We start from the raw sequence: 112,759 nt of genomic DNA, 5'->3' as shown, positions 1-112,759 counted from the left end.
CGCCGCGCCGGGGTCGGGGCGGTACATCGGAGGAGGAACACGGAGTGGGTGTCAGAACCATCACCATCAGACGGGCCGTGGCGGGTGTCGCCGCCGCGGCGGCGGTGAGCGCGGTGGCGCTCGTCGCCACGACCGGGCCTTCGCTCGCGGCGCCGATGGGCAAGGGCCGGATCATGCTCTGCTCGCAGGGCACCTACGGCTCGCTGCTGGCGATGCACTGGCCCGACCCGCCGGGGCCGGCGGTCGGCGGCATCGCCTACACCTTCATCGTTCCGCGGGACTCGTGCATGGCGTGGAACATCCTGAAGGGAGTGGAGTCCATCGAGGTGCGGGGCCAGTGGAACACCTCGGTCAACCAGTTCACGCTCGGCTGGCTCCTCGTCACTGCGAACACCAACCCGGGCGTGAAGGTGTACACGGGAGGCTCGACGGCCGACCACGCCAAGACCGCCTACTTCAGGTGGACGCAGGCCTGACCCTTCCCGGATGAGGCTCGCCCGGCGCGGCAACCGTCCGATGAGGACAGTCGCCGCGCCGGGCGAGCGCGTCACCGGCGGCCAGGACCTCCTCCCGGGCCCGGACGATGGCGATCAGCTGCGGGAGCGGTGACGCCCACGCCCGCCGGCGGTCGGGTTGTGGCTATTGCGACACGCGCCACGACATGTGGTGTGTGACAAACCGGGTGGCGGCTAGATATGGTATCTATCGCAGCTGGTTCGATCGTCCGTCCGCGTCGGTGGGTGGCCGGTCGAGGCAAGAGGGAACCCGGTGGAAGTCCGGGACTGCCCCGCAGCGGTGAGTGGGAACGAAAGCCGTCAACGAAGCACTGGGTCGCGAGGCCTGGGAAGCGACGGCCGGTAGGCGACCGGTGTCCGGTCATGCCCGCGAGTCCGAAGACCTGCCAGCGCACCGCGGGCCAACCGGGCCCGCGGTGGTTGGAGGCCGCGCGGGACGGCCGACGCCAACGCCAGATGACGGCGCCTGCCTTCGTCCGGCGGCGTCGTCCCCTGCGCGCCCGACGTTGATCGATGGGTGACGAGGGGAACACATGACGGTCACGCAGGACACGGCCGTGCCCGGTCAGGCGGCGCCGGAGCAGCGGCGCCACGCGATGCGGGTTCGCAAGCGCAACGGCGACCTGGAGCCGGTCGACGTCAACAAGATCGTCAGGGCGGTCGAGCGCCGGGTCGGCGATCTTGATGAGATCGACCCGCTGCGGGTGGCCACGAAGACGATCAGCGGGCTGTACGACGGGGCGAGCACCGCCGAGCTGGACAAGCTGTCGATCCAGACGGCGGCGGAGCTGATCGGGGAGGAGCCGCAGTACTCGAGACTCGCCGCCCGGCTGCTGGCCGCGTTCGTCGACAAGGAGGTCCGCGGGCAGGGCGTGGCGAGCTTCAGCCAGTCCATCGCCTACGCGCACGCCCAGGGGCTCATCGGCGACGAGACCGCCCGGTTCGTGGCCGGCAACGCCCGCAAGCTCGACGACGCCGTCGACACCGACGGGGACCTGCGCTTCGAGTACTTCGGGCTGCGCACCGTCGCCGACCGGTACCTGCTGCGCCACCCCGAGACCCGGTTGGTCGTCGAGACGCCGCAGTACTGGCTGCTGCGCGTCGCCTGCGGCCTGTCGCAGACGCCGGCGGAGGCGATCGGGTTCTACCGGCTGATGTCCTCCCTGGCGTATCTGCCCAGCTCGCCGACGTTGTTCAACTCCGGCACCCGGCACACCCAGATGTCCTCGTGCTTCCTGGTCGACTCGCCGCGCGACGAGCTGGACTCGATCTACGAGCGCTACCACCAGGTCGCGAAGCTGTCGAAGTTCTCCGGCGGGATCGGCATCTCGTGGTCGCGCGTGCGTGGGCGGGGCGCGCTGATCCGTGGTACCAACGGGAAGTCGAACGGTATCGTGCCCTTCCTCAAGACGCTGGACGCCGGCGTCGCCGCGGTGAACCAGGGCGGCCGGCGCAAGGGCGCGGCCTGCGTCTACCTGGAGCCGTGGCACCCGGACGTCGAGGAGTTCCTCGAGCTGCGGGACAACACCGGCGAGGAGGCCCGCCGCACCCACAACCTCAACCTCGCCAACTGGATCCCGGACGAGTTCATGCGCCGCGTCGAGGCGGACGAGGAGTGGTCGCTCATCGACCCGTCCGATGCCCCGGACCTGCCGGACCTGTTCGGCGCGGAGTTCGATCAGGCCTACCGGGACGCGGAGCGGCGGGCCGTGCGGACGGTCAAGGCCCGCGAGCTGTACGGGCGGATGATGCGGACCCTAGCGCAGACCGGCAACGGCTGGATGACGTTCAAGGACCGCTCGAACGCGCTGTCCAACCAGACCGGCCGGCGCGGCAACACCATCCACCTGTCGAACCTGTGCACCGAGATCCTCGAGGTCAACAGCGACGGCGAAACCGCCGTGTGCAACCTCGGCTCGATCAACCTCGGCGCCCACGTCACGGCCGACGGTGTCGACTGGGAGAAGCTGCGCGACACGGTGCGCACCGCGGTCGTGTTCCTGGACCGGGTCATCGACGTCAACTACTACCCGTCGGCGCAGGCGGCCGCCTCCAACCCGCGCTGGCGCCCGGTCGGCCTCGGGCTGATGGGCCTGCAGGACGCGTTCTTCACGCTGCGGCTGTCGTTCGACTCGCCGGAAGCGCGGGAGTTGTCCACCCGCGTGCAGGAGGAGATCCTGCTCACCGCCCTGGAGACCGCCGCGGGCCTGGCCGAGTGGTTCGGGCCGCACCCGGCGTTTGCCCAGACGCGTGCCGCCGCCGGCGTGCTGCATCCCGACCTCTGGGGCGCCCAGCCGACCCAGACCGAGCGGTGGACGGCGGTGCGGGCCCGGATCGCGGCGATCGGGCTGCGCAACTCGCTGCTGGTCGCGATAGCGCCGACGGCCACGATCGCGTCGATCGCGGGCTGCTACGAGTGCATCGAGCCGCAGGTGTCGAATCTGTTCAAGCGCGAGACCATGTCGGGGGAGTTCCTGCAGATCAATTCGTACCTCGTGCGCGAGCTGAAGTCGCGTGACCTCTGGACGCCGGCGATCCGTGAGCAGATCAAGCGCGCGGAGGGCTCGGTGCAGGGCATCGCCGAACTGCCCGCCGACATGCGCGAGCTGTACCGTACCGCCTGGGAACTCCCGCAGCGCGCGCTGATCGACCTCGCCGCGGCCCGGGCCCCCTACATCGACCAGTCGCAGTCGCTGAACCTGTTCATGAGCGCTCCGACGATCGGCAAGCTGTCCTCGATGTACCTGCACGCCTGGAAGTCGGGCCTGAAGACGACGTACTACCTGCGCTCGCGCCCGGCGACCCGCATCCAGCAGGCGACCGTGTCCGTCACCGCGGCCGTTTCGCTGATCGCCCCGGCCGAGGCCGTCGCCTGCTCCCTGGAGAACCCCGAATCGTGCGAGGCATGCCAGTGACCACCGTCCCCGAACCCCGTACCACCACGCCCAGCCACATGCTGCTCGATCCGGGCATGGATCTGACGCTGCGGCCCATGCGCTACCCGCACTTCTTCGACCGGTTCAAGGACGCCATCCGCAACACGTGGACCGTCGAGGAGGTCGACCTGCACTCCGACCGGCCCGACCTGGCCAAGCTCACCCCCGCCGAGCGGCACCTCGTCTCCCGGCTGGTCGCCTTCTTCGCCACCGGCGACACGATCGTCGCCAACAACCTGGTGCTCAACCTCTACCAGCACGTCAACTCGCCCGAGGGCCGGCTCTACCTGTCCCGGCAGCTGTTCGAGGAGGCCGTGCACGTTCAGTTCTACCTGAACCTCCTCGACACGTACGTGCCCGACGAGGCCGAGCGCTTCGCGGCGTTCGCGGCGGTGGAGAACATCCCGTCGATTGCCCGCAAGGCCGAGTTCTGCTTCCGCTGGATCGACTCCGTCCACGACCGGCGGCAGCTGCGCACGCGCGAGGACCGGCGGGCGTTCCTGCTCAACCTGATCTGCTTCGCCGCCTGCATCGAGGGGCTGTTCTTCTACGGCGCCTTCGCCTACGTGTACTACCTGCGCTCCCGCGGGCTGCTGCACGGGCTCGCCTCGGGCACCAACTGGGTGTTCCGCGACGAGTCGATGCACATGGCGTTCGCGTTCGACGTCGTGGACACCGTCCGCGCCGAGGAGCCGGACCTCTTCGACGAGAAGATGGCCGCCCAGGTCCGCGAGATGCTCGCCGAGGCGGTCGAGTGCGAGGTCCAGTTCGCCGCGGACCTGCTGGAACAGGGCATCTCCGGCATGTCGCTCGCGGACATGCGCGAGTACCTGCAGCACGTCGCCGACCGGCGGCTGGCGATGCTGGGGATCGAGCCGCTGTACGGCAGCCGCAACCCGTTCGCCTTCATGGAACTGCAGGACGTGCAGGAGCTGTCGAACTTCTTCGAGCGCCGTGTGTCGGCCTACCAGGTCGGCGTCACCGGCACCGTCACCTTCGACGACGACTTCTGACCCGGATCCGTGGATAGGGATACAACACGGCGTGGCATAGATGAACGGATGCCTTGTCAGCAGGGATGATTGGACTTGTCTAGGGACCAATCCGTCGCTGTGAGAAGGACACCCGTTCGGTGCAGAGGATACCTGGTTTGGCAGGTCGGGTGCGTGTCGGCGCACCGGACGCGTCGTTGACGCCGGTGTCGGGTGTGGTCGCGGTGGCCGAGTTGGTCGGCCGGTTGGGCGTGACCGCCGCGTTGGACGACGCAGTCGGTGCGATCAAGCAGCGGGACCGGGGCCTGTCCGCGGGGCAATTCCTGGTCGCGGTGGCGCAGGCGCAGATGTGCGGTGCGCAGTTCTGGACCGGGCTGGACCGCCGCCGTGCCGATCCGGCCGGGGAGGCGCTGTCGGCGGTGGCCACACCGGCCTCGACCACCGCGGTGCAGCTTGCTGACCGGTTCGGCCCGGCCCAGGTGGCCGGGGTAGAGGAAGGCATCGGGGAGATCGTGGGCCGGGTGGTGGGACTGCTGCCGGCCAGACGGCGCGCGGTGCTGCGTACGGGTGGGGCCACCATCGACCTGGACGGCACCGATGTGGAGTGCTACGGGGCCAAGAAGGAAGGGATCGCCTACAGCTACAAGGGTGCCCGGGCCGGGCGTCCGCACGTGGCCACGTGGGCGGAGGCCGGCCTGGTCACCGCGGCGGACCTGCTCGCAGGGGACGAGGACCCGCGCCCGGGGGCGGGATCGCTGATCGAACGCAGCGTGGCCACCCTGCGCGTGGCCGGGGTCAGCGTGCGGCCGAAGGTGCGCGGCGATGTGGGCTACTTCGCCAAGGACATCGCGGCCGCCGCAGTGGCGGCTGGTTGCGACTTCTCCCTGGGGGTGACCCGCAACCCGGCGGTCTGGCGGGCCGCCGCCGCGGTCCCGGACACGGCGTGGCACACGGCAAAGCGGATGAAGGGTGCCCAGGTTGCCGTCTGCGACTACGCGCCGGCCGGGTGGCCACCGGGCACCACGTGCGTGGTGCGGCGGGTCAAGGTCCGCGCCGCCGACGTCTCGACCGATCCACGGGCCCGTCGCCGGCGCACCATCCCCAAGGACCAACTCGCCCTGGCTCTGGACGGCCTCGTCGGCCACGTGTACGCGTACTCGTTCATCGCCACCAACCTGGACGTGTCCACCCCAGCCAGGGCGGTCGCGGTCGAGGCGTGGCACCGGATGCGCACCGACATCGAAGACCGCATCCGCGACGCCAAGCACGGCGCCGCGCTGCGGCACCTGCCCTCAGCCAGCCGGGCAGCGAACACGGTGTGGATGTGGGGTGCGCTGCTGGCCGTGAACCTGTCCGCCTGGCTGCAGGAACTGGCCGGTCTGGACGGCGGTGACGGACGCGGCCGGGCCCATCTGGGCACCCTGCGGCATCGGCTGCTGACGGTCCCGGCCCGGCTGGTCCGCCACGCCGGGCAGCTCACCCTGCGACTACCCCCAGACCAACAAGGTCTCGCCGAAGTGCTGCCCCGACTGCGCCGACTACCGATCTGGACCTGACCACCAGGCCCGACCGGCCCGAACACCCCACCGAGACCAGCGAACCCGGCGCCACCGGGCCACAACCATACCCACCGGCAGAAACACCGCATCACCCATCGCCCATCAGTGATATGCGTCAATCACGCCGCCGCTATCCACGGATCCGGGTCTGAGCATCGTGCGATCGGCGCCGCGTCCGCAGACACCGCGGACGGGGCGCCGTACGATCGGCCGCGCTGAACACGGGCCCCTCCAGGGTTGGATCAGGCGGCGGCGTTGTGGTGGTGCGGGGCCGGTTCGCGGTGGCGCCAGTTGGCGGGGATGGTCTCGTCGAGGACGTCGTCGATGGTGATCACGCCGATGAGGTGGCAGTCCTCGTCGACGACGGGCAGGGTGCTCAGGTTGTAGTCGGCCATCAGGGTGGCGATCTCGATCTGGTCGGCGTGTGCGGTGACGGTGACCGGGTCGGGCTCGGCGATGGTGCGCAGGGGTGCTGCCGGGTCGGCGCGCAGCAGACTGACCAGCCCGATCGCGCCGGCCACGCGTCCGCCGGGGTCCACCGTGTAGAGGTTGGCGAGGGCCTCGGGCTGGGTGGTGGTGGCGTCGCGGACGGCCTGGACCGCCTGGCGTGCGGTGGCGTCCTCGGGCAGGGCCAGGACGTCCACGCCCATCAGGCCCCCGGCGGTGGCGGCGTGGTAATGCAGCAGGTTGGTGACCGTGACCCGTAGCTCGTCGGGCAGCAGCGCCAGGACGCGCCGGCGGCGATCCTGCGGCAGCCCGGCGATCGCGTCGGTCGCGTCGTCGGCGCGCATATGGGCGATCACGTCGGCGACCTCGGGGTCGCCGCGGCCGGCGAACAGGTGGCTCTGCTGGTCCTCGTCGAGTTCTTCGAAGACGTCGGCTTCCAGTTCGGGATCGGTGTGGACCTGGGTGAGGATGTCGAGTTGCTCCGGCGCCGAGGCGGCTTCGAGCAGGTCGGCCAGTTCGGCGGCTCTGAGGCGGCGCAGCCGGGTCAGGGGGTGGCGGGCGCGCAGGGACGCCTGATGGCCGATGAGCGGCTCGAACGCGTGCCAGTCGCGGAACGGGTGGCGCGGGTGGTGGCCGGGGCGGTGCAGCCAGCGCAGCCGGTGGACGTCGACACCGGAGAGCACCCACTCGCCGGACGGGCCGGCGGTCAGTTCGATGTCGTGGGCGTGGACCAGCCGGGCGGTGGTGGTGTCCAGCAGGCGGTGCCCCAGCACGTCGGCGTGCAGCAGCACCTCTCCCTCGCGGCGCTGGAAGGCGCGCAGGTCGACGCGGGCGCTGGCGAGTTCGACGCGGTCGGGCTGCCAGGTGCGCACCACGGCGGCGGGGATGAAGACCCGCCGCCGGCCGAGTTCGGCGACCAGGCCGGTGACCGGCGGGTAGCCGGCGGCGGGCAGCCGGACGATGACGTCGACGAGGCGTCCCAGTCGCTGGCCCCGCGCGTCGATCGCGGCGGTCCTCAGCAGCCGTGACAGCACCAGCCTGGGTGTCCGTTCGGGACCGGTGGCGGATGGCACGGCGTGGCCCCCTTTCCCTTTTCTAGTATCCCAGCGCGAGCTGGGCCACCCGGACCACGACGAGGGCAACGGCGATGAGCAGATAGCCGCGCAGCACCGCCAGACCCAGCCGCCGCCCGGGCGACAGCCGCGCTCGCTGCAGCAGGGCCAGCGGCGGCATTCGCCAGGACTCCCGCTGCGAGCGGTCGACCCGAACGGTGGCCCGGGCCGGGTGGCGGTGGCGGGCGGCGATCAGCCAGGCCGCGCCGGCCGCACCGAGCAGGGCGCCCGCGGCGAGGACGGCCAGGATCTGGGTCACGGTGATCCGTGGGTAGAGGACGCTGGCGGTCAGGACGATCGACATCATGACGAGCGCACCGATGACGGCTGACGTGAACAGGTTGGTGGCCCGGCCGTTGACCCACGGTCCCAGCACCGCACGGTCGTTGCACAGCAGCAGCAGGAACACCGTCGCCGAGGGCAGCAACACCCCGGCAAGGGTCTGTACCCCCTCGGTCAGCAGTCCCAGCGGGGAGCCGGGGAGCACCACGATGACGGCCGAGATCAGCAGCAGCGCGGCGAACATCGCGTAGAAGGGCTTGGCCTGCCGCGGCGTGCGGTGCAGTGAGTGCTTGAGGCCGAGCACGTCGCCGATGGCGTACGAGGTGGACAGGGCGACCGCCGCCGCGCCGATGATCGAGGCGTCGATGAGCGCGATCGCGAACAGGATGCCCGCCGCCTCGTGGACGTACCGGCCCAGGCCGGCGGCGACCCCGGCCGCGTCCGTGAACTGCCCGGACCCGGGACGGCCGGCGAACGCGGCCGCGGCGCAGCACATCATCGCCGCCGCGCCGACCACGACGATGACGATGCCGATCCACAGATCGACCTTCTCGTAGCGGATGAACCGGGGCGTGATCCGCTTGTCGATCACGTAGGACTGCTGGAAGAACAACTGCCAGGGCGCGACGGTGGTACCGACGATGGCGATGATCAGCAGCAGTACCGTGGACGGTTCACCGGCGGGCATGCCCGGCACCACGAAGTCGCGACCGACCTGCCCCAGCGGCGGGTGGGCCATGACGACGACCGGGATCAGCGCCAGGGAGCCGGCCACCAGGACCAGACAGACCCGTTCGAACCGCGGGAACGACCCGGTGCTCGCCGCCGCGATCACGGCCACGGCCGCCACCAGCACCCCGGGAATCCGGGGCAGTCCGAGATAGCCCAGCCCGAGGCTGATCCCGATGAACTCGGTGACGATGGTCAGGGCGTTGAGCGCGAACAGGTCGATCACGCTGAACGCGCCCCAGAACCGGCCGTAACGCTCCAGGATGAGCCGGGCGTGCCCGGCGCCGGTCACGGCACCCAGCCGCAGGACCATCTCCTGGTTGACGTAGAGCACCGGCACCAGCAGCAGGAGCGTCCACAGCAGGCGGGTGCCGTAGTTCTGCCCGGCCTGGGTGTAGGTGCCGAACGCCCCGGCGTCGTTGTCGCCCACCATCACGATCAGGCCCGGGCCGACGATCGCGAGCAGGGTCTTCAGTTTGGTCGACAGCCCGGGCCGGAGCCCGGTGTCCTGCGCGGCGATGCTGCCCAGCGCGCCCCGGATGTCACCGGCGGGCGCGGAGTCCAGCGCCGTGTGCTCATCGTCGACGCGTGCGTGCGTTCCGGCCATCGCGCACCCCCCTCCCGTCCAGGACGGGACAGAGGCGGCACGCGCCGGCCGCGTCGGTGCTGTCGCACACCTCGCTCAACGAGCGGGCAGCGTCACGCGTTCGGGCGGAAGGCCTGGTCGGCGGGTGCCGCGAGCGAACCAAGGACGATCAAGAGCATGGGGCTACGACGATAACCGCCGGGACTGGAATCCACTGCTCTCGCCTCCCCTCGGTCGCGGCTACCGGCTGCGGAGCCGGGATGCCCAATGCCGGGTCACCGTGTGGAACATGCCGGACGCCATCCCGTGTACCGCAAGGAGCGGCCTGATCCGGGCGTGTTCGCCGCCGTGCGGGTGCCGCGGGCGTCGTTCGTACTGCCCCGCCAACCGCGCCGCGACGCACAGCGATGCCACCGCGCAGGCCAGCCACAGCACGGCGAAGACAAGGATGCCAACGAAAGACATCTCGGCCACCTCGCCACGTGTGCACTCCTCTGCTGATCCTACGCCGAACTGGTGCCGCTGGACCGTCACGCTCAAGCGGTGGATCGCGGGTCAGAAGGCGTCCGGGTGCAGCTGCCGGGCCAGTGCGGCAACGCCGTCGACGGAGCGCAGGGCGCCGCCGAAGGTCGCCTCCGGGGTGGCGATGACGCGGCCGGTGCGCACGGCGGTGGTGTCGGCGAAGGTGCGCCGCAGATAGTCCTGGGCGCTGGCGCGGCCGGCGTCGTCGAGGTAGGTGTGGACGATGACGTCCGGGTTCTTGCGGGCGATGGTTTCCGGGGAGACCTGGGCGTAGTACTCGCCGGCCGGCATCTCGGACTGCTCGGTGACGTTACGGCCGCCGGCTAGGGTGAGCACGTCCGTGTAGAGGCCGCCGGCGTCGGCGTAGAGCGCCTTGTCGTACACCGTGACCAGTGCGCACCGCACAGGCGGGCGGCCGGACAGGCGCGCCGCGGTGTCGGCGATGCTCGCCCGGCCGCGTTCGCCGATCTCCTTCGCCTTCGCCTCGACGCCGAAGACACGGCCCAGGTTGGCCAGGTCGATGTCGGCGTCGCCGACCTTCGCCAGGACCTTGCGTCCCTCGCAGAACGAGGCGTTGAGGTACACCACGATGCCCTTGGCGGCCAGGTCCTCGACGGTGGGCAGCTGTTTGCCGTCGAAGTGGTACGCGGCGTCGGCGACGATGAGGTCGGGCCGGGCGGACAGCAGTACCTCGACCGACGGCTCCTGCGCGGCGAGCACCTTCACCTTGGCGTAGCGCTCGGCGTAGGCGGGGCTGGGCGGGGACTGGTCGGTGTTGACCTGCCCGGCGATGCGGGCGTCGAGTTCGAGCGCGAGCAGCAGCTCGGTCATCGCGGGGTAGAACGAGACGATGCGCTGCGGCGGGGCGGCGAAGGTCAGATCGCGGCCGCAGGCGGTGACCGGCACCGTGGTGGCGCTCGCCGTGGGTGCGCCGCCCTCGGCGGGTGCGGCGCACCCCGCGAGCAGCAGGCCGCCGGTGGCGGCGGCGCCGCGCAGGAGACTGCGGCGGGAGACGGCGACGTTCATGGGGAGTCCTCCTCCAGTGGGGCCAGGTACAGGTGTGGTGCGTCGGTGAGGGGGTTCGTGCCCGGGTGGGCGCGGACCTTGAAGATCCGTGCGAGCAGTTCGGGGGTGAGCACGTCGCCGGGGCGGCCGGTCGCGGCGACGCGGCCGGCGTGCAGGACGTAGACGCGGTCGCAGAACGCGGCGGCGTGGTTGAGGTCGTGCAGCGCGGCGAGCGTGGTCAGCCGCAGCCGGCGGATGAGCCGCAGCTGACCGAGCTGGGCGGTGATGTCGAGGTGGTTGGTCGGTTCGTCGAGCACGAGCAGCCGCGGCTGCTGGGCGAGGGCGCGGGCGAGCAGGACCCGCTGCTTCTCCCCGCCCGACAACGTGTGCACGAGCCGGTGGGCCTGATCGCGCAGGCCGACCCGGTCGAGGGCGGCGAGGACCAGGGCGGTGTCGGCGGCGGTGTCGCGCGCCAGCAGTGCCTTGTGCGGGGTGCGGCCGGCCAGGACGGTCTCGGCCACGGTGAACGCGAAGTCGCCGCCGTGCTCCTGCTGGACCGCGGCGGTGTGCCGGGCGGCCTCGCGGACGCCGACATCGCGCCACAGATCCCGGCCGTCGAGCCACACCGCGCCGCCCGAGGGCCGCAACGCCCGGTACACGGTGCGCAGCAGGGTGGACTTGCCGCTGCCGTTCGGGCCGAGCAGCCCGACGAACTCGCCGGGGCGCACGTCCAGGTCGACGCCGCCGACGATCGGGCGGCCGCCGCGCCGGACGTGTACGGCATCCAGGTGCAGGTGCATCAGCGGACCGCCTGTTCGGTGTCGCCGCGGCGCAGCAGCCACAGCAGCACGGGGGTGCCGAGGACTGCGGTGAGGATGCCGACGGGCAGCTCGAGCGGCCGGGCGAGCGTGCGGGCGGCGGTGTCGACGAGCAGCAGGTAGCAGCCGCCGAAGAGGGCGGCCAGCGGCAGGACCCGGCGGTGGTCGGCGCCGACGAGCAGCCGGACCACGTGCGGCACGAGCAGGCCGACGAAGCCGACGGCGCCGACCTCGGCGATGACCGTGCCGGTGACCAGTGCGGTGATCAGCAGCAGCCGCAGCCGCAGGCGGCCGGCGTCGACGCCGAGCGCGGTGGCGGTCTCGTCGCCGAAGGTCAGCGCGTTGAGCCGCCGGCCCTGGGTGAGCAGCCACAGCGTGCCGGCGACGACGCAGACGGCCGGGACGCCCAGTTGCGGCCAGCGCGCGCCGCTGAGGGAGCCCAGCAGCCAGAACAGCACGCCGGCGAGCTGGTCGGGGTGGGCCCGCAGCTGCAGGTAGCTGGTGACCGCCGAGGCGAGGTAGCCGATCGAGACGCCGGCGAGCAGCAGCCGGCCCGGCAGCAGCTGCCCGGCCCGGCGGCCCAGCACCAGCACCAGGGCGAGCGCGGCGGCGGCCCCGGCGAACGCGGCGGCCGGCAGGCTCAGCCCGGCCACGGCCGCGCTGCCGAGCGTAAGCACCGCGACCGCGCCGAGCGAGGCACCGGAGGCCAGGCCGAGGACGTACGGGTCGGCGAGCGGGTTGCGCACGACGGCCTGCAGCACCGTGCCGGCCACCGACAGGCCCACGCCGGCGACGATCGCCAGCAGGGCCCGGGGTGCGCGGTACTGCCACACGATGTCGTCGCCGATCAGGTCCGCGCCGTAGCGGCCGCCGGCCAGGTGCGCCGCGACGATGCGGACCACGTCACCGACCGGCACGTCGACGGCGCCGATGCCCAGTGCGAGCAGCGTCCCGGCGAGCATCGCACCGGCGGATCCGGCTACGGCGAGCCGGAATCCTCGCCGGCTGCGTATCGCCGTCATCGTCTGCATCGCATCCCGTCCTCCGTTGCCTGCCAGCGGGCGGCGCGAACGTACCACTATTGAATATGGTTTTCAATTGCGATAAGGGTTGTGCATGGATGCGAGCATCGACGAGACCGCCACCCCGCTGCGTGCCGACCCGTTGTGGCGCCGCTATCTGCTCGCCCGTTCGGTGTCGTGGGCGGGCTCGACGATGACACTGGTGGCGCTGCCGCTGATGGTGTTCCAGCACACCGGCAGCCCCGCGCTCACCGCGGCCCTGGCCGCGGTGGAGTCGGTGCCGTACCTGGTGTTCGGCCTGCTCGCCGGGGCCCTCGCCGACCGCTGGGATCGCCGGCGGACCCTGGTGGCGACGAGCCTCGCGCAGGCGCTCCTCCTCGGCGGTATCCCGGCGGCGGCGGTGCTGGACGTCCTCACGCCGGCGCACGTGTTCGTGGCCGCGGCGGGCAGCGGCATCGCCGCGGTCTTCTTCGACGCGGCGAGCTTCGCGGTGCTGCCTGCCCTCGTCGGCGGGCGCCGGATCGCCCGGGCGACGGCGAGCAGTGTCAGCGCGTACACCGTGATCGGCCTCGCCGGGCCGGCCGTCGCCGGTCTCATCGCCACGGCGGCCGGCCCGGCGACCGCGATCGGGCTCGACGCGCTGTCCTTCGCCGCCGCCGCGGCGCTGCTGGCCCGGCTGCCCCTCGCCCGGCTCTCCGCGCTCGCCGCCCCGCCGCCCGGCCCGCGCCGCCGGCTCGGCGCCGAGATCCGCGAGGGCCTGGCCTTCGTCCGGCACCATCCGGCGGTCCGCTCCTACACGCTGCTCGGCATCGGCAACAGCCTCACCGGCGGAGCGGTGCTCGGCCTCATCGTCGTCGTCGCCGTCGACCGGCTCGGGCTGGCCGCGCACGACTGGCGCGTCGGGCTGTGCTACGTCGCGGCCTGTGCCGGCACGCTCGTCGCCAACACCGCCCTGCCCCGGCTGCGCGCCAGGATGCCGGCCGGGTGGATCACCCTGGCCGGGCTCGCCGCCAACTGGCTGGCCCTGCTCGCCTGGGCCGGCGCCACCCGCCTCGGGCCCGCGCTCGCCGCGCTGCTGCTGTGGCAGGCGACCAACAGCCTGGTCAGCGTCAACGGCATCGTCGCCCGGCAGCAGGCCGCCCCGGACCATCTCCAGGGGCGGGTCAACGCCACGGCCCGCATGATCGCCTGGGGTGGCCAGCCGCTCGGCGCCGCCCTCGGCGGCATGATCGCCGAGGCCGCGGGCGTGCGCATCGCGCTGCTCGCGGCCGGTTGCGCGGTGCTCGCCGCCGCGGTCGCCGGCTGGGCCACGCCGCTGCGGCACCGCACGAGCCCGTCGTAGCCGACGTATGCGAACCGCACCACGTATCGACCGATCTCTTGCGCGGCCGAACGGTGCGCCGCTATGGTCGGCTTACTGAAAACGAAAGTCGTTTTCAGTAACCCCGAGGAGGTCCTGTGAAGGTCACGTTCGAGCCGGTCAAGGAGCAGCCGCAGCTGCGCGCGCTGCAGGGTCCGGGCACCAACGCCCTGGTCCACACGCCGTTCACGTTCGAGCCCGTGCGCGAGCAGGCGCCGCTGCGGGCGCTGCAGGGCCCGGGCACCAACGCCCTGGTCCACAGCCCGTTCGCCTACCAGCACTGACCGGCTGACAGCCGCGCCTTCATCCCGGAGACCGACCATGACCCGCACCCCGACCCGCATCGCCCCCGGCGCCCACCTGTATCCGGGCCCGGACGGTGTCTGGCGCTATCACCTGCCCGGCGACGAGTTCGTCCGCATCACCGCCCCCGGTGAGCTCCTGGAGACCGCTCAGCGGCTGCTCCACGGGGCCGGCGGCGCGGACACCGCCGGCGAGCTGGACCAGCTGCTGGCCGCGTTCGACGAGCGCGGTCTGCTGGCCGGCCCGCCGCCGGCCGCGCCACAGACCCTGACGACCGTCTGGGTCGACGGCGACAACCCGGTCGCCGAGCAGGTGGCGCGTCTGCTGCGGGCCGAGGCGCGGGTGCTGACCGGCCCGGCCGATGAAGGCGCGGTCACCGCCGCCGACGTCGTGGTCTCGTGCGCCGGCTGGCTGCCCGACGCTCGCTGGCGCCGGCTCGACCGCTGGTGCCGCCGGAACGGCCGCCCCTGGCACATGAGCTACGCCGAGGGCCGCCGCTGGTACACCGGGCCGCTGTTCGTGCCCGGCGCCAGTGCCGGCTACGCCGACGTGCGGGCCCGGCGGCTCGCCGCGAGCGGGGTGCCGGCGGAACTGCGCGCCCACTGGGCGTACCTGGACTCGACGGCCGTCGCGCCGCCGGTGCCCTGGCCGTCGGCCGGGGCCGCCGCGATCGTCGCCGGGCTGATCGTCAACGACGTCCTCGCCTGGCGCGACACCGGCACCGCCGCGGCCCACGGGCTGCAGATCGGCCTGGACCCGGCGACGGGCGAGCTGACCCGCCACCCGGTGCTGGCGCTACCGGCGATCGCGGCGGGGGAGTCGTCGTGACGGCGGTGCGGGCCAACCTGCGGCTCGCCGCGCCCGACGGGACCGCCCTGGCCACCGATGTCTATCTCCCGGCGCGGACACCGGCGCCGGTCGTGGTGACCCGTACCGCCTACGACCGCTCCGCGCAGCTGCAGGAGGGGCTGGGCTGGGCCCGTAACGGCTACGCGTTCGTGGTCCAGGACGTCCGCGGCCGCTACGGCTCCGACGGCGTCTGGCGGCCGTACCGGGCCGAGCGGCGCGACGGAGCGGCCCTGGCCGACTGGATCGCCGCGCAGCCGTGGTGCGACGGGCGCCTGGTGACGCTCGGCGGCTCCTACAGCGCGTACACCGCCTGGACGACCGCGGTCGAACGACCCCGGCTGGTCGCCGGCGTGATCAGCCTCGGCCCGGCGATGGGCCTGGCCCGGGTGAAGTTCGACCGGTCCGGCATCCTGCGCCTGGCCGAGCACGCCGCCTGGTGGCTGGAGCGGGCCGAGTCGCGCACCAGCCGCACCGGCCTGGCCGCGGCCATGTTCGCCGCCGAGCCCGGCCTGCTGCGGCACCTGCCGGTCGCCGACCTGCCGGAGCGGATGTGGGCCCACCTCGAGCACTGGGGCGACACGCTCGCCGCCGGACCCGGCCACGAGGCGCCCGAGGCCGTCACCGACGCCGAACTGGCCGGGCTCGATGCCGCCACGCTGCACATCGGCGGCTGGTACGACCTGCTGCTGCCCGAGACCCTGCACCAGTGGCGGCACGCCGGCGCGAGCCGCACCCTGCTGATCGGCCCGTGGGAGCACGATCTGTGCTGGTCGGGGTCGACCGCGGTCGGCGCCCGCGAGCACGGTCCGGCGGCCCGGGTCGATCCCGGCCGGCTGCTGCTGCGCTGGCTGGATCGCATCCTCAACGGCGATCCCGGCGGGGCCGAGGCGCGGGTCTTCGACATCGGCGCCGGCCGCTGGTGGACCGGCGCCGAATGGCCGCCCGCCGCCGGTGAACGCACCTGGTACGCGGGGCAGGGCGGCACGCTGACCCCGGACGCACCCGGCGACGGTGCCGACCGGTACTCCTACGACCCCGCCGACCCGTACCCCTCGGCCGACCCCGGCGCCGACCGTTCGGCGCTGCAGGGCCGCGCCGACGCCGTCCGGTACACCACCGACCCCCTGGCCGCTGCCCTGACCATCGCCGGCGCGCCGGCCGTCACGCTGCACGCGAGCACCTCCGCCGGCGGCACCGACTTCATCGCGCGGCTGCTGGAGTGCCGGCCCGACGGCACCGTCCTGGCCCTGGCCCAGGGCGCCGTCGACACCGGCCGGACCGCCGCGCCGTACCGCATCGAGCTGGACCACGTCGCGGCCACGATCGCGGCCGGCGCCCGGCTGCGGCTGGAGATCACCAGCAGCGACTTCCCGTACCTGGCCCGCCACCTCAACACCGGCCCCGACCGGTACCGCGGCACCGGCGTCCGGGTCGCCGAGCAGACCATCCACAGTGGACCAGCCGGCCCGACGGCGGTCACCGTACCCGTGCTGGAGAATCCGTGGCCGACGCGCTGACCCGCATCGCCGGGGAACTGTTCGCGCACGCCGCGCCGGCGGAGCGGTGGCTGGTCGATCCGCGGCTGGGACTGCTCACCGCGGTGACCCGCCAGCCGCCGCAGCCCGGCGCCCCGTCCGGCTGGGTCGGCTTCGGCGCGCACGTCGCCGACACCACCGTCTACGCGCCGTGGACCACCGACCGGTACGGCTTCGGCGCCGCCCTCGGCGAACCGGGCCGGGCCCGCCGCGCGGCGGTCGGCGAGGCCGTCGAGCGGTACTGCGGCAACATCGTCCCGCCCGGCCTGCCGGTCGCGAGCTACGCCGAGCTCGTCGCCGCCGGGCACCGCGCCGTCGACCCGGCCGGCCTCGCGCTGTACTCGGCCGCACAGTACGCCGAGCCGGGGTTCCCGTTCGTGCCCTTCACCCCCGACCTGCGGGTGCCGTGGGTCCGGGGCACGTGCCTGCACACCGGCGCCGACACATTCGTGCCCGCGTCGCTGGTCCATCTCAATCTGCCCCGCACCGGCCCGGCCACCAACGCCCTGTCCTACGCCGGGATCGCCACCGGCACCGACCGCGCCCACGCCGAACGGTTCGCCCTCGAGGAACTGCTCGAGCGGGACGCCACCGCCCTGTGGTGGACCGCCGGCCCGCCCGCGCCGCGCATCGCCGACGCCGGCCCGATCCTCGACCGCCTCGGCGACTTCCACATCGGCGGCGGCACGGTCCTGCTGCGGCAGGTGCCGTCCGGCTTCGGCGTTCCCGTCGTCGCCGCGTTCATCGAGGACGTCACGGCCGCCGTGGTCGCCTTCGGCAGCGCCTGCCGGGCCGATGCGCGCGAGGCGGCCGCGAAGGCGCTCGTCGAGGCCGTCGGCATGTACACCCTCACACTCAAGCTCCTCGACCCCGGCTCCGACGTGTGGGCCGCCATCGCCGAGGGCATCATCCCCCGGCACGTGTACCGCCCGTACCGGCCCGACCGCTCCTACCGCGACGCGTTCCGGCCCGACCTGCGCGACCTGGTCGACCTACCGGCCGTCGCCCAGCTCTACCTCGACCCACGCATGCAGGGCGAGCCCCTCGACCGGCTGCGTGCCGCCACGCCGGCGACGACCCTGGCCGCGATGCCGTCGGTCGCCGGCGGGACCGCCCGTGAGGTGTACCTGGAGCGGCTCGCCGCCGCCGGGTTGTCCGCGGTCAGCGTCGAGCTCACCACCCCCGACGTCGCGGCCGCCGGGCTGCGCGTGGTCCGCGTCGTGGTGCCCGGGCTGTACGGCAACGCCCCGCCCGCGTTCGCGTTGCACGGCGGGCGCCGGCTGCACACCGAACCGGTCGCCCGCGGCTGGCGCACCGGGCCGCTGACCGACGCCGACCTCGCCCGGCCACCGATCCCGCTCGCCTGAGGAAACCATGGACCCCGACCTGCTGTGCGACGCCCGCACCGGCATCGTGCGCCGCCTCGCCGCCCATCCCGTCCCGTCCCACTTCCCGGCCGGCTTCCGGCTCGTCGACTCCTACCTCGCCGACACCCGCGCGTTCTGCCCGTGGCCGGTCGACAGCGCCGGCGCGGGGTACACGTTCGCCGACCCCGTGCACGCGGTCGCGGCGGCGCTGGGGGAGGCCGCCGAGCGCTACTGCGGCAACCTCGTCCCGCCCGGCGCGGTCACGGCGACCCATGCCGAGCTCGTCGCGGCCGGGACGCCCGCGCTCGACCCGCAGACGGTGGCGTTGTTCGGCGCCGCGCAGTACGCCACGCCCGGGTTCCCGTTCGTGCCGCTCACCCGCGACCTGCCGGTGCCCTGGGCCACCGGCACCGACCTGGCCACCGGACGGCCGGTCGCGGTCCCGGCCGCGCTGGTCTGGGTCAACCACCCCGGCGGCCCGCGCACGAACCCGATCGTCCAGGCCGGGCTCGCGGCCGGCCCCACCCCCGCCGACGCGGACTGGAGCGCCCTGCGCGAGGTCGTCGAACGCGACGCCATGACCGTCGTCTGGACCGGCGGCCGCCCGCTGTACCGCATCCTGCCCACCGACACCCTGCGCAGCCTCGGCGCCGGACCCGACGACGTACTGCGGACGAGCTGGTACTGGTTCCCGGCCGAGGTGCGGCTGCCGGTGGTGGGGGCGCTGGTGCACGATCAGGTCACCGGCTACCTCGCGCTCGGCATGGGCTGCGCCCCCGATCCGATCGCCGCCATGACCAAGGCACTCGGCGAGGCGCTGCAACTGCAGCTGCTGCTCGCCGACTACGACGACCCCGACGGCCCCTTCGCCCGGGCCGCCACCGCCCCGGGCAGCCCGCTCAAACCGTGGCGGCCGGCCCGCGACTACGCGGCCGCCTACCGACCCGACCTGGCCGACGCCGTCGACTACGGCTGCCACCTCCAGCTGCACCTCGACCCCGCGGTCCAGGAGCGGTTCCTGGCCCAGCTCGACGCCCGCACGGCCGGCGACATCGAACCCGCCGGCCTTGCCGCCGGCGCGCCGGCCGACCTGCCCGCCACGGTGCGCCGCCTCGGTGAGCTCGGCCATCGGGTGATCAGCGTCGACGTCACCACCGACGACGTCCGCGCCGCCGGGCTGCACGTCACCCGGGTCGTCGTCCCCGGCTACTACACCAACGCCGCCGCTGGCCTGCCGCTGGTGGGCGGCTCCCGCCTGCCCCCGGCAGCCGGGGCGGACCGGCCGTTGCCCCTGCCGCACTGAATGGGCGCCAGCCGGACGGGCGCGCCGGCGATACTCGTCCCGGCGCAGGTCGGGCAGGACGTCCCGGCCGCCGTCATCGGAGCGTAACCGCGGCCGCCGTCAGCACCGGCGCTGGCCCGCATCCGCCGCGCGGCTGACATTCGGGACAGACGCCTGTCACTTTCCCCGTTACACTGCGGGCCGGGGCGGACACGGGGAGGCAAGGCGTGGGCGATTCCGGCGAGCGGCTGGGCGCGGACCTGTATCGGCTTCTGCGTGTCGCGGATGGTCATCTGCCGACGGTCGCGGCGGTGTATCAGGATGCCGCGGCGAACCTGGAGGCGGCCGGGGCGCCGGCCGAGCGGCTGTTCCGGCGGCCGGGCGCGCTCGGCGGCGGGACCAGCGCGGCGTGGGAGCCGTGGATCGAACTGCACACCACCGTGCTGCGCTGCCTGCGCGACACCGGGGCGGCTCTGGACGACGCGTCCCAGGCGCTGCGGATCGCCGTCGACGCGTATCGTGCCGCCGACGACGGGGCGCGGATGACGCTGCAGGAGTTCCTCGACCGCGACGGCGAGCCGAAGCCGCAGCCGCGGGTGGACGGCTGACGTGAGCTACGAGCAGCTGCTGGAGCACGCGGAGTCGGTGAAGGCCCGGGCGGTCTACCGGGCGTTCAAGAAGAACGAGGACGCGCAGGAGTACGCGCGCTACAGCGGGCCGGAGGGGTATTTCGCCGACATCCCGGGGCGCATCCAGGCGTACACCGGCATCCCCGACCCAGCGGAGTTCGATCCGCTCATCGACCGGCTGCGGGCCGTCATGGGCGAGCTGTCGGCCGGGCACGTCAGCGAGGACCCGGTTCACTCCGGCGAGGTGTATCCGGCGAACATGCGGCTGGCGCCGCTGACCACGGCGGCGGACTACCTGGAGGGCTGGACCGGCACGGCCGCCATGGCGTTCAAGGAGCACTTCCTGGACCCGTTCCCGCTGGTGGCGCAGAACCAGTTCGTGCTCACCGCGGTGCTGAAGTCGGCGCTGCTGGCCTGCCGGGCGATGTGGGCGTCGGCGCGCAAGGACATCGACGGGGTGCTGCACGCCACGATGGCGGCGCTGGACAACGACCCGTGCTGTGACCCGAACAAGTGGACGTTCGAGTTCACCGTCGTCTCCTCCATCGCGACCGTGGGCGGCGTGGTCGCCACGGCGCTCACCGACGGGCTCGCCGCGCCGCTGGTGTTCGCCGCCATCGACGCCACCTCGGCCGCGGTCGGGGCGAAGCCGCCGGAGAGCATCAAGGACAACAAGACCGGCCAGACGGCCATCCAGATCGTCAACGCCATGTGGGACGGGCTGCGCAAGGCCGTGACCCTGACGGCCGACACCGAGCGACTGCTGCACGAGAAGGCCGGCATCCTGCTGCAGCAGGCGGTCACGCACCGGGACCTGTTCGTCGCGGCGCACCCGGCGATCGCGGGCGCCACGGCCGCGAACGCGACCAGCGGCGCCTACTTCGGCGAGCACCTGCGGTGAACGGCCACGCGCAGCGCCTCGAGGCGCTCACCGTGCGGGTCCAGGTCCCCGGGGCCGCGATCGGGGCGGCGCTGACCCGCCGCAACGAGGTGACGCTCGAGTTCGGCCCCGGCGAGTACCAGCGGCTGACCGACGCGGACCTCGAGCACCACCTGGCGACGGTCGCGCGGCTGCTGCACACCGCCTGGCTGCGCGCCTACCGGCAGACGCTGGACCCGTCCATCGTGGACACGCCCGGCGTCGACAACGACACGGACCGCGCGTTCTACGACGCCCGCGCCGAGGTCGTCGGCCGGGGCGCGTCGCCGGACGGCCGGATCCGGCTCACCGCGCACGGCCCGCAGCGGGTCACGGCCGGCATCGCCCGCGGCACCGTGGCCGAACTGTCCGAGGAGCAGTTCGTGGAGGCGTTCCGCGCCGCCGGCGTCGCGCTCATCCTCGACTACACCGCCCAGGTCGACGAGCTCAAGGACCGCATCTACCGATGAAGCGGCAGATCGTCATCGGCGCCGTCGCCGCCCTCGTGGCCGCCGGCGCAGTCGCGTACGTCATCGTCTCCCGCCTGCCCGGTCCCGCGCCCTGCGCCGTGGCCTCGACCGCCCCGCCGGGTCCCCGCGGCCGCGCCACCGCGGCCCCGGACGGCGGCGCGGTCCGCGTCGTCGAGCAGGGCTTCACCGACGAGCTCAACGGCGGGGTCAGCTACGGCGCGATCCTCGCGAACACCAGCACATCCATCGCGTACCGCACCCGCGTGACCTTCACCTTCTCGCGCGACGGCCAGGTCATCGAACCGGCCTCGCCGGACTCCGGCCGCTCCACCCAGGAGATCCCGGTCATCATGCCCGGCCAGCGCGTCGGGGTGGGCACGTTCGAGCCGCTGCCGTCGCCGGGGACGGTGTCCGCGGCCGAGCTCAGGCTCGGCGACACGACGTGGCTGACCCCGGCCGCGCTCGGCGCCGCATACAAGCCGATCGCCGCGACCGTGGAGCGCACCGAGCACCCGAACGCCCAGCACCCCGGCTACTATCGGATCACCTTCGCCGCCGACGCGCCGGCCTGCAGTGACCTGGACTACCGGGGCGCCGGCGTGATCCTGCGCGACGCCTCCGGCACCATCATCGGCGGCGCGCTGAGCCTGTCACCGGGCGCCGCGTGCATGCGCACGCGCGGCACAGGGCTGGCGGAGCCCGGCGAGCTGCTGCCGGTCGCCGACGACAGCAGGACCCAGGTCTTCCCGTATTGCGACGTCGCCCCCGCCGCCGACCCGGACGACCACATCGCGAACTGAACGCGGCGGGACGTACGCTAAATCGTTGCACACCGCAATTGTTTGCCATGGCATGGATGATGCTTGGGCGGCGGGGATCGGCACTTGTCGTGCAATCGTCATACGGTCGCCGCGGGAGTGTCATGTGCCGAAGGTGATGTTGAAGGCCGGGAGGTCTGCACATGACGGTGTTGCACGAGTCCGACGGCATCGATTTCCGTCTCGTGTGTGACGGGTGCGGGGCGGCGGTCGAGCGTCTCGGGGCCAATCTGCACAACTGGGATCTGGCCTGGAGCTTCATCAAGCGGCACGGCTGGATCGGCGATCGGTCGCGCCAGGGGCCGCACGGCTGCCCGCGCTGCACCCGGCGGGCCGCCGCGGCGATCGACGGCTGAGGGCGATGGTCGGTGCCGCCGGCGGGATCGTCACGAGACCGTCATGCCGGCGGTGCTGCGGTCGCTGCCGCGAGTACAGATGACTGCACTATGCACATGATTGGCGAGGTGCCGCAATGACCGCGTTGCTCAGCCGCGACGGGACGGACTTCAGCCTGGTGTGCGATTCCTGTGGCTGGGTGATCGGCAACCTGGCCACCTCGACCGGGGACTGGCGCGGGGCGTGGCGCTTGTTCAGCCTGGACGGATGGCACGGCAGCGAGCTGGCCATCGGTCCGCACGGATGCGGCCGGTGCGGGCCTCCGGCGGCGCTGGCCGGGATCGTCGCCCGGTCGCTGGACGCGCCGTCGGTGCTGCCCGCAGGGCGGGTGGGGCAGCGGATCGTGGTGCAGCTGCTGTCCGACGTCCGGGCGATCTACCTGCGGGGCGAGCTGCTGTGCGCCGACGAGGCCCGGCTCTGGGACGTGCTCAGCGGCGATCCCGGCCGGTTCGTGCACCTGATGGTCGACGTGAGCCAGGTCCGGCGCCTGAGCTCCGCCACGCTCGACGTCCTGGTGCGGGCCGCGCAGCGGGCCGCCGAACGCGGGGGCCGGACGTGCCTCGTCGGTGCCGACCCGGCGGTGTCCAGGGCACTTCGCATGCTGTGCCTGCACCATCTGTTGCCGGCCTGGGCCGAGCAGGTCTCCGCGCTGGAGTGGCTGCGCGCCGGTCGACCGGTGGCAACCTGATCCGGGGCGGGCGTCAGGCGTCGGGCGGCTCGAGCTCCTCGTCGATGGAGGGGAAGCCGAGCCACCATTCGCTTTCGGGCAGCTCGCCCGAGGCGGCGGCGAAGGCGCGCAGGGCCGGTGCCACGGCCGGGTGCCACACGTCCGCGGTCGCGGCGACGACGGCGGCCAGCTGCTCCCGGCGGCTCTGCGTCACCTGCTGCACGAGCCGGCGCCCGGCCGCGGTGAGGGTGAGCCGGACCACGCGCCGGTCGGCGGACGAGCGGGACCGGCGGGCCAGTTTCTTGCGGACCAGCCGGTCGCACATGCGGGTGCCGGTCGAGGCGGCCACCTGCAGCTCGGCCGAGATGTCGGCCACCCGTTGCGGTCCGCGCGCGGCGAGCACGACCAGCGCGCGGTACTGCGGCAGCGTCACGTCCGGATCGATGTCGGCGAGGGACCGGGCGGCGATGCCGACCAGCGCCCGGCTGGCGGCCAGCAGCGCCTCGACGGCCTCGGGAGCGGCGACCGCGGGAACCAGCGCGCGTGCATCGTTGGGCATGGGCACACCCTAAGGTGTCACCAGATTCCCCGGTGAAACGCCGCGCACAGGCCGGGCAGCGGTGCCACCACATCCCGCCCAGCCGCTCGGCCTGCCCGTGGGTGGTGGGCCGACGGGCCCGGCGGCGTTCAGGCCGCCACCACGACGGCGAACGTCCCGCAGCCCTGCAGCCGTTTGCCGTCGACCGTGGTGTTGCCGACGATCAGCGACGTGATCTCGCCCGTGCTGTTGTCGAACTCGGCGTTGTCGACCGTGCCGAGGTCGTCGCCGTCCGCCGTCAACAACCGCTTTCGCAGTAGCTTGCCGGGCGCGCCGGCGAGGCGCTCGAGCGAATCCGGCGTGGGCACGATCCGGGAGGCGGAGGCGACGGTGACCGCATCCGTACCGAACGCCGTCAGGTCGTGCCACAACAACGTGTCGGCCCCGTGGACCTTGTGTTGCAGGCGCAGCGCCACCACCCGGCGGGCATGCGGGTCGACGACGAGGTCGGCCACCGAGCCCACCCTGCGGGCCACGTCCGTGGCGACGACCGGACGTCCGGTCGCCTCACTGAACAGCATCGGCGCCGCCTCCCTCTCCGTGGCGCCCGAGGCGCCGGAACGCCGCGACGGCACTGCCGAACTCCGACAGGTCCTGCCGGACGAACTGCGTGGCCTCGTTGGGCACGACGACCGCCTCGCCCGAGGCCGCGGTGGTGTGGGGGAGGGGCAGCAGCACCCGCCGGCTGTCGGCGTACAACGCCGGGCCCGCGACGATGTCGTACCCGACCACGTCGACGGCTCCGCCGGGCGAGACCTCCAGGATCACGTCGGCGACGGCGCCGAGATCGGTGCCGCCCTCGGTGATCACGTGGTTGGCGAGCACGTCACTGTCGCGGGCGCGGGCCCGGGGCACGACGTCCCGCACACCCACGGTCGCCCCGGGAGCGCCGGTCATCACGGCGTCGCGGCCCACGCTGCTGACGGCGCCGGCCGGCAAGGCCTTGTCCAGCGGCCCCGCGAACAGGCCCCGCCCGTTGAGGGTGAAGCCCCGAACACGGCCGGTGTCGCCGTCGAACACCACGTCCTTGACGTCGGCGACGTCGTCGCCGTCCAGCGTGACGACCGTCATGCCGATAAGATCCGTGGCGCGTACGAGTCGCGTCATGTCCGGCCGCCCCGATATCCGCCGTGCCCGGCCCGGATCACCCCGCCGCGCCGCCGTCGCCGCTGCGTCTGCAGCAGCAGCGAGATGATCACCAGCAGTACGACGACCGCGATCACCAACCAGATCCACCATTCCATGCCGCTTCCCTACCGCGTCATGCGGCCGTGAAACCTCCGGAAACGTTTTCGTCGCCCGGGCCCCGAAGTCCACCGGCTTGCGGAAGAGGTGCGCCGAGGCCACCCCGAAGTCACTTCACACCGGCTCCGTGCGGCCGGCCGCCGGGCCGGGGAGCGTGACGCCGGGGTGACGGGGTAGGTGGTGGCCGTGGTCACCTGGCTCGATCGTTACCAGCGCCGGCACACCTGGCTGGGGTTCCCGGTGGCGGTGATCTACAAGTTCTTCGACGACCGCGGTCCGCACCTCGCCGCGATGGTGACCTACTACGGCTTCGTCTCGCTGTTCCCGCTGTCGCTGCTGTTCCTCAGCGCGCTGGGCTTCTTCCTGCAGGCCCATCCCGGCCTCCGTCAGCAGTTCGTGCGGACGGCGGTGGCGGATCTGCCGGTCATCGGGCCACAGCTGCAGCGCAATGTCAGCGAGTTGCGCGGCAGCGGCACGCGTCTGGCGCTCAGCGTGCTCGGTGCGCTCTACGGCGGGCTGGGCGCGATGCAAGCCGCGCAGACCGGCTTCAACCTGATCCATGGCGTGCCGCGCCACGAGCAACCCAATCCGGTCCGGTCCAGGTTTCGCAGCCTCGGGCTGCTGCTGATGCTGGGCAGTGCGGTGCTGCTGTCGGCCGCGGCCGCGACGCTCGTGGCGTTCGCTTACGCGCACGCCGGCCGGTTCGGGCCCGGACTCTGGCTGCTCGGCTATCTGCTGACGTTCGCCATCAACGCCGGGCTGTTCACCGCGGCGATGCAGCTGCTGACCGCCACGAAGCTGCGCACCCGCCAGGTCGTCGCCGGAGGGTTGATCGCCGGGGCCTCGTGGGTGATATTGCAGACTCAGGGCGCTCAGTTGCTTGCCGCCTGGCTGCACCACGCCAGCGCGCTCTACGGCACGTTCGGAATCGTGCTCGCCGCATTCGCCTGGATCTACCTGCAGTCGCTCGTGCTGATGTTCTCCGCCGAGATCAACGTCGTCGCGAACCGCCGGCTGTGGCCCCGGGCCCTGCTCACCCCGTTCACCGACGACGTCGAGCTGACCGAGGCCGACCGGCGGCTCTACTCGATGTACGCCACCACGCAGCGGTTCAAGAGCTTCGAGACGGTGCGGGTCGCCTTCGGCCGGCCGCCGCAGCGATAGACCGGGTTGACCTGGTCACGACGGCGCCGGTGCCGAGCAGTTGAGGTTGTTGATGTTCTTGCTCGCCAGTTGCAGATGTTGCCGCAGGACCGGCAGCTGGCTCGCGGCGAACTGGCGGACCTGCGGGTTGTCCGCGTGCGCCGCCTCGTCTTCGAACGCGTGGACGTCCAGCGCGTGCAGGGCGTAGATGGTCGGGGCGTACGAGCAGTCGAAGGTGCCGCCGCGCACGTTCGACCAGATGGCGGTCAGGTTCTGCTGGTCGGGGCCGGCCGCGGACGACGAGGTGATGCCGAGCTTCTGGTCGAGCGACTGCAGCTGCTGCAACTCCTTGCCGTGGTCGGTGACCATCCGCAGGCCGAACGAGCGCACCGCCGCGCTCGCGGCCCGGTCGCCGGCGAGCCGGCCGCTCGTCACCTCGAACCGGGCGCCCTGCGCGGCCTCGGTGAGGAACGCGCGGTCCCGGCTGCTGAGCTGGGTGCCGGACGGCGCCTGACCGGTCGGCGACGGACCCGGTGGCGGTGGACCGCCCGGTGCCGGGGTGGCCGCGCCGTGCGCCGCGACAGGCAAGGACGTCACCGTCGCGCACACGACGGCGGCGATGCTGGAAGCGAATCGTGCTCGCATGACATCCTCCGGCGGAGTGGGATGCAGGCTGAAGCCCCCGACTACCCGCTCGACTCACCGCTCACCACGTTCCGACCCCGGCGCAGCGTGCCACACTTGGCCTGTACGGCCCCCAGCTCCTGTCCGATCACGCGAACCCGAGCCCCCCGAGCTGATGAAGTCGATGCGGCCGGGGTATGAGCCGGACAGTCGACCGGAGCGGGGAGGCGCACAGTGGTGACCGCGACGATGGCGGCAGCCACCGTGCTGGCCGCACCGGGCGAGTCGGGCCAGTTGCTGCCGGCCCGCGAGCAGATGGCCTTCACGCTCGGCTTTCACATCATCCTGGTGCCGTTCGGGCTCGCCTTCACGTTCCTCATGCTGCTGGCCGAGTACCGGGGCATCCGGCGCGGCGACCAGGACGCGCTGCTGCTGGCCCGTCGCTGGTCGAAGGTGTCCGCGGTGCTGTTCGCCGTCGGCGCGGTCTCCGGCACGGTGCTGTCGTTCGAGATGGGCCTGTTGTGGCCCGGTCTCATGCGCCGCTTCGGGGCCGCCTACGGGCTGCCGTTCGCCGTCGAGGGCATCTTCTTCTTCCTCGAGGCGATCTTCGTCGCCATCTACATCTTCGGCTGGGACCGGCTGCGCCCGTGGGTCCACTTCTGCTGCGGCCTCCCGGTCCCGATCGCCGGGCTCGGCGGCACCGCCTCGGTCGTGGCCGCCAACTCCTGGATGAACCGGCCCGGGGGCGTCGTCATGCGCGACGGGCAGCTCGTCGACGTCGTGCCGGCCGGCGTGTTCCTCAACGGCGCGTTCTGGTACGAGACGCTGCACATGTTCCTCGCCGCGTACATCGTGGCCGGCTTCCTCGTCGCCGGCGTCTACGCCGCGGCGATGCTCAAGGGCCGCCAGGACCGCTACCACCGGCTCGGCTTCCTCATCGCCTTCACCACCGCCGCGGTCGTCATGCCGCTGCAGATCGTCGTCGGCGACGTCGCCGCCCGGGAGGTCTTCCAGCACGAGCAGGCCAAGTTCGCCGCCATCGAGGCCGTGCCCGGCACCGCCACCCACGTGCCGGAGACGCTCGGCGGTGTCATGATCGCCGGCCGGGTCCGCTACGGCATCGGCATCCCCAACGGCGCGTCGCTGCTGGCCGGGTACCGCCCCGGCACCGAGATCCGCGGCCTCGACGCGATCCCCGCCGACGTGCGCCCGCCCGACCGGCTCGTCACGATCGTCCACCTGTCCTTCGACGTCATGGTCGGCGCCGGTTTCGCCCTGCTCGCGCTGGCGGCCTGGTTCGGCTGGGCCTGGTGGCGCCGCCGGGATCTGCCCCGCAGCCGCTGGTTCCTGCGCGCCGCCGCAGCCTCCGGTGTCGTGTCGGTCATCGCGCTGGAGAGCGGCTGGGTGGTGACCGAGGTCGGCCGCCAGCCGTGGACGGTCGTCGGGTTGCTGCTCACCCGGGACGCGGTCACGACCAGTGGCAACATGTGGGCCTTCTTCGCCGGCACCCTGCTGCTGTACGCCGCGGTCGGCGTCGGCGCGATCCTGGTGCTGCGCTCGATGCGCCGTCGCTGGGCCGCCACCGGCCCGCCGCAGCCCGTCGAGGTCCCCTACGGCCCCGCCGAACCCGAAGAGGCGCGATGAGCACGGTCGCCGCGATCGGGCTGCTGGCCGGTTTCGTCGCCTACGCCGTCTTCGGCGGGGCCGACTTCGGCGCCGGGTTCTGGGACCTCACCGCGGGCGGCGCGGAGCGCGGACGGGCGATCCGCGCCCACATCGACCACGCCCTCGGGCCGGTCTGGGAAGCCAACCACGTCTGGCTCATCTACTGCCTGGTCATCGCCTGGAGCGCGTTTCCCGCCGCGTTCGCCGCCGTGATGACCACCCTCTACCTGCCGCTGGGCCTGGCCGCCCTGGGCATCGTCGTGCGCGGTGCCGGGTTCGCCTTCCGCAAGGTCCTCGTGCACACCAGCACCCAGCGGCTCACCGGCGCCGCCTTCGCCATCTCCTCCGTCATCACCCCGTTCTTCCTCGGCACCGTCGCCGGCGGCATCGCGACCGGCCGCGTCCCCGCCGACGGCCACGGCGACCCGCTCACCAGCTGGCTGAACCCGACCTCGCTGCTCACCGGCGCGCTGTTCACCGCCACGTGCGCCTATCTCGCCGCGATCCTGCTCGCCGCCGACGCCCGCAACGATGAGCGGGTCGACCTCGAGCACCGGTTCCGCCGCCGGGCGTGGTGGGCCGCCTGGGCCAGCGGTGTCCTCGCCGTCGCCGGCCTGGCGGTCATGTCCGCCTACGCCGACCGGCTCTTCGACCGGCTCCTGAGCACCGCGTTGCCGGCCACCCTCGTATCGCTGCTGGCCGGTGCGGCCGCGCTCGCCCTGCTGCCCCGGTACTCTCCCCGGCTCGTGCGGCTGCTCGCCGGCGTCGCGATCGCCGCCCTCGTCGCCGCCTGGGGCGTGGCCCAGACGCCGTACCTGCTCGGCACCCACACCACCGTCCAGCAGGCGGCCGCCCCGACGGCCTCGCTGATCACGCTCGTGGTCGTCTTCGGCTGCGCCGCCCTGCTCGTCGTGCCCTCCCTGGCGTTGCTCTACGCCCTGCAGCAACGCTCCAGCCTCCGGGAGGACGACCATGGTTAGGCCGGTCCGGCGTACCCGATCCGCGGATAGCGGTACAGGTCGCGGCTGATCCTCGGGCGGTGCGCCCCGGACGTGGCGGCGGGCAGTGTGTCGGGCGCGTGGCCGCGTTCGACCCAGTTCACGAGCGCCGCGAGCGGGTCGGTGGGGACGGGCCCGGCCCCGCCGGAGCAGTGACTCACGCCCGGGGCGAGGAAGACGCGGTAGAACCGGTCGGTGGCCTGGGTGCCGCCCATGGCGGCTTCGACGTGGCGACGGTAGTCGACTGTGCCCTGCGGGAAGACCGCCTGGTCGGCCAGGCCGTGCCAGGTGATCATCTTGCCGCCGGCGGCGCGGAAGGCGGACAGGTCGGGGTCGTCGGAGCCGATGACGGCGCTGTACCGGGCGCGGGACTCGGCGAACAGGCGCTCGAACTCGGCGTAGCCGATGGTGGAGAGGTCGAAGTCCGGCCGCTGCCGCAGGAAGTAGCGGGTCCAGTCCGCGGCGACGGGGAACGGCACGCCGTGCCGCGCGCCGAACAGGGGTTTGGTCGTGGCGGCCAGCCAGCCGAAGGACGCGCCGGGCAGCAGGCCGTACCACTGGTGCCCGCCGGTCCGGGTCGTCGGGCCGCTCCAGATCCGGCGGACGATGTCGGCGACGGCCGGGCTGATCCGGATCGTCCGGCCGTGGCAGCGCACCTTGGTGCCGACGAGCCGGCCGGGGTCGAACCGGCAGGTGTCGGGCCGGCCGATGACACCGTCGATGCGCCCGTCACCGCCGTCGCACGCGGCGATCGCGGCGCGGTTGAAGGCGGCGAACTCGCATGCGGTCGGGTAGACACCCGCCTCGTTCATGACGACCTGCGGCCACAGCTGGGCGAGGGTGAGGCGGTTCCAGGAGATGGCGGGCGCGGCGGCGAGGATGCCGTCGAAGTCGCCGGGGTACCGTTGCGCCTCCACCAGACCCTGCCGGCCGCCGGTCGAGCAACCGGTGAAGTACGAGTAGGCGGGCGGCCGGCCGTAGAACCCGGCGATCACCTGTTTGCCGATCCGGCTCATGTCGTGCACCGAGCGGTACGCGAAGTTGGCCAGCAGCCCCTCGTTGACCGTCCGGTCACGGTGCAACGCCCAGGTGGGCGGGGTGTCGGGGGTCGTCGGCACACCGGCGTCGGTCGACGCCGCCGCGTAGCCCTGCCGGACCGCCGGGACGAGGGAGCGCTCGAACTCGCCCGCGGCGAACGCCCCGCCGCCGGTGGCCTGGAAACGGCCGTTCCACGTCGTTCGCGGCAGCCACAGTTCGATCCGGACCCGGTCACCGAGCGGCGGGTGGGTCAGGACGATCGTGACGTCGCAGAACGCCGGAACGCCGGTGACCGGCCAGCCGGGAGCGACGCCGCCCGGCCCGCCCGGACGGCCGACCGTGGACATCGACAGGACCTGCGCCCCGGGCAGGTGCGGCCGGGACGGGCCCGGGCAGCCGGATCCGCTGCGGTTGACGAGCAGCGCGACGGAGGCCGCGGCGGACAACGTCAGCGCCACCGGCAGCACGAATGCGCCGATGGAGACCAGCGGGCTTCTCATCGCTGCTCCACGAGGGACGGGCGGGCACCGACCTGCCACCGCTGGCTACCCGCCGCCGCGAATGTCACGCTCCGCGCCGAGGGTTCAGCGCGCCCCGGCCGGGCAGCCATGTCGCCGCACCCGGGCCTGCACGAGGAGGAGGGGGAGGCCAAACGCGCGCTGCCAGCCGGGGCTGCGCGAAGGGCGTTCGACCGGATCCGCGACGCCTTGCGCGACGGGCGGCAGAAGCACGACCGCTGATCGCCCAGGCCGGTGGCGTGTCCGTCACTGACGCGTAGGGCTGCGGTAGACGGCGAACGTGGTCTCGCGGCGAAGTCGGAAGCCCAGCGCGCCGTACAGGCGGATCGCGTTGGTGTTGGTCGCGGCCGCGTGGAGCAGGACCTGGTCGCCGCGGGAGCGGATGTTGTACGCCACCGCGCGCACCAGGCGCGTCGCCAGACCCTGGCCGCGGTGCGCCGCGTCGGTGCACACGGCGCTGATCTCCGTCCAGCCCGGCGGGCGCAGGCGCTCGCCGGCCATCGCGACCAGCCGTCCGTCGCGGCGGATGCCCAGGTAGGTGCCGAGCTCGAACGTGCGGGTCCGCCACGGGCCGGGATTGGTGCGGGCCACGAGCGCGCTCATCTGATCGGCGTCGGCGGCGCCGAGGATCACGGCCTCCTCGTCGGGGCGGGCGTCGATGCCGTCGTCGACCATCTGTACGCCCCGGTCGCGCCACACCAGCTCCCAGCCGGGCGGCGGGGCGCCGGTGCCACCGGGGATGGGCACCTCGGCGCCGGGGCCGACGAGGGACGCGAGGCTCCGCCAGACCTCGTCGTCGCGGTGCTCGGGAAGGCCGACGAACACCGACACGTCGGGGTGGTACCGGCGGGCCGAGCCGTGCGCCTGCGCGAAGCGGGCGTGCGCGCCGTTCAGCGAGTGCCAGGCCGGATTGTCCAGCACGGTGTGCTGATCGATGTCGGTCATGCGGTACCGTCCCTTAATTACTATCTAACCGATCGGGATTGACAACTTATCCCGCGCTTCCTATGTTGCCCAGTACGTGGTTGTCGAGCAAGACATGGAGCCACCCGGATGAGCGAGCCCGTAACCCTGCAACCGTCACCCGGCGCGCCGCCGCGCGGCCTCGCCGAGCGGCTCGACCCCCAGCTCGCGCTGCGGCGGGTCACGCCGCGGCCCCGGCCGTGGCGCTGGATCGTGAGCGCGGCTGTGCTCGTGGTGCTCGCCCAGTTCGTCTGGGGGATCTTCACCAACAGCCACTACGAGTGGCACAAGTTCTGGCCGTACTTCACACGCGAGTCGATCCTCGACGGCGTCCTGGTGACGCTGAAGGTCGTCGGCCTCAGCGCCCTGGCCGGGCTCGTCCTCGGCGCGGTCGTCGCGCTCGGCCGGCTGTCGACCAACCGGCTGATCGGCGGCCTGGCCTGGGCCTACGTGTGGTTCTTCCGCGCCCTGCCGCTACCGCTGCTGCTGATCATCACCTTCAACTTCTCGTACTTCTACCCGCGCCTCGGCGTCGGCGTCCCCTGGGGACCTGTCTTCGCCGAGGTCGAGACCAGCAGCCTCACGCCCCTGGCCATCGGCGTCATCGCGCTGAGCCTCAACGAGGCGGCGTACGCGGCCGAGGTGATCCGGGGCGGCATCCTGTCGGTCGAGCCCGGGCAGATCGAGGCCGCCAACGCGCTCGGCCTGTCGCGGGCACGGCAGCTGCGGCGCGTGGTGCTGCCACAGGCGCTGCGTTCGATCGTCCCGGCGTACGGCAACCAGCTCGTCGGCCTCATCAAGGCCAGCTCGCTGGTCTACTACGTCTCGCTGCTCGACCTGTTCGGCGCGGTGTTCGTGCTCGAGTCGCGCCACCCCGAGTCGCTGGTGCCGATCCTCATCGTCGGCGCCGCCTGGTACCTGCTGCTGACCGCGGCGCTGTCGATCGTGCAGTACTTCGTCGAGCGCTACTTCGCCCGCGGCGCGACCCGGAAGGCCTTGTGATGGCGGCGGCGCTGGAGATCCGCAACGTGCACAAGTCCTTCGGCCCGCGGGAGGTGCTCAGGGGCGTCGACCTCACCGTTCGGCAGGGCGACGTCGTGGCCATCCTCGGCCCGTCCGGTTCGGGCAAGTCGACGCTGCTGCGCACCATCAACCACCTCGAGCGGCCCGACCTCGGCTACGTCGCCGTGCTCGGCGAGCTCATCGGCGTCGAGGTGCGCGGCGCCCGGCTGCACGAGCTGCCCCCGCGGGCGGTGCGCCGGCAGCGTACGCGCATCGGCTTCGTCGCCCAGAGCTTCAACCTGTTCCCGAACCTCACCGCCCGCGACAACGTCGCCGAGCCGCTGATCGCGCACAAGCGGCTCGCCAAGCCCGCCGCCCACGACCGGGCCGTCGAGCTGCTCGCCGAGGTCGGCCTCGGCGACCGCGGCGACGCGTATCCGCGCCAGCTCTCCGGCGGCCAGCAGCAGCGCGTCGCCATCGCCCGCGCGCTGGCCCTCGAGCCCGACCTGCTGCTGTTCGACGAGCCGACCTCGGCGCTCGACCCCGAACTGGTCGGCGAGGTCCTCACGGTGATCCGGCGGCTCGCCGCCGGCGGTGCGACCCTCGTGATCGTCACCCACGAGATCGGCTTCGCTCGCGAGGTCGCCGACGCCGTCGCGTTCATCGACGGCGGCGTGATCGTGGAGCAGGGGCCGCCCGCCGATGTGCTCGACAACCCGCAACAGTCCCGCACCCGCGAGTTCCTCGCCCGGGTGCTCTGAATTCGAAGGAGCAGCATGAGACCATTCGCGGCCGCGGCCCTCGCCGTTGCGCTCGTCACCGGGCTCGCCGCCTGCGGCGACGGCGACGAGGCCCAGGCGGAGGCCGGCGCCGGAGCCGGCACCGTGACCATCGGCGCCCAGGCCGAGGGCGTCGGCAAGCGCACCCAGCTGAAGGTCGACAAGCAGCCGGACATCGCCGCCGAGGTACCGGAGGCGATCAGGGCCGACGGCAAACTCACCATCGGCCTCGGCGCGCTGCCGACCGGCTTCCCGCCGCTGGCCTTCGTCGGCGACGACGACAAGACGGTCACCGGCGCGGAGCCCGACCTCGGCCGCCTGATCGCCGCGGTGCTCGGCCTCGAGCCCGCGTTCAACAACGACACCTGGGACAACCTGTTCGTCGGCATCGACTCCGGCAAGAACGAGGTCGGCTTCTCAAACATCACCGACACGGAGCAGCGCAAGGAGAAGTACGACTTCGCCTCCTACCGGCAGGACAACCTCGGCTTCGCCGTGAAGGCCGCCAACACCTGGAGCTTCGACAAGAAGTACCAGAACCTGGCCGGGCTCAAGGTCGCCGTCGGCGCCGGCACCAACCAGGAGAAGATCCTGGTCGCCTGGCAGGACAAGCTCAAGGCCGAGGGCAAGACCCTGGACATCAAGTACTTCGCCGACACGCCCAGTACGTTCAAGGCCCTCGTCTCCGGGCAGATCGACGCGTACTTCGGTCCGAACCCCGGCATCGCGTACCAGATCAGCAGGGCGGAGGGCACCGCCGACGCCGTGCGCAACGCCGGCGTCTACTCCGGTGCCGGCGAGACCCTGCAGGGCCTCATCGCGGCCACCACGAAGAAGGACAACGGCCTCGTGAAGGCTCTCGCCGACGCGATCAACTACCTGATCCAGCACGGGCAGTACCGGCAGTGGCTCGCCGCCTACAACCTCGACACCGAGGCCGTGGACACCGCCCAGGTGAACCCGCCCGGCCTGCCGAAGTCCAATCTCTGACCAGCACGGCGATCCGGGCCGTCCGCCACCGGCGGACGGCCCGGATCGCGTCAGGCCACGGGCAGCGGCGGCAGAGCGAGGTGTTCGCGCAGGGTCGTGCCCTCGTACGCGGTGCGATACAGGCCGCGGTCCTGCAGCTGCGGCACCAGCCGGTCGACGATGTCCTCGACGGTGCCGGGCAGCAGCTCATCGTGTTGTTGCCGCATGTGGCGAGGCTGGCAGTGGAGCGAGTGGAGGCCGTGGGCTCCAAGTCTGGGTCTGGGGCAAGTCGGCGCAGGCGACAGCCCGGTGTCCGGGCTGTGATCACTTCACGCGGCGGTCAGTCAGCGTCGATCGCTGAGAATCGTGTCCCAGGGCAATTCCGGTGCATCGGTGAACTGCCAGCCCTGGAGTTGTATAGCGTGGAACTTTCCCATCTCGGCGCGCCGACCGGGCCGATGATCCGCGTCCATGGCGGGTTCGCCAACCGGACGTACCGGCTCGGCACCGACCAGGGGTCGTTCGCGGTGAAGGAGTTGAACCTCGTCGACCGCCGCTCGACGTACCACGTCGAGGACGTGTTCAGGTTCGACCGGGCGGCCTTCGCCGCCGGCATCCCGATGCCAGAGCCGATCTCGGCCAGCCACCGCACGCTCGTCCACCGGTGGGTCGAGGGCGAGAAGGTGCCCGAAGCGCCGGTGTCGGAGGAGTACGCGTTCGAGATCGGTGAGATCCTCGCTCGCATCCACGCGCTCGACGTCGACTGGACCCAAATGTCGATCGAGGACCCGACGCCACGGGACTGGCCCGAGCTCGCCGAGCGGGCAGTGGCGCCCGGACAGCCGTGGGCCAACGAACTCGCCTCCAACGTCGAGACGTTCCTCGCCATTGCCCACTTCGTCGACACCTGCGAACGGCCGGGCCGGTCGTGCTGCACGAGGAGGCCCGAGCCGTCGCTGCCCGCCGGTCGTCCGGCGGCGACGACTCGGCTGCTTCCCGATGCCCTGATCTGCGGTGACGCATCTTCAGTGGCACAGATCCGTGGCGGTTCAAGGTCGATGGCAAACGGTTCACCCTCGTTGGCAACGGACAGCTCAGACCCCGCCGATGCTCCCACCGCTCGCAGTGGTGTCGAAACTCGCGGACATCGAATCCACCCGATCGAGCGTCCAGCCGTCGTGGTGTCGAAACTCGCGGAGAAAACCATGTCAGAACGGTCCGAGCTGACTCTGGATCCGCATCGCCGATTCGTTGCACGTTAGTCAGATCGTTGGCTTCGATCGTGAGAACGGGGTCCGGATGCGCTTTTGGGTCAGGCCGGCCACTTCGTCATGATCAATGTTCCTGAGTCTCGGCCCACCCCGAAGGCGTCGGCGGGTAAGGGCGAGCGTGTCGATCAGCCGGCCGGTGTCCCGCGCAGGAGTGCGTCGACCTCGCGGCGGCCGGTGTGGAGGGTCGTCCAGACAGTTCCTGCAACAACGGGGGTGAGCGCAGCGCGGCGCCGTAGGCGCCGCCTTGATACCGAATGGAAGGTATAGACACGGCGGGTGCCGTCGGTGTCGTGTCTCGGCTGATGCTGGATGCTCGGGCGTGATCGGCTTTCCTGCTCGCTGTCCTTGCTGGTCGACGGGCCGTGGGCCACGTCCGACGCGCCGTGCGCTGCAGCCGAGCTTCTCCCGCGACGAGGCCGGACCGACGGGTCCATTACGGGGTAGACTCGGCCCGTGCCGCGTCCACGCCAGTTCGATGAGGAGCGTGTGCTGTCGGCTGTGCAGGCAGCGTTCTGGGACAACGGTTACGCGGGCACGTCACTCGAAGACCTGCTGGCAGCCAGTGGGCTCGGCAAGGGGAGCTTGTACGGGGCGTTCGGGGACAAGCAGAGCTTGTTCCTGCGGGTGCTGCGCGAGTACGACGAGGCCAATGACCGGATGCTGCGCATGTGGCTCGAGCAAGCCGACCGCGGTATCGACGTGATCTGTGGCTTCGTGACCGGGCCCGTGCGTGATCCCAGCGGCGAGCAGGCCCGTCGGGGTTGCCTGCTCGCCAACACCGCGATGGAACTCTCGGCGAGCGCCGCCGAGGTGGCCGCGGAGGCGCGGCGCAGCTACGCGGCGACCACTGCGGTGCTTACCGACGCGGTACGACGAGCGCAGCGCGAGGGCGACGTCGCACCCCGTCTCGACCCGGAGGTCACCGCCCGCGCGGTGCTGGCCGGTCAGCTCGGGCTGATCGTGCTCGGTCGAGTCGGTCAGGACCCGGCCGCCTTGTTGGCCATGGCCGAGGCTCTGCTCGACGGCTTGCTGCCTGCGCCCTAAGCACCCCCGCAGTGGTGGCATGCGACACAACCCCTCCCGGATTATTGACCGGACGGTCCATATCAACGCATTATGGACCAGTCGGTCAACAATCATGGACGGGAGTGGTCATGAAGGTGCTGGAGGGCAAGGTCGCGGTCCTGACCGGAGCGAACGCGGGTATCGGGCTGGCGATCGCGCGGGCCTACCGCGCCGAGGGTGCGCGGGTGTTCGTCGCCGGCCGTCGCCAGGCGCAGCTCGACGAGGTCGAGGCCGAACTGGGTCCCGGGGTTACTGGGGTTCGCTGCGACGTGGGCCGGCTCGAGGACCTCGACGGGCTCTATGCGACGGTCGCGGAGCAGGCGGGTCGGATCGACGTCCTGGTTGCCAACGCCGGGATCGGGATTGCTGCACCGCTGGGCGAGATCACCGAGGAGCAGTTCGACGCCATGTTCACCACCAACGTCAAGGGCTCGCTGTTCACCGTGCAGAAGGCGTTGCCGCTACTCTCCTCGGGTGCGTCGATCATCCTCACCGGATCGACGGCGATCACGCGACCCCAGTCGTTCCTGCCCGTGTACGGGGCGACCAAGGCCGCGATCCGTAACCTGGTCCGCGGGTTCGCCCACGACGCCAGGGCGCGTCAGTACCGGATCAACGTACTCTCCCCCGGCGGTACCCGCACGCAGGGTTTGCTCGAGCTGATCGGGGCCGACAAGCTCGCCGCCGCCGGGGCGTCGGTTCCGCTCGGCCGCTTGGCCGAACCTGAGGAGATCGCCGCGGCGGCCGTCTTCCTCGCCTCGGACGCGTCCAGCTACGTCAACGGCTCCGAGCTCGCCGTGGACGGTGGCTTCGCCCAGATCTAAGGCACGCCGGCGCACCACACCGGACCAGCCGCGGGCGACCACCCGTCGCCCGCGTCAACAGCGCGGCAGTGTGGCCGTTAGCGCTTCGGACTATCAATGGCTGGCTGACAGTTTCCCTCTACTGGCCGACGTATACTCCACGTTCATCAAGGTCGCAGAGCCGCAACGAGCTCTCGACAACTTCGCCGCTCGGCCGGCGCCCGGCCGTAACGGGGGTCGATGAGCTCGTCGACGCCGCCTTCGCACTGCACCGTGACCAGGCAGCTGACTACGAACTGTTGCTGGGCGCGACGCAGATCGGTGACTGGACCCTTATCGTCGAACCCAATGGTCGCATGGGAGTCGACCCGATTGCCGTAGTCCAGGCAGCCCGCGATACGACTCTGGTGTCCCACTTCTTCAACATCAACTCACGACAAGACTTCTACTACATCGATCAAGGCACCGTCAGGCTCACCTTCGACACCCGGCTTCCCAGACGAGCGCTTGGGCGAGGACGCCGACCGTCTGACCCAGCTGATGATCGACTCGGGCTTCGACCTCTCCGGCAGCGAGAACCTCTCCGACGTTTCCGCCCCGGCCGCCTTCGCGCTGGCCGCCAACATCACGGGCGTCGGCACCACGGCCACCTTACTCAAGACCACGCGATTCGACTGCGGAGTATGCGAACAACCTTGAGCCTGCTGTCCGTTGACGCAACAGTTGGTCCAAGCGCAACCTCGTGACCAGTGCGAATCAGATTCGATAGCACGAGGAGGCCCGAGCCGTCGCTGCCCGCCGGTCGTCCGGCGGCGACGACTCGGCCGCTTCCCGCTGCCCTGACCTGCGGTGGCGCATCTTCGGTGGCACAGATCCGTGGCGGTCCAAGTTCGATGGCAAACGGTTCACCCTCGTTGGCAACGGACAGCGCGCAATCGCGCGTATCCTACTTCCCGGGCCTGCCGTCGCTGATGACTTTCCCGCCCAGCCCGGAGCGAGACGTGGGTTGGCCGACTAGTTCGACGAGAATTTCGTCGCGACAATCGTCGCCGAACACGGCGGTGACGGCTTCGGTGAACGCGGAGACGAGTTGTGCGATGACTCTGGCTGCGTCCTCTCGTACGAACACTTCCTCGCGCATGCCAAAGGTCACCGAGGGCGCGGCCGTAGCGACCGTCGCTCCGCCGCGAGCCCATCGTCCGGCAGGAATGCCGATAAGCCTGACATCCACCGAACTTCGGGCCCACTCGCCATACACGGACACGACGGCGTTGGTCAGTTCCCCGATGAGGCCGGGTTCACGCCCGGCCAGCTCTTCTTCGAGCGCGTAGAGCGTCACGTGGGGCATCGGCAACTCCTCGATATCAGAGAGCAGCGCCCGGACTGCGACTGGTCGCCTGCGATCAAGCAGCATAGGGCCGCCCGTTCGCTTGCCGGAAGCGGTTTTCCTGTCGCCAGATCACGCTCGTCGGCCGATCCGTGCGTCCGCCGCACCAAGCGCGCCGCAACGGGCGTCCGAGGGTTTACGCGGCCCACACCCCGGCCTCGACGCCCACTGCCCCGGGCGTGTCGGCGATGGTGACGAACGCGACGCCGGCCAGCTCGGCGGCGGCGACCGCGCGCCCGAGTGCTTCGATCTCGCCGGCGGTCGACGGGGCGTCGACCTCCAGCGCGAGGTGCGGCGGCATGCTCACGCGTGACGTCCCTTCGACGGGGGTTTCATATCCAGGGGAAGGCGGCGGGCCGGCTCTCGGATAGCCGGCCCGCCGCGTCCGGGGGGCCGTCCGGTCAGGCGGCCAGCTGCAGGCGGCCGAACGCGCTGCGGTGGAAGACCAGCGGGGCCGCGGTGTGGTCGGCGTCGAGGTCGTGCACGCGCAGCAGGACGATGCTGTGGTCCCCGGCCGGGTACTCGTTGTAGACGGTGCAGTCCAGCCAGGCGCACGCGCCGTCCAGCAGGATCTCGCCGTCGTTGCTGGTGCGCCACGTCGCGCCGGCGAAGCGGTCCACCCCGCGGCGGGACAGCTGGCGGCCCAGGTGCTCCTGGTCGGCGCTCAACACGCTCACGCCCAGGCGGCGGGCGCGGCGCAGCACCGGCCAGGTGGTGGAGGTTCGGGCGATGCAGACCGACACCAGCGGCGGGTCGAGCGACACCGACGTGAACGAGCTCGCGGCCAGGCCGACCGGGGTGTCGTCGACGAGCGCGGCGACGGCCGTGACCCCGGTCGGGAACGCGCCGAACACCTGCCGCAGGCCGGCCGGGGACAGATCGTTCACGACCACTCCTTGGCCAGCAGCTCGAAGGAGCGGACGCGGTCGGCGTGCTCGTGGGTGATGGTCGTGACGAGCAGTTCGTCGGCGCCGGTGACCCGCTGCAGGGTGCGCAGCCGGTCGGCGACCTCGTCCGGGGCGCCGGTGAACTGCGTGTCGAGGCGGTCCTGGACCAGCGCCCGATCCTCGTCCGTCCACACCGCCGCGTCGGCCTCGGCGGGGGACGGGAACGGGATCGCGCCGCGGCCGGTGCGGATGCTGTGCACCCACAGGCCGTAGCCGGCGGCGAGCCGCTCGGCCTCGGGGGCCGTGGGCGCGACGACCACGTCGGCCGAGACCAGCACGTGCGGGCGGTCCAGGACCGCGGACGGGCGGAACGCGGCCCGGTAGGCCTCCACGGCCTCCAGCACCGTGGCCGGGCTGACGTGGTAGTTGGCCGCGAACGGCAGGCCCCGCTCGCCGGCCACCGACGCGCTCTGTCCGGCGCTGCTGCCCAGGATCCACAGCTGCACGTCGGCGCCCTCGCCGGGGGTGGCGTGCACGTCGATGCCGTCGCGGGTGAAGGTGCCGGCGATGAGCGCGGCGATGTCCTCGACGACCTCGGCGAAGTCGGGCGCGACCGCCTGCGGTTGCTGCAGCAGCGCTGCCTGTACCGCCCACTTCGGCGAGGCGACGATGCCGGAGAAGTCGAACGGCGCGGGGATGAGCAGCCCGTCGACGACCCGCGCCGGCGCCGGTGCGGTGGCCGGCTTCGGCGCGGCGAGCGCGGCGACGGCCTCGGCCTGGCGCTGGCCGGAGCGGCCGAGGCCGAGGTCGATGCGGCCCGGGTGCACCGCGGCGAGCAGGCCGAATTGCTCCACGATGGACAGTGCGGTCTGGTGGCCGACCTGCACGGCGCCGGAGCCGACCCGGATCCGCTCGGTCGCCGCGGCGATGAGGCCGATGAGCACCGCCGGGGCGGCGCTGGCGACGCCGTCGGTGAAGTGGTGCTCGGCCACCCAGTAGCGGTGGTACCCGAACGACTCGGCCCGCCGGGCCAGGTCGATCGTGTTGCGCAGCGCCTGGCCGGCGTCGCCGCCGGAGATGACGGGGGCCAGGTCGAGGATCGACAGGGGTACGGTCATGGCGTGGCCACCTCCGGGACGGGGAACGGGCGGCTGGGGATCTCCCGGCGCAGGACCGGGGCGACCTCGGCCTGGAACAGCTCCAGCGAGGCGTGGTGCTGCTTGTCGGTGAGCCCGTCAGCATCGGCCTGGACGTGCATCACCTCGTGGCCGAGCCGCTCGTGGTAGCGGTGGACCTTGTCGATGATCTGCTGCGGGCTGCCGACCAGGATCGAGCTGCGCTCGATCGCGTCCTCCAATGTCGGGAACACCGGCTCGGCGCCGAGCTGGCGGAAGGTCTCCAGCCGGGCCTGGAAGACCGGGCGGTAGGTCGCGATCGCCTCCTGGGAGGTGCGCGCCACGTAGAGGCCCGCGCTGCCGGCCCCGACCAGCGCCCGCTGCGGCGGGTGGCCGTGGAAGGCGAGTCGCTCGCGGTAGTGGGCGACCAGCTCGGCGTAGGGCTCGACGGGGTTGGTGACGTTGGCTGAGAACAGCGGGTCGCCGTGCTGGGCGGCCAGCTCGACCGAGGCCTTGCTGGTGGCGCTGCCGTGCCAGATGCGGATCTGTCGCTGCAGCGGCCGCGGCAGGACCTCCGCGTCGGTCAGCGACGGGCGGAACTGGCCTTCCCAGGTGACCTTGTCCTCCCGCCAGAGCTTCGTGAACAGCTCGTACCCCTCGCGGTTGCGGTCCCACTGGTCCTCGGCGGTGACGTGGAACAGCTGGGCCTGGGCCGCGCCGTTGCCCTTGCCGACGATGAGCTCGAGCCGGCCGCCTGCGAGGTTGTCCAGCGTGGAGTAGTCCTCGAACGCGCGGACCGGGTCCAGCAGGCTGAGCGTGGTGACGGCGGTGAAAAGCCGGATGGTGCCCGTGCGGGCCGCGATGTGGCTGAGCACGACCGGGGGCGAGGAGGAGATGAACGGCCGCTCGTGGCGCTCGCCGACGCCGAAGCCGTCGAAGCCCAGCTGCTCGGCGAGGATCGCGTTGTCGACGACCTCGCGGAGCCGTTCCCGGGGCGGCCTCTTGCGGTCGTGGACGATGAGGGTGATCGCGAGGAACTTCATGACGCCAGTCCCAGATGCCCGCGCAGGGTCGTGGTGGTGTACTCGGTGCGCAACGCGCCGCGCTCCTGCAACAGCGGCACGACCCGGTCGACGAACTCGTCGAGGCCCCCGGGCACGATGTGCGGCACGAGGATGAAGCCGTCGGCGGCCTCGGACTGCACGAACTCGTGCAGGGTCGCGGCGACCGTCTCCGGCGTGCCGATGAAGGTCTGCCGGCCGGTGACCTCGATGATCAGGTCGCGGATGCCGAGCTTGCCCCGCTCGGCGATCGCCCGCCACTCGCGGGCGGTGGCCAGCGGGTCGGGGTACATCCCGGCCCGGCCCTTGATGATCGAGTCGCCGTCGAGCACCGGGTCGAACGGCGGGAGCGGCCCGTCGGGGTCGAGGTCGCTCAAGTCCTTGTTCCACAGCTGCTCCAGCAGCAGGATCGCCGTCTGCGGGCTGACCTGCTGGCGGCGGACGTGGTGGGCCCGCTCGTGGGCGTCGGCCTCGCTGTCGCCGAGCACGAAGGTGCTGGCCGGCAGGATCTTCAGCTCCTCGGGGCGGCGGCCGTACTTCGCCATGCGGCCCTTCACGTCGGCGTAGAACGCCTTGCCGGCCTCGAGCGTGCCGTGCCGGGAGAAGATGGCGTCGGCGGAGCGGGCGGCGAACTCGCGGCCGTGCTCGGAGTCGCCGGCCTGGAGGATGACCGGCCGGCCCTGCGGGCTGTGCGGCACGGCGAAGTGGCCCTCGATGTCGACATGCCGTCCCTTGTGGACGAACGCGCCGGGGCTGCCGTGCCGGGTGAACACGCCGGCCGCCGGGTCGGCGACGATCTCGTCCGGGTCCCAGGTGTCCCAGAGCTCCCGGACCGTCTGCAGCACCTCCTCGGCCCGCGTGTACCGGTCGGCGCGGTCGAGGTAGCCGCCGCGGCGGAAGTTCTCGCCGGTGAAGGCGTCCCAGGAGGTGACGACGTTCCAGCCGGCCCGGCCGCCGGAGAGGTGGTCGAGGGTGGCCAGGCGCCGGGCGAGGTCGTAGGGCTCGTTGAAGGTCGAGTTGACGGTGCCGGTGAGGCCCAGGTGGGTGGTCACCGCGGCGAGTCCGCCGAGCACGGTCAGGTTGTCCGGCCGGCCGACCACGTCGAGGTCGTGGATGCGGCCACGCTGCTCGCGCAGGCGCAGCCCCTCGGCGAGGAAGAAGAAGTCGAAGCGGCCGCGCTCGGCGGTGCGGGCGAGGCGCTCGAACGACGCGAACTCGATCTGGCTGCCGGCCGCCGGGTCGCTCCACACGGTGGTGTTGTTCACGCCGGGGAAGTGCGCGGCGAGGATGATCTGCTTCATGCGCTCGCTCCCGCGGCGGCGTAGCGGTTGGGGGTCGCCGGCAGGCCGAGGTGCCCGCGCAGTGTGCTCGCCGTGTACTCGCGGCGGAAGGCCCCGCGCTCGCGCAGGACCGGCAGCAGCCCGTCGACGATCGCGGTGAGGTCGGTGGGCAGCAGGCCCGGGCGCAGCCGGAAGCCGTCCAGGCCGGCGTCGCGCCAGGCGAGCAGCAGGTCGGCGAGGTCGCCGGGCGGGCCGGCGAAGACGTGCGCGTCGCTGGTGAAGGGCGCGCCGGCCAGGTCGTCGAGGCGGGCTTTGCGCTCGGGGTCTGCGAACACCACGATGTCGGCGAAGACCTTGACGGGCCGGTCGGTGAGCGAGCGGACCTCGGCGGCGATCGCGCCGGCCTGCGCGGCGTCGGCGGGAGTGACGTAGACGATGTCGGCGTTCGCCGCGGCGAACTCGTAGACGGGCCGGTTGTGCGCGAGCGCGGTGACCACCGGCTGGCCCTGCGGTGGGCGCGGGGTGATCGACGGGCCGCGGACGCTGAAGTGCCGGCCGGCGAAGTCGATGTAATGCAGCTTGTCGCGGTCGACGAACCGGCCGGTGGCGGCGTCGCGGATGACCGCGTCGTCCTCCCAGCTGTCCCACAGCCGCCGGACGACCTCGACGTGGTCCGCGGCCTCGCCCAGCACGTCCGCCGTGTCAGAGCCGGGCCGGTGCGAGACCTGGGCCCGCCATCCGGCCCGCCCGCGGCTGAGGTAGTCGAGGGTGGCGACCTGCGTGGAGATGTGGAACGGCTCGGTGCGCGTCACGCCGACGGTGGGCACGAGGCCGATGCCGGCGGTCACGGGCGCGATGCGCGCCGCGATCAGCAGCGCGTCGAGGCGGCCCTTGACCAGCTCGGGGCGCCCGTCGAAGTCGAGCGAGTCCTCGATCGTGACGAAGTCGAGCCGGCCCCGCTCGGCCTCGCGGACCAGCGACAGCCAGTACGCCGGCGCGAAGAGCTCGCTCGGGCGGGCGGCCGGGTCGCGCCAGGCGGCCGGGTGCCAGCCCGCGCCGTCGAGCGCGACCGCCAGACTCAGTTCACCGGTCATGCGACCTCCGCTTCGCTCCGGCCGCACGAGCTCCACCCTGTGCCCCTGATGAGCGGCCCCTCCGCTTCGCTCCGGACCGCTCATGAGAGGCTCCCTTCGGGCCGGCGCGCGGGCGCGGACCAGTCCAGCTCAGCGGCGCCGGAGTCGCCGTAGGTGTGCAGGTCAGTGGTGTCGCGGAAGGCCGGCACGGTGTACAGGTCACGCGCGTAAGCCCACAGGTTCGGATACGCGGTCAGGCCGGCGCCGTAGCGCACGAGCACGACGTACAGCCGGATGTCCGCCTCGGTGACGGTGGGGCCGACGAGGTAGCGCCGGGTGGCGAGCCGCTCGTCGAGCGCGGCGAAGCGGGCCTTCGTCTCGTCCTCGCCGACGCCCGGGGCGAGCCAGCCGGTCAGCTCCTCGATCTGGGCGCGCAGCGGCTCGGGGTAGGCCTCGACGAGGGGCTCGGCGACGTCGCGGAAGCGGGTGGCGAGATCGATGCCGATGGTGCGGTAGTCGTTGCTGAGCACGCGGCCGGCCGACCGGTCCCACAGCGTCGGGACCGAGATGTGCCCGTCGAAGCCGGGCTCGGTCTGCTCGTACGCCTGACGCAGCAGCGTGAACCCGTTGACCGGGTCGGGGCCGTAGCGCTCCCGGAACGCCCAGCCGCGCCCGTCGCGCGCGTTGTCCACGTAGGACACGCTCACGGCGTCGCCGAGCCCGGCGAGCTCCCGGGCGATGGTGACGCGGTGCGACCACGGGCAGAACCAGCCCGCGTAGATGTGGTAGCGGCCGGCGGCGCCGTGCTCGATGCGGCCGGTGAATCTGTAGAGGGGGCGCTGGTCGCCGGGCCGGCGGTTGATGCGGTACTCCCCGTAGGCGGTCGTGTCGACGGGGCTGGCCAGGCGGCTGGAGCGTGGCAGGTTCGGCATGGGTACCTCCGTGGATCCGGAGCAAATTGCCGACTAATCCTACGTGCAAGATATGGTTTAGACCAGAGGTTCGTGACGACCACCTCGGTTGGTTGACGCCGGCCGATCGGCACTGCTGCACTGACCGGACACGGCGCGACCGCATCAGCCGGTCCGGCGCCCTCCCTTCCTCCTGCCTGCACCAAGGACCTCCCATGCGTAGATTTGCTGCCGTTGTCGTCGTCGCCGGCCTGTTACTGGCCGCGTGCGGCGGCGGTGCCGACGAGCCGGCCGACGATGCCGGTGCCCCGGTCCAGGGCGGCTCACTGACCTGGGCCGTCGAGACCGAGCCGATCACGTTCAACCCGCACCAGTACGCCCAGGCCAAGGCCCGCCTGCTGGTATGGAACAGCTTCGAGGCGCTGCTCACCCACGACGACAAGGGCGGCTATCTGCCCTGGCTGGCGCGCTCCTACGACGTGTCGGCGGACGGGTTGACGTACACCTTCAAGCTCCGCGACGACGTCACCTTCCACGACGGCGAGAAGTTCGACGCCGCCGCGGTGAAGGCCAACCTCGACCAGCTCTTCGCGCCCGGGTACGCCCCCTCGGTGACGTCCACCCAGCTCAAGAACTTCAAGGACGCGCAGGTCGTCGACCCGGCCACGATCGCAGTACACCTCAAGCAGCCCGACGGGCTGATCCTGGACTTCTTCGCCTCACCGCAGGGCGCGCAGATCTCGCCGAAGTCGCTCAAGAGCCCCGACCTCAAGGCCGGCGGCCCCGACGTCGTGGGCACCGGCCCGTTCATCCTCGACCGCTACACCAAGGGTCAGGAGGTGCACTACAAGCGCAACCCGGCCTACAAGTGGGCCCCGGCCGACGCCGGCCACCAGGGCCCGGCCTACCTCGACGAGGTCACGTACCGCTTCCTCAAGGAGTCCTCGGTGCGCGTCGGCGCGCTGACGTCGGGCCAGGTCGACGTCATCGAGGGCGTCCCCGCCACCGAGCAGGGCCTGGTGAAGGGTGACCCGAACCTGCAGTTCGCCCAGCACCTCAACAGCGGCACGGCGTACAACTACTACTTCAACCAGACCCGGGCGCCCTTCGACGACATCCGGGTGCGCAAGGCCTTCCGCGACGCCGTCGACGTCGACGGGGTGCTGCAGGGGGTGTACCGCGGCACCGCCACCCGGGCGTGGAGCATCCTGAGCCCGTCCGGCCAGTTCTACGACCCGTCGGTGGAGAAGACCTACGGCAGCGACCCGGCCGAGGCCAACCGCCTGCTGGACGAGGCCGGCTGGTCCACGAAGGACGCCGAGGGCTTCCGCACCAAGAACGGGCAGCGGCTCACGGCCCGCATCGTGCTCTCCGCGCCGTACGTGCGGGACAAACGCGACATCCTCGCCCAGGCGGTGCAGGCCGCGGTCAAACAGTCGGCCGCCATCGACCTGCAGGTGAAGATCGTCGACGCGGGCACCGCCACGGACGCGATCAACAAGAACGAGTACGAGCTGTTCGACAACTCCCGCGCCGACACCGACGCCGGCGCCGCGCTCACCCTCATCCTGCCCAAGGGCGCGCCGATCAACCGGCACGGCTTCGCCAGCCCCGACCTCGACGCGCAGGTCGCCACCGCCGCGGCCAGCACCGACCCGGCGAAGCGTAAGGAGATCTACAACACGGTCCAGCACACGCTCACCGACAACGCGACGCTGCTGCCGCTGTACGCCCCGGCGGACCAGATCGCGGCCCAGAAGCGGATCGGCGGCCTCGGCTTCGAGCCCACCGCCGGCGTGCCGGGCAGTGCGTACAACGTCTGGATCGGCAAGTAGCGATGTGGCGAGCCGTCCTGCGACGTCTCGGCAGCGGGGTGGCGGTCCTCTGGGCCGCCGCCACCGCGGCCTACCTCGCCCTGCACCTGGCCCCCGGCGACACCGTCGACACGCTCGTTGGCGACGGCCCGGACACGCCGCAGATCCGCGCCCAGATCGCCGCCGACCTTGGCCTGGACCGGCCCGCGGTGGTCCAGTACGTGGGCTACCTGTGGCGGCTGCTGCACGGCGACTTCGGCCGCTCCTACGTCCTGCAGCGCCCGGTCGCCGACATCATCGCCAGCCAGGTCTGGCCGACGGTGAAGCTGACCCTGCTGGCGAGCGCCTTCACGGTCGTCGTCGCACTCGGCCTGGCCCTGGTCTCCACCGGCCGCGGCCGCTGGGTGCGCGGGCTGGTCTCCATGCTGGAGCTGTCGGCCGTCTCGGCGCCCGGCTTCCTCATCGGCATCCTGCTGCTCAGTGTCTTCTCGTTCCGGCTGGGCTGGTTCCCGGTCTCCGGCGACCGGGACATCTCCGCGCTCGTACTGCCCGCCCTGTCCCTGGCCCTGCCCCTCGGCGGCCTGCTCAGCCAGGTCCTGCGCGAGGGCCTGGAGCGGGCACTGGACGAGCCGTTCGCGCTCACCGCCCGCTCGCGCGGCCTGACCCGGCACGCGCTGCTGTGGCGCCACGCGCTGCGCCACGCCCTGCTGCCCGCCGTCACCCTCGCCGGCACGCTCATCGGCTTCCTGCTCAGCGCGGCCGTCATCGTCGAGCGGGTCTTCGGCCGCCCCGGCCTCGGCCAGGTCGCCACCGACGCCGTCGGCACCAAGGACATCCCGGTCGTGCTGGCGGTCGTGATGCTCTCGGCCGCCATCTACGTCGCGCTGAGCACGCTGGCCGACCTCACCTACCTCCTCGTCGACCCGCGGCTGCGGAAGGGCTGACCATGACCATCGCGCTCCCCGCGCCGGCCGCGGCCGCACCCCGGCTGCGCCACCTGTGGATTCCCGGGCTCGCGCTGGCGCTGATCGCCGTCGCCGCGATCACGCCCCCGCTGCTGACCACCGGCGACCCGCTCGCCGCCGACCCGCTCGCGGCGCTGCAGCCGCCGAGCGCCGCACACTGGTTCGGCACCGACCAGCTCGGCCGGGACGTGTTCACCCGGACCGTCTACGGCGCCCGCTACTCGCTGAGCATCGGCGCCGCCGCGACCCTGCTGTCCGTGCTCGCCGGCGGGCTCGTGGGGCTGCTCGCGGGCCTGGCGCCGCGGGCGGTCGACGAGGTGCTCAGCCGCGCCCTGGACGTGCTCTCGGCGTTTCCCGAGGTGCTGCTGGCGCTGCTGTTCATCGCCTTCACCGAGCCGGGCACGCCCAGCCTGATCCTGGCCATCGCCCTCGCCTTCGCGCCCCGCTACGGCCGGATCGTGCGGGCCCAGACGCTGCTGGTCAAGCGGGCCGGCTACGTCGAGCAGGCGGTCACCTTCGGCCTGTCCCGGGCCCGGCTGGCGTGGCGGCACATCCTGCCCAACGTCCTCGGCCCGCTGCCGATCCTCGCCACCATCGGCCTGGGCACCGCGATCGTCAACGCCTCCGCGCTGTCGTTCCTCGGCATGGGCCCGCAGCCGCCGTCGCCGGAGTGGGGCGCGATGCTCTCGGAGAGCCGCAACTACCTGCGCGTGGCGTGGTGGTCGGCGATCCTGCCCGGTGCCACCCTCACCCTCACCGTCATCGCGCTCACCGCCGTCGGCCGCCGCCTGCAGGCCCGCTTCGAGGGGAGGCGCTGATGGCGCCGCTGCTGTCGGTCCAGGACCTGCACGTCACGTTCCCCGGTCCGGTGCCCGCCGTGCGTGGCGTGAGCTTCGACATCGAGCCCGGCGAGTGCGTCGCCCTCGTCGGCGAGAGCGGCTCCGGCAAGAGCGTCACCGCCCGCACCCTCGTCGGCCTGGCCGGCCCCACCGCCCAGGTGCGGGCCGCCCGCCTGACCCTCGACGGCCGCGACACCCTCGCCTACGGCGAGCGCGACTGGCGCCGCCTGCGCGGCCGGGTCGCCGGTCTCGTGCTCCAGGACGCCCTCGTCTCGCTCGACCCGCTCAACACCGTGGGCGCCGAGATCGCCGAGGTGCTGCGCGCCCACGGCATCGCCCGCCCCGCCGAGCGCCCGGCCCGCGTCGCCGCGCTGCTGTCGGCGGTGCACGTGCCCGACCCCGAGGAGCGCGCCCGCCAGTACCCGCACCAGCTCTCCGGCGGCCTGCGCCAGCGCGCGCTCATCGCCTCGGCGATCGCCGCCGACCCGCCGCTGCTCATCGCCGACGAGCCCACCACCGCCCTCGACGTCACCGTCCAGGCCCAGCTGCTCGACCTGCTCGCCGAGCGCCGCGCCGCCGGCTCGACGGTCCTGCTGGTCAGCCACGACCTGGCCGTGGTGTCCCGGATCGCCGACCGGGTCCTGGTCATGCGGGCCGGCGAGATCGTCGAGCAGGGCCCGGCCGAGCGGGTCCTGGCGGCGCCGGAGCACCCCTACACCCGCCTGCTGCTGGCCGCCGTGCCGACCGCCGCCTCGCGCGGCCGCCGCCTGAGCGTGACCGACCCGCAGCCGCTGCCGCCGCGGGACGTGCGCCCCGACCGGATCGTGCTGTCCGCGACCGGGCTGCAGAAGTCGTACGGCACCCGGCGCGCCGTCGACGACGTCTCCTTCACCCTGGCTCGCGGCGAGACCCTGGGCGTCGTGGGCGAGTCGGGTTCGGGCAAGACCACCCTGGCCCGCATCGCGCTGGGCCTGGTCGAGCCGTCGGCCGGCACGGTCCGCCTCGGCGACGTCGACTGGACCGGCGTGCCCGAGCGCCGTCGCCGGCCGTACCGCCGCCGCCTGCAGGTCATCGCGCAGGACCCGCTGAGCTCGTTCGATCCGCGGTACACCGTGGAGAAGCTCGTCGGCGAACCCCTCCCCGAACGCGGCCGGCCAGGCCGTGACCGCGTGGTCGAGCTGCTGGAGCGCGTCGGGCTCGGCCCCGAACACCTGCGCCGGCACCCGCGGTCGCTGTCGGGCGGCCAGCGCCAGCGCGTCGCGATCGCCCGGGCCATCGGCCCCCGCCCGGACGTGCTGGTCTGTGACGAGCCGGTGTCCGCGCTGGACGTGTCGATCCAGGCCCAGGTCCTGGACCTGCTGGCCGACCTGCAGGCCGCGGACGGCACCGCGCTGCTGTTCATCTCCCACGACCTGGGCGTCATCCACCACGTCGCCGACCGGGTCCTGGTGATGCGCGATGGCCGGGTGGTCGAACAGGGCCCGGTGACCGATGTCTTCACCGGCCCGCAGCACGACTACACGCGGGCCCTGCTGGCCGCGGTGCCGACGGTGGACGGGGGCCGGAAGGTGCCGGAGTCAGCGCGCGGTGGCGAACGGCACTGACGGCGCCTCGGCGCCGCCGGCTGGCTCAGACGTTCATTGACCGCGCGCCGCCGATGATTCGTAATGCGAACGACCGTTGGTTAGACTGTCGTCATGTCCAGTACCACAGATGCGGCGTCCGGGCTGGGCGTCGCCACGGCCCTGGTGCGCATGTCGCATCTGGTGCAGCGGGTGTTCGCGGACGTCGCCCGGGCGCACGGCCTGCCGCCGCAGCAGCTGCAACTGCTGTGCATGTTGATCGACGGGCCGGTCGGGATGAGCGAGCTGGGCCGGCTCATGCATCTGGAGCGCTCCACCATGACGGGTCTGGTGGATCGCGTGGAGAAGCGCGGCCTCGTGGCCCGGGTGCCCGATCCCGCCGATCGGCGTGCCTGCGTGGTCACGTTGCATGACGACGGCCGCCGGCTCGCCGTCGCGGCGCACGATGACGTGACGGCCCGGCTGGAGTCGATGACCCGGTGCCTCGACCCCGGCGATCGGGCGCGGCTGGCCTCCGCGCAGACGCGGATCCTGTTCGAGCACGACCCCGCGTGGGCGGCGGGCCGCTGAACGGCCGGCCGGTGGCCGATCAGGCCCGTCGTTCGGCTGCGACCAGGTCGCGCACGGCCGGGGCGAGCTCGGTCGCGAATCGTTCGATCTCGTACGAACTGCGGGTCACCATGGTGAACACACTGGTGCCGTGGGTGAGGGCGAGTTCGGCCAGCTGCTCGGCGGGTGCCGGGCCGCCGAGGTTGAGCAGGCGGAGGATGCCGTGCGGCGAGCGTCCCGCCGCCGCGGCGGCCTCGTCGATGACGGCGTTGCCTTCGGCGAGCTGCCCGGGGTCCCGCAGCCGCGTCAGGGAGGGGAGCCAGCCGTCCGCGGCCCGTCCCACCAGCCGGAGCATCCGTGGCCGGTAGGCGCCGAGCCAGATGCCGATGTCGTGCGAGGGGGCGGGGCCGCGTCGCAGGCCGTCGACCCGGTAGTGGCGTCCCGGGAGCCGCATGGTGTCGCCGGTGCGGGTGTCCCAGGCGGCGCGGATGATCTGGATGGCCTCGTCCAGCGCGTCGACCGCTTCCCGCGGCGTGCGGCGCGGACCGCCCATGCCGGCGATGGCGTCCCACAGGCCCCCCGCGCCGAGCGCGAGCTCCAGCCGCCCGCCGCTGAGGATGTCGAGGCTCGCGGCGGCCTGAGCCAGGACGGCCGGCGGGCGCAGCGGGATCGGGTGCACGTTGCCGGCGAGGCGGACGGTGCTGGTGGCCGCGGCGACGTAGCTCAGCAGCGTCCAGGTGTCCAGGAACGCGGGCTGGTACGGATGGTCCTGGAAGGTGACCAGGTCCAGCCCGGCGCGCTCGGCGACCCGGGCCAGCGCCACCACCTCCGACGCGTCCTGGGCCGACGGGATGAGGTTGGCGGCGAACCGCAGCCGGTGTCCGTAGTCAGGCATCGGCGGCGCCCCGGACGTCGCGGGCCCGGTAGGTGTCCTCGATGCTCCGGCCCGCGTGCAGCCCCCAGCTGATCACCCGCTCGGGGATCAGGCGGATCAGGGCCGGCGGTCCGGGGATCGCCTCGGCGCGGCCGCGGACCTCGATGCCCCGGGGTTGCCACGGCGGCAGCACGTCGTCGATGACCAGCGCGGCGCGTCTCGAGGCGGCCACGTCCCGGAACTTCTTGGACCGCTCGAAGTTGCGGCCACTCATGTCGATGTAGGCGCCACCGGGGCCGAGCGAGAAGCCCAGCGGGGCCACATGCGGCATGCCGTCTGGCCCGACGGTTGCCAACCGCCCGAGTCGGCGCCGATCCTCACGCAGGTAGGCGAGTTCGGCGTCGCTGAAGACGCTCATCGGCCCACCACCGGCTCGGCGACCGGGGTCACCGGCCCGGCGGTGGCGGCCGGTCCGCCTCTCGCGGCGAAGCACGCGACCGCGATGCCCAGCGCCGCGGCGGCGGTTGCCAGCCAGAACAGGTCGGTGAAGGTGGAGTCGGGCGGCGGGCCGGTGCCGGCGGAGGCGATCACCGCGGCGGCGAGGGCGGTCCCCACGGCGCTGCCGACGGTGCGGGCGATGTTGTTGAAGCCATTGGCCGTCCCGGTCCGGGCGAGGGGCACGATGTCGGCGATCAGCTTGGGCAGTGAGCCGATGACCAGACCGGTCCCGCAACCCACGATCGTGTAGAACACGGCATGCTGCCACATCCGGTCGTGAGCGAGGACGAACAGCACCGATCCGGCCGCGAACAGTGTCCAGCCGCCGGCCAGCGGCCAGCGCGGCCCCAGCGCCCTGGCGATCCGGCCGACCGCCATGCTCGCCGGTACGACCGCGAGCATCCCCGGCAGCATGAGCAGCCCGGCCACCGTGATCGTGGATCCGAAGCCGGCGCCGGCGGCTTTCGGCATCTGCGCGTACAACGGCAGGGCGAGGTAGAAGAAGTACGAGCCGGCGCCGAACAGGAACGCGGCGGCGTGCGTCATCAGCATCGGACGGTCCCGCAGCTCGCCGACGTCCAGCAGTGCGTCGCTCCTGGTCCGTTCCACGGCGACGAGGGCGACGAACAGGGCCAGGCCGAGTGCGAGGAGCCCGAGCGTCCGGCCCGATGACCAACCCCAAGCCGGGCCCTTCGCCAGGGCCAGCAGCACCGCGACCAGGCCACCGCCGAGCAGCACGGCCCCGGGAACGTCCGTCCCGCTTGCGGCGACGTACGTGCCGGCGGGCACCCAGCGTGCCGCCAGCAGCAGGCTCACCAGGGCGATCGCCGTGCCGAGGACGAACAGGTACCGCCACGACAGGTGGTCGGCCAGCAGGCCGCCGGCGATCAGGCCGGCACCCCCGTCGGCGCCGACCGCGCCCGACACCAGGCCCATCGCGAACGGCAGCCGCTCGGGCGGCAGGGCCTCGCGCAGGATGGCCATCGACAGCGGAACCAGTGCCAGCGCGGCACCCTGGACGACGCGCGCGGCAATGAGCTGTCCGAGGTTCTGCGCGGCCGCGGCGGCGGCCATTCCGATCGCGTAGACGACCAGCACCGCCAGCGTGACCTTGCGCCGGCCGAGCTGATCACCCAGGCGCCCCAGCACGGGGGTCAGCACCGCGCTGGACAGCAGGAACGCCGTGAGGATCCAGGCCGATGCGGTGGGGGTCGCGTGCAGCCGGACCTCGAGCAGCTTCAGCGCCGGGACCACCGCGGTCTGCATGAGTGCGTATCCGAAGACGGCCACTACCAGCGCTATCAGGGCTCTGGACCCCGCTGCGTCCGACCGCTCGCGCGCCGTCGTCATGACGACTCCTAGTTCGTTGAACGAAGTATTCGTACTGCGAAGCACTTTAGTTCGTAGTGCGAATGATCGTCAAGGCCGATCGTGCCGGGCCGTTGCGCCGTTTCGGGCGGGGCGGGCGGGGTAGACATCTCGCCACACGAGAGTGGCTCTCCGGGTGGTGGTGCCCATGCTGCGGACCAGGGAACGCGTGAACGAGGTCGTCAGCACCGCGGCCGCAGCGTCGGCCGATCCGAAAACGGCGCTGCGGCGCCAGGACGATTGACGCCTTCCGTCCTGCCCGGCTCGGCCGGTGTTCAACACGACCGGCATGCGGCAAAAAGTGGTCGGCCGGGGCGGCGGTGGGTAGCCGAAGGTAAGGAACGAAGCGACAACCTAGGGAGGTGTGTCGTGGCCGAGGTTTCGCAGTATCAGGACTTCGCCGGACACCCGGACATCGCCGAGATGCAGCAGCGCTACGAGCGGCTCGGCGCCAGCGGCCAGGCGGTCGTGATCGACGGGCTGGTGTTGCTGGCCGGTGGCTGGCTGGCCATCTCACCATGGGTGATCGGGTTCAACGCCAGCGCGCCACACTTGACCGTCAACAACCTGATCCTCGGGATCATGATCGGTGTGATCGCTCTGGGGCTGACGATGGCGCCGGCTCGGATGTACCGGCTGAGCTGGGCCATGGTGGCGATCGGCGTGTGGGTCATCATCTCGCCGTGGGTCGTCCAGCGGACCGGCATCACGGCCGGAATGATCGCGACGAACGTGGCCACCGGTGCTGTGACGGCGTTGCTGGGCCTCGGCGCCGTCGGGTTGCTGATGTCGGCGAACCGGCGTGGTCGCTTCGAGCGCGGCAGGCGGCCCGGCATGGAGCGGGGCATGGAACGGCCCGGCGTGGAGCGCGGCATGGAACGGCCTGGCATGGAACGGCCTGGCGCGGATCGGCCCGACCTGGAGCGGCCCGGCATGGAGCGGCGTCCTCGCTACTAGTAACTGGTGATTGGCGCTGTGCACTTCGGTTGTCCGGTGGCAGGAGCCCGTCCGCTGCCGAGCGGACGGGCGCCGCATGCGGTCACCCCGCTGATCCCTGACCACCCCGCCGCCCGTCACGGCTGCGTCCGGCCACCTGGTGTCCGAGCCCGCAGCAGCGGGTAGCCGGTTGCGATGGTGTACGCGTTGGCCCTGTGCTCAGCGGCATTCGTGGGAATCGGCAACGCCGTCCAGCAGCGCGCGGCGGCTCGCGCCCCGTCCGGCGCGGTCCTGCACTGGCGGCTGCTGGGGTATCTGCTGCGCCAGCGGCTGTGGCTGACCGGCATCGCCACGTCGGTGGTCGGCAACCTGCTGAGCGGCGCCGCACTCGGCCTGGGCAGCGTCGCCGAGGTGGAGCCGCTGAGCGTGACCGCGGTGCTGTTCGCGATGGCCGTCGCGGCCGTGTGGAGCCGGTACCGGGTGGGCCGGCGGGAATGGTCCGGCGCCGTCGCGGTGGTCGCCGGCGTCATCGCGTTCCTGCTCGTCGGCCGGCCGGGTCCGGGCCAGCCGGACGCGCCGGTGTGGCAGTGGGTGCTGGCCGCCGCGTCGATCGGCATCATCACGGCCACGCTGGTGTCACTGGCCCGCCGGATGCGCCCGCAGCACGAGGCGGCGGTGCTGGGCTTCGGCGCGGGGATGCTCTTCGGCCTGCAGGCGGCCCTGACCAGCGCGGCCGTGCGCCGGCTCTTCGATCGTGGGCTGCTGCCGATGCTGGTCGACTGGACTCCGTACGCCGTCGTGGTGATCGCGGTCGTCGGCATCCTGCTGGCGCAGAGCGCGTACAAGCTCGCCCCGCTGCCGATCTCCTACCCGCCCGTGGCAGCGGCCGAGCCGCTCGCCGGCGTGGCCATCGGCATCGGGGTGCTCGACGGCTCGCTGCGGATCACGCCGATCGCGTTGGTCATCGAGTTCGCCGCGCTGGCGGTGATGACCGTGGGCGTCTACGCCCTCGCCGCCTCCCACCTCGTGGAGGCGCACCACCGCCCCCATCATCACCCACACCTCCCGCACCGGCACCCGCACCCCAAGTGACGCTGACACCGTCCGGGCGGCGTTTCAGGGTAGGTCGAGCGGGAAATCGGCCTGCAGGTGGGTGCCGTGGCCGGCCGGGCTGTCGAGGGTGAGCGTGCCGCCCAGTGCTTCGACGCGGTCGGTCAGTCCGGTGAGGCCGGTGCCGCGCTTGGGGTCCGCGCCGCCGACGCCGTCGTCGCGTACTGACAGGTGCAGGTAGCTGTCCCGGACCTGTACGTAGACGCGGGCGTGCGTGGCTTCGGCGTATTTGGCGGCGTTCGTCAGCGCCTCCGCGACCACGTAGTACGTCGCGACCTCGACCGGCTCCGGCTGCCGGCCGTCCACGTGCATGTCGAGTTCCACGGGGACGGCGGAGCGGCGGGCCAGTGCGCGGAGTGCGGGGCGCAGGCCGCCCTCGGTGAGGATCGCCGGGTGTACGCCGCGGGAGAGCTCCCGCACGTCGTCGACCGTGCCGTTCAACCCGGCCACGACGGCGGACAGCTGGCGCCGGAGCTGGGCCAGCTCCGGCGGTACGTTCGCCTCGGCCTGGCGGATGTTGAGCGTCAGCGAGACGAGTCGCTGCTGGACGCCATCGTGCAGGTCGCGTTCGAGCTGCCGGCGGGTGTGGTCGGTGGCGAGCACGAGCCGCGCCCTCGACGCGACGAGGTTGGTGCTCTCCACGAGCGTGACCGCCTGGCGGATGATCAGCAGCGCGATCACCACGGTCTCGACGGCGATCTGGACGCTGTCCATCGGGATGCCCCGGGCGAGCTGCACGATGAACAGCACACCTGTACCGGCGACCGGCACGTACGGCAGCAACAGGTGGCCCCAGCGGGCGTGCGGGCGCACCGCCCAGCGCGGCGTCTCCTGGATCGGGGTGAGCGCGGCGGCCGCGATGAGTGCGAGCCCGGTGACGAGCCAGACATGGGTCAGTGGCGGTATGCTCTGCGCGCCTCTGGACAGTCGGTAGAAGAAGATGCTGTCGGAGAACGACATGGAGAACAGCCCGGTGCCGAGAATGATCAGCTGCAACCGGATCGGCGCCGACGAAGCTGCGGCGATCAGCAGAATGGTCAGGACGGTCAGCAGCAGCTCGGTGACCGGGTAGGCGATCGCGACCGCGTAGTTGAGCTTGGTAGTAGCACCGGCCCGCACCACGGACCCGAGCGCGGTGGCCCAGGTGAGCACGAACAACCCGCCCACGACGATGAGCCCGTCGAGGACCATCACCAGCTGGCCCGAGCGGCGCCGCAGCAGGCCCGGCCCGGGCCGGTCGGTGGCCAGGGAAATGAGCGCCACGAGTGCGAACACCGGCAGGCATATGAATCCGGCGTCCGCGAGCGACGGGAACGGCAGCGTGACGTCGAGGACCAGCTGGTACCAGGCCCAGATGGCCCGCCCGATCATCCAGCCGCATGTCGCGGCGCCCATCCACAGCCGCCACCGCCGCTGCGCGCCGGAGTGCTGGCCGGCGGTGATCCAGCAGGCGAGGGTCGCGGCGAGCGCGGCGGAGAAGTGTCCGATGTCGTCGGCGAACGTCGACCACCACGGGCTCAGCAACCCTGAACCGGCCAGTCCGACGGCGGCCGCCACCCACACGACGGCCACCGCGAGCAGGGCCGGCAAGGGTCTGCGCGGCAAGTTGCTCAACCGTGGCCGAAGGTGATCAGAACGACACGCGCGCAAGGATACCCCGCCCGTGTGGCTGTCCGCCGGACCTGGACCTCAGCCGCTTCCACCCCTCTCGAGCCCGTGAAGCGGATCAACTGGCTTACTGGCGGGCGGTGGTGCGATGCGGCGGGGTCATAGCTCGTTCTTGACGATGCTGCCTTGCTTCATGATCAGTTTGAGACTGGCGTCCGGCTTCGTCAGTACGCGGATGTCCTCGAGTGGGTTTCCATCGACGACAAGCAGGTCGGCGTAGGCGCCGGGAGCGACGACGCCGAGCTCGCCGGTCCGCTCGAGGAGTTCCGCCGCGGTGGTGGTTGCGGAGCGGATGATCGCAGCGGCCGGCTGCACCTCGGACCGGAGGACGAACTCCTGAGGCTGTTGATCGTGCAGGTCGGCGAAGAGGTCGGTGCCGAAGGCGATGCGCAGGCCGGAGCGATGCGCGAGTTCAAGCGCCGTCATGGCCTTCTCAAGGACGTCCTGGAGCTTCATTTCAACATCGGCGTGCACCCGCCCCTCGCGCGCCGCACCAGCGAGGGCATGGTAGGTGACGATGGTCGGCACGTAGAACGCGTTGTGGTGATGGAAGAGCGGGATGCTGCTCTCGTCCATGAGGTTGCCGTGCTCGATGCTCCGGACGCCGCACTCCAGGCCGCGGTTGATCGCCCGTGACGTGTATGCGTGTCCCGCCACGTAGATGTTGGCTGCGTTCGCTTCCTCGACGATCGCACGCAGCTCTTCGATGGAGAACTGTGTGGAGTCGATTCGGTCTGATGCGGAGTCGACGGCACCGCTGAGGTAGACCTTGATGTGGTGCGCGCCGCGGCGGACCTCTTCGCGGACGGCGCGGCGCACTTCAGGCACTCCGTCGCAGATCACCCCGAACGCTGGCGAGTGGTAGTTGTCGTCGTAGACCGACCGGCCGGGTGCCCGCCAGTCGCCGGCCCCGCCGGTCTGGGTGAGCTGCTTGCCTCCGTAGAAGATCCGCGGGCCGGTGAAGACCCCTTCCTCGACGGCTCGGGCAAGGCCGAAATCGCCACCGCCGACATCGCGGATCGTGGTGAAGCCGCGGTAGAGCATGCCCCGCAGCGCGCGTCCCGCGAGGGCGGTGACGTAGCTGGCGGGCCATTCGGCCATCGCGGTCACGTCGATGTCGACGACAGCCGGGTGGGTATGACAGTCGATGAGTCCGGGCATCACCGTCTTGCCGGCGACGTCGATCGTCAAGGCGTCGTGAGCGGTGGCCGAGGACGCGATGTCGGCGATCCGCCCGGACTCGACCACGATCGTCTGGTCGGGCACGATCGTCGCGTCGGCCGGGTTGAGTATCGAAGCGTTGCGGAAGATGACCGTCTGCATTTCCTCTAGCCTTCCGTTCCGTGCCGTGATGGGCTGGCACCGCACAGGCCCGAGCATTACCGGGCCGGCCTGCGTGCGGTGCTCGCCGGTAGTGATGTAGGAGCACTTGCCTGTGACGCGGATGTATTGATGACGGCACCGGTGATGTAGCTTGCGCGGGAGCTGGCCAGGAACGCGACCAGTCCAAACACTCCCCTCAGTGTGCCGAACCGGCCCGGCGTAGACCTCTTGTCGAGGAGGCGCGCGAGATCCGGGCCGTTCTCATCGGAACGTACGGCCGCAACGCCCGTCTCGAAGTCGCTGGAGGCGGTGATGGCCCCCAACGGCCGGGTGAGTGCTATTGGTCACGCAACTGCCTTCCACCTTGTGCCCGCGATCACTGCATAACCGCGTTGTCGTAAGCCGCATCATCCGCGGTGAGACGACAACGAGGGTCGTGTGCGAAGTGTTCGGCGGTCCGCGAGTGCGTCCTTGGACAGGGAGGACGTTAGATGCTAGGCCGAACACCTGTCAACTGATGCAACTGGTAAAAATATCGCGCTGACTCTTTTCAAATGACTGACACAGGGTCGCATTCTTCTGTCGTCGCTCACCTGCGGTTCGTATCCCGGTGCGGGACCATCGGCCGCCTTGGGTGCGGCGTCGTTGCCGTAGCGTGTCCGGGCATGGGTGCCAAGACAGCGCTGCTGGTATATGCCGAAGGTGATGTGGCGACGGCGTTGCGCGATGCGGTCGAACTGGATCGTGCGGCGACCGAGGCGCTGGTGGCGCGGCTGGTGCCCGGGCTCGATGTGGTTGCGGTCGAGGATGGCAACCTGAGGCGGAACATCAACCCGCCGAAGGGCCTTCTGTACGCCGGAGTGTTCCGGGGTCTCGCGGTCATCTGCGCCGCCGAGCTGGGCGAGATTCGGCCCGGTTATCTACGGCCGGGTTGGCTGGCCGAGGGGGCGGGCCGGCGCGTGATTCTGCACTCGATGCATAGCGTCTCGGACTTCCTTGGCTTCGGGGTCTGGGGCGCAGACGGAACGCTCGAACGAGCGCTGTGTCTGAGCCCTGATGATGGCATCGTCGAGGATTACGGTGACCGGCTGCCGTTCGAGCAGGCGTACTGGGCTGGACGGCATCCGGTCGAGGATGACGACGATGACGATGACGATGAGCCCTATCCGCTGCCGTTCCATCCTCTGGAGCTCGGTGAGGACGCGTTGGCGGCGTTGTGCGGGTTTGTCATCGAGGGCATTCCGCTGGAGGGGATGCCGGATCTGGGCCGGGTGCCGTTGGCCGGGTTCCGGTTGGGTGTACCGAGGCTGACGCTGGAGCGATCGCACGGCCGCCCGATCACGCAGCCGTCGGCCCTCGATGTTGAGTCGCAGGTCCGCCGGCTTGGCGACGGGCTCGATTATCTGATGGTCGACAGGGGCGGCGAGAACTACCTGCAGGCGGCCGTCGGGGGTCGATTCGAGATCCCAGCCGGAGTGTTCAGGGTCGAGCGGCGCGAGGGCAGCCCGGATCTTCACTTCCGATGCGAGGTCGACACGCTTGAGGAGGTCGTCGAGATCTTCCGCGGGTATCTCGTGAACCAGGACGGTTGGGGCGACCGCCATTGGGAGCAGATCTGGCTGTAGCCTCCGACGAGCTTGGGACCGCGACGCTGGAGCCACTGCCCACCCAGACCGTCAGCGTGCCGTGTCCACCGGCGTCGACGGGCAGCCGGGCCCGGGGGATCGAACGGCACGGTTTCGAAAGTTTCACACCGGACCCGTGCGGGACCCTTGGCTGCCGATTTTCTGTGTCCCTTGGCCAGGCTGTTCAGATGAGTGGTTCACCGGCACCTCCGAGCCGCGAGCCGCGTACTACCCCCTTGACTTAAAGGTTTAAGGCCTCCAGGTTGCTTGGCACGTCGATGGACGACGTCCCCAGGAACTAGGAGACCGCATGAGTCACCGAAAAACGCTGCTGGCGTCCTGCGCTGCCGGCGTGCTGGTGGCGGCCGGCATGGCGGCTGTCGCGCTGCCGGCCTCGGCCGCCGCCACCGGCTGCTCGGTCACGTACCAGAATCTCAACACGTGGCAGTCGTCGCCCACGGCGGGTGGCTTCACCACCACGCTTGCGATCAAGAACCTCGGCGACCCGATCAGCCACTGGACCCTGACGTTCACGCTGCCCGCCGGTCAGACCCGCACGAGCGGCTGGAACGCCACCTTCACGGGTACCACCGCGATCACCGCCACCGATGCCGGCTGGAACGGATCGATCGCCACGGGCGGCACCGACGCGAGCGTAGGCATGCAGGGCGAGTGGACCCGCTCCGCCGGCGGCTCCACCCCGCCGAGCCCGTTCCCGCAGCCGACCAACTTCGCGCTCAATGGGGTCGCGTGCACCGGCAGCACGACCAGCCCGAGTCCGTCGACCAGTTCGTCCGGCGGCAACCGGCCGCCGACGGTCGGCCTGACCAGCCCGTCGGCCGGTCAGACGTACACCGCGCCCGCGACCGTCAGCTTCGCGGCGACCGCGAGCGACCCCGACGGCAGCATCGCGCGCGTCGAGTTCCTCAACGGCTCGACGGTGCTCGGCTCGGACACCTCCGCGCCGTACACGTTCTCCTGGACGAACGTTGCCGCCGGGACGTACTCGGTGAGCGCCCGCGCGGTGGACAATGCCGGCGCGACGGCGACCACCACCCCGATCTCCATCAGGGTCAACTCGGGCAACACCGGCGGGGCCGCCCCGGCCCTGCACGTGTCCGGCAACCACCTGGTGACCGCCGCCGGCGCGAACTACCGGCTGCTGGGCGTCAACCGGGCCAGCGCCGAGTTCGCGTGCGTGCAGGGCAAGGGCATGTGGGACAGCGCGCAGCCCGACCAGGCCTCCGTCGACGCGATGAAGGCGTGGAACATCCACGCTGTGCGGATCCCGCTGAACGAGGACTGCTGGCTGGGCACGTTCGGCACGCCCAGCGGCGCTACCTACCAGCAGGCCGTCAAGGACTACGTGGACCTGCTCGTCGCCAACGGCATCAACCCGATCGTCGAGATGCACTGGAACCACGGCGTGTACACCGGCCAGGCATCGGCCTGCTCGGACGCCAACGCGACCTGCCAGAAGCCGATGCCGGACGCGCAGTACGCGCCGACGTTCTGGACGCAGGTCGCGACCATGTTCAAGGGCAACAACGCGGTCGTGTTCGACCTGTTCAACGAGCCCTACCCGGACGCGGCCAACAACTGGACGGACGCCACCGCCGCATGGAAGTGCCTGCGCGACGGCGGCACCTGCACCGGCATCAGCTACCCGGTGGCGGGCATGCAGACGCTGGTCAACACCGTCCGCGCCACCGGCGCCACCAACGTGATCATGGTTGCCGGGCTGACCTGGACCAACGACCTGACCCAGTGGCTGACCTACAAGCCCACCGACCCCGCCGGCAACATCATGGCGTCTTGGCACACGTACAACTTCAACGCCTGCGTCACCGTCGCGTGCTGGGACAGCCAGATCGGCGCGGTCGCCGCGCAGGTGCCGGTGACGGCCGGTGAAATCGGCCAGAACACGTGCGCCCACGACTACATCGACCAGGTGATGGCATGGGCCGACACGCACGGCGTCGGATACCTGGCGTGGACCTGGAACCCGTGGGGTTGCAGCCAGGGCAACGTGCTGATCAACGACTACACCGGGACGCCGACGGCCGGCTTCGGTGAGGGCTTCAAGGCGCACCTGCTCACCCAGAACCCGTAACCATTCGCAAGCAAACCGGGCCTGGCCGCGGCTTGCCTAGCAAGCCTCGGCCAGGCCGGTAGTCGCATTCAGTGCTTAAACGTTAAAGCCGGGAGAAGGCATATGAATCTGCGATCGGCGGCTGTACTGGCCGCGGCGCTGCTCTTGACCGTGACCGGTTGCTCGGGCGGCGACCACGGCGGCACGGCCGCGGCCCCGACCGACCCGGCCAAGGTGAGCGGGGACATCACGGTGCTCACCCATAAGACCGACCTCGCGTCCGACGGCACCCTGGACCGGTACGCGGCCGAGTTCAACAAGATCTACCCCAACGTGCATGTCAAGTTCGAGGCGATCGTCGCCTACGAGACCGACGTCAAGGTCCGGATGAACAGCGACGACTACGGCGACGTGCTCATGATCCCGGGTGCCGTGCCGGTGCCCGACTACCCGAAGTTCTTCGCTCCGCTCGGCACCACGGCCGAGCTCAGCCAGAAGTACCGCTTCGTCGACAAGACCACGTACAACGGGCAGGTCTACGGCATCGCGACCAACGGCAACGCGAACGGCCTGGTCTACAACAAGGCGGTCTGGCAGCAGGCCGGGATCACCAAGTGGCCCACCACGTTGGACGAGTTCCGCGCCGACCTGCAGGCGATCAAGTCGAAGACGTCGGCGACGCCGCTCTACACGATCTACCACGAGGGCTGGCCGATGACGGCTTGGCAGTTCAACCTGGGCTCGGGCAGCTGCGACACGAAGGCCAACGACAACCTGGCCACCGACGCCGCCCCGTGGGCCGCCGGCAAGGAGCTGAACCAGATCGACTCCCTGCTCTACGACGTGGTGCACGACAAGCTGGTGGAGGCCGACCCGACGACGACGGCCTGGGACGGCGGCGCCAAGAGCGGTATCGCCACCGGGAAGATCGGGACGCTGATGCTGGCGTCCTGGGCGATCTCCCAGATGAAGTCGGCCGCGAAGAAGGCCGGCAAGGACCCGGCGGACATCGGTTTCATGCCATGGCCGGCGCAGGTCGGCGGGCACTACTGCGCGATCATCCAACCCGACTACGCACAGGGCGTGAGCATCCACTCCAAGCACAAGGAGGCCGCGCGGGCCTGGGTCGACTGGTTCGTCGACAAGAGCACCTTCGCGCAGGACGAGGCGCTGCTGCCGACGCTGAAGGCGGGGGCGCTACCGCCGGAGCTCAAGGCGTACCAGGACGCAGGCGTGCAGTTCATCGAGCTGACCCAGGAGAAGAACGCCCAGGTGTCGAAGATCGACAACGAGTCGGAGATCGGCCTGAACAAGCCGGATTACCGCCAGCACATCGTCGATCTGGCGCGGGGCGCCGCCAGCGGCAGCCGCGACGCCTACTTCGCGGAGCTCAACAAGAAGTGGTCCGCCGCGATCAAGTCGGCCGGCGCCTGAGCGGAAAGGCGGGGCCGGGCCATCCGGTCGCCGGCCCCGCCCGCAGCACCGACAACGATGAGCGAGGCAAAATGACCGATCGACACGACACCGGCATCACCGCGACGACGGCCCGAGCCGACGCCCCGGCCGCCCCGGCGCCGACGAGGGCGCGGGAGCCCGGCCGCCGGCTGCTCACCCGGTTCACGCCGTGGCTGTTTCTCGCCGTACCACTGGCATTCCTGCTGACGTTCACATACGTGCCCGTCGCGAACCTGCTCTTCTACAGCCTGACCAAGTGGGACGGGTTCAGCCCCGATGCGCCGTTCGTGGGGCAGGCCAACTACGTCGAGCTGTTCTCCCGGCCGGATCTGTTCCAGGTCTTCTTCGTCAGCGGGTTCTACCTGGCCTCGGGTGCGGTGCAGATGCTGCTGGCGCTGTACTTCGCCACCGTCCTGAGCTTCAACGTGCGGTTCCGCAACTTCTTCAAGGGCGTGCTGTTCTTCCCGTACCTCGTCAACGGCGTCGCCATCGGGTTCGTGTTCCTGTACTTCTTCCAGCCGGGCGGCACCCTCGACTCCGTCCTGCGGCTCTTCGGCGTGCGCGGCCAGCATCTATGGCTGGGCGACCCCGACCTGGTCAACTGGTCCCTCGCGTCGGTGTCGCTGTGGCGGTACCTCGGGCTGAACTTCGTGCTGTTCCTCGGCGCGATCCAGTCCATCCCGGCCGAGATCTACGAGGCGGCGGAGATGGACGGCGCGAACCGCTGGCACCAGGTCCGTCACCTGATCCTGCCGGGCATCCGGCCGGTCATCGGCCTGAGCGCGATCCTCGTGGTCTCCGGCTCGCTGTCGGTGTTCGAGATCCCGTACATCATGACCACGGGCGCGAACGGCAGCACGACGTTCGTCATCCAGACGGTCAAGCTGGCCTTCCAGTTCAACAAGGTCGGGCTGGCCTCGGCCGCCGCCGTCGTGCTGCTGCTCATCGTCATGCTGATCACCTGGATCCAGCGGCGTCTCGTCCCCGAAGAAGGAGTTGACCTGGTATGACGGTCCCGGTCCTCGCTCGGCGGCGGCGCATCCGAGGCGAGCGCGGGATTGCCGCCCGCAGCGCCGTCGCCGCCAAGTACCTGTCGCTGGTGATCGCGGCGGCGGTGACCCTGTTGCCGCTGCTGGTCGTGTTCACCACGTCGTTCAAGACCGAGCGGGAGTCGGCCAACGGCGGGCCGCTCGACCTGCCGCACGACTGGCTCAACCTGCACAACTACAGCTTCGCCTTCACCCAGGGCCACATGCTGACCGCGTTCCTGAACACCACGGTGATCCTGGTGGTTTCGGTCGTGGGCACGGTCCTCATCGGATCGATGACGGCGTACGTGCTGGACCGGTTCCGGTTCCGTCTGCGCCGCCTGGTGATCGCCCTGTTCCTGTTCGCCGCGCTCGTCCCCGGTGTCACCACCCAGGTGGCGACGTTCCAGGTGGTCAACTCGTTCGGCATCTTCAACACGCGGTGGGCGCCGATCGCGTTGTACACCGGCACCGACATCGTGTCGATCATCATCTTCGTGCAGTTCATGCGGGTCATCCCGGTCTCGCTGGACGAGGCGGCCCGCATCGACGGGGCATCGTCGTTCCGCATTTACCGCAGCGTGATCCTGCCACTGCTCAAGCCGGCCATCGCGACCGTCGTCATCGTCAAGGGTGTCGTCATCTACAACGACTTCTACGTCCCCTTCCTGTACATGCCCTCGTCCGACCTCGCCGTCATCTCCACGTCACTGTTCCGGTTCAAGGGCCCGTACGGCGCGCACTGGGAGGTCATCTGCGCCGGTGCGGTCCTGGTCATCCTGCCCACCCTGGTGGTCTTCCTGCTCCTGCAACGGTTCATCTACAACGGCTTCACGATGGGTGCCACCAAGTGACACGGATCGATATCCATGGCGGCTGGACGGTGCGCGCCGTGGGCGGCGACGTGCCTGCGGACCTCGATCTGTGCGATGGCCGGAGCATCCCGGCCACCGTGCCCGGGTGCGTGCACCTCGACCTGCTCACCGCCGGGATCATCCCGGACCCGTACCTCGACGAGAACGAGCGGCTGCTGGCCTGGATCGGCCGCGTGGACTGGCGCTACGAGACCGTGTTCACGTGGGCCGGCGGCGACGACCCGGTGGACCTCGTCGCGCTCGGCCTGGACACCGTCGCCGAGATCGAGCTCAACGGCGCCGTCATGGGCCGGGCCGGCAACATGCACCGCACCCACCGTTTCCCGGCGACCCACCTGCTGCGTCCCGGCGACAACACGCTCGCCGTCACGTTCACGGGCGCGCTGAGCGCCGCCGAGCAGGCAGCTGCCGATCTCGGTCCGCGGCCGCACGTGAACCGGCACCCGTTCAACGCCGTGCGGAAGATGGCCTGCGACTACGGCTGGGACTGGGGCCCGCAGATGCTGACGGTCGGCATCTGGCGGCCGATCTACCTGGAGACCCGGCGGGCGGCCGGCATTACTGGCGTCCGGCCCCTGGTCGGCATCGACGGCGACACCGGCGTCGTCCGCGCGCACGTGGACCTGCGCTGGGTAACCGGCTGGCGGGATCCGCTGCGGCTGGAGGTCGAGGTCGGCGATGTCCAGGCCGCGACGTGGGTGCCCGCCGGCGAGGAGACGGCCGTGGTCGAGCTGCGAGTGCCGGATGCCCGGATCTGGTGGCCGCGGGGGTACGGCGACCAACCGCTCTACGATGTCGTCGTCCGCCTGGACGGCCAGCGGTGGCGCGGCCGGATCGGGTTCCGCACCGTCACGCTGGACACCACGCCAGACGCCGACGGCACGCCATTCACGCTGGTCGTCAACGGCGAGCGGGTCTTCGCCCGCGGCGTCAACTGGATACCGGGCGACTGCTTTCCCAGCCGGGTGAGCCGCGATGTGTATGCCGAGCGGCTCACCCAGGCCCGCGACGCCAACGTGAACCTGGTGCGCGTCTGGGGCGGCGGCATCTACGAGAGCGACGACTTCTACGACGTCTGCGACGAGCTGGGCCTGCTGGTGTGGCAGGACTTCCTCTTCGCCTGCGCTGCCTATGCCGAGGAGGAGCCGCTGCGCGGCGAGGTTGAGGCGGAGGCCCGTGAGGCGGTGACACGGCTGAGCCGCCATCCCAGCCTGGTGCTGTGGAACGGCTGCAACGAGAACGTCTGGGGATACCACGACTGGGGCTGGCCAGCCGAGCTGGACGGCCGCACCTGGGGCTGGGGCTACTACGGCGAGCTGCTGCCGGACATCGTCGCCGAGCTCGACCCGACCCGGCCCTACTCGCCCGGCTCGCCGTACTCGCTCGACCCGGCGCGGCACCCGAACGAGCCGCCGCACGGCACCACCCACATCTGGGACGTGTGGAACACCCACGACTACGCCGAATACCGCCGCTACACCCCCCGATTCGTCGCCGAGTTCGGCTTCCAGGGCCCCCCGGCCTGGGCGACGCTGACCCGGGCCGTCCACGACGAGCCCATGCGGCCCGATTCGCCCGGCGTCCTGCTGCACCAGAAGGCCGACGACGGCAACGGCAAGCTGGCCCGCGGCCTGGCCGGGCACCTACCGCCGCCGGAGACATTCGAGGACTGGCACTGGGCCACCTCGCTCAACCAGGCACGCGCGATCGCGTTGGGCGTCGAGCACCTCCGCTCGCTCGCGCCGCTGTGCATGGGCGCCGTGGTCTGGCAGCTCAACGACGTGTGGCCGGCGATCTCATGGTCGGCGGTGGACGGCGATGGGCGGTGCAAGCCGCTGTGGTACGCGCTGCGGCGCAGCTTCCGCGACCGGCTGCTGACCATTCAGCCGCGCGATGGCGGGCTCGCCCTGGTCGCGGTCAACGACACCGGTCGGCCGTGGCGGGCCGAGGTCCCGGTGAGCCGGCGCCATTTCGGCGGCGCCGTGCTGGCCACGGTCACCGTGCCGGTGGATGTCGCCGCCCGGGGCACCCTGACCGTGCCGCTGCCGACGGCGGTGGCGCGGGCCGGCGACCCGGCCCGCGAGATCGTCGTGGCCGGCGCCCGCCCGGACCGGGCGTTCTGGCACTTCGCGGAGGATGTTGACGCGGCGCTGCCGCGGCCGCGGCTGTCCGCGCGGGTGGAACCGGTCGTGGCCGGGTTCCGCCTGACGGTGACCGCGGGCACCTTCGTCCGCGATCTGACCGTACTCGCCGACCGGGTCGCCCCCGACGCGCACGTCGACGAGGCGCTGGTGACGCTGCTGCCGGAGGAGACGGTCGCCTTCACGATCCGCACCGCGGCGGCGGTCGCGGCGGACGCATTCCTCGACCCGCTGGTGCTGCGCAGCGCCAACCAGCTGATCGCCCGGGTCGATTCCGCTGGAGGCAGGCGGTGAAGCGGCCGACCATCGGCGAGATCGCGGCCCGGGCCGGGGTGTCCATCGGCGCCGTGTCGTACGCGCTCAACGGCCGGCCCGGCGTGTCGTCGGAGACCCGCAAGCGCATCCTGGACATCGCCAACGAGATCGGCTGGCGGCCCAGCGTGGCGGCCCGGTCGCTGTCCGGGTCCCGGGCGCACAGCGTCGGGCTGGTCCTCGCCCGCCCGGCCGACACACTCGGCGTCGAGCCGTTCTTCATGCGGTTCATCGCCGGGCTGGAGCGCGACCTGTCCCAGCGGCGGATCGGGCTGCTGCTGCAGATCGTCGAGGACGACAAGGCCGCGATCGAGGCGATGCGGCTGTGCTGGGCCGAGCGACGCGTCGACGGCATGGTGATCACCGATCTGTGGTCGCAGGACACCCGGCTCCCGGTGGTCGAGGAGCTGCAGATGCCCGCCGTGCTGGTCGGCCGCCCGCGCGGCGACACGCGGCTGCCGGCGGTGTGGACGGACGACTGGGCGGCCGTGGTGTCGGTGGTCGACTACCTGGTGGCGCTGGGCCACCGCCGCATCGCCCGCGTCGCTGGTTTGCCTGTTCTCGATCACACCCAGGTGCGGATCGAGGCGTTCCGCGAGGCGGTCCTCGGCCACGGTCTCGGCGACCCGCAGATCGCCGAGACCGACTACACCTGGGAGGAGGGCGCCCGGGCCACCCGGGCGCTGCTGTCCCGCCGGGACCGGCCGACCGCCATCATGTACGACAACGACCTGATGGCAGTCGCGGCGCTCAACGTGGCACAGGAGATGGGCGTCGTGGTGCCGGGCGAGCTGTCCATCGTGGCCGGCGACGATTCGCAGCTGTGCGTGCTGGTCCGCCCGGCACTGACGGCACTGTCGTGGGACATCCAGGCCTACGGCGCCCACACCGCCCGCGTCCTGCTGGACGTCATCGACGGCCGGTCCCCGGAGTCGCACCAGGAGCGCCCCGCCCGCTTGGTGGTCCGGGGCAGCACCGGCTCCCCGCCACCGCCGGGCGGGTAACCCCTCAGTGCTCGCTCATGCCTCCATGTGCGGATATCCGTGCGTGGCCGGCGGTACGAAATTTTCCTTGATCGATCGGGGCGAGACCCAGCGCCGCAGGTTGTGGCCGGCGCCGGCCTTGTCGTTGGTGCCCGACATCCGGGAGCCGCCGAACGGTTGCTGGCCGACGACGGCGCCGGTCGGCTTGTCGTTGATGTAGAAGTTGCCGGCCGAACGGCGTAGCCGGGCGGTGGCGGCCGCGATCACCCGGCGGTCCCGGGCGAAGACGGACCCGGTCAACGCGTACGGCGTCGCCTCGTCCGCCTGGCGCAGCGCGCCCTCGAAGTCGTTGTCCGGGTAGACGTGGACGGCGAGGATCGGCCCGAAGTACTCGGTGCTGAAGATCTCGTCCCTGGGATCGGCGCAGCTGAGGATCGTCGGACGGACGAAGTAACCTTCGGCGTCGTCGTAGCTGCCGCCGGCGAGGATCTCGATTCGATCGAGCGCGCGGGCGCGGTCGAGCGCCGCTCGGTTGCGTGCGAACGACCGGTCGTCGATCACCGCCCCCATGAAGTTCCCGAAGTCGGTGACCGGGCCCATCGTGAGCGCCTCGGTGGCGCCGATCAGCTCGTCCTTGATGTTGGCCCACAGGGACGCGGGCAGGTAGGCGCGCGAGGCCGCCGAGCACTTCTGGCCCTGGTAGTCGAACGCGCCGCGCAGGAGCGCGGTGATCAGTGCCGGCGGGTTCGCACTCGAGTGCGCGACGACGAAGTCCTTCCCGCCGGTCTCACCGACCAGCCGGGGGTAGGCGCGGTAGACGTCGAGGTTGGCCGCCACGCTGCGCCACAGGTGTTTGAAGGTCGCCGTGGACCCGGTGAAGTGGATGCCGGCGAGTCGCGGATCGGCCAGGACGACGGAGGACACCGCCGTGCCGGTGCCGGTGAGCAGGTTGATCACCCCCGGGGGCAGGCCGGCCTCCTCCAGCAGCCGCAGCGTGAGGCACGCGGCGAGGGTCTGCGTCGGGGCCGGCTTCCAGATCACGGTGTTGCCCATCAACGCCGGTGCGGTCGGCAGGTTGGCCGCGATCGCGGTGAAGTTGAACGGCGTGACGGCGTAGACGAGGCCGTCGAGGGGCCGGTGGTCCATCCGGTTCCACTCGCCCGGGTTGTGCCCGGCCGGCTGCTCGGCGAGCAGTTCCCGGGCGAAATGGACGTTGAACCGCCAGAAGTCCGCCAGTTCGCAGGCGGCGTCGATCTCGGCCTGGACCGCGGTCTTGGACTGGCCGAGCATCGTCGCGGCGTTGAGCGTCGCTCGCCACGGCCCGCAGAGCAGGTCCGCGGCCTTCAGAAAGACCGCCGCGCGGTCGTCGAAGGGCAGTGCCGACCACTCCTCGGCCGCGTCGGAAGCCGTACGGACGGCATCCGCGGCGTCGGCTTCGGTCGCCTCGCCGAGGACGCCGAGGACCTGCCGGTGGGAATCGGGCCGAGTGACCTCGAAGCGGGTGCCGGAGCCGAGTCGATGCACCCCGCCGATCGTGCAGGGCAGGTCCGCGGGTCCGTCCTGCTGATCGCGGAGCGCCGCTTCGAGGGCGACCCGTTCGGCACTGCCGGGCCGGTACTGGCGGACACCTTCGTTGAGGGGTGCCGGGGGCGTGGTGACGGCGTCCATCGTCAGGCTCCTTCCGCAACGGCGACCAGCTCGCGGGCCTTGGTCAGCGCTGCCTGCAGTGGGGTGGTGCCGGCCGTCCGGCTGTGCTCGATGAGCTCGCCGACCCGGTCGCCGATGCGGCCGATCGCCGCGGTTGTCCGGGCGTCGTCCCAGCCGGACCGCATCGCCTGCACGTGGATGACGCCCCCGCCGTTGGCGACGAAGTCCGGCACGTAGAGCACGCCGCGGGCGTGCAGTTCGTGAGCGCAGTCCTCGTCCTCGAGGGTGTCGTTCGCGCCGCCCGCGACCACCTTCGCCGGGAGCCCGGCGAGGTTCCTGTGGGTGATCACGCGCGCGGTCGCGCACGGTGCGAAAACGTCGCACGCGGTCGTGGTGACCTCGTCCGGGGCCACCGTCCCGGCGCCGAGCCGGTCGGCGATCTCCGCCGCGCGGGCCTGGTCCACGTCGCTGACGAGCACGTCGGCGCCGGCCTCGGTGAGCAGTTCGGCCAGGCGGGCACCGACATGACCCACGCCCTGGACCAGCACCCGGACGTTGTCGAGGCCGTCGGTGCCGAGGTGTTGCTCGGCGGCCGCGGCGATGGAGTGGAAGACACCCAGCGCGGTCCAGGGGGACGGGTCGACGTCGGTGCAGGAGACCTCGGCCCCGGCGGAGCCGACCGTGCGCAGGTCGTTCGAGCTGGTGCCCATGTCCACGCCCGGGATGTAGGTGCCGCCGAGCCGGGCGACGAACTCCCCGAACCGGCGGAACAGCGCGTCGCGCCCGCGCGGCGGCGGGCCGTCCTGGACGACGACCGACTTCGCGCCGCCGAACGGAACACCGGCTATCGCGTTCTTGAGTGTCATGGCGGCCGCGAGTCGCTGCGCCTCGATGCCGGCCGACCACAGGTCCTCGTAGGGGCGGTAGCGGATCCCGCCGAGCCCGGGCCCGAGCACGGTGTTGTCGATGGCGATGACCGCGCGCAGGCCTGTCGACTCATCCTTGCAGGTCACGAGTTGCTCGCTGGTCTCCAGCATCAGGGGCGGTGGAGTCGTCACTGCGGACGTCCTTTCGAAGACGTGTGGCGCGGTTCCGGCGCGCGTCGAGGTCCCTCCCGTGCCGGTGCGCGGGAGGGACCGTCGTGGTGTCGAGGGATTGCCGAGCTTGGCGGCCGTAAGAACAGTAGAGTGAGATCAAAACGTCTGTAAACCCCAGGACGCCTGTTGACTGGCGAACGTCAGTGTGCAAGCCTCTCGGGACACTCAGTTGAAAGATTTCATCCAACTGTGTCGAAGCTCAGGTCCCCCAACCCAGGAGGCATCCGTGAATGACCCGGCGACCCACTTCGCTGTCGAGGCGACCGGCACCGCGACCGGGACCGGGCGGTACGTCGACCGCACCGCGATCGACCCGGTCGAGATCCTTCCGGGGCTGTCGTTCCAGCCGATCCTGGGCTCGAACACGCTGCTGAACTTCGTGACCTACGCGCCGCACTCCGAGGCGCCCCTGCACACCCACGAGGAGGAGCAGATCGTGCTGGTGCTCGAGGGCGAACTGCACTTCCAGCTCAATGGCCACACCCGGCTGATGCGCCCCGGCGACGTCGCCGTGGTGCCGTCCTGGGTGCCGCACGGCGCGCACACCCTGGACGTGCCCTGCGTTCAGGTCGACTTCTTCAACCCGCCGCGCAAGACCCTGGTCCCACAGGCCGACGCGGCGATCGTCGCCTCCTCCGAGCTGTGCGACTAGGCCTCGAGGGGCGCCGGGCCCTGGTCACCGGCGCCACGAAGGGCATCGGCTTCGCGGTCGCCCAGGAACTGCTCCGCGAAGGCGTTGACGTCACCATCTGCGCTCGCACCCCGGCCGAAGTCGATGCCGCGGCCGAACGCCTCGCGGCCGACGGCGACGGGCGGGTGCACGCCCGGGCCTGCGACGTCACCGACGCGGAGCAGGTGCGCGCGCTGGTCGCCGCGGCGGTCGCCGCGCATGGCGGTCTGGACATCGTGGTGAACAACGCCGGCGGCGCGACCGCGGGTTCGTTCGAGGAGTTGTCGAACGAGGCGTGGCAGCGCGACATCGAGATCAAGCTCTTCGCCCAGCTCAACGTCGTCCGGGAAGCGCTGCCGCATTTGAAGAAGTCGGTGGCGCCGCGGGTGGTGAACATCGGCGCCGTGTACGCACGCAACCCCGATGCGTCGTTCTTCGCCAGCTCGGTTACCCGGGCGGCGTGCCACAACCTGACCAAGGTGCTGGCACAGGAGTACGGCCCGGCCGGGATCCTGGTGAACGCCGTGAACGTCGGGCTGATCGCCACCCCGCAATGGGATTCCCTGTGGCAGCGCAAGGCGCCGGACCAGCCACGCGAGGAGTTCCTCGATCAGCTGGCGGCGAGGGAGATCCCGCTGGGCCGGTTCGGCGACGTCGCTGAGGTGTCCGCGGTGGTGGCCTTCCTGGCCAGCGACCGAGCCTCGTACATCACCGGGACCGCGATCGACGTCGCCGGCGGGCTCGGGCGGTCGGCGTGACGCGGTACCCGGGCCACTGCCACCGGCGCCGCGACGCGCTCGCCGCGCCAGATCACACGTATCAGCAGGCACGCCTCCCGGGGGCGCGCGCACGACAGGAGCGAAATTCTCGGTGAGCAAGGTGATCGACCGCAACGCGGCGGTTCTCGACGAAGGGGGCGCGCTCGGCGCCCCGACGGACGTACTCGTGGACGGCGAGCGCGTCATGGCGATCGGCCATGGTCTCGTCGGCCGCGAGGCCGAGGACGGCCGGATCGCGCCCGGGCACATCTTCGACGCCGTCGTCCTGGGCAAGGACCCGAGCGACCTGCGGGTGTTCGCGGAGCCAGGCTCCGTCGCGGACGTCTCCCGGGCAGGTCGGCGGGTCGGCCCAGGAGGCAGCCCTGAGGGGAGCTGACCATGGCGGACACGGTTCTTGCCGTCGCCAACATGAAGGTGGCGCGGAACAAGGAAGCGAACCTGCGGCGCATCCTTGAGCTGCTCGACGAGGCAGCCGCGCAGGATGCCGACGTCCTGGTCCTGCCCGAGATGTGCCTGCAGGGCTTCGCGGACTTCTCCTTCGGTCTCGGCGACGAGCGGATGGTGGCGCAGGACCGCCGTCCCCAGCACTACGGGCTGATCTGCGACCCGCGCGAGTATCGGGGCTCCGCATGATCGGCTACGTGCTCCGTCGGCTCGCCGCGCTCGGCGGCCTCCTGGTGGGCGTCTCCGTCATCGTCTTCACGATGGTCCGCCTGATCCCCGGCGATCCGGCCCGGGTGCTGCTGGGCACCAGCGGCGGTGACACGGAGCAACTGGCGAGCATCAGGGCTCAGCTCGGCCTCGACGAACCGCTGCCGGTGCAGTACTTCCGGTGGCTCGGGCGGGTGTTCCAGGGCGACTTCGGCCGCTCCTTCAGCCAGCAGAAGCCGGTCTCGGAGCTGATCGTCGCGAACGCGGTGCCGACGCTGCAGCTCACCCTGATCGCCCTCGTGGTGGCCTTCGTCGGCGGCGTCGCCGTGGGGATGATCGCCGCACTGAAGCGGGGCTCCGTCCTGGACACCGTGCTGATGGGGTCCTCGGTGCTGCTGCTCTCGATTCCCTCATTCTGGCTCGGCCTGCTCCTGCTGCTGCTCTTCGGCGTACAGATCCCGATCTTCGACGTGCTCGGCGGTACCGGCCTGTCCGGGGCGATCCTTCCGGGGATCACGCTCGGGCTGGGCGGCGTGGGCTACATCGGCCGCTTCGTGCGGTCCAGCGTCATCGAGGCACACCGGCAGTCCTTCGTGGTGACGGCGCGCGCGAAGGGGATCAGCGAGGGCCGGGTGCTGACGCGGCACACGGCCCGCAACGCGGTGCTGCCGGTGCTGACCATCACCGGCCTCCAGGTCGGTGGCGTGCTCTCCGGCACGGTCATGGTGGAGATGATCTTCTCCAGGCCGGGACTCGGGCGGCTGCTGGTCGACTCCATCCTCGCGCGCGACTACCTGACGGTCCAGGCCGTCGTCCTGCTGACGTGCCTGATGTACGCGCTGATCAACCTGGCCGTCGACCTGCTCTACCCGGTCCTCGACCCCCGAGTCCTGCGAGGCCGCGCATGAGCCCGCCCCCGTCCGTTCCCGTCCAGCCCGACGCCGCTCAGGGCGCGCTGCTACCGACCGCGAGTGCCCCGGCCCGGCTGCGGGCGATGCTCGTACACAAGAGCCTGTCGCTGGGCCTGCTCATCCTGGGCATCGTGCTGCTGTTCATCGTGGTGGCGCCGGTGTTCGGGCTGGCCGACCCGAAGCTCAGCAGTCCGGGCAACACCTTCCTCACGCCCTCGGCGGAGCACCTGTTCGGCACCGACTCGTTCGGGCGGGACCTGTTCTCCCGGGTGGTCTACGGCGGCCGCGCGACGGTCGGCGCGAGCCTGGTCATCGTGATCCTCGGCGGGATCGTCGGCACCGCGATGGGCCTGATCGCCGGCCTGTACGGCGGCCCGGTCGGATTCGTGTTGATGCGGATCGTCGACCTGCTGCTCGCCTTCCCGGGGATCCTGCTCGCCCTGGCCGCGGGCGCGGTGCTCGGTCCGGGGCTACGCAACGGGGTCCTGGCCGTCGCGCTGGTCGCGGTGCCCGCCTACGCCCGGATGGTCGAGGGCGCCACCGCCGAGATCCGCCAGCGCGCCTACGTCGACGCCGCGGTCGTGCTCGGCGCGTCGAAGCTGCGGATCGCGTGGACCCATGTGCTGCCCAACATCCGTTCCGGAATCCTGGTGATGACCACCACCTGGACGGGCTTCGCGGCACTGTGGATCGCCGCGCTCGGCTACCTCGGCATGGGTGTCTCACCGCCGAATCCCGAGTGGGGTGTCCTGCTCAGCGGAGGCCAGGACTACATCGCCTTCGCGTGGTGGCTCACGGTGTTCCCCGGCGTCTTCCTGTCCGCCTACGTGGTAGCCGTCAACCTGATCGGTGACGGTCTCCGCGACGCCCTCGACCCCGCCCTTTCCCGTCGCTGAATCTCCGGGCCCCCTGCCCCGGAGGTTCGACCGGCTCACCCTCAACCACGAACTCGTTGGGAATCCACATGTACAGCATTCGCAAACAACTCCTCGGCGCCATGGGCGTCGTCGCGATCGCGGCCGCGGCTGCCGGCTGCGGCGGCGGCTCCAAATCCTCGGACGGCCCGCTCACCACACTGTCGATCGCCTGGGCCGACAACCCGGCTCCGCTCAACCCGGCGGTGACCAGCCAGGACAACACCGGATCGATCATCTCGAACATCTTTGACCGGCTGGTGTGGCTCACCCCCGAGTCCGAGGTGACGCCCTGGCTCGCGTCCAGCTGGGAGGTCTCCGCCGACCGGAAGACGTACACCTTCACGCTGCGCAATGACGTGACGTTCCACGACGGCACCAAGTTCAACGCCGCGGCCGTGGTGAAGAACATCGAGTACATCACCGCCCCGGAGACGAAGTCGACCCTCGCCGTCCAGCAGCTCGGGACCTGCAAGAAGGCCTCCGCGGTCTCCGAGTTCGTCGTCCAGATCGCCTGTGACAAGCCGTTCGCGCCGCTGCTCACCGACCTGAGCTCGCCGTACCTCGGCATCCAGTCGCCGAAGGCGATCGAGGAGCACGGCGCCAAGATGTCCTCGGAGATGGTCGGCACCGGCCCGTACCGGCTGGAGAGCTTCACGCCCAGCGAGAGCGTGGTGCTGAAGTCGAACACGGACTACAAGTGGGCTCCCAAGGCGGCCGGGTTCGGCGACACGCGCCCCACGACCATCGAGTTCAAGATCGCGCCCAACCCGCAGGCGCGGGTCGCCGCCCTGCAGTCGGGACAGTCGCAGATCGTGCAGAAGGTGCCCGGCGCGATCTACAAGTCGCAGCAGGGCAAGTACCAGGCGCTGGCCAAGGGTGCGACGGGAATGGGCCACTTCGCCTCGATCAACACCTCGAAGTTCCCGACCGACGACCAGGCGGTGCGGCAGGCGATCCTCTACATGGTCGACCGTAAGGCGGTCATGGACCTGGCCGAGTCGGGTGCGTTCCCGGCGAGCAACACCGTCCTGCAGCCCGGCACCTTCGGCTACGACAAGTCGCTCGAGTCGCTCTACCCGCACGACCCGGCGAAGGGGGCCGAGCTGCTGCAGGGCGCCGGTTGGACCCGCAACGGCAAGTTCTGGGAGAAGAACGGCAAGCGGCTGTCCCTGTCGATCGGCGCGTTCTCCGACGTTCCGCAGTACGTCAGCGTCTCCGAGGCGATTCAGGCGCAGCTGCAGGACAACGGCATCGAAGCCAACATCGAGCTGCAGGGGCGTGCGGCGTACCTCGAGTCCGGCGACAAGGGCAAGAACAACATCACCCCGTCGTCCTTCGTCTCCCTCGACCCGGTGATCCTCAACCAGTGGTTCGTCACCGGCGCGTTCTTCAACTGGAGCAAGGTCTCGGACAAGCAGCTCGACGCCCTTCTGGACGAGGCCGCGTCGACCAGTGACCTGGAGCGTCGCAAGTCCCTCTACGTCGACGCCCAGAAGCGGATCCTCGAGCTCGGGCTGCTGCTTCCGGAGCGCCCGGAGCAGGACCTGATCCTGATGGACAAGAGCATCAAGGGCGTGATCATGTCCGGTGGCGGCTTCCTGCACTTCGCCGGGGTCCACCGATGAGTTCGTACGCGGACACGGCGGCCACGTCCTGGGTGGTCAGCGCCGATCGGCTCGTCGACGGCACCGGGGGTGCGGTCGTCGACGACCCGGTGGTGCTCGTCGAGGACGGCCGGATCGTGGCCGTCCACCAGGGTCGGCTGCCGGACGGCGCGCAGCGCCCGGGGACGAGGGTCCTGGACCTCGCCGGCTGCACCCTGCTGCCGGGGCTCACCGATGCGCACGTGCACATGAACCTTCCGGGGGACGGGTCCGAGTTCGAGGACTGGGCGCGGGAGAGCGACGGGGTGTTCGTCGCGGCCGCCAACCACGCCGCCCGGATCGCGCTGGAGGCCGGTATCACGACGCTTCGTGACACCGGCTCCCGGGGCAGCACGGTCTTCGACCTGCGCCGGGCCGCCGAGCTGGGCCGGGGGCGAGTTCCCCGGCTCCTCGTCTGCGGCCACCCGTTGACCATCTCCGGTGGTCACTGCTGGCCGTTCGGCGGCGAGGTGGACGGCGTCGAGGGGGTCCGGACGGGGGTACGGCGGCTGAAGAAGGCCGGCGCCGACTGGATCAAGGTGATCGGCTCGGGCGGCGGCACGAAGGGCACCCTGGTGCACCGGCCGTCCTTCACCCGCGCCGAGCTCAGGGCGATCGCCGAGGAGGCGCACCGGCTCGAGCTGAAGGTGACCACCCACACCGTCTGCGCCGAGTCGCTCAAGGACGCGATCGAGGCCGGCGTCGACGGCGTCGAGCACGGCCTGTTCCTGGTCGACTTCGAGCACCAGGAGTACTCGCCGCAGGTCGCCGAGCGATTGGCGGCGTCGGGCATCCCGGTGACCTCGACGCTGGTGGTCGGGTACGACGTGAAGCGGTCCGTGGACGCGATCGACAATCCCGACGCCGAGCAGCGCCGGCAGCGCGACCGTTGGGACCGGATGCTGGGCGACACGCTTGAGCAGTTCCGGCGGATGCGCTCGCTCGGGGTGCCGTTCATCGCGGGGACCGACGCGGGCTGGCGCTTCACCGAGTTCGACAGCCTGCCCGACGAGCTGTGGCTGATGACCGAAGGCGGCATGAGCGCCGTCGAGGCCGTCCACGCGGCGAGCGGGCTGGCCGCCGACGTGCTCGGCTTCGCGGACGAGGCCGGGCGCGTCGTACCGGGCCTGGCCGCGGACCTGGTCGCGGTGGCCGGCGACCCGCTCGGGGACCTGCGCGGGCTGCGCGACGTGGAGATGGTGATGCAGGCCGGGCAGCTGCGGGTCGACCGCGGTGCCCGGGCGACGCTGTCCGGGAGCGCGCGGTGAACGAGCCTGCTCCCGTCCTGGACGTCGTGGACCTGGTGGCGGAGTTCCCGGCGGGCCACGGGCACGTCACCGTCGTCGACGGGGTGAGCTTCTCGGTCGCGCCCGGGGCGAGCGTCGGCCTGGTCGGCGAGTCGGGCTCGGGCAAGAGCGTCACCGCGATGTCGGTCGTCGGGATGATCCCGGCGCCCGGCCGTGTCACCGGCGGCACGGTGCGCTTCCGCGGCCAGGACATCACGCATGCGTCCGGCAAGTCGATGCGCGCGCTGCGGGGCAAGGAGATCGGCCTCGTCCTGCAGGACCCGATGACGGCCCTGAACCCGGTGCAGCGGATCGGCCCCCAGATCGTGGAGGCGATCCGCGCGCACCAGGACGTGTCCAAGTCCGCCGCGGCAGCGCGGGCCGTCGAGCTGCTGGGGCAGCTGGGCATCCCGTCGCCGCAACGGCGTTTCCACGAGTACCCGCACCGGCTCAGTGGCGGTATGCGCCAGCGCGTGGTCCTGGCGATCGCGCTGGCCAACGATCCCGGCCTGCTCGTGCTCGACGAGCCCACCACCGCGCTCGACGTGACCGTCCAGGCGCAGATCCTGGACCTGATCAAGGAGCTGCGTACCCGGGTCGGCACGGCGATCGTGCTGATCACCCACGATGTGGGCGTGGTGGCCGAGGTCTGCGACGACGTCATCGTGATGTACGGCGGGCGGGTGATGGAGCACGCGCCCGCCTCCCAGCTGCTCGCCGATCCGCTGCACCCATACACGATCGGGCTGCTCGGATCCGCACCGTCGGCCGGGACCAGGGGGCAGAAGCTCGCGACCATCCCGGGAGCGGTGCCGTCGCCGGCCGACATGCCGCGCGGCTGCCCCTTCTCCAACCGATGCAAGCATGTCATGACCAAGTGCGAGGAGAGGCCACCCGTGGTCCAGTTCCCAGACGGGCGATCGGTCGCGTGCTGGTTGCATGTGGACGCCCCCGGCGTTCCGGGCGCGGGCGTGCGGCATGTCTGAGGTACCCCTCCTGGAGCTTCAGGACGTCAGCACGTACTTCACGGTGAAGAACCCCGACGGCGCCGGCCGGTCGCGCGGCGTCGTGAAGGCGGTCGACGGGGTGTCCTTCGCCATGCGCGCCGGCGAGACCCTCGGCCTGGTCGGGGAGTCCGGCTGCGGCAAGAGCACCCTCGGGCGCACGATCGTGAACCTGGAGCGGGCGACGTCCGGGTCGATCAGGCTGGACGGCCAGGACGTCACCCGGCTCGGCTCGCGTGAGCTGCAGCGGACGCGGGCCAAGGTACAAATGATCTTCCAGGACCCGATGAGCTCTCTGGACCCGCGAATGCGGGTCGAGCAGATCGTCGGCGAGGGCCTGGCCGTCCAGGGCGTCGGTCGCCGCGAACGGACCGACCGGGTGGTGGAGGCGCTGGACCGGGTGGGCCTGCGCCGCGACCAGCTGCGGCGCTTTCCGCACCAGTTCAGCGGCGGTCAGCGACAGCGCATCGGTATCGCGCGTGCGCTGGTGATGAATCCGAAGCTGGTCATCTCCGATGAGGCGGTCTCGGCGCTGGACGTGTCAGTCCAGGCGCAGGTGCTCAACCTCATGCGCGACCTGCAACAGGACCTGGGCCTGGCGTACCTCTTCATCTCCCACGACCTCTCCGTGGTCGAGCACGTCAGTGACCGTGTCGGTGTGATGTACCTCGGGAAGCTGGTGGAGCTGGCCGATGCGCAGGCGCTCTACGCGGACCCGCTCATGCCCTACACCGAGGCGCTGCTCTCGGCGATCCCGTCCGGCGAGGCCGGCGGGCGTGAGCGGATCGTGCTCTCGGGGGACCTGCCCAGCCCGCTCGACCCGCCCAGCGGTTGCCGGTTCCGGACCCGATGCTGGAAGGCGCAGGACGTGTGTGCACTCGAAGAGCCCGTTCTTCGCGAGGTCAGATCCGGACACTGGGCCGCCTGCCATTTCGCCGACGCATGATCCACGAGATGATGTGCGTACCCGGCGGCGGGCGATCGCACCTGCGAGCGGCGCCCGGAACGACATGGAGGAGATGCTGGTATGGCGAGTCCGGAGTCAGCTTCGAGTGACCGAGAGCGAAGCGACATGACCGAATTCGTGCTCGGCGACTCTCGCAAAGCGGACCTCGACGCGACCGACCTCCGGCTGCTCAATCTGCTCGCTCAGGACGCCCGGGCAAGCCAGCGCAAGATTGCCCGGGCGCTGAACATTTCGGCCCCGACCGTCGGCGAGCGCATCTCCCGCCTGGAACGGGAGGGCGTCATCCGCGGCTACCGGGCCGAGGTCGACTGGGGCGCGCTCGGCTTCCCGATGCAGGTCTTCGCCTCCATCGTCGCCGCCTCCAAGCAGGCAACCGTGCTCAGGTCGCTGCACGACATACGCGAAGTCGAGCAGGTCTCCGTGGTCACCGGCTCGATGGACCTGCTGGCGCGACTGCGCGTGCGCGACTCCACCCACCTGCGCAAGGTCCTGCTGGAGGAGATCTGGGAGATCCCCGGCGTCATTCGGGTGGAGACCCTGGTGAGTCTGGCCGAGACGAGGCACAAAGACTACCTGCAGGGGATGATCGGCGTTCTCCAGCGTGACCACACTTCCTGAGCGAGTTGATCTCGCCGGCAAACCCGCAGTGAGCCGCCGGCGGGCATCAGCGGCTCCGTAGTGGCACGCCCCGGCGCGGAGCGGGACGCGGCCGCTCCGCGCCGGGATGCATGCCGGTGACCACATCTCAGCGTGACTCGGCCGGGCCGGCGACGTTCTCAGTGGCCTGGTCCCATGAGCGCATCACAATCAGGGTCTTGGTCCCGGAGACCTTGCCGGAGCGCCGGATCGCGTTCACGACCCGCTGCAGGTGGTCGACGTTCTCCACCCGGAAACGCAGCATCGCGTCCGGGTCGCCGGCGATGGTGAAGAACTGCTGAACCTCGGGGATGTCCCGGGCGATCTTCTCGATCTCGGCGGTGTCGACGCTGCCGACCAGGCGAACCTCGGTGAACGCGTCCAAGCCCCCGACCGCCTGCTCGTCGACAACGGCCACGTAGCCCTTGATCACGCCGCTGCGCTCGAGCCGTTCGATCCGACGTGACACCGGAGCGGCGGAGAGCCCGACCCGGCGGGCGATCTCGCTCACCGGGGTGCGCGCGTTGGTCCGAAGCACCTCCACGATAGCCCGGTCGACGTCGTCCAGCATGGTCTGCCTCCGCAAAGATCAAGCGCCGCGCGCACGAGTAATGGCTTGCAGAGCAGCCTAACGGAAAAGAATGTGCATTTCTGGTCGGACCGATGCGCGAATATTGCTCCCGACCGGCCAGGCCGGAATCCTGCTTCCACGCACGGCCCAGCGAGGAGAAGACGATGACTGAACCGGATGGCGCGACGCGGGATCCGTGGAGCGTCCTGTCCCCGGACGGACGGCTGGCCCGGCACCAACAGGTGCCGGACGGACCCGGCGCGCTCGACCTGCGCGGCGCTCTGCGGGACATGGTGCTCGCCCGCCGGATCGACACCGAGGCGATCGCGCTGCAGCGCCAGGGCGAGCTCGGGCTGTGGCCCTCGATGCTCGGCCAGGAGGGCGCCCAGGTCGGCGCCGGCCACGCGATCCGGCCGCAGGACGTCGTCTTCCCGACCTACCGTGAACACGGCGTTGCCTGGACCCAGGGAGTGGACCCGGTCAGCCTGCTCGGCCTCTTCCGCGGGACCACGATGGGTGGGTGGGACCCGCGGGAACGCAACTTTCAGCTCTACACCCTGGTGATCGGCGCACAGAACCTGCACGCGGTCGGCTACGCCATGGGCCTGGTCCGCGACGGCGCGGTGGGCACCGGGGACGACGAGCGTGACCGGGCGGTACTGGTCTTCCTCGGTGACGGCTCGCTGAGTGAGGGTGAGACCAACGAGGCGTTCATCTGGGCCGCGACGCAGGACCTGCCGGTGGTGTTCTTCTGCCAGAACAACCAGTGGGCGATCTCCGCGCCGTATGCGACCCAGAGCAAGATCCCGGTGGCCGACCGCGCCCGGGGCTTCGGGTTCCCTGGCGTCCGGGTGGACGGCAATGACGTCATCGCGAGCCACGCGGTCACCGCGGCGGCCCTCGACCGGGCCCGGCAGGGCGGCGGCCCGACGCTGATCGAGGCGGTCACCTACCGGCTGAACCCCCACACGACCTCGGACGACGACCTGCGCTACCGCTCCAGAGACGAGAACGAGTACTGGGCTCAGCGCGATCCGATCGACCGGCTCCGCGCGTACCTGACCTCGCAGGCCGCGGGCGACGCCCGCATCGACGAGGCGTTCCTGGTGGACCTGCAGGCCGAGTCCGACGCGCTCGGCGAGCGGCTGCGCACCGGGTGCCGCCGGCTGCCGGTCCCCACGCCCGCGGACCCGTTCGTCAACACACTGACCGAGCTCACGCCCGAGCTCACCCGGCAGATGGAGGCCCACCTGGCGTTCGTCGCGGCCGGCAAGGAGGAGCACGCATGAGCACCACCGCTATCGCACACGCCTTGAATCAGGGCCTGCGCGACGCCATGGAGGCGGACGAAAAGGTGATGCTCATCGGTGAGGACATCGGCGCCCTCGGCGGTGTCTTCCGCGTCACCGACGGACTGCAGAAGGACTTCGGCGCGCTCCGCGTCGTCAACGCACCGCTGGGTGAGGCCGGTATCGTCGGCAGCGCGATCGGCCTGGCCATGGCCGGCTACCGGCCGGTTTGCGAGATCCAGTTCGATGGGTTCGTCTTCCCGGCGATGAACCAGATCGTGACCCAGCTGGCGAAGTACCGCCACCGGTCCGAGGGCGCGATCACGCTCCCGGTCGTGATCCGGATCCCGGTCGGCGGCGGCATCGGCGCGATCGAGCACCACAGCGAGTCGCCCGAGGCGTACTTCACGCACACTGCGGGGCTGCGGGTGGTCTGCCCGTCGAACGCGCACGACGCCTACCACCTGCTCCGGGCCGCGATCCGCTCCGACGACCCGGTGATCTTCCTCGAGCCGAAGAAGTCGTACTGGCGCAAGGGGGAGATCGACACCGCGGCCGCGCCGCCGGACCTGAACAGCGCCGCCGTGGTGCGCCCCGGCACCGACCTGACGCTGGTCGGCTACGGGGCGCTGGTACCGGTCGCGTTGAAGGCAGCGGATGCCTTGGCCGAGGAGGGCCGCTCGGTCGAGGTGATCGACCTGCGCTCGCTGTCGCCGATCGACGACGCGACGGTGACCGCCTCGGTGCGCCGGACCGGCCGGCTGGTGATCGCCCACGAGGCCTCGCAGAGCGCCGGCGTCGGGGCCGAGCTGGCGAGCCGCGTGCTGGCCGACGCCTTCTACGAACTGGAGGCGCCGATCCTGCGGGTCACCGGCTACGACACCCCGTACCCGGCGAGCCGGCTGGAGGAGGAGTGGCTGCCCGGCCTGGACCGCATCCTCGACGCCTGCGATGCCAGCTATGGGTACTGAGCGCCCGAACGCCGAGCAGAGGAAGACGCGATGAGCACCAACCTGTTCCACCTTCCCGACGTGGGGGAGGGCCTCACCGAGGCGGAGATCGTTGCCTGGCACGTCGCGGTCGGGGACGTCGTCGAGGTCAACCAGATCATCGTGGACATCGAGACCGCCAAGTCCATTGTGGAACTTCCCTCGCCGTTCGCCGGCACGGTCACCGAGCTGCTGGTGGCGGCCGGGGATACCGTCGCGGTCGGCACGGCGATCATCGGCATCGCCACGGCGGCATCCGCGGAAGAGCCGAAGCTGCTGGTCGGCTACGGCGCCCGGGAGAGCGGGGGACAGCGGCGCCGTCGCGGTGGGGCGGTCCCGGCCGCTGCCCCGACGGTCCCGGCCGCTGCCCCGACGGTCCCGGCCGCTGCCCCGACGGTCCCGGCCGCCGTGCCGGCGGTCGTCGAGGAGGCGGGCAAGCCGCGCGCCAAACCTCCGGTGCGCAAGCTGGCCAAGGTCCTCGGCGTCGACCTCGCCACGGTGGTGCCGACCGGGCCGGACGGGACAGTGGTCCGCGACGACGTGCTCGGGGCGGCGGGGCAGAACGCAGCGGCTCCGGCCGCCCCGAGTCCGATTCCTGACGGCGATGTCACCCGGTATCCGATCAAGGGTGTCCGTAAGCACACCGCGGCGGCGATGGTGGCCTCGGCGTTCACCGCACCGCACGTCACCGAGTTCGTCACCGTCGACGTCACCGAGACGATCCGCCTCAAGGACCGGGTTCAGCAGCGCCGCGAGTTCCGTGACGTGAAGCTCACCCCACTGGCCTTCGTCGCGCGCGCCTACCTGATCGCCGTCGGCCGCACGCCCATAGCCAACGGGCGCTGGGACGAGGCGTCCCAGGAGATCGTCGTCCCGGCGGCGGTGAACCTCGGGATCGCCGCGGCCACCCCGCGCGGGCTGGTGGTGCCGAACATCCGGGGGGCGCACGCCCTGGGCCTGCGCGAGCTGGCAGTCGCGATCAACGCACTGGCAGCCACCGCCAGGGCCGGCAAGACCCCGCCGGAGGAGCTCAGTGGCGGCACCACCACGATCACCAACGTCGGCGTCTTCGGGGTCGACACCGGCACCCCGATCCTCAACCCGGGGGAGACCGCGATCCTGGCCGTCGGCGCCATTCGGCGGATGCCATGGGTGGTCGAGGACGAGCACGGCGAACGGATCGAGCCGCGCTCGGTGCTGCAGCTCGCGCTCTCCTTCGACCATCGGGTGATGGACGGGCAGCAGGGCTCCGAGCTGCTCGCCGATACCGCAGCCGTGCTCGCCGAGCCGGGTCTTGCGCTCCTTTGACCTCTCAATGTCCCGGCACCACGAACAGGAGGACTTCGTGCCCGTCGAACGGCTCATGCCGACCCAGGAGTCGGCAGATCTCGTCGACCTGACCCGCAGTATCGTCGCGCGGGATATTCGGCCACGAGTCGACGCATTCGAGAAGGCGGCGTCCTTTCCGCGGGACGTGTTCCGCACGCTCGGCCGTGCGGGTCTGCTCGGCCTGCCGTATCCGGAGGAGTACGGCGGTGCCGGTCAGCCGTACGAGGTGTACCTTCAGGTCGTCGAGGAGATCGCCGCGGCGTCGGCGAGCGTCGGCGTCGGCGTGAGTGTCCACACGCTCGCGTGCTTCGGGTTGCTGCACGCCGGCACGGAGGAGCAGAAGCGGCGCTGGCTGCCCGACATGCTCGGCGGCGAACTGCTGGGGGCGTACTGCCTGTCGGAGGCGCACGCGGGTTCGGACCCGGCGGCGATGCGGACGAAGGCGGTACGCGACGGCGACGAGTACGTCATCACCGGCGCCAAAGCCTGGACCACGCACGGCGGCGATGCGGACTTCTACAAGGTCATGGCCCGGACCGGCGACACGGGCGGCAAGGGTATCTCCTGTTTCCTCGTGCCGGCGGACACGCCCGGCCTGACCGCCGACGTTCCCGAGGACAAGATGGGGCTGACGGGCTCGACGACGGCGACGATGCTGTTCGACGGCGTCCGGGTTCCCGTCGAGCGGCGCCTCGGCGTGGAGGGCCAGGGCCTGCCGATCGCCCTCGCCGGCCTGGATTCCGGACGCCTCGGCATCGCCGCCGCGGCAACCGGCGTCGCGCAGGCGGCACTCGACGTCGCCGTGCGCTACGCCAGGGAGCGCGAGACCTTCGGCAAGGCCATCATCGAGCATCAGGGCGTGGCGTTCCTGCTCGCCGACATGGCCGCCGCCGTCGAGTCGGCCCGCGCGACATACCTGGCCGCGGCGCGTCTTCGCGACGCCGGACGGCCGTTCTCCCGGCAGGCCTCGATCGCCAAGATGGTCGCCACCGACAACGCCATGCGGGTGACCACCGACGCCGTCCAGGTCCTCGGGGGCGCAGGCTACACCAAGGACTTTCCCGTCGAACGCTACATGCGGGAGGCCAAAGTGATGCAGATCTTCGAAGGTACCAACCAGATCCAACGCCTCGTCATCAGCCGCAAGCTCGGCAACAACTGAACTGGAGCGTCATGCTGCTGAACGACACCTCCGCCATCGTCACCGGCGCGGCGTCCGGGTTGGGCGCGGCCACCGCGGCCGCGCTCGCCGGCGCGGGTGCCCGCGTGATCGGCCTTGACCGCAACCTCGCCGACGCGCCGCGCCTCGACGGCGTCACCTACGTCGAGGCCGACGTGACCAGCGAGGATCAGGTGCGCGCCGCGGTCGGGCGCGCTGCCGAATCCGGTCCCCTGCGTACCGTTGTCAACTGCGCCGGCATCCTCCCGTCGGCACGCATTCTCGGCCGCAACGGCGTCCACGACCTGCGCCTGTACGCCCGCGTGATTGAGGTCAACCTGGTTGGCACGTTCACCGTCCTCGCCCTGGCGTCCGAGGCCATCGCCCGGACTGGAGCCCCTCGAACACGGCCAGCGAGGCGTCATCGTGAATACCGCCTCCGTCGCCGCGTTCGATGGTCAGATCGGTCAGGCCGCATACGCGTCGTCCAAGGGCGGCGTGGTCGGTCTCACCCTGCCCGCCGCCCGCGACCTCGCGCAGCACGGCATCCGTGTCAACACCATCGCCCCGGGCATTGTCGACACTCCGATGCTGGCAACGGTGAGCGAGGAGTTTCGGGCCGGCCTGGCCGCGGGCGTCCCATTCCCGTCCCGCCTGGCCCGGCCGGCCGAGTACGCCCAGCTCGCTCTCATGATCATCGCGCATGACTACATCAACGGCGAGACCATCCGCATGGACGGCGCGCTGCGCATGGCACCCCGCTGAGGCCCCGGGTCCGCCCCGAGCTCATCGCGGGAGTACGACGGTGCCTCCGTCGGCCGGGGCCGGCCGGCCGTCGACGGTGACCGTGAAGCCGTGCGGCGTGCACTCGACGTCGACGAGCCTGCCCCGGAACCGCAGGCCGCGCAGCGTGACCCGGCCCGGCGCCGGTGGGGGCGCGATGAGGAGGGTGCCGTCCGGCCGGGGGCGCAGTCCGGCGAGTCCGAGCAGGATCGCCTCGGCGCCGGCGAGGCCGGCGATGATGTTGGCGCGGCGGCCGGCCGGTGGCGCGGCGGGCCGGTCGCAGTAGTGCTCCTGCGGGAAGTACGGGTAATGCTCGCCCATCCACAGCAGCCGCGACAGGACGGTCCAGGCCAGCTCCGGCCGGTCCCGTTCCCAGAGCGTCAGCGCGAGTTGGGGCCCCTCGCCGGTGTAGGCGCCGCCGCCGGACCAGTCGGTGTCGCCCAGCTCGTAGTGCCGGTCGTCCTCGGCGCTCACGCTGCTGACGCCGTACGCGCCGAGGAACGCGCCGGGGCGCACCCGCTCGATGAGGTCGGCGGCCATCGCCGGGGTGCCGGCGCCGGCGCGCAGCGCGTCGAAGGCCTGGATCGAGTACGCCAGCTCGGTGTGCCCGTCCGGGTAGCGGCTGCGGAACCAGCGCGCGTCGGGGTCCCACAGCTCGTCGGCGATCGCGGCGCGGACGCTGCGGGCGGTGGCCCGCAGGGCGTCGACCGGCAGGACCGCGCCGGTGGCCTCAGCGAGCCCGGCGAGCGCGTCGAGGTATCCGGCGCGCTCGGCGTTCGGGCTCGCCACCACGTGTTCCCAGCCGGCGCCGCGCATCTCCAGCAGGTTGTGCTGGGTGCCGTAGTCGCGCAGCTCGCCGACGGCCGGGAAACGGGCGTCGAGCGCGGTCACGGCGTCGTGGAGCCGCTCCACGAGGCCGGGCGTGGCCCCCCGGTGGCTCGCCACCGCGGCCGCCAGGGTCACGAGGGACCAGCCGCTGTAGGCGTACGGGACGCCCAGCCCGGCGCCGTCGGGAGCGATGGCGTAGTGCCGGGTCAGGTCGGCCTTCAGCAGCGCCTCCAGCAGGTCGGTCGCGGTGTCGCCGAGCATGAGCGTGAGCAGGTGGGGTGCGTAGCCGCCGGTGTCCCAGACGTACGCGCAGAGGGCGCCGCCGTCGACGCCGGACGTGGCGACGAACGGGTTGGTGACGAAGGCCGGGTTGTCCCACAGGCAGACCAGGCCGCTGGCCAGGCTGCGGTGCCAGTAGGCGGCGAGCCCGGGGACGTCGGTCTCCAGGCGGGGGACCGCGTCCAGCGCGGTGGCGAGGCGGCGCTCCCAGCGGGCGGTGGCCTGCCGGGCCCAGGCCGCCGGGTCGGTTTCCCCGGTCCCGGCGGCGTCGCCGAGCTCGACGCCGAGCGTGAACGCGGCGCGGCCGCCGGCGGGGATGCGCGCGTCGAGGGTGGAGTGCCGCAGGGCCATTTCGGCGGTGGGCCCGGCCGGCTGCGGCGGCATCCAGCCCCACTCCGCGAGGGGCACGCGGCCGGGGTGGCCGGTGGACAGCTGCGGACGCAGGGCGATCTCGATGCCCCGCTCGGCGCGGTTGTCGACCTGGATCTCGAGGGTGTATCCGCCGGCGCCGTGGCGGGGCGTGAGCCGGCTGCGGACGGCGAGGGAGACGAGCCGGCCGTCGTGGTACTGGTGGAACGTGCCGGAGCGTTCGATCCGGTCCGGCCGCCAGGTGCCGCCGCCGGTGAGCAGGCCGAGGCCGAAGCCGGCGATGCCCGGCCGGACGCCGTCGCCGACCGGCCGGCCGTCGACGTCGAACGCGACGGTGAGCGAGCTGTCGGGGGCCGCATAGGGCGGGGCGAAGCAGCCGCCGACCCCGCAGACCGTGCCGGGCAGCGCGCGGGCGGCGGTCCAGCCGCTGGTGACCCAGAGATGCTCCGGCGCCTGGTGCCGGCGGAGGTCGAATGCGAAGTCGGTCAGCGAATAGCCTGCGGACATGCCGGTTCCCCATGGGTGTCGGTGAGGGCGAACGGGGACCGGCGAGGCCCGCGGCGGTTCGGACTGCGATCGTGCCATCTCGGCGCATCGGTGCGCAACGCCCCCAGGCGTCGACCCGGTTACCGGAATGTTTCGCCCGGGCATTGCTATTGGACCGGTCCACTGCTAGCGTCCGGCTCGGGCGTTGGACCGTTCCAACGCCCGACCGGCGAACCGCGATGTCTCGGTGCCTCCACCATCGGAGGCGCGTACCACAATGGAGCCCCACGGCTACCCACTGCCATGACCGGAGGCCAGCATGCGAAAGCTGACGATACGTGACATCGCCCAGCTGGCCGGGCTGTCCAAGAGCACGGTGTCACTCGTGCTCAACAACAGCCCGAAGGTCGACCCGGCCACCCGCGAGCGGGTCCTCGAGGTCATGCGCAGCCACAACTACACCCCCAGCTCCGCCGCGACCGCCCTCGCCAAGGGGCGCACGCCGTTCATCGGGCTGATCGTGCCGGGCCTGACCTGGCACATGGTCGCGGCGGTCAACTATGGTGTCGCCTCGGTCATCGAGCAGTCGCCGTACGAGATCATTCTCTACACCAGCACCAACGAGAAGGACTACACCGCCCTCGTCGACCGGATCATCACCTCCGGGCTCTCCGCGGGCCTGCTGGTCGTGACGCACGACCAGCCGCTCGAGCCGCTGGAGAAGCTGCACCGCAAGGGCCTGCCGGTGGCACTGGTCAACACCCTCGCCGCGCCGTCCGGCCTGCCGTCGGTCCAGGCGGACAACTACGAGGGCACCCGGATCGTGCTGCGCCACCTGGTGGAGCTCGGGCATACCCGGATCGCCTGCGTGCACGGCCTGATGGCGTATGCGTGCTGTCAGGACCGGTATCGCGGCTTCCGCGACGGGCTCGGCGAGGCGGGGCTCGGCGAGGACCCGGCGCTCACCGTCGACGGCGGGTTCCACGCGCCGACGGTGCGGGAGCGCGTCTCGGAGCTGCTCGCGCTGCCCGACCGCCCGACCGCGATCGTCGCGCAGAACGACAACATGGCGTATGCGGTCATGGAGGCGGTGATCGACTGCGGCCTGCGCGTGCCGCAGGACGTCTCCGTCGTCGGCTTCGACGACATCGCGTCGTCGGCCGACACCCACCCGCCGCTGACGACCGTGCGCCAGCCCTTCCCGGAGATGGGCATGGCCGCGGCCCGGATGCTGCTCGAGGCGATCGACGGCGGCGACCCAACCCCCGCGGTCAGCCTCCCGACCACCCTGGTCGTCCGGGAGAGCACCGCCCCGCCACCGATGCAACCGCGACCGCCGGCCAGCACCACCACCCCCCGGCCCGAGACGCCCCGGCCGTGGAGCGGGCTCGGCCCGAACATCAGCACCCAGCGCTAGCACCCCCCACACCCCAAACCTTCGCCCGCCGCTCTGTCGCATGTGGACAGAGGGCTCGGTGAAGCGCTGCCACCATTCCCTGGAAAGGCATCGCTCATGCAACGCTTCCGGGCGCTCGCCATCGGCGTCGCCACCACACTGCTCGGCGCCACCGCCGTCCTGGCCGCCGACCCGGCGCACGCCGCGCCGCCCTTCGAGATCATGCCCGCCGCCCCGCTGACCGCCTTCACCCAGTTCAAGGGCGACCCGCCACCGCAGGCCCAGGTCGTCCCCGTCACCGCGAGCCCGGACTTCACCGAGGCGCTGCAGATCACCACCACGACCGCGCCGGTCAGCGCCGGCCTCGACGGCGAGTACGAGATCACCCTCGGCGCGGAGATCACCGCCACCGTCGCCCAGGGCGACGCCGCACTGGCCACGTTCTGGGCCCGCTCGATCCAGCCGATCGCCGGCACTGACTCGAGCCAGGCGACGTTCATCTTCGAACGCGACGGTGGCAGCTACAAGAAGTCCGCCAACGCGCCGCTGAAGATCGGCACGCAGTGGCAGAAGTACCAGTTCCCGTTCCGCGTCGCCGAGAACTACGGCCCCGGCGACGCGCATTTCCAGCTGTGGCTCGGCTACGGCCCGCAGGTGCTGCAGATCGCCGGGGTCTCCGTGCTCGACTACGGCCCGGGCAACCCGGCGGGCTACCCCTCCGTGACGTACGCCGGCCGGGAGAGCACGGCGGCGTGGCGCACGGCGGCCAATGCGCGGATCGAGCAGTACCGCAAGGGCGACCTCACCGTCGACGTGGTCGACACCGCCGGGCACCCGGTCCCGGGCGCTGACGTCTCCGTGCGGATGCAGGAGCACTCGTTCGACTTCGGCACCGCGGCCTCCGCGCAGTGGCTGTTGTCCGACTCGCCGGACGGCGGCAAGTATCGCGACGCCGTCGCCGGCAACTTCAACTCGCTGTCCCTGGGCAACGACCTGAAGTGGAACTACTGGGAGGACCAGAACCTGCGCACCCGCAGCACGCTGCCCGCGCTGGAGTGGCTGCGGGACCACGACATCAAGGTCCACGGGCACAACCTGGTCTGGGGCTCGTGGGGGTACCTGCCGTCCGACGTGAAGAACCTGGCCGGGGACCCGGCCGCCCTGCGGGCCCGCATCGACGCCCACGTCACCGACGAGGCCGGTGCGCTGAGGGGCATCGCCGATGAGTGGGACGTGGTCAACGAGCCGTACTCCGAGCACAACGTCACCGACATCCTCGGCTCAGCCGAGATCGGCCGCTGGTTCACCCTCGCCCGGCAGGCCGACCCGCAGGCGAAGCTGTACCTCAACGAGTACAACCTCATCGAGAACAACGGCTGGAACCTGCGCAAGCAGCAGTACGTCTACAACCTGCTCGCCTCGCTGCTGGCGCAGGGCGCACCGGTCGACGCGCTGGGCATCCAGGGGCACTTCAGCGGCCTGCAGCTGACCCCGCCCGCGGACCTGCTCCCCATCTTCGACCGCTACACCGGCCTCGGCATTCCGCTGAAGATCACCGAGTTCGACGTCGCGACGGACGACGAGCAGCTTCAGGCCGACTACACCCGCGACTTCCTCACCATGGCGTTCAGCTACCCGCAGATCACCGGCGTGAGCAACTTCGGCTTCTGGGAGTCGAACATCTGGAATCCGCTCGTCGCCTACTACCGGCCCGACTGGACCCCGAAGCCCAACCTCCTGGCGCTGCGCGACCTGGTGTACCACCAGTGGTGGACCAACGCCTCCGGCACCACGTCGGCGGCCGGTCGGTACGGTGTCCGCGGCTTCCAGGGCAAGTACCTCGTGACGGTCACCGTGAACGGTGTCGCCAAGCAGGTCGAGGTGAACATGCCGACGAACTCGGGCGCCTCCGTGAAGATCGTCGCGGACGGTATCGCCAACAGCGTGCGCGCCGACCTCGGCAGCAAGGTCCTGGCCGGCGGCTTCGAGCACGGCACGAACGGATGGACCCCGCTGGCGGGCGGCGCCGCGCCGGTCGGCGACGCGATCGGCGGCGCCGGGGCGGTGCGCACGGCGGCCACGAGCACCACCGGCGCCGGCCTGACCCAGCCGCTGATGGACCTGACCGCGGGCACCAGCTACACGCTCGCCGGCTGGGGCAAGTCCAGCGCGCCGGGCAACCAGTGCTACATCGGCGTACGCGGCGGCCCCGCCCCGGGCTCCACCAGCTTCCAGTACACGCTGAACTACCGCGACGAGACCGCCTACACCCAGAAGGTCGCCGCCTTCACGCTGCCCAGCGGTACCGGATGGGCCGAGACCTTCCTCTGGCAGAACCCCCTGGCCGGCGGCCTCACCTGCACCTTCGACGAGGTCACGCTCACCGGGACCGTCGGCACCCCACCGGCGGCGCCCGCACCGCCCTGGGTCACCCCGAAGCTGCCGGGCAACCGCAACACGCTCGCCAACGGCGACATCGAGGGCGGCAGCGCCAGCGGCTGGTACTGCCTGGGCGGCTGCGGCGGGCTCTCCGTGGTGAGCAGCCCCGTCCACGGCGGGTCGGGCGCGCTGAAGGTGACCGGCCGCACGGCCAACTGGGTCGGCCCGGCGCAGGGCGTGACCGTGGGCCTGAACGGCCGCTACGACGCCTCCGCCTGGGTCCGCCTCGCCACGCCGGGCACCGCGACCGCCGAGATCCGGCTGAAGGTGTGGACGTCGACCGGCCAGGTCACGATCCCGTTCGGCTCGGCACCGGTCAGCGACAACGGCTGGACCCAGATCCGCGCGAACAACGTCCCGGTCACCTTCACCGGGTCGTACTCCCGGGCCGAGCTCTGGATCGACACCACCGCCGGCACCCCGGACCTGCTGCTCGACGACGTCGTGTTCAACGTTCACGCCGAGCCGCCGGCCGGGCTGGACCTGCTGACGAACGGCGACGTGGAGAACGGCGCCGCCAACTGGTACTGCTTCTCGCCCTGCACGGCGAGCGCGGCGACCTCGCCGGCACACACCGGTGGCCAGGCGTTGCGGGCCACCAACCGCACCTACGAGTGGACCGGCCCGGCACAGGGCGTGCAGCTCACCAACGGCGCCGGGTACAAGACCACGGCCTGGGTCAGGCTCGCGGACGGCGCACCCGCCACGACCGCGCTCATCAAGGCCAAGCTGTACTTCACCGACGGCACCACCCAGACGGTGCCGCTCGCGTCCGGCCCGGTCACGGCCGGCGCCTGGACCCAGGTCGTCGCCAACAACGTGCAGCTGAGCTGGGCGAAGACCCTCAGCCGGGCGGAGTGGTGGATCAGCACCACGTCCGGCGCCGACGACCTCTACGTCGACGACGCCGCCCTGCAACCGGCGGGCAACGACGAGACGGCCTTCGCGAAGGTCGTACCGCGGGACGTCTGCGTCGTGGCCAACGGCGGCAACACCTACACCGCGTACTTCGGGTACAACAACCCGAACGCCTTCGGGCTGCCGGTACCGATCGGCAAGGTCAACACGTTCGCTCCCGCGCCGGCCGACCGCGGACAGCCGCTCGCGTTCCTGCCCTTCCAGCGCCCGCGCCGGGTCGCCGTCCCCTTCACCGGGACGTCGTCGGTGAGCTGGCAGCTCGGCGGTCAGCAGGTCACGGCGACCGCCAACACCCCCCGCTGTGTCTGAACACGCACGCTCCAGGAGACCAACGATGCACCGACGTACCTTGATGAAGGCCGCTGTCGCGGCGGCCTTCGCCCCCGCCCTCGCCGCCTGCGGCTCCGACGAGCCCTCGGCCGGCACACAGGTCACCAGCTGGGACTGGCTGGTCAGCCAGGCCGCCTGGATGGACAACGAGATCAAGCTCTTCCAGCAGGCCCATGGCGGCACCGCGGTCAAGAAGACCACGCAGGTCACCGACAAGTACCCGGATCTGCTCTCGCTCGCGGTCCGCAGCGGCACCGCGCCGGACGTGTTCCAGCTGCCGCGCTCCCCGGCGATCGAGGAGCAGGTCAGCTCCGGCTGGCTGCTGCCGCTGGACAAGTGGGCCACCGACGCGTGGAAGGCCCGGTTCGGCCCGGGCTGGTTCGCCGAGGGCGGTAACGTCTTCGGCGGCAAGACCTACAGCGCCCCGTTCAACGGTGCCGGGTCCAACCTCCAGTTGTACTGCCACCACGGCCTGTTCAAGGAGGCCGGACTCACCAACGGCGACGGCACCGCGAAGCTGCCCAAGACCTGGGACGACGTCACCCGGGCCGCCGAGGCGATCACCACGAAGAGCGGCGGCAAGGCGTTCGGCCTCGGCTTCGGCAACTCCGGCAACGGCGCGCTCGCCTGGTGGATCGAGCTGTTCTGCCGCGGCGCCGGCGCGGTGGGCGGCACGAACACCCTCGACTACCGGGTCGGCAAGTGGACCTACGGCACCGACCGCAGCTACGCCGACTTCCTCGGCCTGCTGCTCGACTGGAAGAAGCGGGGATTCATCTTCCCGACCTCGATGAGCATCTCCGACGAGCAGGCCCGGGCGTTCTTCGCACAGGGCAAGTTCGGCATGATCGTCAACGGCGTGTGGAGCCAGAAGACCTGGTCGGACGGGAAGTTCACCGACTACAGCCTGGTCACGCTGCCCTCGCCGACCGAGACCCCGAAGGGGTACTTCTACTACGGGCCGGGCAGCAGCAGCCGCCTCTTCGGCATCTCCGCGAAGACCAAGCACCCCGACGAGGCGTTCGCCTGGCTCGACTGGCTCTACAGCAAGGAGGCGGGCCGCCGCTGGGTGCAGGCCGGGCTGGGCCTGTCCGTGTACCCGGAGAACAATGACCCGTCCCTCGTCACGTTCGCGCCGTTCGCGCAGTACGTGGCGACCGGCACCACCAACCTCGCCGGTCCCGACCCGAAACTGCGCAACCCGGACGTGGCCAAGGTGAAGGTCAACGCGGTCAAGCCCGACATCAACGACGTCGCCGCCGGCATCTACACCGGTCAGCTCAAGGACGTCGCCGCGGCGCTCAGCGAGCTCGAGGGCCGGCTCAACAAGGCCCAGGACGACGCGGTCGCGGCGGCAGCGGCGGCCGGTGCGAAGGTCACCGCGGCCGACTACGTCTTCGCCGACTGGGATCCCACCAAGCCGTACCAGACCAAGCGTTCCTGAAGACCGGGGTGGCCGCCGGACATGGCATTGGACCGGCGGCCACCCCACGCCGTGGAGGTTGACGTGAAGTTGCGCAGCGAGTCGCTGGGCCGCCGGATCTGGGCGGCCCGCTGGTCGTACGCCTATGCGCTGCCGATGATGACCCTGCTGGTCGTCTTCATCGTGTACCCCATCGCGGCGTCGCTGGGGTACACGCTCTACCGCTGGAACGGCATCGGCGACCCGAGCCAGTACGTCGGCCTCGACAACTTCCGCCGGGTCATCCACGACACCATCTTCTGGGGCGCGCTGCGGCACACCTTCCTCTACGTCGCGATCGTCGTGCCGGTGCAGCTCGTGCTGGCCCTCGCGCTGGCGCTGGTGCTCAACCAGAAGCGGCTGCGGTTCGCGTCGTTCTACCGCACGGTGTTCTTCCTGCCGGTGGTGACCTCGGCGGCCGTCATCGGCGTCGTCATCCAGTTGCTGTTCTCGAACTTCGGCGACGTCATCAACGGCATCCTGCGCGACCTGGACCTCATCGACGGCTACGTCGACTGGCTGGGCGACCCGCGGTTCGCGATGGGCATCATCATCGTCATCGGCATCTGGCACACGCTCGGCTACAACCTCGTCTACTTCCTCGCCGGCCTGCAAACCATCCCCGAGGAGCTCTACGAGGCGGCGAAGCTCGACGGCGCCGGCCGCATCGCGTCGTTCCGGTACATCACCGTGCCCATGCTCAGGTCCGTCGGCGTGGTGATCCTGCTGCTCGCGCTCGTGGGCTCCTTTCAGGTCTTCGACATGGTCCAGGTGCTCACCAACGGCGGCCCGTACTTCGCCACCGAGGTCGTCAACACGTACATCTACCACCTCGCCTTCGGTGGCACCGGGGAGGTCGATCCCGACGTCGGTCTCGCCTCGGCGGCCTCGTTCTTCTACGGGGTTCTGCTGATCGCGGTCTCGGTGGTCCAGGTCGTCGTCCTGCGCTCGCTCACGCGGCGCCGGGCCAGGCAACAGTAGAAGGGTCCTCGCATGTCTTCGGTGGCAACCACGCCCGCGACCCCGCCGGTCCGGCCCACACCGCCCGCCTCGCCTCCGCCGGCCCCGAGCCGTCCGCGGCGACGCCGGCCCCGGGTCGCGATGGTGATGACCCATGCCGCGTTGCTGGTCTGCGGCGTCGCCTGGATGTACCCGTTCCTGTGGACTCTCGGCAGCTCGTTGAAAGGCACCGACGAGTTCTTCAGCCGTGGCCTCAACCCGTTGCCCTCGCAGGTGCTCTGGAGCAACTACCAGCAGGCCTGGGCGCAGGCGTCGTTCGGCACGTATTTCGTCAACACCCTGCTCATCACCGCCGGCACCTGCGTCGGCACGCTCGTCGTCACGTCGATGGCCGGCTACGTCCTGGCCCGCGCACCGTTCCCCGGCCGCGGGTTCTGCCTGTTCCTCATCTCGGCGACGCTCTTCCTGCCGCACGGCTACACCATCATCCCGATCTTCGACCTGATGGAGCGGCTGGGCCTGCTGAACTCGCTCTTCTCGATCATCATCGTGCAGGCCGCCGGCGGTGTCGTCTTCGGCACGTTCCTGTTCATGGGATTCTTCCAGACGATCGACAAGGAGCTGGAGGACGCGGCGCGGGTGGACGGCGCGAGTTTCCACCAGACCTTCTGGCGAATCATGCTGCCGCTGTCCGGCCCGATGCTCGCCACCGTCGGGCTCTTCACCACCATCAGCGCCTGGAACAGCTACTTCATCCCGCTCGTGTTCACGCTGGCCCGCCCCGAGCAGCGCACCCTCTCCGTCGGCATGTACGCGTTCATCGGCGAGAACTCGACCCAGTGGACCCTGCTGTGCGCCGGTTCGGTCATCACCCTGGTCCCGATCATCGTCCTGTTCGTGCTGCTGCAACGCTTCTTCGTCAACGGCCTGGCCGGCGCGATCAAGGGCTGACCGGACGCCGCCGCGGCTCCAACCGCCCCGCCGGTTCCGGCGATCCTGAGGTCTCACCCCCACCGAGGAGGATTACGTGCTCGACGAGCTGTATGACCTGCCCGCCAATGCCCGCCGTGATTTCGACGCGGACGGGTTCGTGCACCTGTCCGAGGTGCTCGACGAGAAGACCGTCGCCGAGTACGAGCCGGCCGTCACGGGCAAGGTGATCGAGCTGAACACGATGCACCTGCCGATGTCCGAGCGCAACACGTACCAGAAGGCCTTCCTGCAGGTCATGAACCTGTGGCGGCACGAGGAACAGGTACGCGAGCTGGTCTTCTCCCGCCGGCTGGCGGCCGTCGCGGCCGATCTGCTCGGCGTGGACGGCGTGCGGCTGTACCACGACCAGGCGCTGTACAAGGAGGCCGGTGGCGGCCACACCCCGTGGCACGCGGACCAGTACTACTGGCCGCTGGCGACGGACCGCTCCGTCACGGTGTGGATCCCGTTGCAGGAGACCCCGCCGGAGATGGGACCGCTGGCGTTCGCCCGGGGCAGCCACCGCTTCTCCTACGGCCGGGACCTGCCGATCAGCGACGAGTCGGAGGCGGCACTGCAGGCGGCGTTGGAGGCCCAGAACTTCCCGCTCGTGCAGGAGCCGTTCGCGCTCGGCGACGTGAGCTATCACCTCGGCTGGACGTTCCACCGGGCGGCGCCCAACGGCAGCGCGACCCCGCGCCGGGTGATGACGGTCATCTACGTGGACGCGGACATCACCGTGGCCGAGCCGGTCAACGACCACCAGCGCGGCGACCTGGGGGAGTGGCTCGGCGGCACCCCCGTCGGCCAGGTACCGGACACCGAGCTGAACCCGGTGCTCTACCGCCGGTAGGACGGACTCCTGGCTCAGGTCGGTGCGGTCTGATCGACCGGTGCGACCGGCCCGCCGGGCGCGGCGAGCGGCAGTGCGATCTCCACGGTCGTGCCCCCGCCCGGTGGGCTGCGCAATGACAGCCCGCCGCCGAGCGCCTCGACCCGGTCCTGCAGGCCGACGATGCCGCTACCGCGGGTGGGGTCGGCGCCGCCGCGCCCGTTGTCGCGGACGCGGACGCGGAGGGTGGAGTCGTCGGCGTTGACCTCGACATCGACGGCGGAGGCCGCGGCGTGCTTGGCGGCGTTGGTCAGCGCCTCGGAGACGGCGTAGTAGGCGGCGATCTCGATCGGCTCGGGGAACCGTGCGTCCGTGTGCAGGTCGAGGTGGACCGGGACGGGGGAGCGGTGGGCGAGGGTTTTGAGTGCGGGGCGGAGGCCGCCCTCGGCGAGGGTTGCCGGGTGGAGGCCTCGTGCGATCTCGCGCAGCTCGTCCAGGACGCCGGTCAGCTCGTCGGCGATGTCGTCGAGTTGCTGGGCCAGTTCGCCGGCTGTGGGTGGTACCGCGGCCCGGGCGGTGCGTAGTTGCAGGGCGAGGGAGACGAGGCGTTGCTGGGCGCCGTCGTGCAGGTTGCGTTCGATGCGGCGGCGGGTGGTGTCGGCGGTGGCCACGATCCGGGCGCGTGAGGCGGTCAGTGCGGCCTGGGCCTCGGCGTTGGCGATCGCGGTCGCGACCAGCTCGGTGAACCCGGCCAGCCGCGCCTCGGTATCAGGTGGCAGCGACTCGGTACACCTGGATGTCACCGAGATCCCACCCCACAGCCGGCCCTCGACGCTGATGGGCATGCCGACCGCCGAGCGCAGCCCAAGGGTGCGGGCGAAATCGGCGCCCGGACCCCAGGCCTCGTCGTAGTCATCGATCCGCACCGGCCGGCGGGTCTGGAACAACAGGGCGTTCAGGTTCTGCCCGCCCGGTGCCAGGCGGAAACCGTTGGCAAGGGGGCGGACGAGGTCGCTGCTGGTCCAGCTTCCCACGACCGTGCCCACCCCGTCCGCGTCGTACCGGCTCAGGACGGTGTAATCGCTGCCCAGCAGCCGCCCGACCTCCTCGGCGACGCCGGCGAACACCTCCTCCGCGGGGGCCGCCCGGGCCACGAGCATGGCCATCCGGCGCAGCGCCACCTGCTCATCGGTGAAGTCGCGGAGCTCGGCGCGCGCCTGTGCGTTGGCGATCGCGGTCGCGACGAGCTCGGTGAACTCGGTCAGCCGCGCCTCGGTGCCGGCCGGCAGCAGCTTGTCACGGGTGAGCGCCACGATCATGACGCCCCACAGCCGTCCCTCGACCGTGATCGGCACGCCCACCGACGAGCGGAACCCTTGGCTGGTGGCGACGGCACCGATCGCGCCCGAGGCCTCGGCGTAGTCCATTCGCGCCGGCCGGCCCGTCCGGCACACCATGGTGGTCACGTTCCGCCCGCCGATCCGCAACCGGCTGGCCGCGGGCGGCGCGGACGTGCCCGCGCTGCTGCTCCATTTGCCGACGGTGGTGATCGTGGCTTGCCGGTCGCATCGGGTCAGGACCGCGAAGTCGACCTCCAGCAGCCGGCCGACCTCGGCTGTGACCGCAGCGAACACCGCCTCCGGCGCAGCGCCACCCGCGACCAGCGTGGCCACTCGCCGCAACGCTGCCTGCTCCTCGGCGATCCGCCTGCTCGGCCGGGTAGCCATCGTAGCCTCCGTCCCGGCGGTCGTTATGCCGCTTGCCGCCCGGCGCCTACCGGCACCGCACTGCGTTCACTAGAAACGGTAGTCGCCGATTCCTGCACCCGCCGCACAGCCCAGCAATAGGGGGCAGTCAATGCGGCCCATGTCGGTGGTCGGGCAGCCGGTCAGTGGCGGTGGGTATGGTCGGGCTGTGCGGGGTCGCCGGGGTGTTCGAAGCCCGGGGCGAGCACGACCCGGTCGCGCAGCTGAAGGTCCAGCCACCGGGCGAAGGCCCGGGACCGTGCGGCTGCCAGGAGCATGGCGGACAGGTCCGGCCCGCCGGTCGAGGTGGCGTCGAGGACCTCCAGGCGGTCGGGGCCGGCGTCGAGGACGGTGCCCAGGCGTGCGGCGAAGACGAGATCGCCGTGCAGGTCGTCGCGGCGCACCAGGTACGGCCGGCCGCCGTTGACGGGCCGGCCGGCCCGGGTGTGACGCACCAGCCGGAGCTCCTCGCCGGCGAGCTCGGGGTTGGCCGCGCGGCACGCGTCGACCTCCGCCGCGGCCACGGTGACCCCGCTGGTCGCCGCGCCGAACACGGCCGCGGCGTGCGGCGAGCCGGCCAGCGCGGCCGCCGCGGCGCTGCCCAGCGCCAGCCGGTCCGTTCCGGGCAGCGGGCCGGACGCGGCGAGCCCCCGGCGGTCCGCCTCGTGCGCGAGCACCGACCGCACGGCCAGCACCTGGACGACCCAGCGGCGCAGCTGGCGCCCCTCCGCCGTGCCCGGGGCGGGCAGCGCGTGCCCGCCCGGGGCGCGGCGGCGCTCGCCCAGCTCCGCGTCGACCTCGTCAAGGCCGATCGGCTCGCCGTCGACCCAGGCGGCGATCACGGGGTCACCACGATCCGTGCCGGCGCGGTGTACGCGACTCGGCCGAACCACATCACCTTGGCCAGGACCCACCAGTGGCCCTCGGCGTCCTCGGGCGCCGAGACGTCGAAGCCGACCTCGACCCGGTCACCGGCCGCGACGGTGAAGGCGCGCCCGCCGGGCGGCAGCATCCCCCACGTCCCCCAGGGACTGATCACCTGTACCTCGCCGTGGACCGCGTAGCCCGCCGTGTTCGTCAGCCCCACGCGCAGCGTCCCGCGCTGCCCGGGGCGCAGCCGCAGCTCGTCGGCGTCGAGCGTGGCGTCCAGGGTGCCGGGCGCGTCGCCGATGAGCAGGACGTCCTCGACGGTGCTGCCGGCGTGCGTCAGCCGGGCCGTGAGGGCGCCGCCCGCGGCGCCCGGGCCGGCCACCGGTTTGACGGTGAACCGGGTCCAGCCGCCGGGCGCCAGGTGGACCGGCCGCTCGAACGGGTCGGCGGTCCAGCCGGGCGGCGCGGCGATCCGCACGGTGCCGTCGTAGGCCTCGTCGGTGAGGTCGCTGGCCACGGTCACCTCGACCGTGTCGCCGCGCCGGTGCAGGTGAACGCTGACCGGCTGGTTGCCGATCGGCGCCGGGCCCTTGTTGTGCAGCCAGTACCGGGCGTAGACGGGCTGGACCGGATCGACCCGCGGGCCGAGTTCGACCGGGTCGGGGCGCGGGCCGGTCGCCGGGTCTGGGGTGAGCGTGACGGTGGCGATCTCGAACGGGTCGAGCACCCCGGCGCTTGCGTCCCGCGGGCGTTCCAGGATGTCGGCGGTACCGGCGAAGGAGAGCCCCGGACCGGTGACGTGGACGGTGGCGGCCCGGCCGTGCGGCTCGTACAGGCGGGCGGTGACGCCGCGGCGAGGATCGGCCGTCTCGGCCGGCCGGCCGGCGGCGAGCGGGTCGCCGGTGGGCTTCAGCGCGGCGAGGACGGCGCCCGGCGCCACGGTGAGCAGGGCCGTGCCGGCCGGCAGCCGGCCCGGGTGCGGGTCGGCGACGTGGGCGACGAGCGGGTGGTTGTAGTCGTGTGCCGCCGCGGTGACGTCGCTCGCCCGCCAGTCGCCGTCCGCCGAGGTCAGCGCGTACTCGAAGGTGTGCGTCCAGTGCTGCAGCGCGAACGGCGAGCCGTCCGGTGCGCTGCGCCGCGGCGGGTCGATCCACACGCCGGTGGGCCAGCCGGTGCAGGAGCGCAGCAGCGACAGGTGCAGGCCGCCGTCGGCGGAGACGGCGAAGCCCGGTATCCCGCGGTTGAGCACGGCAACGGTGCGGTCCTCGTGGGGCTCCACCGGCCAGGTCGCCGCCGGCTGGGCCACCTCGATGCGGGCGTCGGCCAGATCGTCCACCAGCCCGGCGACCGCGTCGGTGTCGGTGCCGACCCCGGCGATCAGCAGCACGGGCAGGTCACGCGGCCCGGTGAGGTCGGCGCCGGGGGTCCAGGTCCGTTCCCGGGGGCGGGTCGCGGGCAGCCACAGGCGGGCCGTGCCCCCGGCGGCGCGCCGGCGCTCGAACTCGGCCCGGTACGCCGGCTCGGCCGCGGCGAGCAGCCGTGCCGTAAACGCGTTGCGTTCCGGCCCGCCGAGCACGATCCGCACATCGGGCAGGTTCGAGTCCAGCTCGATCCGCCCGTACCGTGGCCCGTCCGCGGTCGTGCACGTCGCCGTCACGCCGGCGCGGACCAGGGCCACGGCGACGTCGCGGCCCAGCGTGGCGGCCGCCGCCGGGTCGGCGACGATCACCTCGGCGACGCCGACCGCCCGGTGCCCGACCGTCCCGGTGGCCGGATCGGTCAGCGTCACCCGGGCGGTCGTGCCGGAGCCGAACCAGCGGTACGCCGGGTTGTCCAGCGTCCACGGATGCCGGGCGCTGTCGACGTCGGGGTGGGCGAAGCTGCGGCCGACGACGGCGCCGGCCACCTCGGACAGCGGGAGCCCGCCGGGCACGCCGGCCGGCCAGCGCACCCGGACCAGCTGATCCTCGCCGGTGAAGTCGTCGATCCGGGTGACGCAGTCCAGCCGGGGCAGGCCCTGCCACAGCGTCAGCACCTGTGTGTACCGGACCGGGCCGACCTCGCCGCGGACCGTGACCCGTTCGCCGATCGCGCTGCGTTCGACCCGCACCGACGCCGGTCCCTGCCCGGATCGGGCGACCGGCCCGCCGGTCGGCAGCAGGTGCCATGGGCCCTCGTGGAACTCCGGGTGCTCCGGGTATTCGTCGTACACCAGGAGCTCGTTGCCGAGGCCGCCGGCCGTGAGCAGCTGCCGGCCGGTGGCCGGCTCGGTGAGGCCGACGACCGTGCCACCGCGTGCCGGGTCGACGGTGACCCGGTAGCTGTCGCTGGCCGCCGTGTGCCCGGCCACGGTGCTCCAGCCGGGCGGCGCCGCGGCGGCGGGCAGCAGGCGGTAGGTGCGGTGCCCCAGTGACGGTACGTCGCGGGCCACGAACGTCAGCCGGCGGCCCTCCAGCACCGCGGGGACCGGCGCGCCCGCGTCGTCGACGAGGAGCGAGCCGCCGTCGGCGTCGACGGTGACGACGTCGGTCCGCGACCACGACGACGGGTTGTGCACCAGGACTGCCCGGCCCGGCCCGGTGGTGTCGACCTCTTCGCCGAGGTGGGTCAGGGCGCCGCGGTGGACGGTGCGGGCCAGGTCGTACGCCTCGCGCCAACCGGCGAGCAGATCGAGGTACACCTGGTCGGACTCGGTGCCGGTGATCGCGTCGTGGTGCGCGCCGTAGATGAGCAGCCGCCACGCCCGGTCCAGCGCCTCGGCCGGGTACCGCGCGTGCCCGTGCAGGACGGCGAGGGTGGCCCACTTCTCGGCGTCGAGCAGCAGGTCCTCGACCACGCGGTGCGCCTGCTTCGTGTCGATGTACGACACGTCCTTGCCGGTGTAGATGGGGTTCATGTCCCGCGTCTGCGGGCTGAGCGGCGCCGGCTCGGCGCGCACCGCGGCGAAGAAGTCCCGGGGGAGGGAGCAGACCAGCCGGGGCCAGACGTAACGGCGGTTCCAGTCGCGGTGGATCTCGGTGAGCCACTTGTTCGGCGGCGAGTAGTCGGTGCCCACCGGCAGCAGCACGTTCCGGGTGGCCGCGGCCGGCCGCAGCAGGCGGAACAGGCGCAGCACCGCCTCCTGCGCCTCCGCGAGCGTGGCCGCGGAGTCCATCCACCAGCCGGCGCTGTAGTGGGCCGGCATGTAGCTGGTCAGCAGCCCGCGCCCGCTGGGCGCGATCCACTCGAATTCGCTGGGGAACTGCATCGCCGACGCGTCGGTGACGGGTTCGCCGGCGACCCGCATCATCGGCCCCCACTGGTGGAACGGGCCGCGCGCCCACGAGCTGGACGTCAGCCCGGCGTCGGCCATCAGGCCGGGGAACTGCGGGTCGTGGCCGAAGGCGTCCAGCTGCCAGGCCGTCGCCGGATCGCCGCCCATCACGTCACGCTGGAACCCCAGCCCGTGCACGACGTTGCGGATCGTCGTCTCGGCGCCGGTCAGGTTGGTGTTCGGCTCGTTGTAGGTGCCGCCCATGAGCTCCAGCCGGCCCTGCGCGAGCAGGCGGCGGATCAGGTCCCGGTCCTCGGGGCGGCAGTCCCAGTACGGTTTGAGGTAGTCCACTTCGGCCAGGACGAACCGGTAGTCCGGGTCCAGCCGGGCCAGTTCCAGGTGCGCGCGGACCAGGTCGAAGCCGGTGTGCTGCCATGCCTGCCGGTATCGCTGCGCATCGGGCAGGGCGTCCCATTGGCTGGTGTAGGCCGCCTGGGTGTTCCACCACACCGGGTCGTAGTGGAAGTGTGACACCATGTGCACCGTCCAGCCCGGCTCGGCGAGGACGAGGGTGCCGGGCGCCCGCGCCGTCTCGGCGCCGCAGCGGGCGGTCACGGTGACCGGCGCGACGTCGCCCGGCGCCCCGGCCGCCGGGACGCCCACCTCGACGACAACGGTGCTGTCCGCTCCGGCCACCGTCGTGGCGGTTACGCCGGACGGTTCGACCGTCAGCGTCAGCGGCACCCGTGGATCGGCCTCCGCAACGGTGATGCGCAGGACCTGGACCGGGTGTTCCGGCGTGCCGACGAACAGGTCGGTCGATTCGATCGCGCTGATCCGCAAGGGCATCGGAGGTCCCGGACGCTAGAGGAGGGTCGTGACGTCGACCGGCTGGCCGGTGCGGAACGATTCGTTCGCCGCCAGGCCCGGCAGCAGGGCGAACAGGCCGTCCTCGGCGGTGGCGCGGTCGTCCGCCTGCTCCGGGGCGTGGTCGAGCAGCGCCGCGAGCATCCGCTGGTCGCCGCCGCCGTGCCCGGCGTGGTCGAACGCGGGCACCTTCACTTCTTCCGGTGGCTGCCAGAGGGGCCGCACGACGATCCGCGCGCCACCGGCCGTGTCGGCGGCGAGGTCGCCGTGCACAGAGCCGCGGGCCGACTCGACCTGTTGCGCCGGCCTGGTCCACGCCGCCTCCTCGACCTCGAGCTCGAGCCGGCCGCGGGTGCCGTTGAACATGACCCGGTACCCCTCCCAGGGCGAGTAGGCCGTCAGGTGGTACGTCATCGCGGCGCCGCTGTCGTACTCGACAAGCATGGCCATGTCGTCCTCGATCGTAATCCCGTCGCCGAACACGTTCTGGTCGCGGATGTAGCCCGACTCCGCCTCGGCGTCGAGGTACAACGCGCGCAGGCTCGGGTTGTCGGCCAGCTGGATCGCGAACGGGTCGTCCCTCGCCGCCGGCGAGCCGTGCGCCCGGACGTAGTCACGGGCATAGCCGTTGCGCTTGCCGTTGGCACCGTAGAAGGCGAGCCGCCCCCGGCCGTAGACGGTCCGCGGCCGTGCGCCGAGCCACCAGTTGACGAGGTCGAAGTGGTGGCTCGCCTTGTGTACCGTCAGCCCGCCGGAGTGCTCGCGGTAGCGGTGCCAGCGGCGGAAGTAGTCGGCGCCGTGCCGCACGTCGAGCAGCCACTCGAAGTGCACCGAGATGACCTCGCCGATCGCGCCGTCGTGCAGCAGCTCGTGGACCTTCGCGTGCACGGGGTTGAACCGGTAGTTGAAGGCCACCTTCAGGTCGCCGCCGGTGTCGCGCACGGTGTCCATGATCCGCCGGGCCTTCGCGGCGTCGGTGGTCATCGCTTTCTCCGTGATGACCCGAGCTCCGGAGCGCAGGGCCGCCACGATGTAGGCGTCGTGGGTAGCGTCGGTCGACGTCACCACCACCAGTGCCGGCGCGGACGTGATGAGCATGGTGCCGAAGTCGTCCGGCGCCCACGTCCGGGCCGGTCGGCGTCCGTGCTCGGCGAGCAGGGTGTTGTGGAACGCCATCCGGGTGGGGCTGGGGTCGCACAGTGCCACCACCTCGTACTGCGGGCGGTCGGCGAGCCCGGTGGTGAACAGTTGCGCACGGTGTCCTGTGCCGACGATGGCGACCCGGCTCGGTGGCACTGACGCGGCCATGGCATCTCCTCTGTGGTGCACGTCCCGTGGTGGACCGGTCCAATGGCGAGGACGCTAGCAGTGGACCGGTCCAACAACAACCCGTACGCTAAGCCGGATGCGGCGGCCAGAGCTGAGGGCAGATCCGGGGATCGGCGTAGTCGGGCACGGCGTCGACGTGCCGGACGAGCCGGTCGTTGCCGTGTCGCGCCGGCTGCCCGTCCGGCCCGGTGTGCCGGCGCCACCGGTTGTCACCGGGCTGCAGGTGGATGGCCAGCGACCGGCGCGGTTCGGTGCTGTGGTTGGGCCCGCTGCCGTGCACCGTGCGGCAGTGGTGGAAGCTGACCTGGCCCCGCCGCATGGCGGTGGGGCGGACCCGAGCGGCGAAGCCCTGCCGCGACGTTCGCTGGGCGAGCAGATCGAGATCCTGGCGGAAGAAGTCCAGCCCGTCGACGTCCGAGCGGTGGCTGCCCTCCAGGAACGACACCGATCCGCCGCGCTCGTCGACGTCGTGAAACGCCACCCACGCGGTCAGCATCTCCTCGGAGGCACAGCTGAGCCAGTACTGCCGGTCGGTGTGCCAGCCGACGTTGGCCGCCACCCCCGGGGCGTCGACCGGCTTGTAGAGCAGCTGGTCGTGCCACAGCCGGATGCTCGTCGCGCCGGCGAGGCGGGCGGCGCAGGCGGCGATCGCCGGGTAGGCGACCAGGTCTGCCAGCTCGCGCACCACCAGCGACGCGTAGTCGTTCTTGCGCAGCCCCGGCCCGTCCGCTGGTGTCCAACCACCGAGCTCGCGCAGCCCGGGCCGCTCGGCGAGGTCGGTGTCGCGTTCGCCGGCGTAGAAGCGCCGCATGCCCCGCTCGGCCGCGTCCAGGACCGCCTCGGGGATGACGACCGGCGAGATCCAGAAGCCATGTTCACGGTACGCGGCGATGTCGCCGGGCCCTGGCAACAAGGAGTGATCCATGTGCTCGACCGTAGGTGGCGGGGCCGGTGACCCTCGTGCCTGAACCGACGCACTTCGGGCCGGAAACCGCGGTCCGTCCGTCCAACGCGCTGATCCTGCACGGCAAGCCCGGCCAGGCGGAGTTCTACGACCCGGCGGTACCGTCGCCCAGCAACCACCACTGGCTGCCCTGGCTGGCCAAGCAGCTGATCGTGCGGGACATCCCGGCCCATACGCCCGAGATGCCGCTGGCCTACGCGCCGGACTATCCCGCGTGGCGCCGGGAGTTGGAGCGCCACGACGTCACCCCGCGGACGCTGCTCGCGGCGCACAGCTGCGGAGCCGGCTTCCTGCTGCGCTGGCTCAGCGAGCACCCCGACGTGACGGTCGGCCGGGTCGTGCTCGTCGCCCCCTGGCTCGACCCCACCGGCCGGCAGGCGCCCGGCTTCTTCGATTTCACGCTGGACCGGCAGGTCGCCACCCGCACCGACGGGCTCACGGTGTTCCACTCCGACGACGACTTCGACGAAGTCCAGGTCAGCGTCCACACCATCCGCGACTCGATCGCCGGCCTGCAGTACCGCGAGTTCCACGGCTACGGGCACTTCGGCCGCGCGACCTTCCCGGAGCTGCTGGCCGCCCTGGTCGGCTGATGTCCACGACGGCGGTGTTCCGCCCGCCCTGGGTGCGGGCCGGATTCCACGCGGAAGCCCCGGCCGGCCTCGACTCGGCCGGTCGGCACAGTGGTCTGGTCCACGCCGGCGAGCAGTGGGCCCCGGCCCGGTTCCGGATCGCGCCGCACACCCATCCGGTCTGGGAGTTCTACCTCCAGGTGCACGGCGAGAGCGGTTGGCTCGCCGGCGGCACGCCGTTCGCGCTCGGCCCCGGACACCTGCTCGGCGTCGCCCCCGCTGTGTCGCACCACATGCGGCACGAGTCCTCCGCACAGCACCACTTCTTCTTCGCCGCCGTCGACCCGGCACCGGTCCTCGCCCGGCAGCCGCAGCTCGCCGCGGACTGGCAGGGGCTGCCGCCGGTCGTCCACAGCACCCGGGCGCACGAGCTCGCCGAGACGTTCCGGCAGCTCTGCCGCGAACTGACCACCGCGCGCCGGCACGCCCGGACCGGCCTCGTGCTGGCGGTGGACCGGCTCGTGCTCGAGGTGACCCGGCAGGTGCGCGACGCACACCCGGCGCCGGTCCTCGCCGGGCATCCGGCCGTCGCGGCCGCGCGGCGCCTGCTGGAACGGGACAGCGCCCGCCGCTGGAGACTCGGTGAGCTCTCCCGCGAGGTCGGGCTGGCCCCCGGGTACCTGGCCGCGCTGTTCGCTGCGGAGGTCGGCGTCTCGCCGCACCGGTATCTCACCGAACACCGGATCCGGCAGGCGCGCCACCTGCTCGCGACCGGTGATCTCCCGGTGACGGCCATCGGCCTCACGGTGGGGTTCGGCTCCGGCCAGCACTTCGCCCGGGTCTTCCGGCAGGTCACCGGGGAGAGCCCGAGCGAGCACCGCCGGTCGGCCCGGCCGACCGGCGCAGCATCCGGCCCCTGACGCCCGCGACGATTGCGCGGCACGCGATGGTGCGGGTCAGGGGACGTACTTGCGCTGCAGGTCGTGCCGGAACCGCCGGGGCGACACCCCGTACGCCTGGGCGAAGCACCGGCTGAAGTACGACTGGCTGGCGAACCCGCACCGCTGGGCGATCCCGGTGATCGGCTCGGTCGTGGTGGCGAGCAGCGCGGTGGCGTGCTGGAGCCGGAGGTCCGTCACGTATGCCGTGGGCGTCGTCCCGTAGTGCCGGCGCATGCTGCGCGACAGGTGCGCCGGGCTGACGTGGGTCAGGTCCAGCAGCCGGGGTACGCCGTCGCGCAGGTTCTCTTCGTGCCGCATGGCCGCGCAGGCCGCGGAGAGCCACTCCGGAGTGGTGCCGCTGCGGGCCGCCGGATGGGCCACGGCCGGCGGGCACAGCACGCCACACACCTCGGTCCAGAAGCGCACCAGGTCGAGCATGGAGGCGTTGCCGGGGAACCGGCCCAGCACCGCCTCGCAGGCCCGCAGCAGCCGCTCGTGGCCCGCCTCGTCGGGTCGCAGCAGTGGCGGCGCCGGCGTCGCGTCCCATGCCGCCGGCCCGCGCAGATCGGCGACGTCCACGAAGGAGCGCCACGCGGCGGGGGCGAAGGCCACGTTGAAGAACTCGACCCCGGTGGTTGGGTCGCCGATGATGGCGTGCTGGTCGCGCGGCCGGATCAGCACGACGTGCCCAGGCAGCAGTGGCTGCCGTCCGGAGGGCAGCCGGTGCTCGCCCGAGCCGGCGATGACGAGCATCACCTCGTAGTAGTCCACGTGCAGGTGCGGTTCGGAGCCGCCCCGGATCATGACCCGGGCGGCGTGGTACGGGCGGCCCAGGGCGTGCTCCTGGAACCGGAACCGGGCTACGGTCTCGGCCACGTCAACACGCTACATATCGAGGTTGCCCATGTGACCGCAGCGGCCCCGGTGGTGGTCAAGACGCTGCATGTATACGCGTCCTGGGTGCTATCCCGCCGCGGCCGGGCGGGGCGACAGTGGTACGCGACCATCACGGAGAGGAGCCGATGTGCTGACCACCCGAGACAGCGCCGGGGACGCCCAGCAACGGTACGAGCGGGACGGATACGTCATCTTCCGGGACGTCCTGGACCCGGACGTCATCGCCGAGGCCAACGACCACGTGGCCTGGCTGCAGGCGCGGCATCCGGACGTGCGCCCGGAGCAGTTGGGCCATCTGTACGTCAAGGACGACCCGTTCTGGCTGCGGCTCGTCGGCGACGACCGCCTGCTCGACATCGCTGAGCTGTTCATCGGCCCGGACATCGCGCTGTTCGCGTCGCACTACATCAGCAAGCCGCCGTTGTCCGGGCAGCCGGTCCTGTGGCACCAGGACGGCTCGCTGTGGCCGCTCGACCCGGTCGAGGTGGTGACCCTCTGGCTGGCGGTGGACCACTCCACCGCGGAGAACGGGTGCGTGCGGCTCGTACCCGGCAGCCACCGGCGGGGCTTCAGCGAGGTGCTCGTCAACGACCGGGTGGAGAGCGTGCTCGGCGTCGAGATCCCGGTCGACGACGTGGACGAGAACCGCGCCGTGGACATGGTGCTCGCCCCGGGCGACGTCGAGGTGCACCACCCGAACATCGTGCACGGCAGCAACGCGAACACCTCACCGCACCGGCGATGCGGGCTGACCATCCGGTACATCCCCACGTCCACCCGCATCACCGGTGAGCAGCGGCCGTACCCGAGCGCGTTCCTGCTGCGCGGCCGGCCGGGCGTGAACGTGTACCAGCCTCGCCCCCGGTACGTCGCCGGGGAGCACTTCCCGTTCCGCGGATGCCAGGACTGGGCCTGACCCGGCATGGAAGTCGACGGACGGCGGCCGGTGCGGACCACGATCCGCCTGCTCGCGCCCGGCAGGTGGCGCATCGCCGTGGCGACCCTCGCGTTCGCGGCGAAGGACAGCCCGGTCTGGCTGCTGCCCCTGCTCACGGCCAACATCATCGACGTCGTCGTCGGTCACCGGCCGATCGTCCAGCTGTGGCTCAACGCCGCGGTGCTGGTGCTCATCCTGGTGCAGAACGCCCCGATGCACCTGCTGTGGGTGCGGCAGATGAGCCTGGTCGTGCGGCACCTCGGCACCGACCTGCGTTCCGCGCTGGCGGGCCGGTTGCAGCAGTTGTCGATCAGCTTCCACACGAAGGCGGGTGCGAGCCTGCTGCAGACGAAGGTCGTCCGGGACGTCGAGAACGTCGAGCTGATGCTGCAGCAGGTGGCGCAGTCGGGCACGTCGGCGGTGCTGGCGCTGGTCGGCGCGCTGAGCCTGACGGCGGTGCGGGTGCCGCAGTTCGTCCCGCTGTTCCTGCTGGTGGTGCCGTGCACGGCGGGGCTGGTCGCGATGGTCCGGCGCCGGTCGGGGGTGCGCAACGAGGAGTTCCGCCTCCGGATGGAGGACCTCTCGGCGCGGGTCGACGAGATGGCGCAGCTGATGCCGATCACCCGGGCGCACGCGCTGGAGCAGGAGGCGGTACACCGGCTGCGCGGGATCGTCGAGGAGGTGCGCTCCGCCGGCATGCGCCTCGACCAGGTCAACGGCCGGTTCGGTGCGGCGTCGTGGCTGACCTATCAGCTGCTCGCCGCCGCCTGCCTCGTCGGCGCCGGCTGGACCGCCTGGACCGGGTTCGCCCCTGTGAGCGCCGGTGACGTGGTCCTGCTGAGCGCCTATTTCGCGGTGCTGACCGGCTCGGTCATCGGCCTGCTCGGATTGGCGCCGATCGTCACCAAGGGTCTGGAGTCGATCCGCTCGATCGGCGAGGTGATGTCGGCGCCGGACCTGGAGCGCAACGAGGGCAAGCAGCCCGCGTCGCGGGTCCGTGGTGCGGTGACACTGCAGAATGTCGGCTACCGGTACCCCGACGCCGCGCGACCGGCGTTGGCGAACGTCAACCTCGATGTGCGCAGCGGCGAGACGATCGCCTTCGTCGGCCCGTCCGGCTCCGGCAAGTCGACCATGCTGAACCTGCTGATCGGGTTCATCCGGCCGGCCGAGGGCCGGATCCTGCTCGACGGCACCGACATGGACACCATCGACCTGCGCACCTACCGCCA

The 112,759-nt window shown here is 71.6% G+C and carries 103 protein-coding genes, 2 pseudogenes and 1 riboswitch (1 of these 106 cut by a window edge); of the genes and pseudogenes, 68 read left to right on the top strand and 37 right to left on the bottom strand.

The window, feature by feature from the left end:
* Positions 1-44: 44 nt before the first annotated feature.
* The 4 genes from ACQPY0_RS36230 to ACQPY0_RS36215 all read left to right on the top strand — a co-directional run bounded on the left by ACQPY0_RS36230 (position 45) and on the right by ACQPY0_RS36215 (position 5,999).
* Complete coding sequence (locus ACQPY0_RS36230) at positions 45-476, top strand: hypothetical protein (protein ID WP_432971101.1); 432 nt, start codon at positions 45-47, stop codon at positions 474-476.
* A 219-nt stretch (positions 477-695) separates the two neighbouring features.
* A riboswitch (cobalamin riboswitch) is annotated at positions 696-920 on the top strand.
* Positions 921-1,048: 128 nt separating this feature from the next.
* Complete coding sequence (locus ACQPY0_RS36225; protein ID WP_432971098.1) at positions 1,049-3,430, top strand: ribonucleoside-diphosphate reductase subunit alpha; 2,382 nt, start codon at positions 1,049-1,051, stop codon at positions 3,428-3,430.
* The gene (locus ACQPY0_RS36220; RefSeq protein WP_432971095.1) at positions 3,421-4,464 is read left to right on the top strand and encodes a ribonucleotide-diphosphate reductase subunit beta; all 1,044 of its coding nucleotides are present in this window, start codon (positions 3,421-3,423) and stop codon (positions 4,462-4,464) included. Before ACQPY0_RS36225 ends, ACQPY0_RS36220 begins: the two co-directional genes overlap by 10 nt.
* Positions 4,465-4,601: 137 nt before the next feature.
* Positions 4,602-5,999, top strand: a complete 1,398-nt coding sequence (locus ACQPY0_RS36215) for an IS1380 family transposase (protein ID WP_432971092.1) — start codon at positions 4,602-4,604, stop codon at positions 5,997-5,999.
* Between the two features lie 245 nt (positions 6,000-6,244).
* Here ACQPY0_RS36215 and ACQPY0_RS36210 read toward each other — a convergent pair whose 3' ends face one another.
* From ACQPY0_RS36210 to ACQPY0_RS36185, 6 genes are all read right to left on the bottom strand, one after another.
* Positions 6,245-7,483, bottom strand: a complete 1,239-nt coding sequence (locus ACQPY0_RS36210) for a magnesium transporter MgtE N-terminal domain-containing protein (RefSeq protein WP_432971089.1) — start codon at positions 7,481-7,483, stop codon at positions 6,245-6,247.
* Between the two features lie 61 nt (positions 7,484-7,544).
* A complete protein-coding gene (locus tag ACQPY0_RS36205; RefSeq protein ID WP_432971086.1) occupies positions 7,545-9,179 on the bottom strand; it encodes an Nramp family divalent metal transporter in 1,635 nt (544 codons plus the stop codon).
* 219 nt (positions 9,180-9,398) lie between these two features.
* Positions 9,399-9,623, bottom strand: coding sequence for a hypothetical protein (locus ACQPY0_RS36200; RefSeq protein ID WP_432971083.1), 225 nt, complete (start codon positions 9,621-9,623; stop codon positions 9,399-9,401).
* Positions 9,624-9,713: 90 nt separating this feature from the next.
* Positions 9,714-10,706: an ABC transporter substrate-binding protein gene (locus tag ACQPY0_RS36195; RefSeq protein ID WP_432971080.1), complete on the bottom strand. Its 993-nt coding sequence runs from the start codon at positions 10,704-10,706 to the stop codon at positions 9,714-9,716.
* Positions 10,703-11,485 carry an ABC transporter ATP-binding protein gene (locus tag ACQPY0_RS36190; protein WP_432971077.1) on the bottom strand — a complete coding sequence of 261 codons (783 nt, stop codon included), beginning with the start codon at positions 11,483-11,485 and terminating at the stop codon, positions 10,703-10,705. The genes ACQPY0_RS36195 and ACQPY0_RS36190 overlap by 4 nt, the downstream gene beginning before the upstream one ends.
* Positions 11,485-12,534, bottom strand: coding sequence for a FecCD family ABC transporter permease (locus ACQPY0_RS36185; RefSeq protein ID WP_432971074.1), 1,050 nt, complete (start codon positions 12,532-12,534; stop codon positions 11,485-11,487). Before ACQPY0_RS36185 ends, ACQPY0_RS36190 begins: the two co-directional genes overlap by 1 nt.
* 85 nt (positions 12,535-12,619) lie before the next feature.
* Between ACQPY0_RS36185 and ACQPY0_RS36180 the strand changes: the two genes are divergently transcribed.
* From ACQPY0_RS36180 to ACQPY0_RS36125, 12 genes are all read left to right on the top strand, one after another.
* Positions 12,620-13,867: an MFS transporter gene (locus tag ACQPY0_RS36180; RefSeq protein ID WP_432971071.1), complete on the top strand. Its 1,248-nt coding sequence runs from the start codon at positions 12,620-12,622 to the stop codon at positions 13,865-13,867.
* Positions 13,868-13,983: 116 nt separating this feature from the next.
* Positions 13,984-14,169, top strand: a complete 186-nt coding sequence (locus tag ACQPY0_RS36175) for a streptamidine-related RiPP repeat protein (RefSeq protein WP_432971068.1) — start codon at positions 13,984-13,986, stop codon at positions 14,167-14,169.
* A 37-nt stretch (positions 14,170-14,206) separates the two neighbouring features.
* Entirely contained in the window at positions 14,207-15,016 is an 810-nt protein-coding gene (locus tag ACQPY0_RS36170) for a hypothetical protein (protein WP_432971065.1), read from the top strand.
* Positions 15,013-16,554: a CocE/NonD family hydrolase gene (locus ACQPY0_RS36165; protein WP_432971062.1), complete on the top strand. Its 1,542-nt coding sequence runs from the start codon at positions 15,013-15,015 to the stop codon at positions 16,552-16,554. The genes ACQPY0_RS36170 and ACQPY0_RS36165 overlap by 4 nt, the downstream gene beginning before the upstream one ends.
* Entirely contained in the window at positions 16,539-17,939 is a 1,401-nt protein-coding gene (locus ACQPY0_RS36160) for a YcaO-like family protein (protein ID WP_432971059.1), read from the top strand. Before ACQPY0_RS36165 ends, ACQPY0_RS36160 begins: the two co-directional genes overlap by 16 nt.
* Before the next feature lie 7 nt (positions 17,940-17,946).
* A complete protein-coding gene (locus ACQPY0_RS36155; protein WP_432971056.1) occupies positions 17,947-19,242 on the top strand; it encodes a YcaO-like family protein in 1,296 nt (431 codons plus the stop codon).
* Positions 19,243-19,448: 206 nt separating this feature from the next.
* Positions 19,449-19,829 carry a hypothetical protein gene (locus tag ACQPY0_RS36150; RefSeq protein WP_432971053.1) on the top strand — a complete coding sequence of 127 codons (381 nt, stop codon included), beginning with the start codon at positions 19,449-19,451 and terminating at the stop codon, positions 19,827-19,829.
* Position 19,830: 1 nt separating this feature from the next.
* Complete coding sequence (locus ACQPY0_RS36145) at positions 19,831-20,751, top strand: hypothetical protein (protein WP_432971050.1); 921 nt, start codon at positions 19,831-19,833, stop codon at positions 20,749-20,751.
* Positions 20,748-21,239, top strand: a complete 492-nt coding sequence (locus tag ACQPY0_RS36140; protein WP_432971047.1) for a hypothetical protein — start codon at positions 20,748-20,750, stop codon at positions 21,237-21,239. Before ACQPY0_RS36145 ends, ACQPY0_RS36140 begins: the two co-directional genes overlap by 4 nt.
* Entirely contained in the window at positions 21,236-22,039 is an 804-nt protein-coding gene (locus tag ACQPY0_RS36135; RefSeq protein ID WP_432971044.1) for a hypothetical protein, read from the top strand. Before ACQPY0_RS36140 ends, ACQPY0_RS36135 begins: the two co-directional genes overlap by 4 nt.
* Before the next feature lie 161 nt (positions 22,040-22,200).
* A complete protein-coding gene (locus ACQPY0_RS36130; protein WP_432971041.1) occupies positions 22,201-22,413 on the top strand; it encodes a hypothetical protein in 213 nt (70 codons plus the stop codon).
* Between the two features lie 116 nt (positions 22,414-22,529).
* The gene (locus ACQPY0_RS36125; RefSeq protein ID WP_432971038.1) at positions 22,530-23,141 is read left to right on the top strand and encodes an STAS domain-containing protein; all 612 of its coding nucleotides are present in this window, start codon (positions 22,530-22,532) and stop codon (positions 23,139-23,141) included.
* Positions 23,142-23,154: 13 nt separating this feature from the next.
* Here the strand turns inward: ACQPY0_RS36125 and ACQPY0_RS36120 are convergent, their stop codons facing one another.
* The 4 genes from ACQPY0_RS36120 to ACQPY0_RS36105 all read right to left on the bottom strand — a co-directional run bounded on the left by ACQPY0_RS36120 (position 23,155) and on the right by ACQPY0_RS36105 (position 24,962).
* Positions 23,155-23,679, bottom strand: a complete 525-nt coding sequence (locus tag ACQPY0_RS36120) for a MarR family winged helix-turn-helix transcriptional regulator (RefSeq protein WP_432971035.1) — start codon at positions 23,677-23,679, stop codon at positions 23,155-23,157.
* A gap of 128 nt (positions 23,680-23,807) precedes the next feature.
* Complete coding sequence (locus ACQPY0_RS36115; RefSeq protein WP_432971032.1) at positions 23,808-24,239, bottom strand: PRC-barrel domain-containing protein; 432 nt, start codon at positions 24,237-24,239, stop codon at positions 23,808-23,810.
* Positions 24,226-24,789: a PRC-barrel domain-containing protein gene (locus ACQPY0_RS36110; protein WP_432971029.1), complete on the bottom strand. Its 564-nt coding sequence runs from the start codon at positions 24,787-24,789 to the stop codon at positions 24,226-24,228. The genes ACQPY0_RS36115 and ACQPY0_RS36110 overlap by 14 nt, the downstream gene beginning before the upstream one ends.
* 32 nt (positions 24,790-24,821) lie before the next feature.
* Positions 24,822-24,962 carry a hypothetical protein gene (locus ACQPY0_RS36105; protein ID WP_432971026.1) on the bottom strand — a complete coding sequence of 47 codons (141 nt, stop codon included), beginning with the start codon at positions 24,960-24,962 and terminating at the stop codon, positions 24,822-24,824.
* A 187-nt stretch (positions 24,963-25,149) separates the two neighbouring features.
* Here ACQPY0_RS36105 and ACQPY0_RS36100 point away from each other — a divergent pair, with 187 nt between their 5' ends.
* Positions 25,150-26,127, top strand: coding sequence for a YihY/virulence factor BrkB family protein (locus ACQPY0_RS36100; protein WP_432971023.1), 978 nt, complete (start codon positions 25,150-25,152; stop codon positions 26,125-26,127).
* Positions 26,128-26,142: 15 nt separating this feature from the next.
* On the opposite strand, the gene ACQPY0_RS36095 is transcribed toward ACQPY0_RS36100, so the two are convergent.
* Positions 26,143-26,751: a DUF4142 domain-containing protein gene (locus tag ACQPY0_RS36095; RefSeq protein ID WP_432971020.1), complete on the bottom strand. Its 609-nt coding sequence runs from the start codon at positions 26,749-26,751 to the stop codon at positions 26,143-26,145.
* Between the two features lie 216 nt (positions 26,752-26,967).
* On the opposite strand from ACQPY0_RS36095, the gene ACQPY0_RS36090 reads away from it, so the two are divergent.
* Positions 26,968-28,374 carry a cytochrome ubiquinol oxidase subunit I gene (locus ACQPY0_RS36090; protein WP_432971017.1) on the top strand — a complete coding sequence of 469 codons (1,407 nt, stop codon included), beginning with the start codon at positions 26,968-26,970 and terminating at the stop codon, positions 28,372-28,374.
* Complete coding sequence (locus ACQPY0_RS36085) at positions 28,371-29,375, top strand: cytochrome d ubiquinol oxidase subunit II (RefSeq protein ID WP_432971014.1); 1,005 nt, start codon at positions 28,371-28,373, stop codon at positions 29,373-29,375. The genes ACQPY0_RS36090 and ACQPY0_RS36085 overlap by 4 nt, the downstream gene beginning before the upstream one ends.
* Here ACQPY0_RS36085 and ACQPY0_RS36080 read toward each other — a convergent pair.
* A complete protein-coding gene (locus ACQPY0_RS36080) occupies positions 29,372-30,931 on the bottom strand; it encodes a tannase/feruloyl esterase family alpha/beta hydrolase (RefSeq protein WP_432971011.1) in 1,560 nt (519 codons plus the stop codon). The genes ACQPY0_RS36085 and ACQPY0_RS36080 overlap by 4 nt on opposite strands.
* Before the next feature lie 264 nt (positions 30,932-31,195).
* The gene (locus ACQPY0_RS36075) at positions 31,196-31,894 is read right to left on the bottom strand and encodes a GNAT family N-acetyltransferase (RefSeq protein WP_432971008.1); all 699 of its coding nucleotides are present in this window, start codon (positions 31,892-31,894) and stop codon (positions 31,196-31,198) included.
* Between the two features lie 108 nt (positions 31,895-32,002).
* On the opposite strand from ACQPY0_RS36075, the gene ACQPY0_RS36070 reads away from it, so the two are divergent.
* Genes ACQPY0_RS36070 through ACQPY0_RS36060 form a run of 3 tightly spaced genes read left to right on the top strand, consistent with a single transcriptional unit; the run spans position 32,003 to position 34,683 of the window.
* A complete protein-coding gene (locus ACQPY0_RS36070; RefSeq protein WP_432971005.1) occupies positions 32,003-32,914 on the top strand; it encodes an amino acid ABC transporter permease in 912 nt (303 codons plus the stop codon).
* On the top strand, positions 32,914-33,675 hold the full coding sequence (locus tag ACQPY0_RS36065) for an amino acid ABC transporter ATP-binding protein (RefSeq protein ID WP_432971002.1): 762 nt from the start codon (positions 32,914-32,916) through the stop codon (positions 33,673-33,675). The genes ACQPY0_RS36070 and ACQPY0_RS36065 overlap by 1 nt, the downstream gene beginning before the upstream one ends.
* Before the next feature lie 15 nt (positions 33,676-33,690).
* Positions 33,691-34,683, top strand: a complete 993-nt coding sequence (locus ACQPY0_RS36060) for a transporter substrate-binding domain-containing protein (RefSeq protein ID WP_432970999.1) — start codon at positions 33,691-33,693, stop codon at positions 34,681-34,683.
* Positions 34,684-34,733: 50 nt separating this feature from the next.
* Here the strand turns inward: ACQPY0_RS36060 and ACQPY0_RS36055 are convergent, their stop codons facing one another.
* Positions 34,734-34,889: a hypothetical protein gene (locus ACQPY0_RS36055; RefSeq protein ID WP_432970996.1), complete on the bottom strand. Its 156-nt coding sequence runs from the start codon at positions 34,887-34,889 to the stop codon at positions 34,734-34,736.
* A 93-nt stretch (positions 34,890-34,982) separates the two neighbouring features.
* On the opposite strand from ACQPY0_RS36055, the gene ACQPY0_RS36050 reads away from it, so the two are divergent.
* From ACQPY0_RS36050 to ACQPY0_RS36030, 5 genes and pseudogenes are all read left to right on the top strand, one after another.
* A complete protein-coding gene (locus ACQPY0_RS36050) occupies positions 34,983-35,924 on the top strand; it encodes a phosphotransferase (RefSeq protein WP_432970993.1) in 942 nt (313 codons plus the stop codon).
* Positions 35,925-36,386: 462 nt separating this feature from the next.
* Complete coding sequence (locus tag ACQPY0_RS36045; RefSeq protein WP_432970990.1) at positions 36,387-36,977, top strand: TetR/AcrR family transcriptional regulator; 591 nt, start codon at positions 36,387-36,389, stop codon at positions 36,975-36,977.
* Between the two features lie 110 nt (positions 36,978-37,087).
* Complete coding sequence (locus ACQPY0_RS36040) at positions 37,088-37,822, top strand: SDR family NAD(P)-dependent oxidoreductase (protein ID WP_432970987.1); 735 nt, start codon at positions 37,088-37,090, stop codon at positions 37,820-37,822.
* 68 nt (positions 37,823-37,890) lie between these two features.
* Positions 37,891-38,253, top strand: a pseudogene (locus ACQPY0_RS36035) (DUF6461 domain-containing protein); the annotation flags it as partial.
* A 55-nt stretch (positions 38,254-38,308) separates the two neighbouring features.
* Complete coding sequence (locus ACQPY0_RS36030; protein WP_432970984.1) at positions 38,309-38,500, top strand: DUF6461 domain-containing protein; 192 nt, start codon at positions 38,309-38,311, stop codon at positions 38,498-38,500.
* Positions 38,501-38,747: 247 nt separating this feature from the next.
* Here ACQPY0_RS36030 and ACQPY0_RS36025 read toward each other — a convergent pair whose 3' ends face one another.
* The 8 genes from ACQPY0_RS36025 to ACQPY0_RS35990 all read right to left on the bottom strand — a co-directional run bounded on the left by ACQPY0_RS36025 (position 38,748) and on the right by ACQPY0_RS35990 (position 45,536).
* Positions 38,748-39,215 carry a hypothetical protein gene (locus ACQPY0_RS36025; protein WP_432970981.1) on the bottom strand — a complete coding sequence of 156 codons (468 nt, stop codon included), beginning with the start codon at positions 39,213-39,215 and terminating at the stop codon, positions 38,748-38,750.
* A gap of 109 nt (positions 39,216-39,324) precedes the next feature.
* Positions 39,325-39,495: a hypothetical protein gene (locus ACQPY0_RS36020; RefSeq protein ID WP_432970978.1), complete on the bottom strand. Its 171-nt coding sequence runs from the start codon at positions 39,493-39,495 to the stop codon at positions 39,325-39,327.
* Between the two features lie 94 nt (positions 39,496-39,589).
* Entirely contained in the window at positions 39,590-40,075 is a 486-nt protein-coding gene (locus ACQPY0_RS36015; RefSeq protein ID WP_432970975.1) for a flavin reductase family protein, read from the bottom strand.
* On the bottom strand, positions 40,072-41,193 hold the full coding sequence (locus ACQPY0_RS36010) for an LLM class flavin-dependent oxidoreductase (protein WP_432970972.1): 1,122 nt from the start codon (positions 41,191-41,193) through the stop codon (positions 40,072-40,074). The genes ACQPY0_RS36015 and ACQPY0_RS36010 overlap by 4 nt, the downstream gene beginning before the upstream one ends.
* Positions 41,190-42,233, bottom strand: a complete 1,044-nt coding sequence (locus tag ACQPY0_RS36005) for an LLM class flavin-dependent oxidoreductase (protein WP_432970969.1) — start codon at positions 42,231-42,233, stop codon at positions 41,190-41,192. Before ACQPY0_RS36005 ends, ACQPY0_RS36010 begins: the two co-directional genes overlap by 4 nt.
* On the bottom strand, positions 42,230-43,552 hold the full coding sequence (locus tag ACQPY0_RS36000; protein ID WP_432970966.1) for an NtaA/DmoA family FMN-dependent monooxygenase: 1,323 nt from the start codon (positions 43,550-43,552) through the stop codon (positions 42,230-42,232). The genes ACQPY0_RS36005 and ACQPY0_RS36000 overlap by 4 nt, the downstream gene beginning before the upstream one ends.
* Entirely contained in the window at positions 43,549-44,625 is a 1,077-nt protein-coding gene (locus tag ACQPY0_RS35995; protein ID WP_432970963.1) for an LLM class flavin-dependent oxidoreductase, read from the bottom strand. Before ACQPY0_RS35995 ends, ACQPY0_RS36000 begins: the two co-directional genes overlap by 4 nt.
* 80 nt (positions 44,626-44,705) lie before the next feature.
* Positions 44,706-45,536: a glutathione S-transferase C-terminal domain-containing protein gene (locus tag ACQPY0_RS35990; protein ID WP_432970960.1), complete on the bottom strand. Its 831-nt coding sequence runs from the start codon at positions 45,534-45,536 to the stop codon at positions 44,706-44,708.
* 194 nt (positions 45,537-45,730) lie between these two features.
* On the opposite strand from ACQPY0_RS35990, the gene ACQPY0_RS35985 reads away from it, so the two are divergent.
* From ACQPY0_RS35985 to ACQPY0_RS35965, 5 genes are all read left to right on the top strand, one after another.
* Complete coding sequence (locus ACQPY0_RS35985; RefSeq protein WP_432970957.1) at positions 45,731-47,350, top strand: ABC transporter substrate-binding protein; 1,620 nt, start codon at positions 45,731-45,733, stop codon at positions 47,348-47,350.
* 2 nt (positions 47,351-47,352) lie between these two features.
* Positions 47,353-48,273, top strand: coding sequence for an ABC transporter permease (locus tag ACQPY0_RS35980; RefSeq protein WP_432970954.1), 921 nt, complete (start codon positions 47,353-47,355; stop codon positions 48,271-48,273).
* Positions 48,274-48,275: 2 nt separating this feature from the next.
* Positions 48,276-49,112, top strand: a complete 837-nt coding sequence (locus tag ACQPY0_RS35975; protein ID WP_432970951.1) for an ABC transporter permease — start codon at positions 48,276-48,278, stop codon at positions 49,110-49,112.
* Positions 49,112-50,737, top strand: coding sequence for a dipeptide ABC transporter ATP-binding protein (locus ACQPY0_RS35970; protein ID WP_432970948.1), 1,626 nt, complete (start codon positions 49,112-49,114; stop codon positions 50,735-50,737). The genes ACQPY0_RS35975 and ACQPY0_RS35970 overlap by 1 nt, the downstream gene beginning before the upstream one ends.
* 93 nt (positions 50,738-50,830) lie before the next feature.
* Positions 50,831-51,286, top strand: a complete 456-nt coding sequence (locus ACQPY0_RS35965; RefSeq protein ID WP_432970945.1) for a MarR family winged helix-turn-helix transcriptional regulator — start codon at positions 50,831-50,833, stop codon at positions 51,284-51,286.
* A 19-nt stretch (positions 51,287-51,305) separates the two neighbouring features.
* Here ACQPY0_RS35965 and ACQPY0_RS35960 read toward each other — a convergent pair whose 3' ends face one another.
* The 3 genes from ACQPY0_RS35960 to ACQPY0_RS35950 are packed head-to-tail and all read right to left on the bottom strand — an operon-like array spanning position 51,306 to position 53,987.
* Positions 51,306-52,160: an LLM class flavin-dependent oxidoreductase gene (locus ACQPY0_RS35960; RefSeq protein WP_432970942.1), complete on the bottom strand. Its 855-nt coding sequence runs from the start codon at positions 52,158-52,160 to the stop codon at positions 51,306-51,308.
* Positions 52,153-52,557, bottom strand: coding sequence for a PPOX class F420-dependent oxidoreductase (locus tag ACQPY0_RS35955; protein WP_432970939.1), 405 nt, complete (start codon positions 52,555-52,557; stop codon positions 52,153-52,155). Before ACQPY0_RS35955 ends, ACQPY0_RS35960 begins: the two co-directional genes overlap by 8 nt.
* On the bottom strand, positions 52,554-53,987 hold the full coding sequence (locus ACQPY0_RS35950) for an MFS transporter (RefSeq protein ID WP_432970936.1): 1,434 nt from the start codon (positions 53,985-53,987) through the stop codon (positions 52,554-52,556). Before ACQPY0_RS35950 ends, ACQPY0_RS35955 begins: the two co-directional genes overlap by 4 nt.
* Positions 53,988-54,245: 258 nt before the next feature.
* On the opposite strand from ACQPY0_RS35950, the gene ACQPY0_RS35945 reads away from it, so the two are divergent.
* Both ACQPY0_RS35945 and ACQPY0_RS35940 read left to right on the top strand, forming a co-directional pair.
* Positions 54,246-54,962: an SPW repeat protein gene (locus ACQPY0_RS35945; RefSeq protein ID WP_432970933.1), complete on the top strand. Its 717-nt coding sequence runs from the start codon at positions 54,246-54,248 to the stop codon at positions 54,960-54,962.
* Between the two features lie 174 nt (positions 54,963-55,136).
* A complete protein-coding gene (locus ACQPY0_RS35940) occupies positions 55,137-56,033 on the top strand; it encodes a DMT family transporter (protein ID WP_432970930.1) in 897 nt (298 codons plus the stop codon).
* A 24-nt stretch (positions 56,034-56,057) separates the two neighbouring features.
* Here ACQPY0_RS35940 and ACQPY0_RS35935 read toward each other — a convergent pair whose 3' ends face one another.
* Together ACQPY0_RS35935 and ACQPY0_RS35930 are read right to left on the bottom strand one after the other, a co-directional pair.
* Positions 56,058-57,656, bottom strand: a complete 1,599-nt coding sequence (locus ACQPY0_RS35935) for a sensor histidine kinase (RefSeq protein WP_432970927.1) — start codon at positions 57,654-57,656, stop codon at positions 56,058-56,060.
* A 162-nt stretch (positions 57,657-57,818) separates the two neighbouring features.
* Positions 57,819-59,099 (bottom strand): amidohydrolase family protein, encoded by a 1,281-nt coding sequence (locus tag ACQPY0_RS35930; RefSeq protein ID WP_432970924.1) that lies wholly within the window; start codon positions 59,097-59,099, stop codon positions 57,819-57,821.
* A gap of 608 nt (positions 59,100-59,707) precedes the next feature.
* On the opposite strand from ACQPY0_RS35930, the gene ACQPY0_RS35925 reads away from it, so the two are divergent.
* The 7 genes from ACQPY0_RS35925 to ACQPY0_RS35895 all read left to right on the top strand — a co-directional run bounded on the left by ACQPY0_RS35925 (position 59,708) and on the right by ACQPY0_RS35895 (position 69,574).
* Positions 59,708-60,667, top strand: coding sequence for a DUF6928 family protein (locus tag ACQPY0_RS35925; protein ID WP_432970921.1), 960 nt, complete (start codon positions 59,708-59,710; stop codon positions 60,665-60,667).
* Positions 60,668-60,977: 310 nt separating this feature from the next.
* Positions 60,978-62,780: a cellulase family glycosylhydrolase gene (locus ACQPY0_RS35920; RefSeq protein ID WP_432970918.1), complete on the top strand. Its 1,803-nt coding sequence runs from the start codon at positions 60,978-60,980 to the stop codon at positions 62,778-62,780.
* Positions 62,781-62,882: 102 nt separating this feature from the next.
* Positions 62,883-64,193 carry an ABC transporter substrate-binding protein gene (locus ACQPY0_RS35915; protein ID WP_432970915.1) on the top strand — a complete coding sequence of 437 codons (1,311 nt, stop codon included), beginning with the start codon at positions 62,883-62,885 and terminating at the stop codon, positions 64,191-64,193.
* A 71-nt stretch (positions 64,194-64,264) separates the two neighbouring features.
* Positions 64,265-65,224: a carbohydrate ABC transporter permease gene (locus ACQPY0_RS35910; RefSeq protein WP_432970912.1), complete on the top strand. Its 960-nt coding sequence runs from the start codon at positions 64,265-64,267 to the stop codon at positions 65,222-65,224.
* Positions 65,221-66,096 (top strand): carbohydrate ABC transporter permease, encoded by an 876-nt coding sequence (locus ACQPY0_RS35905; RefSeq protein WP_432970909.1) that lies wholly within the window; start codon positions 65,221-65,223, stop codon positions 66,094-66,096. Before ACQPY0_RS35910 ends, ACQPY0_RS35905 begins: the two co-directional genes overlap by 4 nt.
* On the top strand, positions 66,093-68,552 hold the full coding sequence (locus ACQPY0_RS35900) for a glycosyl hydrolase 2 galactose-binding domain-containing protein (RefSeq protein WP_432970906.1): 2,460 nt from the start codon (positions 66,093-66,095) through the stop codon (positions 68,550-68,552). Before ACQPY0_RS35905 ends, ACQPY0_RS35900 begins: the two co-directional genes overlap by 4 nt.
* Positions 68,549-69,574: a LacI family DNA-binding transcriptional regulator gene (locus tag ACQPY0_RS35895; protein WP_432970903.1), complete on the top strand. Its 1,026-nt coding sequence runs from the start codon at positions 68,549-68,551 to the stop codon at positions 69,572-69,574. The genes ACQPY0_RS35900 and ACQPY0_RS35895 overlap by 4 nt, the downstream gene beginning before the upstream one ends.
* 15 nt (positions 69,575-69,589) lie before the next feature.
* Here the strand turns inward: ACQPY0_RS35895 and pruA are convergent, their stop codons facing one another.
* Positions 69,590-71,221 (bottom strand): L-glutamate gamma-semialdehyde dehydrogenase, encoded by a 1,632-nt coding sequence (pruA, locus tag ACQPY0_RS35890; protein ID WP_432970900.1) that lies wholly within the window; start codon positions 71,219-71,221, stop codon positions 69,590-69,592.
* Between the two features lie 2 nt (positions 71,222-71,223).
* Positions 71,224-72,258 carry a Leu/Phe/Val dehydrogenase gene (locus tag ACQPY0_RS35885; RefSeq protein ID WP_432970897.1) on the bottom strand — a complete coding sequence of 345 codons (1,035 nt, stop codon included), beginning with the start codon at positions 72,256-72,258 and terminating at the stop codon, positions 71,224-71,226.
* Between the two features lie 265 nt (positions 72,259-72,523).
* Between ACQPY0_RS35885 and ACQPY0_RS35880 the strand changes: the two genes are divergently transcribed.
* From ACQPY0_RS35880 to ACQPY0_RS35830, 11 genes are all read left to right on the top strand, one after another.
* A complete protein-coding gene (locus tag ACQPY0_RS35880; RefSeq protein ID WP_432970894.1) occupies positions 72,524-72,949 on the top strand; it encodes a cupin domain-containing protein in 426 nt (141 codons plus the stop codon).
* The gene (locus ACQPY0_RS35875) at positions 72,940-73,725 is read left to right on the top strand and encodes an SDR family NAD(P)-dependent oxidoreductase (RefSeq protein WP_432970891.1); all 786 of its coding nucleotides are present in this window, start codon (positions 72,940-72,942) and stop codon (positions 73,723-73,725) included. The genes ACQPY0_RS35880 and ACQPY0_RS35875 overlap by 10 nt, the downstream gene beginning before the upstream one ends.
* 112 nt (positions 73,726-73,837) lie before the next feature.
* Complete coding sequence (locus ACQPY0_RS35870) at positions 73,838-74,122, top strand: hypothetical protein (RefSeq protein ID WP_432970888.1); 285 nt, start codon at positions 73,838-73,840, stop codon at positions 74,120-74,122.
* A gap of 2 nt (positions 74,123-74,124) precedes the next feature.
* A complete protein-coding gene (locus tag ACQPY0_RS35865; RefSeq protein WP_432970885.1) occupies positions 74,125-74,379 on the top strand; it encodes a nitrilase-related carbon-nitrogen hydrolase in 255 nt (84 codons plus the stop codon).
* 8 nt (positions 74,380-74,387) lie between these two features.
* Entirely contained in the window at positions 74,388-75,305 is a 918-nt protein-coding gene (locus tag ACQPY0_RS35860; protein WP_432970882.1) for an ABC transporter permease, read from the top strand.
* Positions 75,302-76,204 carry an ABC transporter permease gene (locus ACQPY0_RS35855; protein WP_432970879.1) on the top strand — a complete coding sequence of 301 codons (903 nt, stop codon included), beginning with the start codon at positions 75,302-75,304 and terminating at the stop codon, positions 76,202-76,204. The genes ACQPY0_RS35860 and ACQPY0_RS35855 overlap by 4 nt, the downstream gene beginning before the upstream one ends.
* 68 nt (positions 76,205-76,272) lie before the next feature.
* Positions 76,273-77,850 carry an ABC transporter substrate-binding protein gene (locus ACQPY0_RS35850; protein WP_432970876.1) on the top strand — a complete coding sequence of 526 codons (1,578 nt, stop codon included), beginning with the start codon at positions 76,273-76,275 and terminating at the stop codon, positions 77,848-77,850.
* Entirely contained in the window at positions 77,847-79,136 is a 1,290-nt protein-coding gene (locus ACQPY0_RS35845) for an amidohydrolase family protein (protein ID WP_432970873.1), read from the top strand. Before ACQPY0_RS35850 ends, ACQPY0_RS35845 begins: the two co-directional genes overlap by 4 nt.
* Complete coding sequence (locus ACQPY0_RS35840) at positions 79,133-80,140, top strand: ABC transporter ATP-binding protein (protein WP_432970870.1); 1,008 nt, start codon at positions 79,133-79,135, stop codon at positions 80,138-80,140. Before ACQPY0_RS35845 ends, ACQPY0_RS35840 begins: the two co-directional genes overlap by 4 nt.
* Positions 80,133-81,104 (top strand): ABC transporter ATP-binding protein, encoded by a 972-nt coding sequence (locus ACQPY0_RS35835; RefSeq protein WP_432970867.1) that lies wholly within the window; start codon positions 80,133-80,135, stop codon positions 81,102-81,104. Before ACQPY0_RS35840 ends, ACQPY0_RS35835 begins: the two co-directional genes overlap by 8 nt.
* 126 nt (positions 81,105-81,230) lie before the next feature.
* A complete protein-coding gene (locus ACQPY0_RS35830) occupies positions 81,231-81,743 on the top strand; it encodes an Lrp/AsnC family transcriptional regulator (RefSeq protein ID WP_432970864.1) in 513 nt (170 codons plus the stop codon).
* A gap of 127 nt (positions 81,744-81,870) precedes the next feature.
* Here ACQPY0_RS35830 and ACQPY0_RS35825 read toward each other — a convergent pair whose 3' ends face one another.
* On the bottom strand, positions 81,871-82,332 hold the full coding sequence (locus ACQPY0_RS35825) for an Lrp/AsnC family transcriptional regulator (RefSeq protein WP_432970861.1): 462 nt from the start codon (positions 82,330-82,332) through the stop codon (positions 81,871-81,873).
* Positions 82,333-82,496: 164 nt separating this feature from the next.
* On the opposite strand from ACQPY0_RS35825, the gene ACQPY0_RS35820 reads away from it, so the two are divergent.
* The 6 genes and pseudogenes from ACQPY0_RS35820 (at position 82,497) to ACQPY0_RS35795 (ending at position 87,863) form a co-directional block, all read left to right on the top strand.
* Entirely contained in the window at positions 82,497-83,621 is a 1,125-nt protein-coding gene (locus ACQPY0_RS35820; RefSeq protein WP_432970858.1) for a thiamine pyrophosphate-dependent enzyme, read from the top strand.
* The gene (locus tag ACQPY0_RS35815; RefSeq protein ID WP_432970855.1) at positions 83,618-84,592 is read left to right on the top strand and encodes an alpha-ketoacid dehydrogenase subunit beta; all 975 of its coding nucleotides are present in this window, start codon (positions 83,618-83,620) and stop codon (positions 84,590-84,592) included. Before ACQPY0_RS35820 ends, ACQPY0_RS35815 begins: the two co-directional genes overlap by 4 nt.
* Before the next feature lie 30 nt (positions 84,593-84,622).
* Positions 84,623-85,918 carry a dihydrolipoamide acetyltransferase family protein gene (locus tag ACQPY0_RS35810; RefSeq protein WP_432970852.1) on the top strand — a complete coding sequence of 432 codons (1,296 nt, stop codon included), beginning with the start codon at positions 84,623-84,625 and terminating at the stop codon, positions 85,916-85,918.
* A 37-nt stretch (positions 85,919-85,955) separates the two neighbouring features.
* Entirely contained in the window at positions 85,956-87,101 is a 1,146-nt protein-coding gene (locus tag ACQPY0_RS35805) for an acyl-CoA dehydrogenase family protein (protein ID WP_432970849.1), read from the top strand.
* Between the two features lie 11 nt (positions 87,102-87,112).
* Positions 87,113-87,433 (top strand): annotated as a pseudogene (locus tag ACQPY0_RS35800) (SDR family NAD(P)-dependent oxidoreductase); the annotation flags it as partial.
* A 91-nt stretch (positions 87,434-87,524) separates the two neighbouring features.
* Positions 87,525-87,863, top strand: a complete 339-nt coding sequence (locus tag ACQPY0_RS35795; protein ID WP_432970846.1) for an SDR family oxidoreductase — start codon at positions 87,525-87,527, stop codon at positions 87,861-87,863.
* A gap of 21 nt (positions 87,864-87,884) precedes the next feature.
* On the opposite strand, the gene ACQPY0_RS35790 is transcribed toward ACQPY0_RS35795, so the two are convergent.
* Positions 87,885-89,864 (bottom strand): MGH1-like glycoside hydrolase domain-containing protein, encoded by a 1,980-nt coding sequence (locus ACQPY0_RS35790; protein WP_432970843.1) that lies wholly within the window; start codon positions 89,862-89,864, stop codon positions 87,885-87,887.
* 298 nt (positions 89,865-90,162) lie between these two features.
* Here ACQPY0_RS35790 and ACQPY0_RS35785 point away from each other — a divergent pair, with 298 nt between their 5' ends.
* From ACQPY0_RS35785 to ACQPY0_RS35760, 6 genes are all read left to right on the top strand, one after another.
* Positions 90,163-91,260 carry a LacI family DNA-binding transcriptional regulator gene (locus ACQPY0_RS35785; RefSeq protein ID WP_432970840.1) on the top strand — a complete coding sequence of 366 codons (1,098 nt, stop codon included), beginning with the start codon at positions 90,163-90,165 and terminating at the stop codon, positions 91,258-91,260.
* 96 nt (positions 91,261-91,356) lie between these two features.
* Positions 91,357-94,905: an endo-1,4-beta-xylanase gene (locus ACQPY0_RS35780; RefSeq protein WP_432970837.1), complete on the top strand. Its 3,549-nt coding sequence runs from the start codon at positions 91,357-91,359 to the stop codon at positions 94,903-94,905.
* Positions 94,906-94,930: 25 nt separating this feature from the next.
* The gene (locus tag ACQPY0_RS35775) at positions 94,931-96,370 is read left to right on the top strand and encodes an ABC transporter substrate-binding protein (protein ID WP_432970834.1); all 1,440 of its coding nucleotides are present in this window, start codon (positions 94,931-94,933) and stop codon (positions 96,368-96,370) included.
* A gap of 63 nt (positions 96,371-96,433) precedes the next feature.
* Entirely contained in the window at positions 96,434-97,369 is a 936-nt protein-coding gene (locus tag ACQPY0_RS35770; protein ID WP_432970831.1) for a carbohydrate ABC transporter permease, read from the top strand.
* Positions 97,370-97,381: 12 nt separating this feature from the next.
* Positions 97,382-98,299 carry a carbohydrate ABC transporter permease gene (locus ACQPY0_RS35765; protein WP_432970828.1) on the top strand — a complete coding sequence of 306 codons (918 nt, stop codon included), beginning with the start codon at positions 97,382-97,384 and terminating at the stop codon, positions 98,297-98,299.
* A gap of 76 nt (positions 98,300-98,375) precedes the next feature.
* Positions 98,376-99,173, top strand: coding sequence for a phytanoyl-CoA dioxygenase family protein (locus ACQPY0_RS35760; protein WP_432970825.1), 798 nt, complete (start codon positions 98,376-98,378; stop codon positions 99,171-99,173).
* A 14-nt stretch (positions 99,174-99,187) separates the two neighbouring features.
* Here ACQPY0_RS35760 and ACQPY0_RS35755 read toward each other — a convergent pair whose 3' ends face one another.
* From ACQPY0_RS35755 to ACQPY0_RS35735, 5 genes are all read right to left on the bottom strand, one after another.
* A complete protein-coding gene (locus ACQPY0_RS35755) occupies positions 99,188-100,879 on the bottom strand; it encodes a sensor histidine kinase (RefSeq protein ID WP_432970822.1) in 1,692 nt (563 codons plus the stop codon).
* Between the two features lie 161 nt (positions 100,880-101,040).
* Positions 101,041-101,739, bottom strand: coding sequence for a DUF7158 domain-containing protein (locus tag ACQPY0_RS35750; RefSeq protein ID WP_432970819.1), 699 nt, complete (start codon positions 101,737-101,739; stop codon positions 101,041-101,043).
* Positions 101,736-105,869, bottom strand: coding sequence for a glycoside hydrolase (locus ACQPY0_RS35745; protein WP_432970816.1), 4,134 nt, complete (start codon positions 105,867-105,869; stop codon positions 101,736-101,738). Before ACQPY0_RS35745 ends, ACQPY0_RS35750 begins: the two co-directional genes overlap by 4 nt.
* 15 nt (positions 105,870-105,884) lie before the next feature.
* Complete coding sequence (locus tag ACQPY0_RS35740) at positions 105,885-107,195, bottom strand: Gfo/Idh/MocA family oxidoreductase (RefSeq protein ID WP_432970813.1); 1,311 nt, start codon at positions 107,193-107,195, stop codon at positions 105,885-105,887.
* Between the two features lie 88 nt (positions 107,196-107,283).
* On the bottom strand, positions 107,284-108,141 hold the full coding sequence (locus tag ACQPY0_RS35735) for a phytanoyl-CoA dioxygenase family protein (RefSeq protein WP_432970810.1): 858 nt from the start codon (positions 108,139-108,141) through the stop codon (positions 107,284-107,286).
* A 35-nt stretch (positions 108,142-108,176) separates the two neighbouring features.
* Here ACQPY0_RS35735 and ACQPY0_RS35730 point away from each other — a divergent pair, with 35 nt between their 5' ends.
* Entirely contained in the window at positions 108,177-108,773 is a 597-nt protein-coding gene (locus ACQPY0_RS35730; protein WP_432970807.1) for an alpha/beta hydrolase, read from the top strand.
* Entirely contained in the window at positions 108,773-109,672 is a 900-nt protein-coding gene (locus tag ACQPY0_RS35725; protein WP_432970804.1) for an AraC family transcriptional regulator, read from the top strand. The genes ACQPY0_RS35730 and ACQPY0_RS35725 overlap by 1 nt, the downstream gene beginning before the upstream one ends.
* Positions 109,673-109,708: 36 nt before the next feature.
* Here the strand turns inward: ACQPY0_RS35725 and ACQPY0_RS35720 are convergent, their stop codons facing one another.
* Positions 109,709-110,569: an AraC family transcriptional regulator gene (locus tag ACQPY0_RS35720; protein ID WP_432970801.1), complete on the bottom strand. Its 861-nt coding sequence runs from the start codon at positions 110,567-110,569 to the stop codon at positions 109,709-109,711.
* A gap of 148 nt (positions 110,570-110,717) precedes the next feature.
* Between ACQPY0_RS35720 and ACQPY0_RS35715 the strand changes: the two genes are divergently transcribed.
* Complete coding sequence (locus ACQPY0_RS35715) at positions 110,718-111,506, top strand: phytanoyl-CoA dioxygenase family protein (RefSeq protein WP_432970798.1); 789 nt, start codon at positions 110,718-110,720, stop codon at positions 111,504-111,506.
* Positions 111,507-111,536: 30 nt separating this feature from the next.
* On the top strand, positions 111,537-112,759 hold the 5' portion of the coding sequence (locus ACQPY0_RS35710) for an ABC transporter ATP-binding protein (RefSeq protein ID WP_432970795.1). 493 nt of this gene lie beyond the right edge of the window; the window shows 1,223 of its 1,716 coding nt (coding positions 1-1,223); the start codon lies at positions 111,537-111,539; its stop codon lies beyond the right edge, outside the window.

This window comes from Dactylosporangium sp. CA-233914 (assembly GCF_050942935.1).
Lineage (GTDB): Bacteria > Actinomycetota > Actinomycetes > Mycobacteriales > Micromonosporaceae > Dactylosporangium.
Note: the sequence above shows the minus strand (reverse complement) of the source record. Positions and strands in the feature narration are given on the sequence as shown.

Excerpts from the sequence above, each read along its gene's own strand:
- ACQPY0_RS35950 (WP_432970936.1), bottom strand. The coding sequence starts at position 53,987 with ATGACGACGGCGCGCGAGCGGTCGGACGCAGCGGGGTCCAGAGCCCTG.
- ACQPY0_RS36110 (WP_432971029.1), bottom strand. The coding sequence starts at position 24,789 with ATGACGGTCGTCACGCTGGACGGCGACGACGTCGCCGACGTCAAGGAC.
- ACQPY0_RS35735 (WP_432970810.1), bottom strand. The coding sequence starts at position 108,141 with ATGGATCACTCCTTGTTGCCAGGGCCCGGCGACATCGCCGCGTACCGT.
- ACQPY0_RS36200 (WP_432971083.1), bottom strand. The coding sequence starts at position 9,623 with ATGTCTTTCGTTGGCATCCTTGTCTTCGCCGTGCTGTGGCTGGCCTGC.
- ACQPY0_RS36155 (WP_432971056.1), top strand. The coding sequence starts at position 17,947 with ATGGACCCCGACCTGCTGTGCGACGCCCGCACCGGCATCGTGCGCCGC.
- ACQPY0_RS36025 (WP_432970981.1), bottom strand. The coding sequence starts at position 39,215 with ATGCTGCTTGATCGCAGGCGACCAGTCGCAGTCCGGGCGCTGCTCTCT.
- ACQPY0_RS36065 (WP_432971002.1), top strand. The coding sequence starts at position 32,914 with ATGGCGGCGGCGCTGGAGATCCGCAACGTGCACAAGTCCTTCGGCCCG.
- ACQPY0_RS35820 (WP_432970858.1), top strand. The coding sequence starts at position 82,497 with ATGACTGAACCGGATGGCGCGACGCGGGATCCGTGGAGCGTCCTGTCC.
- ACQPY0_RS36125 (WP_432971038.1), top strand. The coding sequence starts at position 22,530 with ATGACCGCGTTGCTCAGCCGCGACGGGACGGACTTCAGCCTGGTGTGC.
- ACQPY0_RS36195 (WP_432971080.1), bottom strand. The coding sequence starts at position 10,706 with ATGAACGTCGCCGTCTCCCGCCGCAGTCTCCTGCGCGGCGCCGCCGCC.
- ACQPY0_RS35765 (WP_432970828.1), top strand. The coding sequence starts at position 97,382 with ATGTCTTCGGTGGCAACCACGCCCGCGACCCCGCCGGTCCGGCCCACA.
- ACQPY0_RS36185 (WP_432971074.1), bottom strand. The coding sequence starts at position 12,534 with ATGCAGACGATGACGGCGATACGCAGCCGGCGAGGATTCCGGCTCGCC.
- ACQPY0_RS35830 (WP_432970864.1), top strand. The coding sequence starts at position 81,231 with ATGACCGAATTCGTGCTCGGCGACTCTCGCAAAGCGGACCTCGACGCG.
- ACQPY0_RS36040 (WP_432970987.1), top strand. The coding sequence starts at position 37,088 with ATGAAGGTGCTGGAGGGCAAGGTCGCGGTCCTGACCGGAGCGAACGCG.
- ACQPY0_RS35965 (WP_432970945.1), top strand. The coding sequence starts at position 50,831 with ATGTCCAGTACCACAGATGCGGCGTCCGGGCTGGGCGTCGCCACGGCC.
- ACQPY0_RS35910 (WP_432970912.1), top strand. The coding sequence starts at position 64,265 with ATGACCGATCGACACGACACCGGCATCACCGCGACGACGGCCCGAGCC.
- ACQPY0_RS35835 (WP_432970867.1), top strand. The coding sequence starts at position 80,133 with ATGTCTGAGGTACCCCTCCTGGAGCTTCAGGACGTCAGCACGTACTTC.
- ACQPY0_RS35990 (WP_432970960.1), bottom strand. The coding sequence starts at position 45,536 with ATGCCGAACCTGCCACGCTCCAGCCGCCTGGCCAGCCCCGTCGACACG.
- ACQPY0_RS35960 (WP_432970942.1), bottom strand. The coding sequence starts at position 52,160 with ATGCCTGACTACGGACACCGGCTGCGGTTCGCCGCCAACCTCATCCCG.
- ACQPY0_RS36005 (WP_432970969.1), bottom strand. The coding sequence starts at position 42,233 with ATGAAGTTCCTCGCGATCACCCTCATCGTCCACGACCGCAAGAGGCCG.
- ACQPY0_RS35850 (WP_432970876.1), top strand. The coding sequence starts at position 76,273 with ATGTACAGCATTCGCAAACAACTCCTCGGCGCCATGGGCGTCGTCGCG.
- ACQPY0_RS35920 (WP_432970918.1), top strand. The coding sequence starts at position 60,978 with ATGAGTCACCGAAAAACGCTGCTGGCGTCCTGCGCTGCCGGCGTGCTG.
- ACQPY0_RS36190 (WP_432971077.1), bottom strand. The coding sequence starts at position 11,485 with ATGCACCTGCACCTGGATGCCGTACACGTCCGGCGCGGCGGCCGCCCG.
- ACQPY0_RS36085 (WP_432971014.1), top strand. The coding sequence starts at position 28,371 with ATGAGCACGGTCGCCGCGATCGGGCTGCTGGCCGGTTTCGTCGCCTAC.
- ACQPY0_RS36080 (WP_432971011.1), bottom strand. The coding sequence starts at position 30,931 with ATGAGAAGCCCGCTGGTCTCCATCGGCGCATTCGTGCTGCCGGTGGCG.
- ACQPY0_RS35785 (WP_432970840.1), top strand. The coding sequence starts at position 90,163 with ATGCGAAAGCTGACGATACGTGACATCGCCCAGCTGGCCGGGCTGTCC.
- ACQPY0_RS36225 (WP_432971098.1), top strand. The coding sequence starts at position 1,049 with ATGACGGTCACGCAGGACACGGCCGTGCCCGGTCAGGCGGCGCCGGAG.
- ACQPY0_RS35825 (WP_432970861.1), bottom strand. The coding sequence starts at position 82,332 with ATGCTGGACGACGTCGACCGGGCTATCGTGGAGGTGCTTCGGACCAAC.
- ACQPY0_RS35925 (WP_432970921.1), top strand. The coding sequence starts at position 59,708 with ATGGGTGCCAAGACAGCGCTGCTGGTATATGCCGAAGGTGATGTGGCG.
- ACQPY0_RS35970 (WP_432970948.1), top strand. The coding sequence starts at position 49,112 with ATGGCGCCGCTGCTGTCGGTCCAGGACCTGCACGTCACGTTCCCCGGT.
- ACQPY0_RS35930 (WP_432970924.1), bottom strand. The coding sequence starts at position 59,099 with ATGCTCGGGCCTGTGCGGTGCCAGCCCATCACGGCACGGAACGGAAGG.
- ACQPY0_RS36075 (WP_432971008.1), bottom strand. The coding sequence starts at position 31,894 with ATGACCGACATCGATCAGCACACCGTGCTGGACAATCCGGCCTGGCAC.
- ACQPY0_RS36130 (WP_432971041.1), top strand. The coding sequence starts at position 22,201 with ATGACGGTGTTGCACGAGTCCGACGGCATCGATTTCCGTCTCGTGTGT.
- ACQPY0_RS36220 (WP_432971095.1), top strand. The coding sequence starts at position 3,421 with ATGCCAGTGACCACCGTCCCCGAACCCCGTACCACCACGCCCAGCCAC.
- ACQPY0_RS35980 (WP_432970954.1), top strand. The coding sequence starts at position 47,353 with ATGTGGCGAGCCGTCCTGCGACGTCTCGGCAGCGGGGTGGCGGTCCTC.
- pruA (WP_432970900.1), bottom strand. The coding sequence starts at position 71,221 with ATGGACGCCGTCACCACGCCCCCGGCACCCCTCAACGAAGGTGTCCGC.
- ACQPY0_RS36000 (WP_432970966.1), bottom strand. The coding sequence starts at position 43,552 with ATGAAGCAGATCATCCTCGCCGCGCACTTCCCCGGCGTGAACAACACC.
- ACQPY0_RS36180 (WP_432971071.1), top strand. The coding sequence starts at position 12,620 with ATGGATGCGAGCATCGACGAGACCGCCACCCCGCTGCGTGCCGACCCG.
- ACQPY0_RS36060 (WP_432970999.1), top strand. The coding sequence starts at position 33,691 with ATGAGACCATTCGCGGCCGCGGCCCTCGCCGTTGCGCTCGTCACCGGG.
- ACQPY0_RS36105 (WP_432971026.1), bottom strand. The coding sequence starts at position 24,962 with ATGGAATGGTGGATCTGGTTGGTGATCGCGGTCGTCGTACTGCTGGTG.
- ACQPY0_RS35755 (WP_432970822.1), bottom strand. The coding sequence starts at position 100,879 with ATGGCTACCCGGCCGAGCAGGCGGATCGCCGAGGAGCAGGCAGCGTTG.
- ACQPY0_RS36205 (WP_432971086.1), bottom strand. The coding sequence starts at position 9,179 with ATGGCCGGAACGCACGCACGCGTCGACGATGAGCACACGGCGCTGGAC.
- ACQPY0_RS35865 (WP_432970885.1), top strand. The coding sequence starts at position 74,125 with ATGGCGGACACGGTTCTTGCCGTCGCCAACATGAAGGTGGCGCGGAAC.
- ACQPY0_RS36135 (WP_432971044.1), top strand. The coding sequence starts at position 21,236 with ATGAAGCGGCAGATCGTCATCGGCGCCGTCGCCGCCCTCGTGGCCGCC.
- ACQPY0_RS35775 (WP_432970834.1), top strand. The coding sequence starts at position 94,931 with ATGCACCGACGTACCTTGATGAAGGCCGCTGTCGCGGCGGCCTTCGCC.
- ACQPY0_RS35995 (WP_432970963.1), bottom strand. The coding sequence starts at position 44,625 with ATGACCGGTGAACTGAGTCTGGCGGTCGCGCTCGACGGCGCGGGCTGG.
- ACQPY0_RS35940 (WP_432970930.1), top strand. The coding sequence starts at position 55,137 with ATGGTGTACGCGTTGGCCCTGTGCTCAGCGGCATTCGTGGGAATCGGC.
- ACQPY0_RS35855 (WP_432970879.1), top strand. The coding sequence starts at position 75,302 with ATGAGCCCGCCCCCGTCCGTTCCCGTCCAGCCCGACGCCGCTCAGGGC.
- ACQPY0_RS35915 (WP_432970915.1), top strand. The coding sequence starts at position 62,883 with ATGAATCTGCGATCGGCGGCTGTACTGGCCGCGGCGCTGCTCTTGACC.
- ACQPY0_RS36070 (WP_432971005.1), top strand. The coding sequence starts at position 32,003 with ATGAGCGAGCCCGTAACCCTGCAACCGTCACCCGGCGCGCCGCCGCGC.
- ACQPY0_RS35975 (WP_432970951.1), top strand. The coding sequence starts at position 48,276 with ATGACCATCGCGCTCCCCGCGCCGGCCGCGGCCGCACCCCGGCTGCGC.
- ACQPY0_RS36170 (WP_432971065.1), top strand. The coding sequence starts at position 14,207 with ATGACCCGCACCCCGACCCGCATCGCCCCCGGCGCCCACCTGTATCCG.
- ACQPY0_RS35845 (WP_432970873.1), top strand. The coding sequence starts at position 77,847 with ATGAGTTCGTACGCGGACACGGCGGCCACGTCCTGGGTGGTCAGCGCC.
- ACQPY0_RS35810 (WP_432970852.1), top strand. The coding sequence starts at position 84,623 with ATGAGCACCAACCTGTTCCACCTTCCCGACGTGGGGGAGGGCCTCACC.
- ACQPY0_RS36115 (WP_432971032.1), bottom strand. The coding sequence starts at position 24,239 with ATGCTGTTCAGTGAGGCGACCGGACGTCCGGTCGTCGCCACGGACGTG.
- ACQPY0_RS35815 (WP_432970855.1), top strand. The coding sequence starts at position 83,618 with ATGAGCACCACCGCTATCGCACACGCCTTGAATCAGGGCCTGCGCGAC.
- ACQPY0_RS35985 (WP_432970957.1), top strand. The coding sequence starts at position 45,731 with ATGCGTAGATTTGCTGCCGTTGTCGTCGTCGCCGGCCTGTTACTGGCC.
- ACQPY0_RS36055 (WP_432970996.1), bottom strand. The coding sequence starts at position 34,889 with ATGCGGCAACAACACGATGAGCTGCTGCCCGGCACCGTCGAGGACATC.
- ACQPY0_RS35725 (WP_432970804.1), top strand. The coding sequence starts at position 108,773 with ATGTCCACGACGGCGGTGTTCCGCCCGCCCTGGGTGCGGGCCGGATTC.
- ACQPY0_RS35955 (WP_432970939.1), bottom strand. The coding sequence starts at position 52,557 with ATGAGCGTCTTCAGCGACGCCGAACTCGCCTACCTGCGTGAGGATCGG.
- ACQPY0_RS36095 (WP_432971020.1), bottom strand. The coding sequence starts at position 26,751 with ATGCGAGCACGATTCGCTTCCAGCATCGCCGCCGTCGTGTGCGCGACG.
- ACQPY0_RS35790 (WP_432970843.1), bottom strand. The coding sequence starts at position 89,864 with ATGTCCGCAGGCTATTCGCTGACCGACTTCGCATTCGACCTCCGCCGG.
- ACQPY0_RS35905 (WP_432970909.1), top strand. The coding sequence starts at position 65,221 with ATGACGGTCCCGGTCCTCGCTCGGCGGCGGCGCATCCGAGGCGAGCGC.
- ACQPY0_RS35745 (WP_432970816.1), bottom strand. The coding sequence starts at position 105,869 with ATGCCCTTGCGGATCAGCGCGATCGAATCGACCGACCTGTTCGTCGGC.
- ACQPY0_RS36120 (WP_432971035.1), bottom strand. The coding sequence starts at position 23,679 with ATGCCCAACGATGCACGCGCGCTGGTTCCCGCGGTCGCCGCTCCCGAG.
- ACQPY0_RS36010 (WP_432970972.1), bottom strand. The coding sequence starts at position 41,193 with ATGACCGTACCCCTGTCGATCCTCGACCTGGCCCCCGTCATCTCCGGC.
- ACQPY0_RS35780 (WP_432970837.1), top strand. The coding sequence starts at position 91,357 with ATGCAACGCTTCCGGGCGCTCGCCATCGGCGTCGCCACCACACTGCTC.
- ACQPY0_RS35740 (WP_432970813.1), bottom strand. The coding sequence starts at position 107,195 with ATGGCCGCGTCAGTGCCACCGAGCCGGGTCGCCATCGTCGGCACAGGA.